The sequence below is a fragment of the bacterium genome, from assembly GCA_013360195.1.
In the GTDB taxonomy this organism is placed as follows: domain Bacteria; phylum Electryoneota; class RPQS01; order RPQS01; family RPQS01; genus JABWCQ01.
This window is the reverse complement of the sequence record JABWCQ010000008.1, coordinates 57,672-149,326: the sequence shown is the minus strand read 5'-3', so window position 1 is coordinate 149,326 and position 91,655 is coordinate 57,672. Positions and strand designations below refer to the sequence as shown.

The following is a 91,655-nucleotide window of genomic DNA, read 5'->3' as shown; positions in this document are numbered from 1 at the left end:
AACACTCGCCGCCGTCACACGACGCCGTCAACGGCGTCAGTGTATACAGAATCGCATTGAACTGCGCTTGGCTCACTGAAGCCACCGCCAGCATCGCCAACACCAGACAGAACATTCTCAATTTCATCGGTCTCTCCTTGATTTCTTCCCAACTTTATACACAGGGTCACTATTCGTGATTTTGTCACCAATCAATGTATAGTAAGTATACTACACGCACCCAAGTGAAGTCAAGAGAATCAATGCAAAACGAGAAAAAGTGAATGGGTCAACAGTATACGCCAACAGGAGTGAAATCAATGTTTTTTAGGAGAATAAAAAAGAGCTGGTTGACCACAACCAGCTCGAGCACAGAGATCGCACGCACTCATGCCTCCAAGTGCGAAAATTCTTGCACACCTGACCCTCTGGCCAGGCAAGTCAGTTTACACTGTTTCAGCCGAGAGTGCCTGCCTTACAGCGTCAAGCAATTGGCCGCGATCAAACGGTTTGCTTAGCGACACCGTCGCACCTAACAGCCTTGCCATGGAAAGGTAATCAGAAGGTCCGATTCGTCCGCCTCCTGACATGGCGATTATCCGGCAATCCGGGAAATCTGTTCTGAGCATCCGGATGGTCTCGATACCCTCTTGCTCGGGCATGATTATGTCTGTGATAACCAGGCTTGCGGGAACAGCCCGGAACTTGTCGATGCCTTCTTTTCCGTTGGATGCAACTTCAACTTCATAGCCTTCCCGCTCAAGCATCCGGCAGACCATTTGCCGGATATTGGGGTCGTCATCTATTACCAGGATGCGAGTCATAGAACCTCCGTCTTATATGTGTTATTGATAGCATTTCTTACAGCGAAAACCAGATCGCTTGCCGCAACAGGTTTGGACAAGACGGCGGCGAACGGGGAGTCTTCCAATTCCAAACTTGCGCTGGCAGATAATAGAATCACCGGGAGTTCCGGTTTGAAGTCGTGGGCCGCAAGCGCGACATGAAGCCCTGACAGTATCGGCATTCTGTCGTCAACCAGCAGAGCCGCGATCGGCGGGTCGGCTTGTGCAAGCAAGGCGAGCGCGCTCACCGGATCACCTACGGCAGTCACACGATACCCGAATGATTCAAGCATATGCGTTGCCAGCGTCAAAATCGCTTCATCGTCGTCGCACAACAAAAGGTGTTCGCTGCCGCGCGGTATCTCGCGCTGAATTTCGCTTTCACAATGCTCCGGTTCACTTAAGAGCGGCAGATACACGGTGACTCGAGATCCTAATCCGGGACGAGAGTCAACTGTGATAGCACCGCCGTGCGCCTGCACAATACCATGCACAACAGACAGTCCGAGCCCGGTTCCCTGACCGACTTCCTTAGTCGTGAAAAACGGCTCAAAAATCCGTCCTATGGTCGCGGCATCCATACCCGCTCCGGTATCGCGAACAGTCAATTTCGCGTATAATCCGTCGCTAAGTTTACCCCGTTCCGCGAACTCCATTTCGCGCACACGTTCAGATGTCAGCGTTATCTCGATTTCGCCGCTCTCGTCGCTGATCGCCTGATAGGCGTTGGTACACAGATTCATCAGAATCTGGTTAAGCAGCGTCGGGTCGGACAGCACGGTCCCGACATTCTCGATGTTCTGAATGATTTCAATATGCGGCGGAACACTCGCGCGCATCAGACGCAGCGTTTCCTTGACGACCATGTCGATGTTGAGCGGATGGCGCACCTGTTCCGATTGCCTGCTGAAAGCCAGAATTTGCTGCACCAGTCCTTTGGCACGGTAGGCGGCCTGAATCACCTGCTCAATGTCCCGGCGCGAATTCGACTCCGGATCCATTTCACTGGCGGCCATGTCGGCATATCCCAGAATAGGTGTCAGGATATTGTTGAAGTCATGCGCGATACCGCCGGCAAGGGTACCTATCGTCTCGAGTCGTTGCGCGTGCCGCAGCTGTGCCTGCAGGTTCTCGAATTCCTGTTCGGCTTTGCGTTTGTCCGTCACATCGCTCACAACGGAAACGAATACGGTCTTATCATACCATTCCATCAATTGCACGGCAACTTCAATCGGGTAAGTTGTACCGTCTTTGCGCACGTGAGTGCCTTCACTGCGAATTGCTTCGACGGTACCGGCCAGCAACGGCGCACCGAGCGCTTTCAACTCTCCTTCATCCCAGTCCTGCTGCAATTCAGGGATGGTCAGACGCATCAATTCCTGCACCGTATAGCCCGTGTTTTGACTTGCGCGCTGGTTCGCTTCGACGATTTGCAAAGTCATCGGGTCAATGACATAAACTTCGTTGACAGACTTGTCGAGAATCCGGCCGAGCTGAGTGGCACGAGCCTCCATTATCTTACGGGAGGTGATATTCGTCCAAGTTCCGGCCGCACGCAAGGGCGTCCCGTCTTCGTTCCATTGCACGACTTTACCGCGCGAGAGTACCCAAATCCACGAACCGGATTTCGTGCGCACGCGCTCTTCGATTTCGTAGTGGGTCGTCTGGTTGTCCACATGCTCACGATACGCCTCGTTGAAGGCCTGCAAATAATCCGGATGAATCAACTCTTCCCAGAATTTCACATGATGCTGGAATTCATGCGGGTCAAACTCCAGCCATTCGACGATTCGGGGGCTGAAGTAGCAATCTCCGGACACGACGTTCCAGTCCCAGAATCCGTCCGATGAACCTTCAAAAGCGAGTGCCAATCGCTCCTCGCTTGAACGCACGCGTTCTTCCGCAACGACGCGTTCTGTGATGTCGAGCGTAGTGCCAAATACCCGTCTCAAAACTCCATTGGAGTCGTACTCGGCTTCACCTTGTGAATACGCATGCCTAATCTCACCGCTGGGGCGAACAATTTTGTATTGAAGAGCCGCACCCTGTCCGGTTTCAATGATTTGCTGGAATACCTGCTGCAGGCGTTGCCGGTCGTCAGGATGAACGATTTGCATGAAGACGTCCATCGTCGTGGGAAGCGGAAGGTCGTGCAACTCGTAGAGCGCGAGCTTCTCTTCGCTGAGTTGCAGATCGCCGGTTGCGGCGTCCCACTCCCAGAATCCCAATCCGGCAAGGCGCTGTGCTTCCTTCAAGCGGTGTCTGTTTTCATTCAGCTCAAGTTCACGCTGTCTGCGTTCCGTGATGTCCCGGATGAAGGCGGAATAGTGAGTTTCGTCACCCACGGGGATTGCACCGATGGACATCTCCACCGGGATTTCGCGTCCGTCTTTATGGCGCGCAGTCATGGACAACAATTTGTTCAGGATTCTTGCTTCGCCTGTTTTAAGGTGGCGCCGGAGGCCGTTCACATGCTTTTCAACCTGCTCTGCTGGAATGATTAACTCGTGCAGATACCGATCCACGGCTTCAGCCCGTGTGTAGCCGAACATCTGCTCGGCGCGATCGTTCCATTCCGTGACCACTCCCAGACCGTCAATCGCCACCACCGCGTCGATGGAAGAGGCGATGATTTGCCGCGCGAGATTTCTTGACCTTGCCAGTTCGAGGTCTGCTTCGACTTCGGCGGTAATCACCTCGGTGAACATGATAATTCCGCTAATTTCGCCTTCACCGCTGTACCACGGCGTAATCTGCCAGCGCACCCAATCGAGTGAACCATCCTCTCTGGGGAATGGGTCTTTGGCGCAGGACTCCGTCGCACCCTGCAAGCAGCGTTGATGAATGGCTTTCCATTCGTCACCGATTTCAGGGAACACCTCATAGTGCGACTTCCCGATGATCTCCTGATCGCCAAGATTGTAGTCCACACGCCAGCGATCGCTGACGACAAGGTATTTCATTTCGCGATCGAACATCGCAAGCGCGGCAGGCGAGTGCTGAATGAACAGCCTGAGATGCTCCTTGCTTTCGCGCAAGTGCACTTCCATTTGCCTCAGGTGGGTGATGTCGGTGCCGCTGCAGTAGACGAGTTCATCTTCCGGATTGAAAACCGCGTTCCAGGCAATCCACTTGTAGGAGCCATCCTTGCAGAGGACCCGCATATCCTGAGCGACCACCGTTTCGCCGGTGAACAGCCGTTGAAAGGCGGAGGCCGCGGCGGCAACATCGTCGGGATGAACAAGATGGCTCGTGGTGAGACCGATGCGTTCTTCGCGCGTGTAGCCCGTTGTCTTCAGGTAGCCGTCATTGCAGCGGTGCAGCACGGAGTCTTTGTCCATTACCACAAAAGAGTTCGTGGACAAGCTCGTGAAGTGCCTGAGCTCGCTGTCGGCGCGGTCGCGTTCTGTGATGTCAAGTGCGACTCCGGCAAGCCCGGTACACTCGCCATGCTCATCGAGCAATGTTTCGATGAAGGCATCGAACGTCCGATGATTGTATTTGAAGCGGAATTTTGAATCGGACGACAGCATTTCGCGGTCATAGGTCTCAATGTCACCGGTCTCAGTGGAAACGATTTCGGTGAGTTTGTGTCCCAGCAGCACTTCGGGAGAAAGTCCCATTTCGGTCAGCGCGGTTCCTGCCGCATAGGTAATGTAACCGTGCCTGTCTTCCGACCAAATGAGTGCGGGCAGCCTGTCCGTAAGCAGCCTCAATTTAGATTCCCGGCTGACTATTTTCGTGTGCGCCTGTTCGCGTTCGAGCACTCTTCCGATGGACGCAGCAATGATGGAGAGAAATTCGGCGTCCATCTCAGAGTAGCAATTCGGATTGTCATAGGATTGCACGACAAACACGCCCTGCACTTCCGTGCCGACTATCAGGGGAACACCGAGCCAGCAGGCGGCGGACTTGCCAATCGGGACGATACCGAGCTGCGCCTTGAGCTGCTCGCGGTTGCCATCGTTGACCAGCAGAGGCTTGCCGCTTGTGCGGACGTAGTCGGTCAAACCGCCTTTCAGGTTTTCACGCATGCCTTCGCCATACGGGCGGCCATGAATGTCGCGGGAGAAGAGGCGAAGATAGCTGTCGGATTCCTTGTTGTAGAGGGCTAAGAAAAAGTTGGTGGTATCAAGCACGCCGGCAAGCTGTTCTTCGGCAAAGTGCACAAGCTCGGCCAGCGATTCCGTTTGTGTCGCAGTCATCGTGATGCGATACAGCACATCCTTGCGCGCGAGCCTGCGGTGTTCCTCGGTGACATCACGCGCACAGAGCATGAATTCGGCTTCACCTGCAGGAGGCTCCAGTGCGGTCAGCCGGAGCTGCCACACGGCTTCGAGTTCCGGCAATTCAATTTGATAGGTCACGGCAGAAGACGGACTCTCCTGCAAATGATTCATCACGAAGAATTCCTGCCAGCGAGAACGATCCTGCTCCTTTACGAAGCTCGCGAACGGTTTCGCGATCACCTCATTCGTGTCACCGCTCCAACGATTGACGTAGAGTATGATTCCCTTGCGGCTTAGCAGAAAGACTGTTTCGGTGGTGTTTTCGGCAAGCGCACGCCAGACGGTAACGTCATCGAATCCTGATGTGCGCTTTGCTCCGCGAATCGCCAGTACTGATGCAAAAGCAATCAGTCCGGCTATGGCTAACCCGACCAAGGCAGGCCAGAGCTCCCAGAGGGAGCCGCCGGCATCCTGAGCAAAGGTACGGGCACACACGGGCATGGCCAGAAATGCCGCAGGGATGAGGAAAAGGAACAGCCGCAGGCGAATAGGCAGCGTAGAAGCACGACTGTCCTTAGAATTCGAAGTCATTGGATTCATGACATTTCAGCGCATTTTGCTATAGTATTCCGTATAGTAGGTACGGTGGAATTTGCGGGATTACTTATTGAACAGCCCTTAAATCGCAGATTTCGTGCCTTGACAAAAGCAAGAGGCCCCCGAAACGGAGGCCTCTTGAACCCAACCTTGCAGTTGCAGACTATCTTTCGGACCTATTCGTTGAAATCGGATTGCTCAGCAGACTTTGCACAGGCAGAACACCAAGCACATCAGTTGCCTTTTGACCAACGAAACTCGCGGCTCCCACCGTTCCGGATTCCCCGACAATGAATCCGTCGGAGTCAACTGCCAGAACGACGAGTTGGAATCCGCTTTCGGCGGGGTTCGGGAAGATCTGAAGCTGCGTGTTATCAAGCGTCGAGCCTCCATTCAGCCAGCCAACCGGATAGACCGCGTTTACATCGTAGGTGTACATCAGCATGTAAGAATTCACGATGATCGGATCACCGTTAATGTCCGTCGTCACCGGAGCCCACGTCAATTCGAGAATCAACTGCGGCGTGGACTGGAACCACTTGATGACAAGCGAATCCGGAGCCGCCGGGGTGCGGTCGCCGATGATTAGGGCATACGGATTCCCGTTCAAGTCACTGCGGTCATTCTTGAAGACCACAAACCCGTGCCAGCCTGTTTCGGTCGGAATGTAAACAAATTGCTCGTCCGCGCCGTCGCCGTTCACGTTTTCAAGGTGAGTGAAAGTCGTCCGGCTGCCATAGAGCAGGGACGGATTGTAAATCGCAAATCCGAGGTCACCTGCTCCGCGGTTGTCGAGAATGATACGAGTGCCTACACCGGACTCGAGGTAACAATCAAAGACGTTGACGATTTCCGTATTGGGGAACGGGAATTCGCCGTAGTAATTATCCGTCAGTAAGTCCAGAATACTGTTGGACTGATGCAGCCTGTAGGTAGATTGCGACGTGTCATTCGGCCACACAGTGTTGTTATGCACACCGACGTCAAAGGTCTCGTTGGCGATATTGTTGCCGTTTTCGAGCACCCACTCCACATCGGCTCCTGCAGTCCACGAATTAACGAGTCTCGTGCCGAATCCGTCGGTGGACGATGTTGCGGGATTGTAGAGGAAGAGATTGTACACGTCGTTGACATTGTCATTGGGCATCATGCCGACGCCCGACCAGAAGCCGCCGCCCGTGAAACGGAATCCATCCACATTGAAATCCGGGAAGTTCACCGTGGCATCCCAGTCACGCCAATTCGGAGCGACGTTGGCCGGATTCAGCATCACGTTATTTGAAAGCACTGCCGGAGTCCAGACAAACTGTTCGTCGTGACGGTTATTGGTTTCGTCCCACTCAGCGCCTTCATTGTTGATGTCAATGACGTTGCCGATTTGGTGACGTCCGCCGGGAACGGTTCCAATGTTACGGTTGCTTCCGAATCCGGCGCCACCGGGGGCAATCGGTCCATTCCAGTTTGCGAAGGTACCGACTGCCGGACCGTCACGGTAAACGCGGTCATCGAGTGAGGCCACGGCACTTGCGCAGCCCTGATTCAAAGCGAGGATGTTGACATAGTTGGTGGCAATATTGCCCGTCAGAGTGGCAGGCAAAACGGCGGGTTGAGCTCCGGGGGCTTGCCGGACAACAAGCTCATGCGACCATCCTGCTCCGAGCGTGTGCGTGAAGTCGAAACCGGCCTTTCCGAGATAGAGATCAAAGTTCGCAGTTTCGTCCCAATCGGCATAGGTGTGCTTGTGCACAACGATGGCATGCCATCCAAGCGCCGCAGGTGTCCAGCAAGTGATTGACTCATCACCGCCGGCACCGTTGCTGTTAGCCTGTGCATTAAACATGCCGCGGCTGAAAAATGTGTCATCCGGTCCGTAGACCGAAATAACAACATTGGCATTCCCGGAGGTCACATCGACTTCGATGCTGTAGGGAACGAGTTCGTTAACATTGAACTCCCAGACGTCAAAGAGTTCGGTCGCATCGAGCGAATGCGAACCATAGTCGTTTCTGCCAATGGGCGGATTGGACGGAGACAGAATGGTTGAGGTACCCGTTTCAACACGATAGCTCGACGATTCACCGTCATAATTCAGGACAGAGGCAATCAATCTCTGAGCCTGTCCGGCATTATTGTTGTTCACACCGACGAAATCTGAGAAGGAAACGTACGCGGACGATGCTTCAAATGTGTCGAAGCCGTTGGAAATGGATGTTTCTTCACTGTGGATGCGCGCATCGTAGTCAGCGGTGGAGGTTTGTGCCATGACCATCATGATATCCCACCAGCCGCTGTTCTGGAATTGCGTACCGTCGTAACCGTCGCAATTTTCCTCGGCAAACCCTTCAGACAACTGGTCAGTTGCAAATTTGACGGGCGGGCTGCTCAAAGTCAGAATCTGGCCGTTGGTTAACTGACGGCCATCCCACACCCATTGGTTGTACCAGTTGTTATTTGTTTCAATTCGCTCGCTGACTTCATCGAGGGGGTCTGTCCCGTAGCGGATGAAATGCCGTCCTCCGCGCACCGCAGCAAGGGCGTTGATTCCCCAGCCGCGCTGACCTGCAAACAGGGTATCATAGAGCCATCCCGTTTCATGGACGTCATCGCGGTAAATACGGAAACGACCGGGCGCAGCCCATCCGATTCTGCCTTCATTTTCGATGGCGGCATTCCAATAGGTTGCTGCAGGTTCGGGATTCAAGTCTGTTGGAAGGACGCAATTATCCGACGTCGCATCATTCGTCGTGCGCGGGACCATATAGGTGCTCCAACCGGTGCGAATATCCGGATTGACTTCAGGAGCGAGAATGTCGCGCAAATCCGGCATGACACCGATGTTACCCGGCGTAGTTCCCGGAGTTGTGCCAAAATCGTTCAGATAGTCGCGCATTGTCGCCGTGGAAATCGTCGTGCCGTTTAGATCACGAACGATGTTGTGAATCACACCGGCGCAACCGGCCACGGTCGGTGAGGCATTGGACGTACCTCCGAATGTGGCGGTGTACCATTCATCCTGCACCGTTTCTTCCCAACCGGGAACGTTTTCATCGCCATATCCGAGTGTGAAACTTCCATCGCCCCATGCATTGATGTCACAGCGCTCGCCCCAGTTGGTGAAGCAGGAGGCGTCATGTCCGGCAGCGGATTGAATCGCGGAAACGTAGTTGGAGCCGGTGTCGGTGGAATTGCGGAAAGTGTTTCCGAATGTGGCGGCGTCAAGATTCACACAGCCGTTACCTGCGGCGAGGAAATAGTGGATTCCATCGGCAACACCGGCCTGAACGGACGCCTTGACTGCGGCATCGTATTCAATCGCAACAACACCGTTTTGGCTCGGATTGCAGGGACAGCTTTGTCCCGGAGGAAGCGGATTGGCGAAGTATCCCCACGAGGAGTTCGTTAGCTCACCGGCAATGAGGTGACCGTTTGCAAGGTCATAGATATCGGCGACCGAGCCATAGCTGCCTGAGTTACGCTGATACAGCCTCATTTGCTGGTCTGCAAGAAAGCCAAGACAGCCGACATTATTATCATCGCATGCACCCAAGACACCCATGACCGCCGTGCCGTGGTCGTTATCCGCGTCCGGCGTTCCGGCTGTCGCAACGGTTGCCAAAGTCACGTCTTCGTGTGTGGTCTGCATGCCGCGCTCAAAGATTCCCGTCCAGCGGCTTGTGCCGGGTCCATCCACGACATCGGGGTCATGGTTGTCGAGCACCCAATCCAAATCCACACCGGTAGGCGCAGGGTCGTGGTACGTCTGATTCGCGGTAAAGTCGGGAGTGACAACACCGACATCGGTGCAAGTCAGGTCAACGGGAATCGGCTCGTAGTAAGCGGTTTCGACTTCCGGCGCTTTGAGAATTTCGTTGATGAGCGCCTGCGGATCGGCAGGAGCGGATTCCATTTCAAAGCAGTAGAAGCTGAGTAGATCAACCAGATCCCATCCCGACTTACGTTCAATTCGCGCCAGGTTCGCCATGTACTCTTCTTCAGTTTTGTTGAAGATGATAACACGGGGTTTGATCCCGGGATGACGGGCAAGGAAGTTTTTTGTGAAGTCAATGTTGCGTCCCGTCAGTGACGTCATTTGACCGTTGCGAATACGCACAGTGTCTTCATCGAAGAACTTGACCATCAGTCGGTCGAGCCGGCGTGCGGTCGGGTCCACTCCTTCCGCCCAGATGAATTTTTCAAAGACGATTCTCTGGCTGAAATCGCGCGTCGGCGGTTCCGGCGCAAGAGTGTTGTCCACATCCACGGGAATCGTTGCCTGGTCAGCGGCGATGGCCGTAATAGTGCACGCGGCGGCAATGCACAGGAGAACGATGAGCAACTTTTTCATCTTGACTCTCCTTCCAGCTCAGCACCGGTCACGGGATCACGGTGAACCGGGACTGTCTGCATGGGCTTCTTGTTGTAGTAGTTTTCGATGACCGCCAGCACGCGCTCTTCGGCTTCCCGGTTGCCGTTTGCGCGCACGTAGGTCAAGACCGCTTGCAGTCTCTCTTCGTGAAGCTGCTGCTTCAGCGCGACGGCCTGCATTTCGAGTGCTTCCTGCTGGTCAGGCTGAGCGAGGTTGATTTGAGCGGCAATCTGGTCAATCTGGCGCTGATACCGGTCTTCCAGTTCCTGAAAGACGGGCTCAAGCACAGTCACCACGTCTTCGCCGGCAGCATCTTCAACGGCAGCTTGAAATGCAGCTGGAACCGGCTGTTGGTTCACAATTCGGGCATCGTCAATTCTTTCGCCTTTTTGAACCGGCTGGTCGGCCAGAGCAATGAGCGGAAGTGACAGAGCTAAGGTTAAGAGAAGATTTTTCATGACTAACGTCCCTCCCCAGCGCGTTGCGAACCAGCCGCACGATTTGCGGATGCCGGTTCGGGAGTTCCCGTTGCGGGCGGGGCAAGAATCTGCGCCAGATTCTCTTCAGCACGTTCGCGGAGCTCCGTGTTGCCTGTCAGCTCATAGTATTGCACCATAAGCTCGAGGAGTTGAATTTCGTACTGTACTTGCGTTGCCGCGTAGTCCTGGTCAATCGCAGTCCGTTCCGACGCGGGTGCCGCTTTGGCTTGCTCGGCAATTTCGTTCAGAATTTGTTCACGCTCAAGCAGCAGAGCGCGCATCTGCTGGTCCAGCGCGGCCGCATCGGCAGGTGCATTTGTAGGCGCCTCGGGTGCGGCTGCAAGTACTGTCGCGGCCATGACCAATGTCAAAGCCATCCTCATCATCCATCGCATGTTACTCTCCTTTTTCCCTTGTTCATCCGTTCACTCCGATTTCATAGTAATCGGAACGTTTAGGTCATATTATAACAATTTGAATGATTGGTAACAATATGACGATACATTTCAAGAATGATATGTGGATTATGTATCGATTTCGTTGGCATAGTAACCATAGTCTTGGAAGACGTAAAGCTCTGAAAATACGTTACTAAATTGCAAAAGCCCGCTTTCGCGGGCTTTCGCAACCAAGCATGGTTATCGATACTGTTACTTCAGCAGAACCATCTTCTGAACAGCAGTGTAGCCTCTTGCACTCATCTTCACCAGATACATTCCGGTGGGTAAACCGGCGGCATCGAAGGTGAGGTTGTAGCGTCCAGCAGCCATCAGCCTGTCCACAGGACGGGCAACTTCCTGACCCTGGACGTTGAAGAGTGTGATTTCGACATTGCTTTCCGTCGGCACGTCAAAGCTCAGCACCGTCGTCGCGTTGAACGGATTCGGGTAGTTCTGATGCAAGGCGAAGTCCGTCGGTAATTCGGCATTGTCTCCGGCGGCGGACGCTTGACTAATCGTCAAGGGAATCGTCGTCGGATTGTTCATGTCGTTATGGTTGATGGTAATTACGGCGGAGTAATCTCCCGGCGGGAAGTTCGACGAGGCCGCAGTCACATCAATGACGATGGACTGGTTTGCTTCGATGCTTCCGGATGTCGTTGAGAAAGTCAGCCAGTTCTGATTTGCCGTAATGTCAAACTCAACCGGACACTGCCCGTTCGGGTTGGTGATTTCAAATTCAGCGGTCGCGTTTTCACCGACGATTGACAGCACATTCAATGAGGTGACGCTGAAGGCGACATTCGGTTGACGCATCGTGAAGTTGCGGGTTTCAGTGTCTTCATCAGCGACATCAACGTTCAGAGCGCTCTGGTCGCAGTAGCCCTGCAAATGGATTCGCACGTTATAAACGCCCGGTTCGACTTCGAGAACATACAATCCGGCAGCATCCGAGAGTGCGAACAGATCAGGGACTTCGTCCACTGTCACCCGGGCATTCGCGAGAGGTGTATTTGAGCCGAATTCGCGGACAAGGCCTGTGATAGTCCCTGAAGGACCAGCCCAGAAGGCAATCGCGGATTCACTGACCGGAGCGATGAAGCCGGAACCTTGATAAAATACTTGCACACCTTCAGTGCTCGTGGCATCTTCGATACCGACCGTGCAATCCATGTTGCCCGGCCACCCATCCGACGGAATCGTCTGATAGTTGAAAATAGCAGCGCCTCCTTCTTCCAGAATGAGCTGGAAGGTGTAGCGGAACGTGAGGTCCCACAGATGCGGGATGTCCACCCACGAGACGATAAACCGATCCTCGGCAGCATCTTGATAGATGTACACATTTCCACCGTCGAGACCGGCTCCAAGTTCATCCCAGAAGGGATAGATTGCGGCGTGAGGATCAAAGCCATTGGGAATCGACTCGCTAAAATAGAAACCGAAGGCCTCCATGAAGGACACCCATCCGCCCGGAGAAATCCAGACTTGAGTGTACTCTTCATCAAGGTATGGGTAGGTGAAGCCGATATCGTGCGGGCCGCTGGTGGCACCCCACCATTCGAAGGTAAGTTGAGTGCCGATTCCGGTGATATCCACCCACTCGTAGTCCACTGATTCAAACGGGCTGACCACCGCACCTTGATACGCAACGGACGGATCGGACACGTTGGGAACTTCGTCCTGTGCGGTGACGGTCCACGTATAGAAGCGGTCGTTTTCCGGCGGCGTATCCACGTAGGTCGTGGTGCCCGCGGCGAGCGTAGCAATCAACGTCTCGTTGCGGTACACTTTGTATTGAGCCAAGTCAACAAGCGGAGTGCCGTCGCGATTCGTGGTCGGTGCCGACCACGCCAGGGCCATTTGTGAGGTACCAACGGGAGTTCCGATCAGATTGAGCGGTGCCCCGGGAGGCATGTTACAGACACCTGTTCGTGTCGGCGACGGAGCCGATTCGATACCGTTGTCATACATGGCCGTCACATAATAGGAATACGGCGTATTTTCGACACGGTTAAGGTCGAAGTAGAACGTTTCAACCGGCTGAGCAATCATCGTTCCGCCTCGATAGACCTTGTAGTTAACAATATCATCGAGCGAACGGCCGTTGTCACGACTTGCCAGTTCAACAGTCGGAGCAGTCACATATGGCGCAAACCAGCGATCCAGCGGATTCGCGACAGCGTTTCTTGACGCGAGCGGACCCCGTGCAACCACTTTATCCACTGGTGTTTCCGTGGCGATGTGGAGATCATGGGTTCTTCCTGTCGTCGGAAGAGTTTCCACACGTTCAACAGCATAACCTTGCGGCGTGCCCGTCTGAAGCAGGTAGTACTCCGTGCGAGCTGTGAGGGCAGTATCCGGCGGCGGGCCACCGAGCCACGCACGCATCATCCAGTCATGGGCACCCCACGGATTCCAGAAATCATTCGGCGTCTGTGTCCAATAGGAGCGGAAATCCACCTGCGTGTCGTCAGAACCGACGGCAGGTTGGTCATCTTGTCCTTCGGGGAATTGATAAGCGATATAGAAGTCACCCGGTTCGGTAAGGAACAGGTCAAAATTTGTTTCGGCAAAGACCCAGCCCGGAGAGGACTCGGCATTCAAGTCCGTCCACTCATAATATGCATTCGCGACATCCGCACCTTCGCCGTTGGGCAGAGGCGGGCAGACACCAATCCACGGAATATTGAGTTGGTCTTCGACAAATACCGAAACACCATACACCATGAGCGGGAACGATGCGTCGTCCGGCGGAGTCATCCGCACACAGAAGTAGTCAGAGGGACCTGCGGGAAACGAAACAACGTAAAACGCTTCGGCGGTGCCGTCATCGTAGAAGAGTTCGGTGCCGACATTCGGGCCGGGCGGGGACCACGAGACTCGAATGCGGTCGTCAAAGTTGCCGTTCAAGCCAATCTGAGTTACAGGCAGTTCACCATATAACAGGTAGATCTGATCAGAGGGTTCGGAAACAACCGGTGTGGAAACGTCTTCGTCCGTTGCGGTCACTTGATAGAAGTAGATACCGTCTTCAGTGAGGGTCTCCTGAAAAGTTGACGCCACGGGCTGACCGACTTGAGTCCACTCGTTGATACCGTCGAGCCGCCTGTACACAGTGTAGAAGTCCACCAGCGGATCGGACGAGTCATCCCAATTCAGTGTTACCACTCCCGTAGCGCTGGCAATAGAACCGGTCAGGTTCGCCGGAGCCGGAGGATCCAGGCGAGTCAATGTGACGTTCACTCCCGTCGCGCCGCCTTCCGGAACATTCACCTGAGTCGTTACAGGGTGATAGCCCGCGACCACCGCGTCCAGAACTCTCGGCCCGGCGAGAACACTGTCAATCAGAAAGGTGCCATCTGCCTGCGGACTTCCGGTCGGTCTGGTAAAACCGTTGATGGACAATTGCACGGACGTCACCGGTGCATTGCCGCCATTCAGCGTCACGGTTCCAGCCATCGTGGTTAACACCGGTTCATCAAGTCCCCAGATAACCATGTCATCGAAGTAAACACCCGGCAGTTCTGAAACGAAGTCGTCGGCGGCAAAATCAAAGCGGAACATGACGACTTCCCCGAGGAACGGAGCGAGCGAAATGCTGACATACTCCCATCCGCCGGAAGTCCCCGACCATGCAGGTTGACCGGCCAAAGGCGTCGGCGTGAAATCGAACAGTATGACTGGGTAACCGCCATCAGGCTCAGCCACCTGCCAGGTCAGGCCGCCGTCAATAGAAACTTTGAGATTTGCGCCATCCCAGAAGTCTTCGCAGTCATAGTAGAGGTAGAACTCCATCAGTGCATCGGGAGATTGAACCACAAGATTCGGGCTCAATGAAACTTGATAATCCGCCAGTCCGGGATAGCCTGTGGGTGAATCGGTACCCCAAGCATTCGGGTCGGAGAATGCACCCGGAACGGCAGGGTTCGTGGGCGCGCCCCACACCCATCCGTTGTCGGTGGTCCACTGACCGTTATTCACATCAAAGGTATTTTGATAGCTTGGATTTCCGACGATGATGTTGACCCGGTCAGCGCCTCCGTAGTACGGATTGTTGAAAGCGCGGACATAGATCGTGCGCGAGCCGTCCAGCATATCCTCAATTGTGTAGGTCTGGACACCGGGCGCGACGGTGGCAACGAGAGTACCCTGACCGGGCCGTCCGTTCCAGACCTGCAGATTATCTACGGTCAGCGGATTGCCGTTTGTGTCCTGCGTGGGATCCGTCCAAGTCAGCGTTACATCATGATCGTTCACGACCGCGGCAAGATTTGTAACCGGGGCAGGAACGCCGTCCGGTTGACCGATCAGCAGGGACATGTTCGAGATGGGCAGAAGTCCAACGCCCTCGTTGCAGACTTGCAAACCTTCACTGCTGTTCGAGTTCTCGATACCGACACCACAGGACGTATTTCCGATAACACCTTGATCCACGGTTTGATAGTTGTAACGTATGTTACCGTTGGGATACAAGATGATCTGAAACGTATGCAATTCGTCGTTGGCGCTGATATGCGGAACATCAATCCAACTCATGACAAAACGCTGACCGGCTGGATCTGCCCAGTAGTAATACTGTCCACCCGCGGGCGGATAGAGGTCGTCCCAGAAGATGTAGAACGCGTTGTGCGGATCCACGAAATCGGGGATCTCGACGTTCCAATACTGCGACCATCCGGCCTGGTCTTGAAACGTAGCCCAGCCGTTGGACGTCATATACACCTGCGAGTACGACTCATCGTAGTAGGGAAAATCAAAACCGAGGGCGAAGGGTCCGACGGACTGGTCATCGCCGGTAATGCCGGCCTCGGTGCCGATGTCCGTGATGTCCACCCATTCATAATCCACTTCGGCCGCAATGTATTCATCGAGAGGACGCCGCGGTAAACGCGGTTCGTCATTCTGAGCTGGCCATTGTATACGGCTTCCGAATTGTCTGGTCGCTTCGGCAGCCAATTGCCGTTCGGCGGTTGTGAACTGCTCGCCACGAGCCGCTTTCTGCTTAAGCCTTGCGATTTCCGAAGCATCTATCGCGAAGGCAGTGGATGTCGTAACAAAAAGAGCGCCGATAAGCAGTATCAGCGCCAGTCCGTGATTAGTCCCTTTCATCATGCAGCATCTCCTTAGTAGTATCACCCGGGGAAACCAAATTTGTATAAGTTCGCGCTTTGAAAATTCATATGCAAGGGTTCAGACTTCTCAGGCAAAACCTCCGGCTCAAGCCGGGGGCAGTCGGGTTAGGCCTCGCAAACAATGCGGCAATGGCGGGGCGATTAAATTGAGAAATTTATAAGACATTAATAATACTATGTTTATCTCATTGTAGGATACGGAACAGAGACCAAAATTGAGATTCTGTCGGCTTGCATTCAGGAGGATTCGGTTGCAAATTGTAAGGATTAGGACAAAGATTGGTCTTGGGCTGTATCTTGAGGAATGAGCAACGAACCGCGGAATATGGATATGCGAGCTTTGGCAGGAAAATCAGGCGTCATTGGGCTTCTTCTGAGTCTGCTTGTGAGCGGGTTGGCGCGTGCGGATACGACCTTCGTGGCGGCGGGCACTGTTGACGCACTTTGGACTTCATCGGGCAGCCCCTATGTGGTGCAGGGGAACATCTCGGTGTTGGCCGGGGACAGCCTGACCATAGAACCCGGAGTGCGGGTCTACTTTGCGGGCGCATATTCGCTCTCCGTTTTCGGTTATCTTGCGGTAAACGGAGCCCACGGAGATTCGGTAGTCTTCACAACAGACACGTTGCAGAATCCAACCAAGTGGCGCGGGATGTCGCTGAGCAACGCGGACGATTCAAGTTACATTCAGTACGCGGTTTTTGAGCATTCGCTGGCGAACGGTAATTTGGGTGCGGACAGTCTTGGCGGCGCGTTAATCGTCAGCAACGGGACGACCATAAGCGTTGAGCACACGACGTTTCGGCGCAACCGTGCCGAACTTGCCGGAGGAGGCGTCTATGTGAGCGCCTCGACATTGCTGATGGACTCCTGCTTCTTTGAACGGAACATCTCCCGGGCGGAGGGGGGCGGCCTGTTCCTGAACAACTCGGTCAATTCGGTCGTCAGCAGCACGCGGTTGTTCCGTAACAGTGCGCTGAACGGCAGCGGCGGCGGGTCGTATGTTCGCGGCACAACGCCTCTGCTGATGTCCTGCACCTTTGACAGCAATTTCGCGCGCGTGAACGGCGGTGGAATCATGTTCAAGAACTCGTTCGCGACGCTGGATTGTACAGTCATTAAAGGAAATCAGGGACGCGGTCACGGCGGCGGCATCGCCTGCGAAAACTCCTCGCCGCAAATCATAGATTGTGTCCTTGACGCGAACTATACGACGGATTTCGACGGCGGTGGAATCTACAATTGGGAATCCTCGCCGCATATGCTCCGCTGCAAAATCGTGAATAACCGTTCGGCGGATGACGGTGGCGGTATTCACAGCTATCGCGAGTTGTCGAACGGGATTTTCGAGCAGTGTGAAGTGCGCGGTAATCTTGCCAATGGAGAGGGTGCGGGAATTTGGGTGACCCTGGATGGCGCACCAACGTTCATTGACTGCATTGTGCGCGATAATACGGCAGGGTTGTACGGCGGCGGAGTTTTCCTGCGCAATAACGCGCATCCAACTTTCACGAATTGCGATTTTGACAGCAACACGAGTCTTGGAAATGGCGGCGGCCTGTCCATCCGGCAGTCCCAGCCGACTTTGAGCAACTGCCGGATTCGCTCGAATAGTGCTGACGATGAAGGCGGTGGAGTGCATCTCTGGGAGGCCGCCGAAGCCGTAGTCACGAACTGTCTGATTGCGGACAATTCCGCTGGTTTGAATGGCGGCGGAATATCAACGAACCAAAGTACATTGACGGCCACCAACTGCCTTGTTGTTTCCAATTCCACGGCAGCACAAGGCGGTGGACTGGCAACTGCCAATGCGAGCAAAATCAACTTGCTTCACTGCACGTTCGGCGGAAACATCGGGGGCGGACTGCGGCTTGAGTCATCGGTGTCTGATATCGAGAATACGGTCATCGGGGCTTCCGCTGGAAACAATCTATATCTTGCCGGAGGCAGTTCCTCGCGAGTCGCCTATTCACTCATAGAGACGTCTCCGATCTTCTCTGGCAATGACCCGAGTCAAGGTCCTCCCCATTTGGGAATCCTCACGGCCACGAATGCCAACGGCGACTCCTGTGACACGTATTTCAATGTCTATGGAGATGCGGAGTTCACGGATGAATCGGGCGGTGACTGGTCACTGATGTCATCCAGCAGGGCGATTGGCGCAGGGAATTGGAATTTACTGGCCACAGACCTTGCAGGCGAACCTCGTCCGCAACCGGTGATGACCTTGCCGGATATGGGAGCATTTGAATCCGTGGACGGTTTCTCGCCGGACGGTCTGTTCGGTTCGCTTTTCGGCGCATTGGGACCTGACACTTTCAAAGTCGTGGCTGATATCGTTATTGATTCAGCAAACAGTCTGGTGCTTGCGCCGGGTACCACTCTGCTCTTCTGCGGTCCGAGCGGGATGCAGGTTTCAGGGATATTGAATGCAATAGGAACCGTGACGGACTCCATTTCGTTTGTCACAGATACCAGCACAAATCCGGGGCGCTGGCGCGGCATGGTGATGAACAGCAACGCGGGTGCAAGCGAGCTGGAGCATGTCCTGATAGCGGACGCGCGCGCAATAGACACCAAACGCACGCAGGGCGGTGCTATCCGGATGAACGGCGTGTCTCCGACTCTGACTTCATGCACTCTCACCAGACATAGAGCGTTGCAGGGCGGCATCGTCTATCTCGAGCAGTCATCACCGCAGTTTATCGAGTGTGTCTTTGCTCAAGGCGTTGCAGACTCGGGTGGATTGGTGTGCTCGCGCAGCGGCAGCAATCCGGTGATTGACTACTGCGTCCTGACGGGCGGCAGCGCGACGGCCGGGGGAGGGTTTCTTGCTCAAGGCGCGACAGGGCAGGTGCGGAACAGTATTCTTTGCGGAAACAGTTCAACCTCCACGGGCGGCGCGGTGTTTCTTGATGCAGCACCCGCTCTCATCCGCAATAATCTCGTGCTCAACAACAGTTCGACGACAGGCGGCGCCTTTTGGACCGGCAGCACGAGCGCGCAAATAGAGTTTAACACGATTGCCGGAAACAGCGCAGTTGACGGAGCCGGCATATACATGCGGTTCGGTTCGACACAGGTGAAAAACAACATCATCGCTGACAACAACGGCGACGGCATATACTTCTTCGTCACACCGACTTCCGTGATTCGCAATAATTGTGTCGCGATAAATGACAGCGCCAATTTCGCGTTCTTCGGCAATTCGCCGTCGCAAGGCCCGGCGGGGCTTGGCGGTCTGGACAGCCTGAATGCGAACGGCGACCCATGTGACAGATATTACAATATTCAGTTGAACCCGCGATGGGTGAGCGGCAGCGGACACGAATACTATCTTGCTCACATTACAACTGGTGACAGTGCAGACTCGCCGTGCGTGAATGCCGGCGAAACTTCGGCGACCGCGCCGGAGGGTTCTACTCGAACGGATTTTGTCGCAGACGGCGGAATTGCCGACCAGGGTTATCACGGGCCTGAGACTGCCGGACCTCCCGCAGCTATAGATGATTTGGTAATCCGGGCGACGGTGGACAGCATCTATTTGTATTGGAGCTACGAGGGAACTGGATTATTCACCGTGAAGTCGGATTCATTGCTTGACGGGAATTTTGAGACAATTCTGGCGGTGACAACTGACACTTCAGTCGTGCTGCCAAACAGCGCTCCACTGCATCCGCTCAAAGGCTATTTCCATGTGACTGTGGAGCCTCTGGAGTGAAACAGATTGTCACGACGGATTGGCTGGCCGAACATCTTCAGGATGAGACAATTGTAATTGCCGACGCACGTTGGGTGCATATGGACAGCGCGGCGGCATATGCAAGCTATTTGCAGGGTCACATTCCCGGTGCGGTGTTTGTGGATGTGGATTCAGTATTGTCCGAGCTCGGGGATTATTCCAAAGGCAGGCATCCGCTGCCAAATCCTGAAGACATGGTGCGGAAGCTCGCGTCTATTGGAATCGGCCAGGGCAAGTTTGTGGTTGCGACGGAGGGAGATAGCTTCAAAGTGTCCGCGCGGCTGTGGTGGTTGCTGCGGTGGATTGGAGTGGACGACGTGGCTGTGCTGGACGGTGGATTTGTGAAATGGCAGGCGGAGGGCCGCGAGGTGGAAACACGCGAACACAAGCGCCTTCCGGTGGCACCCTATCCGGTGCGGCTGCGAAGTGAGATGATGAGCAATGCCATCGAAGTGGAACGAAAACTCGCGCGCGGCGAAACCGTGTTGGACGCACGCGCGGCGGAACGATATCGCGGAGAAATAGAACCGCTTGACAAACGTGCCGGACATATTGAAGGCGCGAGAAGTATTCCGTTGGCAGATTTGCTTACAGGTGACCCGCCAAGACTGAAGAGCCTCGAAGAGCTTCGCGCGTTGTTTGGCGAAGCCGGAATTACAGACGATGAGAGTGTCACGGCCTATTGCGGATCAGGAGTGACAGCCTGTCAGCTCCTGTTGGCTTTGGATCAGGCCGGATATGGAAAATTGCAATTGTACCCGGGTTCGTGGAGTGAATGGATTGAGTTGCACCCTGAAGCCGGTGTGAAGTTAACTTAGAATTGGATAGACATGATGAAGCGTTGGACAGTATTTACTAATGTTGTCATATTGCTGGTTGCTTTATGCGCCCAGACTCTGGAAGCGCGTCCCGTGAAGAAGAATATGCTCAATTCACGGCTTGCTGAAATTGAATTGACCTCGCCGCTCGATGCGAAGATTATTGAAGACACCGGTGGAATCATAGACCATGTGCGCGGGACAACAGCGCGGGTCTACTTGCTGCCTGAGGATTTCGACCAATTACGCGCGCGCGGATTCTCTGTCGAGTGGCTGCCGGAAGAACGGATCGAACCCGGCAGATTGGACGAATACCACGAGAATGCCGACATCGAAGCCGAATTCATCGCGTGGGCAGCCGCGTATCCGACCCTGTTCTCATATCAAAGCATCGGCAACTCCGTGCAGGGAAGACCTCTTTGGGTCGGGAAAATCTCCGACAACGTTACGGTGGACGAACCGGAAATCGAAACAAAGTATGTCGCGGCGATGCACGGAGATGAGGTGGTTGGACTGGAGAACTGTCTGAAGTTCATTGATACGCTGCTGACTGGCTACGGGACGGACGCGGTGTTGACCGAAATGGTCAACGACTACGAAATATACATTCTGCCGCTGATGAATCCTGATGGCCGCGACGTTGGCACGCTGGGACAGAGATTCAATGCCAACGGTCAGGATTTGAATCGTGATTTCCCCGACCGGGCATGGGATTCGACGAACACAACGGCGGGACGAGAGATTGAAACGGCACACGTGATGAATTTTTCTGCCACACGGAATTTTGTCATTTCAGCGAATTTTCACGGCGGCGCATTAGTCGCCAATTATCCGTGGGACAGCAACTACAACGGGTCCAGCGTATTCTCCCCGTCTCCTGAGAACGCGCACTTCTATCACATCTCACTGACCTATTCGCAAGCGAATCCCGCGATGTACAATAGCGAAGATTTCCCGCCGGATGGCACAACCAATGGCGCCGAATGGTACCATGTTTCCGGTGGAATGCAGGATTGGAATTATGTGTGGATGGGCTGCAAGGAAATAACGCTGGAGATATCGGATATTAAGTCAGGTCCTGAGAGCGCGTTGGACAGTCTATGGGAGATGAACCGGCAGGCGATGATTGACTATCTGCTTGAAGCCCGCGAGGGCATTCGCGGAATCGTGACGGACGCGGAGACGGGTTTGCCACTTCGGGCAAACGTCATGCTTGCGAATATCCCCTATCTGACCTACAGCAGCGCCCTGCACGGCGAGTACTATCGCATTCTGCTTCCGGGCACCTACAGTCTCACCTTTAGTTCTCCGGGCTATGTCAGTCAAACGGTGAATAATATCAATGTCGTCGGCGGCACACCGACGGTGCAGGACATTCAATTGAGTCCGGCGCCTCGCGGAGAGATTTCCGTGATACCGGACAGCGTCTCGCAGTCTGTTCCGCTCTGTGATACCTACGATATGAACATCACCATTCAAAACACGGGTGATGCCGCGCTGGCTTGGAGCAGCTCTGAAGCAAGTTTCGCGGCAGGCAATTATGGAGCAGGCATCGGAGGCTGGCGCTGGATTGACTCGCGCGCGGCGGGCGGTCCAGCGTACAATTGGGTGGACATTTCCACAATCGGCACGGCCGTGTCCTTCACGTCTGACGACCAGAATCTCGGACCTTATGCCATTGGTTTCAGTTTTCCGTTCTACGGCAACAGCTACTCGCAAGTAAGGATTTCCGCCAACGGCTGGCTCTCATTTACATCGAGCGCAACCGGAGCGACTTCGTACAATAATACAACTCTGCCGGCGAGCACTGCACCGGAGAATATTCTGGCATGCTGGTGGGACGATTTGAGCCCGCAGCGCGCAGGGACAGCTGTCCGCAGATGGACGAACAATGCCGATAGCTTTGTCGTGTCGTTCCAAAATGTGCAGAGCTATCAGAATAATGGCCTGTACAATTTTGAAGTGATATTGAAATCGGATGGCAGCGTGACTTATCAGTACGGAAACATGGGCACAAACCGGCTGACATCCTCCACGATCGGCATGCAGAGCAGCGATCGCACCAAAGGAGTTACCGTCATTGCCAATGCAGCCTACATTGCAAACAACCTCGCGATATCCTTCTGCCCTGCTTCGGCGGTGCAGACCCTTCCGGCTTCGGGGAATGTGGCGATTGGCGGCCAGCAGGACGTGACTTTGCGGCTATCAAGCTGCTGCCTGCCCACGGGACTGTCGCCTGCGAATCTTGCTTTCAACTCGAACGACCCGATAACCCCCATATATCTGCTGCCGGTGACGATTGATGCGGGCGGGACTTTAATCCCGGACGCGGTGGACGACTTGGCGATTTCCTATGAATCCGGCAACGTGTATCTGCACTGGACGGCTGTTGAGAACGCGGAGTCCTATTCAGTTTGGCGGAGCGCCGTTTGGCCTGTTGAGATTGGCACGTCGACACAAATCGGCACGACAGCTTCGACCAACTTTGTCGCCCCCGAGTCGGGCAATGCCTTTGACTATTACTTTGTTGTATCGGAACGATAGGAGAATTTTTTCGGAATGTTAACCATTGAGAACCGCGTTGCGGAATTAGCCCGGCCTTCGTCTGAATTTCCGCGGCGATTTTTGGCGTCCGGACTGTGTTTGTCAAAGTGGGAGGACGTTCTCCCCTATTATCAGGATTTGGAAGAGCGTCAAGTTGAAAGCACGTCTCAGCTTGAGAACTGGATAGCCGATTCGAGTGAGCTTTCTGCCTTCTTGGCCGAGGAGTCTTCACGCCGATACATCGCCATGACGTGCGCGACGGACGATGAGCAGGCCGAAAAGGAGTACATGCTGTTCGTTGAAGAGATTGCCCCGCGCATGAAGGAAGCGCAGGACAAACTCAATCGCAAACTCGTGGCGAGCTCATGGGCTTCAACACTCGGCCCCAAGTATGAGGTGTTCTTGCGTTCGAGTTTGAACGCGGTGGATTTATTCCGTGAAGTAAATGTTCCGATTGAGACGGAGCTTGAACGGCTGTCGCAGCAATATCAGAAGCTCTTTGGCGCAATGACCGTGCAATGGCAGGGCAAAGAGATCACGATTCCTCGTGCGCTGGCGATGCTTGAAGAGACCGACAGAAGTGTACGGGAATCCGCCTACAAGCTGGTCGCGGAACGGCGCTTGAAGGACAGGGACGAATTGGAAGATATATTTGAAGAGATGCTTGCCAAACGTCATCAGGTCGCCCTCAACGCCGGTTTTGAGAATTACCGCGACTATAAATTCCGGGAGTACGAACGGTTCGACTATACTCCGGCCGATTGTGAGGCTTACCATAGGGCGGTCGCCGAGCTGGTCGTGCCGGTTTTGCGCGAAGCATCGCGTGCGCGCAAGCAAGCGCTTGGAGTGGACGTGCTTCGGCCTTGGGACTTGGATTGCGATCCGTTCGGCCGTGAGCCGCTGCATCCGTTTGGCACGGCGGACGAACTGATTCGCGCCTGTTCGCGTGTATTTCATCGCGTGGACGGAGAGCTCGGCCGGCAATTTGACAAAATGAACGACCTCGGGCTGCTTGACCTGTCAAGCAGAAAAGGCAAAGCTCCGGGCGGCTATCAAAGCGACCTGGCCGAAGTGAGACTGCCGTTTATTTTCATGAACGCGGTCGGCACAAATGACGACGTGTTCACATTGCTGCACGAAGGCGGCCACGCGTTCCATGCGTTCGCGGTCCGCGATGAAGAGCTGTATGCCTACCGTCATGCGCCGATGGAGTTTTCAGAAGTTGCTTCGATGAGCATGGAGCTTCTGGGCATGCCGATGCTTGACGAGTTCTACAGCGAAGCGGACAAGGCAAGGACGATTCGCACGGAGCTCGAAGGCAAGCTTGCTCTGTTGTGCTGGATTGCCACAATTGACGCGTTTCAACATTGGATTTACACTCATCCGGGACACACGCGCGAGCAGCGGAGGGAGTATTGGCGCAGTTTAGTCGAAAAATTTGGCGCGGGCGCAGACCACACGGGTCATGAGCAGGCGCGCGACTATCGCTGGCACGCGCAGCTGCACCTGTTCGAAGTACCATTTTATTACATCGAGTATGGAATCGCGCAACTGGGCGCATTCCAGATTTGGAGTCGCTCACGCAGAGACCCCGCTGAAGCTCTGCGCGGGTACAAGCACGGTCTGTCGCTGGGCGGGTCACGGCCGCTGCCGAAGCTCTATTCGGCTGCGGGAATCAAATTTGAGTTCTCCGCGGAGATGATTGCTCCACTGATGCAGGAAGTACGCGAGGAGATAGCCCGGCAGGCAAAACTTGAGGCGCAATAGTCTCCCGCGGTATCGGTAAACGAAATAGCCCGCGGTAAGCGGGCTATTTTATCGCGATTCAAAGATAAGCTCTATGCGGCTTTGATTCCGCTCCACCAAGCGGTATATCCGCGAAGCCCTTCAATCAGGGGAACCTGCGGCTCGAAACCAAGCGCTATCAGTTTAGCGATATCAAATCGTTGTTGGACGGCTTCAGCAATATCCGGTTTCCCGGTCCTGGGGGCAGCATTCAGTTCCAGGATTGCGCAGAGATGTGTATGAAGCTCTCGGATGTGCATGCTGTGGCCGGATGCGACGTTGAAAACGCCTTCAGCATCTTTGCTCAGAATCAATTTGAGTGCCTGCAGCACGTCACCCGCATGAATGATATCGAGCGTCGAATTCATGTCGAAGGTATTGTGCATGTTCGTGCCCTGCGGCCCGAGCAGATTATAGACAAGTTCGGCAATAGTTCCGTGTGCCAATCCCGGTCCGTAGGTTGAGGAAAGCCTCAGAACAGAGGTGCGCAAGCCGTGGTAGGTTCCGAAGTCATTGAGGATTTGTTCGGCCATCACGCTGTAGCTGCCGTATTTGGAGACGGGCGTGAGCTCGCTTGATTCGGACTTCGGCTGCGGACACTCTCCGTACACATCGGTCGTAGACATATACATAAGATGTGCGTGAGGCGCGTTTCTCCATGCGGATTCGCACAACTGGACGACCTTGTCAATCGTCCGGTTGAAATTCAGCATCGGTCTTTCATTATGGGTTCCGCGCTGAACGTCTGCCGGAATGTGCAGAATGACATCGGGGGAGACAATCGAAAGCGTTTCCCCGAATCTGAAGTCCGACGGGCTCAGCTGGACGCAGGGAAAGTTCTCTTTCAGAGTATGATAGGCCTCCGCGCCGACACACTGGACGGAGACTTGAGCACCGGAGTCGAGCAGGCCGTGCGCGAGGTAGCGGGCGAGAGCACTGTCCCCGCCGGTGATAAGGATTTTCCGGTTGAGTTTTTCGGTTGATGTCCGGGGAGTTTGCGGTTCGGCAGTTTTCCTGAACGTAATCATTGCGGTTCCTTAAGTGGTCTCTCGTGAATGCCAATAGGACGCGGGTGGCGGTGTGACCGGGGCATAATCGGATGCGATTTTCTCCCAAATTCCCATGGCTTGCTGCCAGGTTGATGCATCGTCTTTCAACCGCTCAAAGATTGCTCGAACACGGTCAAGGTCGGGCAACGTGAGCACCTGCCATGGAACATGCGACAGGTCTGTCGAGTGAGAGAAGGAGACGGCCGAAAACAGGTCAAACCTGCGAATCAAAAATGATTCGAGATGCTGCCGCGACCCTGCATGGGTGTCTTCCTGCCAAGCTCGCCTGAGCGCACCAATGCGTATCGCGTCCACTTCCAATCCTTGCGGGAATGTATGCTTGGGCAGCCTATTGGTGCACCAGTCCGCATCGTTGTTTTCAAGAAGCTTCTCTACGGCCTCGTCGATGAGTTCCCCGTCAACCAACGGGCAGCTTGCCCGCAACGGAACAACGATGTCGGCGCAGTAGGCAATTGCGGTGCGATAGACCCTGTCCAAGAGGTCGAATTCAGAGCCTCGAAAGCAAGAGTATCCGGCAGACATGCAGAGTGACTCAATCGAATCATCCGCCTTATTGTCCGGCAGGGCAACCACCAGGTCGTTTAGTCGTGTTGCCCTCGAAGCACGGGCAAGAAGTTTCAGAAGCATGGGCTCTCCAGCCAGCTCCCTGAGAACCTTTCCGGGAAGCCGCTCGGAGCCTCTTCGGGCTACCACAATTCCTAAGATTTTCATAACTTATCGGGTGCTTTACATCCTGTTTACCAGCTTGGTCGAAACCGGGGTTTTGTGCCTCCAGTACCAATGAATGAAGATCAGGGGCAAGAATCGCTCCACCATCACTTTAAGTCCGGCTCCCGGCATGTCGGGGACGTTGCCTGCATGTCCAGCGATGGTCGGGGTATAATCAAGAGCCGTGGACAGGTACTGTTCGCAAATGGGGTTGTGACGGGAGACCGCGTGGCCTTTGCCCCCAATCTGTCTGTAAAGCCATGCGAAGCCGACAACCCGAAGGTTTTGAAGCTCTCGGTGCATCGCTGCGAGCATCCCTGCCGACATGCGAAAGAATGTCCCGGGTCACGCTGGGGAATTCTGTCCTATCAGCAGCAACTAAAGGAAAAAACAGAGTTGGTGCGGCGGGTCATGCGCGGGGTGACAGACGAGGCCAGAGTCCAGGATATAGTGCCCAGTCCGCAACCGTGGGGGTATCGGAATCGTCTAACCTTGCAGGTTCGGCGGGAAGAGCACGGCGGTGCCGAACTCGGCTATGCCACCAAAGCACGCGGGGAAGGATTTACCCCCATCAGGAAGTGCCTGCTTGCAACAGAGCCGGTGACTCAAGCTGTGGCTCATGCAATATGGGTCCTGCGGGACATGCGCGAGCTTGGGAAAGTTCTGTTGCCGGACCGGATCAGCTTCTTTGAGACAGCCGCAGGAACGGGAGCACTGGCGATTTTTAAGGGTTGGCCGAAGGAGACGGATGTTCAGAATTTCTTAGAACTTGCGAGAAAAATCGAACTACCCGGCGGAATTTGGGCAGCCACGGCAAATCAAGCGGGGATTGTGGGAGAGCGAGGCATGTTTTGGAGAGAAGAGGAGTGCCGAGCCATGCAGGCCGATTGGCTGGGGCACAAGTTGGAAGTCCATCCTGCAGCATTCACACAAGCCAATCAATCCGCATTCGCTCATGTGCTCGAAGATCTGCACTCGCAGGCAAGCGAAATTGGAAGGGAAGTAATTTGGGACTTATATGGCGGTTACGGCGCCCTCGGATTTGCCGCGGCAGCCGGCGGAAGCCGGGTACATGTTGTCGAGCAGAACGGTTTGGCAAAGAGTACATTTGAGCAATTGAGAATTTTATCCCCGTCTGTCGAAGGCAAATTTGTGCACGGCGAAGTTGCGGCACTGCTGCCGGACCTGATGAACAGGATGGCTGCGAATGATGTTGTGATACTCGATCCTCCGCGCAACGGCTGTCATCCCAAAGTCTTGACAATGCTCGGAGAATCTCATGTCAGACGGGTAGTATATTTATCATGCAATCCGGCGCGGCTCGCTCGCGACATGAAAATTCTTGCCAGAACGGGATTTCAAGTGAACAGTGTTCAGCCCATTGATTTTTTTCCGCAAACACCGGAAATTGAGGTGCTTGCAACTGCAATACGATGAAGAGAGTTGAATAAATGATGGAAAGTGGCTATCCTATGGCCAAGTCCGGCAGAAACTAATTTAGGGAGTTACATGATGAAGAAGTTTTTGGTGATGCTGACCGTATTGTTCGTCGGAATCAGCCAAGCGGCATGGGCGGGTGCGAATATCGGATTAAAGGGAGTCGGGCCTCGCATTGGCTTTGTGGACCCGGATCATGGTGACGGAGCAGTAACGCTTGGAGCAGTGGCCGACATGGGGACGTGGACCGAGAATTTACCGTGGGAGCTTGCCTTCACATGGTGGAGTGCAGGCGAAGAGGAAGGCTCTTATGATTGGAGTTACACGGATATCGCGATTCGCAATTCCGTGTATTACACGTTCGAAGTTGACAAGAATCTGTTTGTTTATCCCGGCGCAGGCATCGGTGTGCACTTCCTCAATGCAAGTGTGGAAGGGCCGGGCAATTATGACTCGGACGAGTCCGACACGGAGATAACTCTGATGATACTGGGCGGACTCCAATTCCCGATTACGGGCAACTGGCACGGACAGGCAGAGCTTCAGTTGGATTTCGGTGACGCCGAGCAGACCAACATTCAGTTTGATTTCATCTACGAATTAGGCAAATAGCCACGCATTAGCTGGGATTGGAGGAAGCGATTGACATCGCTTGACACAAGGATAGCACATGCACGGAGTCTGGGGGAGGGAGCGCAAGCTCTCTCCCCTCTTCCGTTTCAGAATATCGGTTCACTCCTGAACAAGCAGCTTCAGGACCGGCCTGAGCAGCCGTTCTTGATTTTCTACACTGAGTCCGGGGAGCGCAGCGAATGGAGTTACTGCGAGTTCTTCAAGCTCGTGTGGAAGTCGGTACGGCTGCTGGAGAGCTTTGGCATCCGGCGCGGAGACCGCATCGCCACTGTCTCGCATAATCACGCCGAGACCGTGGTGCAGTATTTTGCCGCCTGGGCAATGGGGGTGGTAGTCGTGCCGGTGAATCTCGGGGAGACGGACGACCGGATAGAGTATATTCTGAGCAATTCAGAGACCAAACTTGCATTCGTGCGCGAACCGTATCTTGAGCGACTTGCTCATCTGCGCGAGAAATTGCCGCTGTTCAAGACCATTGTCCAAACGGGTGGCAGTGCGGCGGCGGGTTTTCCCCATTATGCAGCCGAGTTGACCAAGTACTCCGGCGAACCGGTTGAAACACGCGAGGTCGGCTTGGAGGACGAAGTTCTGATTGTCTACACCTCGGGGACAACCGGTAATCCAAAGGGCGTGGTGCTGGTGCAGCAGAATCTGCTGACGGACGCACAGGGAATTTCTGAGTGGCATGCGCTCACCGCAGGCCAGCGGATGATGTGCGTCCTGCCGCTGCATCATGTGAACGGTACCGTGGTTACTCTGATGACACCGATGTTCTACGGCGGGACGGTGGTGCTGAACCAGAAGTTTTCGACGCATCACTTCTTCGAACGGTTGGAGCGTGAGGAGGTGCAAATCGTCAGCGTCGTGCCGACCCTGCTGCAGTTCCTCCTCCATGAAAAGAGCCTTGAAGGGAAGCAACTTTCGCTGCCGAAGTTCCGTCACATCATATGCGGGGCGGGTCCGTTGACCGTTGAGCTGGCGAGCGCCTTCGAGGACCGGTTCGGGTTGAGAATCGTGCACGGCTACGGTCTGTCGGAAACCACCTGCTACTCGTGTTTTCTGCCCATCGAGTTAAGCGCGTCTGAACACAAGCGTTGGATGCGCGATTACGGATTCCCCTCTATCGGAGTTCCGATACCGCAAAACGAGATGGAAATTCACGATGAACGCGGCACATCGCTCCCCCCCGACACGAAAGGTGAAATCGTGATTCGCGGCGTCAACGTGATGAAATACTACTTCGCCAATCCGGAAATAAACGAGAAGACGTTTGAGTTCGGTTGGTTTCGCTCCGGGGATGAAGGGTTTTACAAAACGGACGGGCGGGGACGGAAGTTTTTCTTCATTACGGGCAGGCTGAAGGAACTCATCATTCGCGGAGGCGTGAATATCTCGCCATTTGAGATTGATGAAGTGCTGGCGAGGATTCCCGGTATCGACAAGGCCATGGCGGTCGGGTTTGAGAATGACTGGTACGGCGAAGAAGTGGGCGCGTATGTCTGCCTGAAACCGGGCGCCGCACTTTCGGAACGGGAGATTATAGGCTTTTGTGCGCGCGAACTTTCGTCTGCCAAGTGCCCGAAGGTCGTTGTGTTCGGCCACGAATTTCCCGTCACCTCCACCGGAAAATATCAGCGCAACAAGTGCAAGCACCTGTTCAGCGCATTTAAGTCGGAACAGTTTCCCAGAAAAGCGACAACATAACAAGGACCCAAGAACATGATTAAGCAGTTTGCAGCTACGCTTCTGCTCGGATGTGCGCTCGCGAACGCGAACCCTCCGGCCACATTGCTCTCGGAAGGGCAGTACATTCCCGATATCGGCACGTTTCTTCAGATTGGCAATTGGAGCCCGGCCGGAAACAGCTGGGACGGCAAAGACGTTTATGTGACATCTTCCGCTTCGGGCGCAGCTCAAGTCTATCGCATCACCGAAACCGGCTGGCCGTATCAGTTAACCACATTTGAAGACGGAATTGACGGGTTTACGCTGGCAAGGCATGGTCACGTCGCCATTGTCTCGGCCTCGGTGGGCGGAGATGAAAACTCCCAGCTCTATCTGATGGACACAAAGACGGGACGGATATTGAAACTGACAAACAGGCCGGACGTGCAGTACGGCGGCGTCGTGTGGGCTCCGGACGATTCAAAAATCTATTACACCTCGAACGAAGAGAACGGCACGGACTTTTTTATCTATGAAATGAACATCACGACCGGAGAGTCGAAGAAAATCTTTGACGGCGTCAAAGGGTCTAACGCGATTGCCGATCTGTCGAAGGACGGCAAGCACATGATCCTCAGCACCTATACGTCCAATGTGAACAACGACCTGCATCATCTTGACCTGACCACCGGCAAGTGGAAGACCATTACGAAGGACAAAGGGGACGTGATGTACGGCTCGGTGACGCTGATGCCGGACAACCAGACGATATATCTCGATTGCAACGACAATCCCGAAGGTATGTCGCGCATGGCAACCATGAAACTCGGTTCGCCGAAAGTGACGTATGTAAATGACGGCTGGCTCGATACAAAATGGGAATGCGAAGGTATCGGCTTCTCGCGTGACTACAAGTATATGGCTGCTTCGACCAACGAGGACGGTTGGGGACGTGCTAAAGTCCGTGAAGTGGAAACAGGCAAGGACGTAAAATTGCCGAAACTCGACGGACAGATGGGCGTGGCAGGATTCACACAAGACGGTGAGATTATTCTTTCCTTCTCAAGCCCGACGATGGCTCCGGAAGTGTTTCGCTGGAATCCGCAGACGGAGAAGCTGACTCAGCTCACACAGTCCATTTACGCGGGAATTGACCGCTCACTGTTCCGTGACCCGGTGCTCGTGCGTTTCCCGAGCTTTGACGGGCTGGAAATTTCGGGCTACTTGTATCTGCCCGCGTCATTCAAGGAAGGAGATCCGGTGCCGTTTATCGTTGAGGCGCACGGCGGACCGGAGTCGCAATTTAGACCGGGGTTCATCCGCAACATTCAATACATGCTGTTAAACGGCTACGGGGTATTGTGTTTGAATCCGCGCGGTTCATCCGGTTATGGCCGAGATTTCCTTGCCATGGACAATTACAAGAAGCGCAAGGACTCGTTGAAGGATTACAAAGCCGCGACGGACTGGTTGATTGCACAGGGCTACACCAAGCAGGGTATGATCGGCATTCGCGGCGGAAGTTACGGCGGCTATGTGGTGATGGGAATGATTACAGAGTATCCCGACCTTTATAACGCTGCCATCAACATCGTCGGCATCACGAACTTCAAGACCTTCCTTGAGAACACCGCCGATTACCGCCGCGCCCTGCGTGAAGCGGAATACGGCCCCTTGTCCGACCCCGAATTCCTCGAAGAAATCTCTCCGCTTAATAAGGCGCACCTCATCACGACTCCGTTGCTTGTCGTGCACGGTGAGAACGATCCGCGTGTTCCAGTGGGTGAAGCGCGCCAGATCATTGCAAAATTAACGGAGATTGGCACACCGGTGGATTCGCTGATATTCCCGGACGAAGGGCATGGCGCCAGCAAGCGGCCCAACATCATTGCCGAGTATCGCAAGCATGTCGAATTTTTCGACAAGCATTTGAAGGGTCTGCGCAAGCCGGAAATGAAAGAGTAGTAATTGACCGGCTGAAATTGAAAGCCCGGCTTTTCGAGCCGGGCTTTTTTTTGTTATTTGGGCAGGTAGTTGTGCCACCAGCGCAACACGTCTGGAAAACGCCTTCGCCATGAAGACTCATTGTGCTCGCCTTCAGGGTCAATCACGATTCGCGCGTCCACACCATTTGATTTCAGCAGCCGTCCGCACTCCTGCACGGCTTCAATCATCTGAGCGGAGAGTCCGCGTTCACCGCCGAATTCGTGCATGCCGTAGTCAATCCAGAAGCGCGTGTCACCGTGAAAGGCCTGCGCAATCTTCATGATCCGCCCGCCTGCGACATTCAGACTCGGGCTGAGACAGGCGGCGAACGAGAATTTGTCCGGGCGTGTCATGCCTGCATAGAGCGAAATCAATCCGCCGAGTGACGAGCCGGCGACAGCGGTGAATTCGCGTCCCGGTTTCGTTCGGAATTGAGCGTCGATATGCGGCTTAATCGTTTGCAGGACGAACCGCACGTAACGCTCACCGAGGCCGCGCGAACGGCGGAAATCGTCTTCCCACGGCGAGTACTCGTGCAGCCGTGAAAGACCCATGTTGGGAATCCCGACAACGATATGGCGCAGATGTTCCTTTTCCGCAAGCTCGAGTGAGATCTCGTCAATTCCCCATTCCTTGTCATAGGCGGACACATCGTCAAACAGGTTTTGTCCGTCGTGCATGTACATGACAGGGTAGCGCTCACTTGTTCTGTCGTCGTACCCGGGCGGGAGCAGCACAAGAATGTCCCGCATATTCCCGAGCTGCGGAGAGAAAACATCATGAATGACGCGCACATCTCCGGTAATCGTATGTCGAGGACGCCACGACACAGTGCCGGGATGCAAATCACACCAACCGCCCACTTCAATGTGCAAGTCGCCGTTATGGGAACCGGAGTTCCATTGGCGATTTCCGGTCGGCTGGCCGTCCGCAGTACATTCGACACTGTCCCACGAACCGCGCGTAACCTTGAATTCGGCTCGGTCAATATCCGGCGGAAGCACAAACCGGTGTGTTCCGTCCGCCTGCGGAATGGTGCGCGAGAGCGGATGTGACGGGCTCCAGCCGTTGAAGTCGGCGGCGAGAAAAATAGTGGCGCCCGCCGGAGTGTCCGCGGGCAGCCGGAAAGTCAGAACGCGAGATGAATCCGGCATGTTTCAGTGCTTGGCGAGTCTATCCTGCTCGGTTTTCACCCAGTAGTTAATCAGGCCGCGATAGTGGGCGATGAACTGCTCATGCTCGTGCGCGGGGAACGAACGGCGGCAGCGTTCGACCAGCGTGGCGTCCCACGCCGCCGAAGAGAAATATTCGAGCGTGAGTTCGTCGAGGTGGGCAAGATGTGATGCGCAGAAGACCTCGAACCGCTCGGATTCGAAGTATCGCTGCGCGAGATCGTGATAGAGATTGAGTTTCTCGGGAAACGGAATATCCCGGTCGGCGATGGCGAAGTAGTCGCGTGACTGCAGGTCAATTCTCGTCTTGCGCTCTGTGACTGCGCAATAGAGCGACCAGCGTACCAAAGCCTTGATAGCCCACGGGAAGTAGTAATGCAGCGAGATGAGCGACGTGTCCGGCACGGCGTTCGCGAAATCAATCGGGAAGATGCTTTTGCCGCGCAACAGCGACTCGCACGAATTGTATTCCCAGCCGAAGAATGCGTTGATGATGCGCGTCAACTTGACCACATAGTCACCCTGAAACGGCGAGAGGAATCCGTGCTCGATTCGATAACGGTTGTGCAGCGGTTGGTCGGGGTCATAGCGCATCGGCAGAATTTGCGGCCCGCAGCCCAGGCAACGGCAGAAGATTTCGTAATCCTTGATGCCCTTCTGAATGTGCATCGTCTGCTGACCGGACTCATCGTAGGCCTTGTATAAATCCTCGCGATTCTTGATGTGTGTTACACCGCGCCAGCCTCCGCCGTCATAAGGCTTCATGAACACGGGATAGCCGCCGACCTCTTCGACGATCTTTTCGAGGTCAAACATTTTGTGATAGTTCTCGGCGGTGACGCGGGCTCGTTCATCCTTCGGATCCCACTCTTTTTGCGGCACGAGCCACGTCTCGGGAATATCGAAGCCGAGCCGAATCATGACGCAATACGCCGAATGCTTTTCCATGGACTGAAACGTGAACGGATTATTCACCGTGTGCGAATCATCCATCAGCGCGGATTTCTTGAGCCATTCACGCACGGTCATGTGCCAATAGCCGAGGCGGTCAATGATGACGTGGTGCCGTACAGGCTGACGTAAATTGAACGGTTCAATCGTCAGTCTTTCGACTTCGAAATCGAACCGTCTGCCCTGATAATTGAGATGTGAACCGAGCCGTTCAATCAGCGCTTCGTAGGCGAGCGGCCAGGCATATTCGTTGCCCAGCAGCAGGCCGATTCGGCGGAAGGTGTGCGGAAGGTCGTCGTGTTGCTTCGTGCTCATCGTGATTAAGAGATTTGTGGAATGTAAACGGAAATCATGCGTCTCCACGAGGGCCAGTCATGCGGAGTGTCGGTTCCCCATAAGTCGAGATGATGGCCGATTCCCTTTTGATTCATGATATCGGACAGGCGCTTTGTCTGATCGATGCAATTGCCCTCCCACGCTCCTTGACCGACGACCAGCGCGATTTTGATTCTGCGTATCGCCTCCAGAGTTTCATGGTCTTGGAGATTCGGCAGGTAATCCATCGGATTGTTGAAGTAGAAACTTTCGTCGTAGTATCCTTCGAGGCGCTCGCGGATGTCATAGTTTCCAGACAGGCACAAAATATGACTGAAGTTCCACGGGTATTTCAGCGCGAAATTCATGGTGTGGTAGGCGCCGAAGCTCGACCCCGTCGCGGCGATGCGGATACTCTGAGAGCCGCAGTGTTTGTGAATGAACGGGAAGACCTCGTGAGTAACGTATTGCTCATAATACTCGTGCGCCTTGACGCGCATGTGCGGCGGCAGCCCCTTGTTGAACCAGCTCTCGGAGTCGATGCCGTCAACGCAAAAGACTTTGACACCGCCGGCCTCGATGTGATGCCGGATGGTCTCAATCATATGATTGCATTCATAATCGAAGAAGCGCCCTTGTGCGGAAGGAAAAACCAGCAGCGGGCGGCCGTAGTGGCCGAAGACGAGAAGCTCCATTTCACGGCCGAGAGCGGGACTATACCATTTGTGATGTTCGCGTTGCATGAGAATAAGTTTAAGTGTGTGAATGGACGAATCAGGAGGCGGTCGCGGGATTCCTGCGCTCAAGCGGGAGAATCAGGAAACAGACCGCAGACAAGAATGCGAAAACGGCGCCCAGATAGAACGGCGCGTCGGAGGAAACGTTGTCCCACAGCCAGCCGGCCAGCAGGCTGGCAATCAGCGCAAGCACTCCGGTAATCATACTGAAAATTCCCAGCGCCGTGGCCTTCACATCCGTGCCGACGACATTAGCGATGAGCGCTCGGATGACGCCTTCCGTCAGTGCGGCGTACAGACCGTAAACGACGAACAGGATGAACACGGCAGCGCGGGAATCCGCGGACGCCATGCTCCAATAGACGAAAGCATAGATCAGGAGTCCGGCACAGAGTAGATACTCCATTCTCATCTTATCGGACAGCTTTCCGATGGGATACGACGCCAGCGTGTAGCACGCGTTGTAGGCGAGATAGGCAATCAAGACATTGGTGATAGACAGACCGATGTCTTTTGCTTTGAGAATCAAGAAGGCGTCGCTGCTGAAGCCGAGATAGCCGATGCTCGCGGCCGCGACAATCAGCCAGTAACGTTTTCCCAGACTCGTGCGCGGCGCAGCCGGCTCTTTCGGTGCCACGTCTTCCCGTCTTTTCGGCTCGCGAATGAAGAAGATGAACAGCACTCCTACGAGCGCCGGGACAAACGCTATCCAGTACAGATTGCGCAAGAGGATTTGCAGTTTACCTGTGCCGCCGTAGGTGTGCAGAATCCACAGGGATATCGCCACACCCAGCCACGCACCGGCCGTGTCCATCGCGCGATGCAGCCCGAAGGCTCTCCCCCGCAGCTCTTTGGGGGTCACATCCGCAATCAGCGCGTCGCGTGCGCTGCCGCGAATGCCTTTGCCAAAACGGTCCAGGAAGCGCGCGAACAGGACAAACACCCATGAACCGGCAACGGCGATGAGGGGCTTTGCAATTGCTGAGAGCGCGTATCCCGCAAAGACAAAACGTTTCCGGTTGCGAATCTTGTCGGAGTACCAGCCGCTCAATCCCTTGAGTACGCTGGCCGTCGCCTCGGCAATTCCTTCGATGACGCCGATGATTCCCGCACTTGCTCCCAGCACGGTACTCAGGAAAATCGGCGTTACGGCATAGAGCATCTCGCTCGACACATCGGTGAAAAACGACACCCAGCCGAGCCGTTTGACTTCGGGTGAGAGTTTGTTTTCACTCATGACAGATTTCGCTGCATTCAGGAAACGTGAACCGGCTCTTCAAGCCTGCCTGACGCTCTCCTGAAACTCGCTGACAACGGATTCGGTGACCGCCATGAAGTTCTCGGTCTTGCGATAGACCGAGCGTTGACGTTCGTAGCTTCCGCCCCGGTCTGTTATTTTCACAATGTGCTGCAGTTCTTCAAGGCAGTTCTGCTGAATGGCGAATGGCGTCAACGTCTTGACCAAAAAGTGCAGGTCGTCACGCATATGCCGTGTCGCTCCGTCATCCGTGTGCACGATGTCCGCGTCCAATCCCCAGCGGGTGGCGCGCCACTTGTTTTCCTTGATGAACCAGTATTTGTGAATCGGCAGCGTTTCGCCGTTGTCATACAGGTCTTCAAGATAGCATATCAGACATTGAGCCAGCGCCACCAGCGCCAGCACGTCCTTCAAATCGGGGGTGCCGTCGCAGATGCGAATTTCGAGTGTTCCGAATTTCGGATGCGGGCGCACGTCCCACCAAATTTCCTGAATCGACTGAATCGCTCCGGCATGAATCAGCGTCTTCATAAATCTTTGAAACTCAGCCCAATTGAGCATACGCTGCGGCAACCCTGCGGTTGGCATCGCTTCAAAAACTTTGATGCGCGATGACGCCAGTCCAGTTTCCTCGCCCATGAAGTACGGCGACGCCGCCGATACGGCCAGTAGGTGCGGGAGAAAAGTGGTCATCGCGTTGAAGATGGCAATCGCCTTTTCCGCCGATTTGACACCAACATGCACATGCAGCCCCATAATCATCGCGCGGCGTGCCGGCCATTGCATACGATTGACCAGATTCATGTAGCGCGGATTGTCGGTAATCACCATGTCGTGCCATAGCGCCGTCGGGTGCGTCGCCATAAATGCAGTGGTCATGCCCAGCTTATTGGCGGCCTCTTCGGTTTTGCGAAACTTATCCACAAGCTCGCGCTTGACATCCGCCACCGTGCGGCACGGTGTCGTAATAACCTCGACAATGCATTGCAAGAGTTCGGGCTTAGCCCAACCGACATCGCCCAGTTCAGCCAACAGTTCGGGGGCACGGTTGACCGCTTGCCATGTTTTCGGGTCAATCAGCAGCAGTTCACATTCTACGCCCAGCGTAGGTTCCGGAGAGCCGTTAAATATCAAGGCCATAGGAAATTATTGGGTGGGGGAAACTGAGGAGTATTGTTGATTGAAGATACGGAATGGCTCATCGTAATTCAACGGTTGTAAAGGAGAATTCTCGATTCGCCGTTCTGCGACAGAACGGTACTTTCACCTCTGTTAGAAAAGCCGTATATTAGAGTTTATCCACATTTTGCTTCATACATCGCTTTCCGTGCCGCAATTCAGTCTAAAAAGTGTCTATCCCGTTCCCGCCCGCGAGCTGTTCGATTGGCACATGCGGATCGGCGCTCTTGAGCGACTGACGCCTCCATGGTCGGCAATCAAAGTCACGTGGGGTGATGAACAGGTGCGCGAGGGCAGCCGCAGGGAGCTTTCAGTCCCGGCGGGTCCGTTCAAGATGAAGTGGCTGGCAAAGCACCACAGCGTGATTGACGGCCGCCAGTTCATCGACGAACAGGAGCGCGGCCCGTTTCGCAAGTGGGTTCATCTTCATCTTTGCACCGATTTGCCGGGTGGCCGAAGTGAACTTGAGGACCGGATTGATTATGAGTTTCCTCTCGGGAAAATCGGACAACACTTCGGTCAATCACAGGTAAACTGGATGGTCAATACGGCCTTTCCATGGAGGCATGAACGCACTTGGATTGACCTGAGCCGCCATGCCGAGTTTGCCGAACGTCCACGGCTGAAAGTCGCCATCAGCGGCGCCTCGGGGATGATAGGAAGCGGACTAAGACACTTTCTCACGACCGGTGGACACGAAGTCGTATTGATTGAACGCAGGCGGACGACTGAGCAGTCGGTTCTTTGGAATCCTCTCAAGAGAGAAATCGAATCCGAGAAGCTCGAAGGAGTGGATGCAGTCGTCCACTTGGCTGGACGGAACATCGCCGCCGGCCGCTGGACAGAATCCGCCAAGCGCGAGATTCTCGACAGCCGGGTTCAGGGCACACGTCTCCTTGCCGAGACCATTGCCGCGCTGAAGCGACCGCCTCAGGTTTTCGTGAGTGCCTCGGCAGTCGGAATCTACCCGGATTCAGTCGAGCCACAGAACGAAACGGCGAAGCCCGGGACCTCATTTTTGGCGGCGGTTGTGAAAGCCTGGGAAGGCGCCGCGGAACCTGCACGAAATGCAGGCATTCGGGTGGTTCATCCACGAATAGGGACGGTCGTCTCAGGGTGGGGCGGTGTCCTTGGGCGGCTCTTGCCCATTTTCAAGTTGGGATTAGGCGGGAGGCTGGGCTCGGGCCGTCAAATGATGAGCTGGATTCACCTAGATGACCTCGTTGCCGTCCTCTACCGAATGCTCTACGACAGTACCCTTCAGGGTCCCGTAAACACCACTTCCGGGAAGGCTGTTTCAAATCAAGAGTTTACGAAAACTCTTGGTCATGTTCTGAACCGACCGACTTTCGCCTTTGTTCCTGAAATTGCTGTAAATACTGCCTTTGGGGAAATGGGACGGGAGTTGCTGCTGGCAAGTACCCATGCGGTGCCTGATGTGCTTAATCGGGCAGGATTTCAGCCATGGTTTGGGGACCTTGAAAGCGCGCTCAGGTTTGAAACGGGAATGCCATTTCGGCATATGCCTCCCTTCCACCCAGCTCCACTGCCACAAAGCGGGCGAAACAGCTATCTAATATCCTGAACGGTGGGCTGTCCGGCACAACTGCGGGGCGCCACCGTCCTCGCCGAAAATCAATTCAAGATTCAAACTTCCTTTTTTTTCAGTAACACCTTTCGGATGGAGACGAAGATGAAACGCACATGGTTTGTCATGCTGCTGGTCGGTCTACTCGCCAATTTGGCCGTTGCCGACAAGATTAAGATTGAGAAGCTCGACGATTTGCCGCGGCACACCTACAAGATTGACAAGAAGATTGTTGATTTCCTGAAGGACGAAGCGGCGATGAAGGCGTTGGCCGCCGAAGTGAAGGCGGACATTCTGGCCGACTTGGAAAAGTACGAAATCACGGACAAGTCCACGCTGCAAGGCATGTACGCCAATCTCGGCACAGTCGCGATGATAGAAGGCGACTGGCAGCGTTATCTGGAGTTGGTGAATCTTCGCATCGAGCTTGAAGACAAAGAGGCCGCGAAACACACGACGGCGATGATTGGCCGCGCAATTGCCAGAACGCAATTGAAGGGGCAGGAGAACTACGACAAGAATCTCGACGCGGAACTGCGCTCGATGCTTGCCAACATGCCTTACGAAGTCGTGGAAGCGAATGTGAAGGCAATGAAGGGCGGCGCGGAGATGGCGTCGGAAGCGGTGGTTATCGGCGGACTTGAGGCATCGCTTCAGCCGACGCTTGACAAGTCGAACGGTGAAATGACACAGGACAACGCGATGTCGGTTCTCTCTCCGCATTTCGCGCTGAACTTCTACATTCCGAAGAAGGAAATTTTCATCGCGGCGCTGTCGGACTATATCAGCGCACACGCGGTGCAGAAGCCGGACATTTGGGCGGAGCGCGATGTTGAGTTCAGCAAGGGCGAGAACTACAAGCCGGTTGTTCTGGCGGTTTGGGACTCGGGTGTTGATTACAACATTTTCGATCCGCTGGGACAGATGTGGAAGAACGAGAAGGAGATTCCGGGCAACAACAAGGACGACGACAAAAACGGATTCGTTGACGATGTTCACGGGATCGCCTTTGATTTGCACTCGAACAAGGAGACTTCACTTCTGTATCCGATCGGCAAGGAGAATCTGGGCAACGAAGATCAGATGCGCCGCTGGATGAAAGGCCTGGGCGACGTGCAGTCTGCGATTGAGAGCGAGGAAGCGGCAGAGATCAAGAAGCACATCGCGAGTTTGAAGCAGGATGAAGTTCAACCGTTTATAGAAGCCATCAGTTTGTACGGGAACTATTGCCACGGCACGCACGTGGCGGGTATCGCGGCGGCGGGCAATCCGTATTGCCGGATTCTCGGCGCCCGTTTGACGTTCGACCATCGCATGATTCCGGAGACGCCGACGATTGAGCAAGCGACGAAGGATGCCGCGGCGTTGGTGGAGACGATTGAGTATTTCAAGAAGAACGGCGTGCGCGCGGTGAACATGAGCTGGGGCGGTTCGCTGAAAGGCATTGAAGACGCTCTGGAAGCGAACAATGCGGGCGGCACCGTGGAAGAGCGGAAAGCGCTGGCTCGTAAAATCTATACGATTGGCGACACGGCGTTCAAGAACGCCATCATGAACGCGCCGAACATTTTGTTTATCACAAGCGCGGGGAATTCGAATCTTGACAACGCTTTTGCGGAGTTCTATCCGTCGAGCTATGACCTGCCGAACATTATTTCAATTGGCGCGGTGGATCAGGCGGGCGAAGAGACAAGTTTCACGAGCTTCGGCAAAGTGGACGTCTATGGCAATGGCTTTGAAGTGATGAGCTATGTCCCCGGGGGGACGCAAATGAAGTTGAACGGCACGTCGATGAGTTCTCCGCAGGTGCTGAATCTGGCGGGTAAGCTCCTGACACTGCGTCCTGACTTGACTCCGCAGCAGTTGCGCGAGTTGATAATCAACGGCGCGGATGAACGGAAGGCGGGCGACCGGACGGTCAAGCTTATTAATCCGAAGAAATCGATTGAATTGCTGAAGAACAGCTAACCTACTTGACAAGCAGGCACCTTGCGCTTCGCTCGAAGCGCTTGGAGGTATGTGCGGCGGCTCGAAAGGGTCGCCGTATTTCTTTTTGCCGGTGGACAGGATTTGCTGACAATCCGCTTCTGCTCCCAGTGCACATTTTGGAATAGGCTTCATCTTCATGATGTGCATAATATACATATGAATTGAACGTTTGTCAAGAGTTTGTGCTAAAAAATGCAATTTTTTGTAAACATATGTTCATTTTCTAATTAGAGGGGATTGGCATTGAAGTTACGAGGGAGGTGGGAAAACTGGAGAGGCATGCAGGGGAGTTCGTCCCGGAATATCTCAAATGGCCGGAGCGCTCACCCCCGCGTTCAGTCCACCGGCGGATGCGGGAAGCGAAACGCGGACTTTACCCGAGCATCCACTCAACAGCGGCGTTGGCGTGGATTGCGATGGTGTCAAACGCAGGAATCGGACACTCTTCCGGTTTGATAAGAACAGGAATCTCTGTGCAGGCGAGCGCGACAGCCTGAGCACCGCGTTCGCCGAGTTCGCGCATGAGTTCTTTGTAGCGTTGTTTTGTTTCGTCACGAAAAACACCCGCGGCCAATTCTCCGAAGATATTGTCGTTAATCCAAGCACGATCTTCCGGTTCAGGCACGATCATTTTGATACCGTGCTTTTCCAGCATGTCTCTGTAAAACGGCTGCTCCATGGTAAACGTCGTACCGAGCACGCCGACGGTCGAGACGTTTTTTTGCGCGAGCACAAGAGCGGTAGCTTCAACGATATGAATCAACGGGATGGAGACAGCGGCGCGAATGCCGTCAGCGACAATGTGCGGAGTGTTGGCGCACATCACCAGTCCTTCTGCGCCGAATGCTTCGAGCTTCTGAGCAAAGGGAACAAGATAGTTTTCGCCCGCCTTCCAGCCGCCCGCATCAATGATGTTTTTGAACTCCTGCATATTCAGCGAGAACATGACCAGGCGCGCAGCGTTTACTTCGCCCAAACGTTCATGAACGCCGCGGTTGATGAGCCTGTAGTAATCGACTGTCGAGTGCCAGCTTGTTCCGCCGATAAGACCGAGTGTTTTCATGCGAGAACTTTTGTAGTTTGTGATGAGTATAATCTAATCTGAAGACGGAATAAAGGCAATCAATCGGAGAAGTCCCGTGAAGAAAATCCTGTTCGGCGGCGCGGATATAAAGTCAGGAGCGGCCAACATCGGCCTGTTTATCTTGAGAGTTTTCACAGGTTTGACCATGGCCATCGCGCACGGTTGGGGTAAGACGCCGCCTTCGGAGAAATTCATCGAAGGGGTGGCAAAGATGGGATTTCCGATGCCGGAAGTATTCGCGTGGGCAGCAAGCCTCTCGGAATTAGTGGGGGGAATCCTGCTTGCAATCGGCCTGGCCACCCGACCGGCGGCATTTTTCATTGCCTGCACGATGGGAGTGGCCGGTTTTGTTCGCCACGCCAGCGACCCATTTGCGACGGCGGAAAAGGCGTTTCTCTTTTTGGCCATTGCCATCGCCTTTGTGTTTATCGGCGGAGGGAAATACGCGCTGGACAGGAGGTATGCCTAGGCGTCTCGCCTTACTGGTGTGATGCTGCGGTGACGGTAAGAAAAACGAGGTGGCATCACGGCCGCCTCGTTTTATTTCGTATTTTAACGAAATGAGTTGCGTTTGGCCTATTGATTGCCTAAGATTATAGGTAGCCCGTCTTTGCCCGATCCGACCACGACGACCTTCGCATTTGTGGAAGTCGCTAGTTTTTCAGTAGCTTCAATCCCCTTCCAACGGAGGAAGGGATCAGAAAGACCCTGGGACACAATCTTCTGGAAATCGGCAATTCCCTGAGCCTCGATGCGCTTGCGGTCGGCCTCCTGGGATTCTTTGGTCAGAATGAACTCCATCCGTTGGGACTCTTGTTCGGATTGCAGCTTGGCTTCGATAGAGGCCGTGAGGTTCGGAGGCAGGCTGACTTGCCGCAGCGGGGTTGCCTCAATGGTGATGCCTCTGGGTGACACGGTCTTTTCAAGCGCTTCCTTGATTTGCTGAGCCAGGACTTCACGTTCGGATGTGTACAAGGCGCGGGCTTCGTAGCCAGCTGTTACCCCGCGGGTAATCGAGCGGAAATTGGGCTCGAGGATGATGGACTGGTAGTCCGGTCCAATTGTCTTGTACACCTCGGCAGCGGTCTCGGGGTTCAGGTGATATAAGGCGGAAACTTCCAAGGTGACGGACAGACCCTCTTTGGAGGGCACGACCATAACCTCTTTCTTTTCCTGAGTTTTCACCGAGAATTTGTGAATAGCCGCGAGCGGATTCCGGAAGTTGACACCAGGTTTGAGGGTTGCATCCGACACCTTTCCAAAGAAGTCAACGACACCGACGTGTCCGGCGGGAATGACGGTGAAACAGCGGAACACGAGAATGAGCAGAAGGATTGCTCCAAAGACCTGCAGTACAATTTTTGGACTGGGGGATGGACGATAGGTTTGCATCTGTTTGAGACTCCTATTGAAAAGTGTTGTTAATACGGCAAATCTACGATATCAAGATGGGGAAAATCGGTACGAAAGGCAAATCATATTCTTGACTATGCGCAGGCGAACGAATGAGCAATATGCTTGTGAATACGCGGGGAATTTCGTAAACTCTAAGCTTTGGGCAGCTTGACTCGCCCTTTGGATACCGCCCGTTAGTCGGGTGACACAAAGTGAGGATTATGGCAGACTTATCATTTTTGGTGAATGCGGATCCGGGTGTGATAGACGATATTTATGAGAAGTATCGTCAGGAGCCGGATAATTTGGATCAAGGCTGGCGGCGCTTCTTTGAGGGCTTCGAGTTCGCGCGCTCGCTGAACGGGCATGCGGTGCAGCAAACTCCCGAGGAGTTTGAAAAGGAATTCAAGGTCATCAACTTGATTGCGGCCTATCGTCAGCGCGGGCATTTGTTCACGAAGACGAACCCGGTGCGCAAGCGGCGAGACTACGGCGGCAAACTGATCCTGGAGAATTTCGGTCTAAGTGAGAAGGACCTTGACCGCGTCTTTCAGGCCGGTGCAAACGTGGGCATCGGACCTGCGACGCTGCGTGAAATTATCAAGCTGCTCGATGAGACATACTGCCAGTCGGTGGGGGTGGAATGGATTTATATGCGCGATCCGAAGGTGCTCGAATGGCTTCAGGACCGCATGGAGAGCAACCGCAACCGGCGCCATTTCACTCTGGATGCGAAGCGCCACACCCTGAAGATGCTGACGCAGGCGGTAGTGCTTGAGAAGTTCATGCACCAGAGGTTCGTTGGTCAAAAGCGATTCTCACTTGAAGGACTTGAGACGTTCGTGCCGGCAATGGATCAGATTGTGGAGCACGGCGCGGTGCTCGGGATTCGCGATTTCGTGATCGGAATGGCGCATCGCGGACGGTTGAATATCCTTACGAACGTTCTTGACAAGGACTATCGTCACATCTTCAATGAATTTGAAGGCAAGCAATACACGGACGCTCCGTTTTCGGGCGACGTGAAGTATCATCTCGGCCATTCGGTAGAGAAAACGACACGCGCCGGACATCAGGTGCACTTGGCTGTGATGCCGAATCCATCCCATTTGGAGGCGATCAATCCCGTCGTGGCCGGCGTGTGTCGCGCAAAGGGCGATCACTGGCATGATTCAGATTACCGCAGAGTGCTGCCGATACTTGTCCACGGTGACTCTGCGATTGCGGGACAGGGGATTGTGTATGAGCTCTTGCAGATGTCGCAAGTGGACGCCTACAAGACGGGAGGTTCGCTGCATATCGTTCTGAATAATCAGGTGGGCTTCACGACGAATTACATTGAGGCACGTTCGAGCACGTACTGCACGGATGTGTGCAAGACGACGCTGTCTCCCGTATTTCACGTGAATGGCGACGACGTGGAAGCGGTGATATACACGGTGGAGCTGGCGCTCGAGTTCAGGCAGGAATTCCAGCGTGACGTATTCATTGACATACTTGGCTATCGCAAGCACGGTCACAATGAGGGAGATGAACCGCGGTTCACTCAACCTGTGTTGTACAAGGCGATTGCCGCACATCCGGACCCGATGCAGATTTATGTGAAGAAGCTTGCTGAAGAGGGGACGATTGCGGAAGAGGAATCGAAGCAGATTGAGAAGGACTTCCGCGCGCGGCTGGAGCAGGATTTCAAGACAGCGAAGGACGTGTTTGAGACCATGGCTCCAAGTTCAATGAAGGGGCGATGGGAGGGTTTGCGATTTTCAAAGCCTGAAGACTTTATGCAGTCACCTCCAACGGGAGTTGAGCTGAAGGACTTGAAGCGAATCGCGCAAGCGATTACCTCTCTTCCCGACGACAAGAAGTTCATCAGCAAAGTGGAACGGATATTCCAGGACCGCAAGAAGATGGTAGCGGAAGGCAGATTCGACTGGGCAATGGGGGAGCTGTTGGCCTACGCGACGCTGTGTGAGGAAGGACATCCGGTGAGATTGTCAGGACAGGATTCGAAGCGCGGGACGTTTTCACACCGACATGCGATGGTGCGCGTCGAGGATTCGGACGAGGAGTATTATCCGCTGGATCACATCAGCAAGAAGCAGGCAAAGTTCGAAATATGGAATTCGATATTGTCCGAGTACGGCGTGATGGGATATGAATACGGTTATGCGATGGCCAGCCCGAATTCGCTGACACTTTGGGAAGCACAGTTCGGGGACTTCTTCAACGGGGCGCAGATTATCGTTGACCAGTTTGTCGTCAGTGCCGAGCAGAAGTGGCGGCGGGCAAACGGCCTGGTGCTGCTGCTGCCGCACGGTTCGGAAGGACAGGGACCGGAGCATTCATCGGCCCGCGTCGAGCGCTTCCTTGAAATGTGCGCAGGAACGAATGTGCAGATTGTCGCAGGTACAAGTCCGGCGAATTTCTTTCACGTCCTGAGACGGCAGCTTCACCGTCCGTTCCGTACTCCGCTGATCGTGCTGACTCCGAAGAGTCCCCTGCGGCATCCGTTGTGCGTCAGTCCCATTGAGGATTTCGGTCCGGGCAAGTGCTATCAAGAGGTTCTTGATGACACATGGACGGCGCCGAAGGACGTCAAGAAGGTGGTGCTTTGCATGGGTAAGTTTTACTACGAACTCATCAAGAAGCAGCGTGACGCAAACCGTAAGGACGTCGCGCTTGTGCGGCTAGAGCAGATATATCCGCTGCCGATACCGCAATTGCAGACCGTCATAGCGCGCTATCCGAAAGCGGAGTTTATATGGGCGCAAGAGGAGCCGGAGAATCAGGGCTGCTGGCCGTTCCTCTTCCGCAAGTTTGATTTGGTGAAGCTGAAACTGATATCGAGGCCGGAATTTTGCGCGCCGTCAGTGGGCTTCCCGGAATTGCATGACCGCGAACTTGCGGCATTGGTGGAAAGAGTTTTTGAATCATAAGATACCTGCAGGGCAAGCTACTCTTGCCCGGCAAAACAGGAAATACAAGAAATATGCTTGAAGTGAAAGTCCCGAGTCCGGGCGAATCCGTGAGTGAAGTGACCGTTTCAAACTGGCTGAAGGCAGACGGCTCGTTTGTCAACGCCAATGACGAGCTTTTTGAGATTGAGTCAGAGAAGGCCACTCTCTCGGTTTCAGCAGAGGCGAGCGGGGTGCTCAAGATTCTGATTCCGGCAGGCACGACGGTGAACGTCGGAGCCATCGCCTGCAGGATTGACGAGAAGGCGACGGCAGGTACGGCTCCGGCCAAAACAGACGCAGCTCCGGTGAAGGCAGAACAGAAAGCAATCGCAGCAGCGGCGGCAGGCAGTTCGACGGCAACGAAAATTGCATCTCCGGCGGCAGACAAAGTCCTGCGCGAAGCAGGGATGACGGTCAATGAGGTTTCGAACGGCAGCGGCAAGGCAGGGCGAATCACGAAGGAAGACGCATTGCGCACGGTCGCGGCGCCTAAGCCCGCGGCAGTGCCGGTTGAGAGTGTGCCGGTACCCGCATCAAGCGCGCCTGCTCCAGCCAAGCCCGCCGCTCCTTCGCACATGCCGCCGCAGGTTGCCAAAGTTTTCTATTCGGGCGAGCGCATCGAACGCCGCGAGAAGATGTCCCCTCTGCGCCAGAAGGTCGCAGAGCGATTGGTTTCCGTACGGCAAACAACGGCAATGCTGACGACGTTCAACGAGATTGACATGTCGCAGCTGATGCAGGTGCGAAAGGAGTTCAAGGACAAGTTTCAGGAGCAGCACGGAGTGCGGCTGGGTTTCATGTCATTCTTTGTCAAGGCTGTGACGGAAGCGCTGAAGTATTTTCCGGCCGTGAACGCGTCGATTGAGGGCGATGAAATCGTCTATCACGACTTCGTGGACATGGGAGTCGCGGTTCAGGCTCCGAAGGGACTGGTTGTTCCGGTACTCAGAAACGCGGAGAGCATGACGTTGGCTCAGATTGAGGCGGAGATTGAGCGGCTTGCATCGCGAGCGCGGAACAATCAGCTTACGATTGACGAGATGACCGGCGGAACCTATACCATCTCGAACGGCGGAGTATTCGGCTCGCTGATGTCAACACCGATTTTGAATCCTCCGCAGAGCGCGATTCTCGGCATGCACAAGATAGAAGAACGTCCCATCGCTTTGAACGGTCAGGTCGTCATTCGGCCGATGATGTATGTTGCGATGAGTTATGACCACCGGATTATTGACGGCCGGGAGTCGGTAGGATTTCTTGTCCGGGTCAAGGAGAGTCTGGAGAACCCGGTGCGGATGCTGCTTCAAGTATAGCAGTCTGCAGGAACACATTCCGTGCGGCGCGGTGACGCATCGTGCGGCGAACACAAACAAACACAAATGAAATACGATTTAGTCGTCGTCGGGTCAGGACCCGGCGGCTATGTTGCTGCGATACGCGCGGCACAACTGAAAATGAAGGTGGCTCTGGTCGAACGGTATCCGACTCTTGGCGGAACCTGCTTGAATGTGGGCTGCATACCTTCGAAGGCGTTATTGGATTCATCGGAGCTGTATTACACAGCCGCGAAACATTTTGACACGCACGGCATCGGGGTGTCGGGATTAAGACTCGATTGGGATGTCATGCGAGGTCGAAAAGACGCAGTGGTAGGCGACAACGTAAAAGGTGTCGCCTATTTGATGAAGAAGAACAAGGTAGATGTTTATTATGGTCATGGGACATTTTTGGGGACGGAATCCCTGCGTGTCACCAAGGACGACGGCAGCACGCAGGAGTTGAGTTTTGCCAAGGCGATTATTGCCACAGGTTCAAAGCCCGCAGATTTGCCGTTTGCCAGGATTGACAAGAGCAAAATAATATCTTCAACGGAAGCGCTGGCGCTGAAGACGGTGCCCAAGGAACTTGTAATTATCGGCGCGGGTGTGATTGGCTGCGAGATGGGCTCGGTATTTGCGAGGCTGGGGACAAAAGTGAGAATAGTGGAGTATCTGAACTCGGCCATTCCGACGATGGATTCGACGATGGGCAAGGAGCTCGGACGCTCTTTGAAGGGCATCGGAATCGAGCTTTTCCTGGGTCATAAGGTCAAGTCGGTCGACAGCAAGAGCAAGAAGGTGAAGGTGACCGCTGAATCACCGGGCGGAGAAGATGTTGAACTGCAGGGCGATTACTGCCTAATGGCGGTCGGGCGCCGACCCTACACGGACAAATTAGGTCTTGAGAATGTCAAGGTGTCCGTTGACAACCGGGGTTTCATCAAAGTGAATGAGCATCTTGAGACGGCTCATCCGGGAATTTACGCAATTGGAGACGTTATCGGCGGCGCGATGCTTGCTCACAAGGCAGAAGAAGAGGGAGTATTCGTGGCCGAGTTGCTTGCCGGACAGAAGCCGCACATCAACTATCGCGCGATTCCGTGGGTTGTGTATACGTGGCCAGAAGTCGCCGGTGTCGGATACACGGAGGAAGAGTTGAAGCAGTCGGGACGCGCCTACAAGACGGGAAGTTTTCCGTACAAGGCGTTGGGACGGGCGCGGGCAGCAAACGAAACCGAAGGCGTTGTGAAGGTGCTTGCGGACAAGGAAACGGATGAGATACTTGGAGTACATATGTTCGGCGCGCGCGCGGCGGACATGATAGCCGAGGCTGTTGTGGCGCTGGAATATCGGGCGAGTGCTGAAGACATTGCGAGAACGTCTCACGCACATCCGACATTTACGGAAGCAATGAAGGAAGCATGTTTGGCGGCGACGGAGAATCGCGCGCTTCACTTATAGGAAAGCACATGGGATTTGTCCGCTTAGAGGAATTTCGGGAGCGTCCCGAACGCGACATCAAAAAGGTCGTTTGTGTCATGCCGGCGTACAACGCATCACAGACGATAGAGATTACGATGAAGTCCATTCCCGAGGGTTCGGTGGACGAGTTCATACTGGTGGACGATTGCTCGAAGGATAACACGGTCGAAGTTGCCAAGTCGCTCGGCATCACGGTGATTCGGCACGAAAAGAACAAGGGTTATGGCGGCAATCAGAAGACCTGTTACGATGCCGCGCTGAAGACCGGAGCGGACGTGGTGGTGATGATTCATCCGGATTACCAGTATGACGGACGCATCACTCCGGCGGTGGTGAGCTTGCTCAAGACGGGCACGGTGGATGTTATTCTTGGGTCCAGAATCCGCTCACGAAAGGAGACCCTCGAGGGTGGAATGCCCGTATACAAGTATCTGTCGAATCGTGCACTGACGATATTCGAGAACGTCATGCTGGGACAGAACGCAGGGGATTTGCACACGGGATTCAGGGCCTATGCCCGCGAGGTGCTTGAAACGATAAATTATCACTCGAATTCCGATGATTTCGTGTTTGACTCGGAATTTCTCGCACAGTCGGTATACCACGGGTTCCGGATCGGGGACGTGCCGATTCCCACGAGATATTTTGACGAAGCGTCCTCCATCAACTTCAGGCGAAGTACGAAGTACGGAATACAGACCGTGCTGGTGATGTTGAAGTTCAAGCTGGCGCAATGGGGATTTCTGAGGTCACCGTTATTCAAAAGGTCGCCCCGGGTGTTGGAAAAGGCGGGCGCAGCGGCGCCGGCGGGAGTCTGATGAACGAGACGCGCACCACCTTTTGGCTGCGCGTAATGTACGGCGCGATCCTTGTGGTCGCGCTTCTTTATACCGTTGCTCCGCAATGGGGCGAACAGGCGGATATCTGGGAAACTTCGGCAGCGATAGACGCCATTTCACGTTCACCGCTTGAACCCGACAATCCGCTGCTGGCCCTGGAGGGCGAAACTTCTCCGCGCTTCACACCGTATACCGTTTTCTGGGGGATTGTTGACCGCGCAGCAGGGCTGGATCTTTTTGTAACTGTCGCGATTGCCGGACTACTGAATCTTGTGCTGTTTCTGACGGGTTTGGTTCGAGTCGTGCGAACCATTACCCTGAGTCCTGCGGCAATACTTTGGATAATTTCAGCCATGCTGATCGGCTGGGGGCACGGCTACGGTGAGGCGAACGGTTATCAGGCCGAGTTGTTTTACGCGACATTGCCGTATGTGGGAATGTTCACCTACGGATTGTGTTTTCATGGAATTGCCGAACTGAATCGTTTTCTTTCCACCGGTTCAAAAGCCGCGCTACTCGGGTACGGTTTGCTTGGCATTACGGCGTTCTTAACGCATCCCATCACAGCACTGCTTCTGTTCGTCGGGGCATTTTCGTGGACGGTTGTTCGCTCAAGTTTTAAGACAACTCTCTTGCTGCAAGTGGTTCCGGCAATCGCGTTTTTGTCCTGCTGGCTGTGGCCATACTTTGACTATCCGACTCTCCTGTTTCGCGGAACGGCTGAAGATTGGTATCGAGTCAGGCTGTTCGACGACCAGATTACGAAGGCCGGTCCGGCGCTGTTGGGCATATTGGCAGCCTCATACTTTGCCGCCAAGCGAAAGTATCTGGCACCCGTCACGGCACTCGGACTGTCTCTGGTCATATATCTTGCGAGCTGGATTCTCGGGATACAGATTGGCAGCAGATTCATCTTCTATGGTGCGATATTCTCGCACGTTTGTATCGGGCTCTATCTCTTTGATTCAGGGCTGTTTCGCCGGGGATTCTTCGAGCGTGGGAAGAGTGTCGTCATTCCGGCGATATTGCTGTTCACGCTGGTGTATCTGCCGGGCTCCTACTATCGAATTCGAAAGATGGACAAGCAATGGCGGCCGGATGTCGAGGTCATAGCAGCGACCGGCGCATTGCCGCAGCCATGGGATGACTTGGCCTTTCTCAAGCAGTATCTTGGCAGTTCGTCTGTTGTGATGGTGGAAGATACTGCAGGCTGGCGGGTGCCGGCAGTGACAGGAGCGAAACTGGTTGCGCAGGCGAAAGGAAACCCGTTGATACAGGACGAAGTGAACTCGCGCCGGGCGGATGCGGTGAAGTTCTTTTCGGGACGGCTGAGCCTTGACGAACGAAGACAACTGCTTTTGAAATATAAATGCACGCACATCCTGCTTGACAACCGTCGCGGCGGTCACTTTGCAGATGACTTAGAACGTCATCTTGCGGAGCTTGGCGAATTTGTCACAGCACATCCTCCCTTCCGTCTGTACCGAGTCAGAAACTCCGACTAATTCATGCTGATACGTCTCGCGCTGCGGGATATTCGCAAAATGTGGAAACGCTCACTGGCCGTTATTGCGGTGGTGGCGGTTTCGGTGTTTCTGCTGCAATTCGGAGCAAGTTATGTGGACGGATTTCGCGACAAGGTTCAGAAGCAGGCTGTTCGGGAATCCGGTCATATACGGATTGCGGCGAAGGGCTATGATGAGAAGATTGACCTTCTGCCGCTGGAGCCGAACATCCCGTGGACGGAGTCCTTCGGAGACTCGCTGCGCTCACTACCCGAAGTGACGATGGTGCGGCCGATGCTGAGGTTCGGCGCGTTGGCCAATTCGCCGGAGCGAACGCTGGAAATGCAGCTCGTGGCAACGACGACGGAAGCGGCAAAATCCATTTGGGGACGACTGGACAGAGCAATCTCAGATGGCGCATTTCTGGACGGACCGAATCAGGTGATACTGGGGAGCAACGCAGCCAGACTGCTGGATGTCCAATCGGGCGACAAGATTATTCTGCTGACAAGCGACATCCACGGCGGGTTGTCCGCGGTGGAGCCAGTTGTGCGCGGAGTCTTCAAGAGTCTGAATGAAGAAGAGGACGCGACGCTCGTCATCGCCGAACTCGGGACGGTGCAGCGTCTGCTGGCAATGGAAGGCAGAGTGACTTCGGTGACACTCGAGCTTGAGCACCACGACATGCTGGAAGAGGTGCTACCGCAAGTCAGAGAGTTGTTCGGGTCTCAATATCAGGTCACATCTTGGAAGGAAGACCAGGCCGCGTTCATTCAGCTGCTTGACGCATCCGAGATTGGGATTTGGGTAATCACGATAATCATCCTAACGGTGGCCTCGTTGGGAATGATCAATACGTTCATGATCAGTATTCTTGAGCGATTGCGCGAGTTCGGCACGTTGCGCGCAGTCGGGTTATTGCCGGGACAATTGATTAAACTCGTGCTGTTTCAGGGGGCAGTGCTCGGAGTTATCGGTACGATAGTCGGACTGATTTTTTCATTGCCGGTGACCTTCTACTTTGAAGCGAATCCGTTTGACCTTGGCGAAGGACTGCAAGGAATTGAGGGCATTGACAGTCTGATATGGATGACGTTTGTGCCCGAAACGACTCTGAACATTGCCGGCTTGGGGCTGCTGATATCCATCTTTGCCTCCGTTTACCCGGCTTTTTGGGCTTCGCGCAAGCAACCGGTTGATATACTGCGGGAGTTGGGATGAACATTCTCTGGTTCAAGCTTGGGCTGCGCAATGTAGTCAAGCAGCGCCGGAGAACGCTGTTTAATGTCCTTGCTCTCGGCGTAAATACGGGAATGCTGATTCTGCTGGTCGGGGTACTGCGCGGATTCTATCTCATTACAATTGAGAAGACGGTGGATTTGCGCACGGGTCATGTGCAGATTCATGCCGAGGGATATGCCGATGAGAAGCGGCGATTGCCGCTCGATATTACGATTCACCACGCTGACGCCGTCAAGAAAGCAGTGGAAGCGATTCCAGACGTTGTTGCGGCCAGTCCGCGAGTCTTGACGGCGGCGACACTGTCAAACGGGCGGGAGCGCGCAGCGGTGGTTCTCTACGGTGTTCTTCCCTCCTCCGAGGAAAAGGTCGGTGTTATTCTCAGCGGTGTGAAGGAAGGATCGCGGCTGACGGACAGCACCCGCGGTGTCCTGATTGGTGACCGATTGGCCGAACTGCTTGATGCCGAAGTCGGAGCATCGCTTCTGCTCTTCGCACAGACTCAAAACCGGGCCAACAATCTCGTTGATGCTGAAGTCATCGGAATTTTCGACAGCGGATTTGGCGTGGCGGATCGCGGTGCAGTATATGCGCCGCTGCCGTTTGTGACGGAATTGCTCGATATGAACGATGAGGTAACGGAGATTGTCGTGCGGGCTAAATCGCTGCGAGCAGTGCCGGCCGTAAGCGGCGCGATCGAACAAGCTGTGGTGCAGGCGACGGAAGACAATCTGGTCGTGGAACCATGGTACGTCGTGGCGCGCGACATCGTCGCGGCGGTGAAAGCGGATATGGTTTCCTACGGCATTATCGGCTGGATACTGGTGACGCTTGCCGTATTTGGTGTCTCCAATACGATGACGGTATCGGTATTTGAACGTACAGGAGAAATCGGGGCGCTGCGTGCGCTCGGTATGGAGGCAAAACAGATTCGTACGATGTTTCTGGCTGAAGGAGTTACGCTGGGAATTCTGGGTGTTGTGATCGGCTCGGCCATCGGCGGACTTGCAGCGTGGTACATGAACGTGCATGGGATAAGACTTCCGAAGGAAGCGATTGAAGCGATTTCGATGCCGCTTGCGGACACGTATTACGCGCAATCGCGCCCTGTGGATTGGTTGATCGGCGCGGGATTGTCAGTTTTCAGCGCTTGGCTTGGCTCGGTGTTTCCGGCTCGCCGTGCGTCCCGCGTTCCGGTGACGGCGGCTTTGGCAAAAGGAGTGCGATAGTGAAAAGTCTGGTCATATTTCTTATTCTTGTTCTGTCACACATGTGTTCGGGGCAGGAGGCGTCTGATTCGGTCGCTCAAGCGCTTCTGCAGCGATTGGACGATGCTCGCTTTCCGGGGGCGTATGAAATGTCGATGAAGATGGAGACTCACCGGCCCGGGCGAGATCCGCTTTACTATAGTTATGACATCGTTGGGATTGGTGAGGACAAGTCGCTGATGACGGTGACGGATCCGCCGCGCGAACGTGACAAGCAGGTTCTATTGAACGACGAGAATCTGTGGTTCTTCGTGCCGGATGTGTCGCGGCCGGTGAAACTCACACGCAAGGCAAGTTTCATGGGCAGCGTTTTTTCAAATGAAGACGTGATGAATTCAACACTCGCGGACGATTATCTGGCACGCATACTTGCACGAACCGAACGCGGAGGAAAGGTTCACTTCAGAGTTGAGCTGACGGCAAAGACGAGAAGCGTTGCCTATGCGAAAATGGAATGCGGAATTGACAGCGCGTCGGCGATACCGGACACGATTACATTTTACGGTTTGACGGGCAAAGCGCTGAAACAGGAAGTCGTCAATCAGACCGGCTTCCTGGCAGGGCGAGAACGACCCACAATCATGACGATGCACGATTTTCTTGAAGAAGGCGCGTTCACCCGCGTCGAGATTCTCACACTCAAGGAGCGCGAAGACGTACCTGAATCCACGTTCGATCCGACTCGTTTGGGCAAGTAGCCTGCTGCTTGCGTTTGCCGCGTTGGCAGGGCCGAAAACGACGTACCGTTTGGAGAACAACGCCGTCTTCACGGGTCCGGATCGCGGAGATGTGTGGCTCTATCCGCCGGAAACAGGCAAGTGGCGCGAGTGGTATTTGCACGAGCTGCGCGTCAGTTTGAGAGGGACGCACGAGAAGCGGGCGGGCTATCGCGTCGAGCCTCGATTCCGGTTTACGCACCAGCCGGACTCGACAGAGCAGTTTGATTGGGTTCTGGATCAGGGTTACGGATTCATGAATCCCTCGGATCGAGTGACGTTTCTGATGGGCAAGCAGCGCGCACGCTGGGGGACGGGAATGACCTATACACCGACAGATAATTTGCAGAGCACTGCCAACCCATTGGATCCGACGAGGTACTTGGAGGGAGTTTATCTGGCGCGAATGGATGCAACGCTGCCGTGGTTTTCGGCATCCCTGCTGTACACTCCCGACCGTGACAACAGCGAGATTGAGTTACCAGTGCCGCAAAACACAAGCCGGATGGCCGGCGCACGTCTCTATAAGCTCGTTGGTACGTGGGATCTATATGCGACCGCGCTGCACAATTTTGATGACGAGACAAACATTGGCGGAGCGTTTTCGTGGGACAGCGGGCCATTGGTTGTCTATGGCGAAGCCGCTTACTTGCTGCGCGAAAATTCAAATTTACGGCACTATCTCGATTTGGAACAGGGCACAGTGTGGAAGCCACGCGCGGTGTTGGGCGGAAGCAAATTGATGGGCAACTCCTCTATTTATGCCGAAGTCTATTACACAGGATGGGGATTGAATCGCAGCGAATATGCCGACTATCTCGTAAATCTTAGGTATGTCTCCGATCCGTACTATTGGATAACTCGTCCGGGGAATCCAATTGAATATGCGAATATTCTGCTTCTGACAAAACCGATGCAGGAGCTGCACCAGTGGTACCTTGCGGCGAGCGGAGTTTACAATTGGCGCGACTTGTGGACAATTGGCGGCAACTTCGTATTCGATCCTGTTGATCAGACACTTTACGGTTATCCGCTGGTCACATTCCTGGGTTATCCGGACGTGGATGTTGCGGCGGGATTGTCATTTGTGAGCGGGCCGCCGACAAGCGAGAGGGCCGTCCTCCCTGCTCACTACTCGACCGACCTGCGGATAATCATTCACTTCTAAGACGATGTCCGATATCATCACAACCGAGAAGATTTGCAAAGACTATGCATTGGGAACGCACATCGTCCACGCGCTCGTTGATGTGGACTTGCACGTCGGCGCCGGTGAGTTTCTGTGCATTGTGGGGCCATCGGGAAGCGGGAAAACCACGCTGCTGAACATGATCGGCTGTCTGGATGTGCCGACATCGGGAACGGTAAGGATGTTCGGTCAATTCGAGACAGCGAGATTGAACGACAGAGAGACGACGCTGCTCAGACGGGATCGAATCGGGTTTATTTTTCAGAGTTTCAACCTGCTTCCGGTGTTTAATGTCATGGAAAATGTCGGCCTGCCGTTAGAGTTGCAGCGAGTTCCGAAGCCAGAGCTTGATCGGCGAGTGGCAGAGTTGGTGGAGGAAGTCGGATTGATTGAATATGCGCATCACCGTCCCGATGAACTTTCAGGCGGACAGCGGCAGCGCGTCGCGGTTGCAAGGGCTCTGATAACCAATCCTCAGCTTGTGCTGGCTGACGAGCCGACGGCGAACCTCGACCATGATACGGGTATGGCAGTGCTTGAGTTGATGCTTGAGATGAATCGGAATCACGGAACGACATTTATTTTCTCGACACACGATCCGAAAGTAATGGGAATTGCCAAACGGATTGTAACAGTTGAAGACGGACGGATTAAGGAGGATAGAAATGTGGCGTAAAGTTCTCTTGGTGTTGCTGACTGTACCGGCAATTGTGTGGGCGGAAGAATCGTTGGCAGAACGAGCAGCGACGATGCTCGCCTCACGCACGGTTCCTGCTCAGCCGGAATGGACAAGCGGTGTTGTGCGCTATTTCCCCGCGCTGTGGCATTTGGAGACATCCGCAATCGAGAATACCGGTCCGGACGAGCTAGACTTTGACGGCGATCCATTAAAGTACGAGACGATTGTCGCCTGGTACCTGCTGACGGAGAATTTGCCCGCATTGAAGCAATGGTCGGAGAAGATCGCCACTCCGCGCGAACTCGCACAGGCGGAACTGGCATTTGCGGTTCTGGAAGTTGACAAGGCGGATTCGCTTTTCCGCGCAACACTTACAAATCCCGATCCGGTTTTTCAGCGGCTTGGAAAGATCGGGCTTTCCAAGGTCCTGCAGAAGAAGCAAAAGTATCAGGAAGCCCTGGATTTATTGGTCAGTGCCTGGACACCGGAACAGATTTCAGACGAGATCATCTTTCAAGCTGCGCTGTGCAAGCAGCGACTTGGCGAAACCAGCGAGTCGATGGATTTGCTGGAAGAAGTGCTGAAGTGGAATTCATACCATGAGTTTGCGCACTACTATCTTGGGAACGGCTACGCGCGCAAGAACTACACTGAGCTTGAGTCCACGAGTCCCTATTTGAAGTGTGACGGATCGAACAAATGTGCGCGTGACTACGTGATTGACGGATCAGAAGAATGGATGCAAGGGGAATTTGAGTCGGCGCTGGAGCATTTCTTCGCGGCGCTCGAACTTGTGCCTGAATATGGCCGGGCGCATAACGGCGTGGCAAAGTGCCTTGAGCAAATGCGCCTGCGTGAGAATATTTACCGCGACGCGGATCAGGAAGCATTTGACGGCAAGCCGTTCCCGCAGATTCCGATGATAGAGAAGTATATCATGAACTGGGAATCGCTGTCGGAACGTCATAGAAAGCAGGTCGCCATTTCCGTTGAACCGTGGCAGGCGTACATTCCGGTACTGGTTGCAAGCGGCAGCCTGCATTACATCAAGCCGCTGCACGAGAAGCTATCTGAAGTGCCGGGGCTTGAAACAATTGCCGATCAGCGTATCAGCTATGATTCGCGGTTGTGGGACGACGTGCGCGGGTGCGGGGGGTTCACAACTGTGACCGGTGTGGAAGATGTCGAGCGCTCGATCTATAACCGGTATAACACGGTCTTGCATGAACTGACACATCAGGTTCACGGAGTTTTTCCGCCTGAGGATATGCAGAAGATTGAGGACCTTTACCGCGAAGCAAGCGCCAAGGACGCGGCGGGTGAGGAGATTTTTGTGAGCCGCTATCAAGGGTCGAGCGTCTGGGAGTATTTCGCTGAAGGTATGAACTCGTACTTTTCTCCGCGAAGAAACGAATTCGACACCCGGGAAATCACGAAGGAGCGGCTGTTTGCATTGGATTCAAAATTTGTCGAATTACTTGAATACTACATGTCCGCACCAAATGTGGAGGCCTGTTACACGGTTGGTTTGATAACTGCGGCGGACAATGAGGTCGAGCTGGGTAAGCTTGAAACGGCAATGGAATTTGCCCGGAAGGCGGAGTCCCGCGACCCTCATTCGGAAGTCGTCCTGCGGGCAATCTCGAGGTTAGCCTCTCTCGCAGACGAAGACAGCCTCGCGGTGGAGTATGCCGAACGCCTCTTGACGGCCTTTCCGGACAAGGCGGCCTCCTATCAGCGGCTGGCATGGAGCAAGGCGTTCGCGGACGGCAAGTTTGAGGAAATCCTGCCTTTGGTCAAGGCTGGGTTGGCCAAAACGGCCAAATCTGAGCGCATCCAGCTTACACGCGAGGTTGCCGACTGGGAAGTTATCTGTGGCAATTTTGCTGAAGCTGTCGTAAATTATACGATAGTCCTCTCGGAACAGGAGACGGACGACGAGGCCCTTCGTGGCTATGCCGAGGCGCTATTTTGGGCTGGACACACCGCCAAGGCGGATTCAGTCTATCAGGTTGCCCTGAAGCGGCGCAGCGGCGTGGCCGGGCTGCGGCTTGAGTATGGCAGAATGCTGTTGCTGGCCGGCCAATTGGAGGCAGCCAAGCGGCAGTTTGACGAGGCCGAACTATTGAAGCCCGGGGACGGGCGGGTTGCCGCCCACATGGCCTGGTATCATGAGCTTGCGGGCGACCATCAGCAGGCTTTGAACGACGCCATCGAAGCTCTGGAGCAATATCCGGATGACGCGCTGGTGCAAACCATCGCCGGGCACCTGCTCAGCAAGCGCGACCGCCATCGCACGGGGATACCGTCGTGGCGCTACAATCCGAAGGAATCGTCGTTTGAAGTGGACAATTTCTGGGACGCGACGACGGTTGCGCTGTGGAGTAACGGACTAACGAAACCTACCAAATAACCTTTTGGGCTGGAGTCTTTGACGGACAACTTACTTGAGGTGTTAAACATGAAACGATTGATGTGGCTGCTTCCCGCGCTGGTGCTGATGCTTGGTGTTACTCAAGTTCAGGCCGGTGATATCTCTCCCGAGCTGGAAGAGAGATGGAGCAAACTTGCGTCTTCCGAACGGGTGAACGCGATTTTTCACTTGTGGGAGCGGGTTGATTTGCGGGAAATGGACATTGCCATACGCAATATGAAGGCGACTCGCCAGCTTCGTCATCAGATTGTCGTGGAAGAGCTTCAGCGAGTCGCGCGTGAAACGCAGCCGCCGCTGCTTGCAGATTTGGAAGAGCTGAAGCTGGCCGGGAAGATTGACGGTTACACGGCCTATTGGATTGTCAACTGTGTGGTAGTCAAAGGCGAGCTTGCGACACTTCAGGAGTTGGCAAAGCATGGTTCAATTCAATGGGTTGAACCAATTCCGGTAATCGAGCTTATCGAGCCGGTCCGGCACAGCGACCGCGCGCCACGCCGGCCACTGGACGACCGCACTCCGGGTGTCAACTCGATTCGTGCGCCAGAAGTCTGGTACGAACTTGGCTACACCGGGGAAGGAACCTTGGTTGCGAACATGGATACCGGTGTGGACGGGAATCACGTGGCTTTGGGCAGCCGCTGGCGCGGGACGCACGCGCCGCACGAAGAGTGCTGGCTGGACGTGCTGAACGGCGGCACGAACTTTCCGACGGACAACAACAGCCACGGTACTCACGTGATGGGAACAATTTGCGGTACAGGCAGCGCGACATCCACTTTTGACACGGTGGGAGTCGCACCCGCAGCCGAGTGGATTGCGATGAATGCCATTGGCGGATTCGGCGGAGACTTTGACAGCGACGTGCTGCAAGGCTACCAGTGGTTTGCGGACCCGGACGGTGACCCCTCAACCATTGAAGATGTACCGGACGTGATACAGAATTCGTGGGGTGTCTACAGCGGTTTGGGCTATCCTGACTGCTTCACCGATTGGAATGAGGCAATCATCGCGTGTGAAACCGCGGGCACAGTTGTGACGTTCTCTGCGGGCAATGAAGGACCTCAACAAGCGTCCCACCGCAGTCCGGCTAATATCGCGCTTGACTCAGTGACCTTTTTCTCGGTTGGAGCGACAATCGCGACTGACCTGACCCCTCCCTATGAACTGGCAAGCTTTTCCAGTCGCGGACCGAGCGACTGCGACGGCGTGACCATCAAACCGGAAGTGATTGCTCCGGGTGAAAACGTGTATTCGAGTTTCCCCGGAAATCAATTTGGCGAGCTGAGCGGGACGTCAATGGCAGGACCGCACGTTGCGGGTATCGTGGCTCTGATGCGCGAAGCGAACCCCAACGCCGACGTGCGCGAAATCAAAGGCGTGTTGATGCAGACTGCGATTGACTACGCGCCGACCGGCGATGACAATAACAACGGCCGCGGATTTGTCGATGCTTATGAAGCGGTGCTGCTGATATCGGCGGACCGCGGTTGGGTGGTTGGACAGGTCACGAGCGGAGCAACCGGCGCGCCGATTTCGGGTGCGCGAGTGCAGGCTGGTGACAACTATGTGAGATTTTCCGATTCACAGGGGAATTACCGTATTTCGCTGCCCGCCGATTCAACATTGCCGTTTGTGGTTAGCGCATTCGGCTTTGCAGAATACTCGACGACGATGTCCGTTGCGGATTCCGATACGGTCGTGGTCAATATCGAGCTTACTCCGGTTGCCGCCGGAATCCTTGAGGGAACCGTTTTAATCGGCAATGACATACCGGTTCAAGGCGCTCGCGTCGAGCCGGTGGGCATACCGGTCGGTCCGGTAAACACGGACGAAGACGGTCAATTCAGCTACACGCTGCCCGGCTCGAACACGTATTCGTTTGAAGTGACATTTCAGGATATGCAGGTGGATACGTCCTTCCCTGTGACCACGGACGAAACGAATCAGGTCTTGGTCCGATTCAACACCCGCCGCTCGCAAAATGTCGGACCGGACAGTTACGGATACCGCGCCTTTGATCGCTATGATAACGGTCTGCCGCCGACCTATAATTGGGCGGACATGACGGGCGGAACGGTGCATGACTTCCCGGATATCTTTGATGCCTCGGTATTTGTCGAGATGCCGTTTACCTTCGTCTATTACGGGCAGCGGTTCGATTCAATCACGATTAACGAAAACGGCTGGGTTGCGGCAGGCGAAGATCCGGATCGACGAAATGCCAACACCATCATCCCTCATCCGGCCGGCCCGTCAGGCATGCTGGCGCTGTTCTGGGACCAGCTTGAGTTCGGCACTGCGCCGGTACCTTCGCAGGTGATGACGAAGTACGACCCGGCTAACGGCGTGTTCATCATCGAGTACGAAAACATGTACTTCCCGCCTGCCACTGAAAACAACCGGATATCGGGACAGATTCATATTTTTGATCAGGAAGTTTGGCCGACACCGACGGGTGATTGTGAAATCATGTATGTTTACGGCAATATAGACGTCGTGAACAGCGGCACCGTCGGAATCGAAAGCCCGAGCGAACTGGCCGGTCTGCGAATTCTTTACAATACGACATTGAACGACAGCGCCTTCGCGATTGAGGCTGGCGCGACGATTCTGTTCTCTACGCGAACTTCTGCCCGCACAACCGGAAACATGTCAGGCACGATAACAGCGCATCCCGTGCTTGGCGCGGCTGTGCCGAACGGTGTCCGGCTTGGAAACGTGATGGCACAGGTTGCTGCGAACGGAAACTACTCGTTCACCAACGTCTTTGCCGGCCCGCGCACGCTGCGGGTGCAGATTCCGGGCTATGAGCAGATAGCGGTCGCCGGAACGATTCAGACCGGACAGACGACAGACCTTGATGCCGAGGTTTATCGTCTCGATCCGCCGCAGAATTTGACGTTCACCCGAACCAACGACTCACTGTTCCTTGCCTGGGACGTTCCGGCCAGTGTAGGCGGACTGGACGACCTGGAAAGTTATATCGTTCATCTCGACTCGTTTGAATTGGACACGACAACCGCGTTGTCCTATCGCACTCGAATTCCGAGCGGCGAGGCGGGACACGCGTATTGGTTGACTGCACTGTACGAAGGCGGCGAGAGCGACGCGACCGACACAATATACGTCACGCTGCTTGACGCTGACGATGCTCCGACCATTCCGACGGTTTATGCGATGGCTCCGGCCTATCCGAATCCGTTCAACCCGACGACGACACTTCAAGTATCACTGCCGCAAAGCGCGGAGCTGAGTCTTCGTGTGTTTGATGTGACAGGGCGTGAAGTTGCTACGGTCGCGCAAGGGCTGTATCAGGCAGGCAATCACAGCTTCAGCTGGAATGCCGCGGGTCTGGCAACCGGAGTATATTTTGCGCGGCTTGAGTCAGCACTCGGCACGCAAATGCAGAAGTTGCTGCTGTTGAAGTAGCAAGACCCGATGACTGCTTAAGAGCCGGAGATATCTCCGGCTCTTTTTTTTTGCTTGACTTCTTCTGAATTCCTTGTTACACTTGAGAGTCCAATCGGGAATGACACGATGGGAAGGCATTCAAAATGAACCACTTGAACACAATTCTCACACTCCTTGCATTGCTGGCATGCGGAGTCTATGCACAGTCTGCTCCTCCGTTAACGGTTGTGGTGGTCATCGATCAACTGCCTATCACTCTGATTGCGGACAACATGGACCTGTTCTCGGACGGAGGTTTCAAGCGGTTGGACAGCGACGGGGTGTTTTTCACGGAATGCCGGTACCGCCATGGAGTTTTGGAAACAGGTCCGGGACACGCAACAATTGCGACGGGCTGTGATCCGAAAACTCATGGCATAGTGGGGAACGGCTGGCGCAATCCGGACGGCTCGAATGAATACTGTGTTCAATGTGACGGCGTGCATCCGCTGCCCTCTACAGGAGGTGCAAACGTTGCAGGAACGTCCCATTGCCCTGAAAACATTCTGGTGGACGGCCTTTCAGATGCCTGGCGCAGCAAATTCGGGACAGAGGCAGGAATTTGGAGCATGTCCCTCAAGGACCGCGCTGCTATTGCAATGGGTGGGAAAAATCCCACTGGAGTGCTCTGGGCGAACGGTCTGGAAGGCGGATTCGAATCAAGTTCATATTACGGAGTCAGCATTCCGGAATGGTGTCGAGAGTACAACGAGGGAATTTCTCAGTACCAGAATCGAACGTGGGACAGATTCGGTATCAGCGAATACTACACCCGCTGTGATCCGGATAGCTCCGACTATGAACGGGGAGGAAACGTCGGGCTGTCCAACACGTTGCCGAAGGTCATGCCGGCCTTTGATACGTTGAAACTGAAGGAGTACGGAGCCGCGCTGAAATCGTCTCCCTTTGGCAACGAGTGGCTGTTCGGATTGGCAAAGACGTGCATTGCCGAGGAGAAGTTGGGGCAAGACGACATACCCGACTTGCTTTGGATTAGTTTTTCAAGTAACGACATCTGCGGTCATGTGTTCGGCTCGTTAAGTCATGAGACTTTGGACATGACGCTTCGCACCGATCAAGTGATCGCGGAGTTACTGACACTTCTGGATACCACAGTCGGCCGTGGGAACTACCTGTTTGCCTTGAGTGCTGACCACGGAGTGTGCCCGCCGTTTGAATCGACGCAAATTGCCGAGGGTCTTGGTGGCAGATTCTCTTTCAAGACGATGAAGGCGGATTTGAATCAAGCGCTGCAAAGTGACGTGGACGCGGAAGCGCACAGTTCCTCGGATTTTGTCGTTGAATTGGGAATTCCCGATGTTAACTTTGACCGGGACGCGATTCGGCAGGCGCAGCTTGAGTTGCGGGAGACGGCAACTCGGGCAGTGAACTGGCTGCGCGACCAGCCCGGAGTGGCGGACGTCGTGTTGACATTGACACGAGACGATGTGCTTGCGATTTCAGATTCCACGCTGCGCTCGCATGTTGCGAACAACTTCTATCCGGGCAGGTCAAGCGACGCCTATTTCCATCCGAAACCGTACTGGCAAAGCGACGGAACCACGTCGAATCACGGCTCATGCCACGACTACGATTTGCACGTGCCAATGTTTCTGATGGGTGGTTCATTCGGGTCGGGACGTTCTGCGGTGCTATGCGGGCCGGAGGATTTGGCGCCGACGCTGGGTGAAGCCGTCGGACTGACTTGGAAGGTGCCGCGTGACGGCAAAACGCTTCGAAAGTAGAGAAGAAAAAAAGGGTCACTCTTGCGGGTGACCCTTTCAATAGTCGCATTCAAAGCTATCTTGAATCGAACGCCGGTTTCAAGACTTTCGCAGCGAAGTCCTCAAGTTTCGTATTGGTGGTCGATTCCGTGTCTCGATGATAGGTGAGTAAACCTTTATTGAAACCATCGTACAGCTCAACGAACAGGTCCGCCGTGTTCGGAAGCACGCCACCTCCGACCACCCCCTTCTTCATGTCCTCGTATGTGAAATGCACGTACGGCAAGGCTTCCATTCCAAACGCCGCGGCAAGAATGCGCGCTGTCTCTTCTCCGGTCACGTCCCGCGGACCGAGGAGAAACTGCACATTTTTGCCGCTGAAATTGAGGGCTTTCAGCCGTTGGGCTGCATAATGCCCAATGTCGCCGGTCGAGATTAGCGGCCATGCCGCGTCTGGCGGACATGCAGCGCCATAAATCTTCATTCCTTTAATCATTCCCAGCGAACCGAGCAGATTCTCCATAAAGAAACCCGCGCGGACATGGAGCGTATTCAGGTCAGGAATGCCGTCAAGCTGCACTTCCATATAGTGCAGGCCGTTCACAGGACCGACTCCTTTAGGATTTTCGGCGCCGATGCTGCTTAAGGAGACAGTGTACTTCGTGCCGTTCGTCGCGATGGCATCGGCAATATTATCGGTGACTTCATCCTGAAATTTACGGAAATCCGACGCGGTGAAGTTCGGCGGAATCATGACATACGCAGCCTCGATATCCGCAAAGGCGCGCTTCACATCGTCAAGCACCTGCAAATCAGCGACACATGGCTCCGCGCCGAGGGCGCGCAGCGGCTCAAGCTTGTCGAGACTCCTGGCGACCACCCGTACCTGATAACCGTCCTTCAGAAGCTCAGTCGCCACGATGCCTCCGGTTCGTCCAGTGGCACCCAGAACACAATACTTCATAGCCGCTTCCTTTAGCTGACCGTCAGACCGAACGGATTGATGGGCTTACCGGTGACGCCGGTCAAAACAGTTTTGGTTTCGAGGTAGCTATCGAGCGTCTCCATTGCCATTTCGCGGCCGATTCCGGATTGCTTATAGCCGCCGAAAGGCAGACCGGGAAGCGCAGTTGCAGGTGTGTTGACAGTGACGATGCCGCTGTGCAATCCGCGGATGAACTTCGTCGCGCGCGGCATGCTCTCCGTGTACAATGTCGCGCAGAGCCCATACTTAACACCGTTAGCTTTGGCCAATGCGTCGTCGTCATTGGCGAATTTGGCGATAACAACAATCGGTCCGAAAATCTCTTCCTGCACACACAAATTGTCTTCCGGCAGATCAACGATAACTGTTGGAGCAAAGAAGCAACCCTTGTCGTAAACCCCGCCTTTCAACTGCTCACCGCCGCAGAGAATCCTTCCTCCGCCTTGTTTGGCCGCGTCAACGAATTTCTGCATAATCGGCAAACGGGACGGATGCGCAAGCGAGCCGATATGTGTTGACTTGTCAAGCGGATCACCCACCACGAGCGTCTTTGTCGCGGCAGCAAACTTCTCCACAAAAGCGTCATACAGTTTTTCATGGACATAAATGCGCGACCGCGCGTCGCAGGACTGTCCGGCTCCGTAGAAAATCGTGAACACGCTTGACAATACCGCGTCATTCAAGTTCGCGTCTTCGCATACGATGGCCGGAGACTTTCCTCCCAACTCTAGCATCACCCGTTTCATGTCGTTGGCGCACTCTTTCATGATCGCGCGGCCCGTATCCGTTCCGCCCGTGAATGAGATTTTGTTGACGCCTGGATGTTTCACCAAAGCGGCACCGGCACTCTCGCCTAATCCATGTACGAGATTGACCGTTCCTTCGGGACAGCCCGCTTCATGCAGAATCTCAACCAGTATATTCGCCGAGCACGGTGCGATTTCCGACGGCTTCAACACAACGGTACAGCCTGCGGCCAGTGCGGGCGCAAGCTTCCATGATTCGAGCATTATCGGATAATTCCACGGCGTAATCGCCCCGACGACTCCCACAGGCTCCTTCAAAGTGTATCCGAAAAACACCGGATGAATCGGCGGCACGCGGCCTTCAATCTTGCTGGCCGCTCCGGCGAAGTACTCGAAGTCCTCAATGGCCTGCTTGACTTCGCCCATGACATGCAGCATCGGTTTGCCCATGTTGCGCGCTTCGAGTTCGGCGATTTCCTTGGCTCGGGCGCTCAATAGTTCCGCGGCTTTGAACAGAATTTTGGTGCGCTGTGAAGCCGTCAAGCGTCCCCACTTGCCGTTCAGTGCGGAACGTGCGGCATTCACTGCCTTGTCAATATCAGCGGCATCGGAAAGCGGAATCATTCCCAGCGCTTCGCCTGTTGCAGGATTGCTCAATGCAAGCGTCTTCCCCGAAACCGCCGGAAGATGCTCGCCGTTAATAATGTTTGGAAAAAGTTTGTCTGACATCTGAAAAATTGAAAATGGAGAATAGAAAATTCAAAACTCGGAGCTGGACACTTAGCGGCCCTTGAATTGTGGTTTGCGTTTCTCGTTAAATGCGGCCACGCCTTCTCGATAGTCTTCGGTCTTGCCGAGGATGTCCTGCAGGTAGGCTTCATACTCAAGTGCCTCGTCGAGCGGCACGGCGGAAGCTTTGTTCAGCGCACGCTTCAAGGCTCCGATTGCCTTCGTGGGCGCATTTGCATATTTGACGGCAAGCTCCATTGTGAACGAGTCAAGCTTGTCGTGCTCAACAATCTCATCAACTAAGTTGAGTTTGAGCGCTTCGTCAGCCTTAATCGGACGACCCGTCGAGCAAATCTCAAATGCTTTATGATACCCCAACAAGCGCGGCAAGACCCACGTCGAACCGGAATCGGGCAGCAAGCCAACGTTGACGAATGCTTGCAGCATCGAAGATTGATCAGAAGCAATCCTGAGATCGCACGCCATCGCCAGCGACATTCCCGCTCCGGCGGCAACCCCATTCAATGCGCACAAAACGGGCTTTTCAAGCCCGCGAATCCGCAAGATATTCGGATTGTAATTGTAGCGCAAGGAATCCGCAAGATTGCGATTAGGATTGTCCTTGACTTCCTTCAAATCCTGCCCGCTGCAAAAAGCTTTGCCCGCGCCGGTCAGAATCACACTTCGGATATCATCATCCTTAGCGGCATTCTTAAAAGCATCGGCCAGCTCTTTGTGCATCTGCTCGTTGAACGCGTTAAAGCGGTCAGGACGATTTAGCGTTATCTTCAGAACGGCGTCTGTGCGCTCGTAGAGGATTGTTTCGTACATTTATTATTCAACTCCTGAATGTAGCAATATCGCGTCGATTTCTCCAATCAGCACTACGAACGCGCTCATAACTTTTGCATATAGCACAAGTAGAGTCTCATCTGTTTCGTGTTGCGCAGCATTGAGTAGATGGCTCGCTGTTCGAAGGCAAAATATCGGCCCTTCCCCACTATCCCCATCAAAAAGCCTTTTACAACTTCCGTATTCCGATTGGCGGACATTATACAATGAAATAAAGAAAGTCGCAAATTCGCTTTTATGTGATTGAAGAGATTCCGTTATTTGAATAATCGTCGTCTCGACTAGTGCATTCATCACGGAGTCTCTATCATTCTTTAATGAAGAACGGAAAATGCTCCTGTCGGCAAGGCTCAGGAACGCCACCAAATATTCAAAGAAGATAGTTTCTTCCTGCTTCTTAGTGACTTCCTGGTCTTTCTTAAATTGCAACACAGCTAACTGTGTAGCAGCCATCGCATTCGGGATAATCCGCTCCGAAAGCACCTTGGATAAGTGACTAAAGTCTCCATTCCATGTCCTTGCTTGCCTCCCGAATAGACTCTTTATGCGTCTCCAAAACATCTTATCTTCCTCTACGACGTCCTATTTCCCCGTAAACTTAGCAGGTCTCTTTTCAATAAACGCTTTCATGCCTTCCTTTTGATCTTCAGTGGCAAAAAGCAGATAAAAATTCTTGCGTTCAAACTCAAGGCCGCCGGTCAGGAAGGACTCGTAGTTCTTCAGTACAGCCTCTTTGGCCAATCGCACCGCGATGGGCGACATCTGCGCGATTTCGCGTGCGAGTTTCTGAGCCTCAGTCAGATACACTTCGATCGGGACGACGCGATTGACCAAGCCCCACGCTTCGGCCTGCTTCGCGCCGATGAATTTTCCGGTCAACACCATCTCCATCGCGCGCGCTTTGCCGACGGTGCGCGTCAGCCGCTGTGTGCCGCCCGCGCCGGGCATGACTCCGATTTTGATCTCGGGCTGACCGAATTGCGCGGTTTCGCTCGCGATGACCATATCGCAATGCATCATCAACTCGCATCCGCCGCCGAGCGCAAAACCCGACACCGCCGCGATAATCGGCTTCTTGATTTTGCGAATGCGATCCCATTTGGCAAATTGATCGCGCCGCAGCATTTCAGTGGAGTCGGCGTCGGCCATTTCCATAATATCCGCACCTGCTGCAAACGCGCGCGAATCGCCCGTCAACACAATCGCGCGAATTTCATCATCGTTGTCAAGCAGCTCAAGCGTGGCCACAAGCTCATCCATCAGCGCCATATTGAGCGCATTAAGCTGCTTCGGACGATTCAGGAAAACGGTGGCAACGTGCCCGTCGCGCTCAAGTTTCAGGTATTGGAGATCACTCATATCTTATTTCTTCTTCAAACTTTCGCGCACTTTCTTGTAGTCGGGTTTGCGCTTGGAATTGAAGGCCGTGACGGCTTCGCGGACCTCGGGGGAATTCGCGTGGATCCCAAGCCAGTCGCGCGCGTGGTTGATCGTCTGCGACCACGACGCATCGCGCCAGTAGTTCAGCTGTGTTTTCAAATAGCGCACACACTCGGGCAATTTGTTCTCAAGCTTTGTGGCCATTTCATCGATTGCCTTATCGAGCTCCGCTCGCGGCACCACCTGATTTACCAAACCCCATTCGAGGGCTTTCTTCGCCGGAATCTCTTCACACAAAAAGAGAATTTCCCGCGCGCGCCGGTCCCCGACAATTATCGGCAGAAACTGCGAAGCTCCTGCAGCGGCAACGGAACCGTGCGCCGCGCCGACTTGACGAATGTAAATATCGTCACACGCAATGGCGAGATCGCAACTAATGTTAAATTCATTTCCGCCGCCAACCACGATGCCGTTCAAACGCGCGATTGAGGGCTTACCCAGATTGCGCAGCTTGTCGTGCGCATCGATGAACGCGCCCATCCACTTCCAGTAGTCCTGCGGTCGGTCGAGAAATTGGAGCTGCTCATTCAAGTCAGCTCCCGTGCAAAATGCGCGGTCGCCCTTGCCCGTCAAAATCAAAACGGCGATCTCATCATCGAACGAAACGTCGTCGAACGCTTCGCACAACTCCTTCAGCATCGGATAGTGGACACAGTTGAGCTTGTCGGGACGGTTGAAGGTGACAGTCGCGCGCGCGCCCTTCTTCTCGTAGGTGATAAACTCGAACTTGAAGCTGTCGGCAGGTCTCGATTCGAAATTCTTTTTCATGCGCGCGGATCCGTTTCCGCCGTCTGAAACTCGACGAGTCCCTTGGCAAAGCTCATCAGATTCGCACCCGCTTCGGCCATCTCCGGCGATTTCATGCCAGCCTTGAATGAGTCTTTGTCTGCAAAAGAGAGCACCGCCATCATGTAGTATGGCGCAGGCGCATCCTTGCCCGGCCAAAACTTGTTGGCTTGCACGCTCACGAGTCCGGGGACCTTCTTGATGAGCGGAATGTGTGTCTCCCAATAAGCTTTGTCAAACGCTTCCACGTCCTGAGGATGCTTGTAGAATGCAATGAAGTTGATCATCGTGAACTTTTTCTATTTTCTATTTGCAATTTTCTATTTCTTGAGTTCCCACAGGTGGTCTTCGATCCCCCAGCCGCCGGAACCAGAGCCCCAGTCGGGGTATGCACGGCGATGCAGTTCCTTGAGTTTGTCACTCGAAAGCACAACTTGGTGCACTTCGCCCTCGCCGATTAACCGCTCGCCATGAAAGGCTTTTACTTCACAGAAGAGATAATTGCCGTGCAGGCGCGTACATTCGGCCATAAACAGCAGCTCCTGCCCGATACCGGCGGGATTGTGATGGCGGACGAACACACCCGTCCCGATGCCGTCTTCGCCATAGTCGAGATGGGGCTCCAGCACAAGCCGGCTAACATACTCGGAATGATAGGTCAGCCAGTAGGTCGAGTAGAAGGGGTGCAGGGGCCGCCCCTCGAAATAGACGGTCATGCGCGACTCGACAATGAAGCGATATTCGGCCCGGCTGCCGACGGTAAGAGTTGGTTTCAACGGAGCTTACGAGGAGGTAAGACAGGATTTTTCAAGTTGTTAAGTATAGGCTTTTTCGGTCAAATTTGCAACTCAAAAGTAGTTGCGGCGAGAATCGGAAAGTGCTATCTTACGGTGCGTTCAAAAGGAGAAGCACATGAATTCGTTAATTGTATTGTTGTTCTTACTTACAAGCACGGCGTATTCGCAGTGCATGGATTCACTCTGGATATCGAGTCCGGGAACTCAGAACTCGGATCAAGGCACTGGCGTTGCATTAGCCAACGACGGAATGGTTGTGGCCTGCGGATATGTTGATGTAACGGGAATCACGCAAGGGTTTGGCTGGCTTTCAAAGGTCAATCCTGCAACCGGCGAAGCAACTTGGAGTCATCAGTATTCCGGCGGCTCGCAGAGTATCTTAACCGATATCGCTCGCACCAACGACGGCGGATTTATCTGCGGCGGTTGGGCCAGAAATCCTGCCAACAACGATCAGAACTATTGGCTCTTGCGAGTGAACCCGGATGGTGACAGCATTTGGTCACGCACCTACGGACACGAGTTTGCAAATCAGGCCACAAGCGTAAACGTGGCTCCCGACGGTGGCTTCGTGATCGCAGGTCGCTCGCATTCCCTTCCTGGCGGAGCAGGTGGTCACGACTGGTGGGTATTGAAAACGAATTCAAACGGCGACAGTCTGTGGTCTGCGCGCGTCGGCAGTTTTGATGAAGACACGGCCTATGATATGATCGTGACCGCCGGAAACAACTATCTTGTCGGTGGCCGCAGTGTTCTTGACAGCACAGGCGCCGCGCGCATGGCGCTCTTCGGACCAACGGGGACTTTATTGTGGGACCACCTCTACGAGTTTGACGCGAATGTCGAAATTCACGGCTTGTTTCAAGGTTCGTCAGGATTGGGATATGTCGCTTGCGGCGCCCAACACGGCTTAAACCAGAACAACGACGTTATGCTGATGGAAACTGATGATTCCGGCAATCTCCTCTGGCATAGAAAATTTGAGTTTGACATTCCCGGCGCCGCGGTTGCCAACACAATTCTTCCCGACGGTCATGACGGTTACTATCTTATCGGCCACGCTCAGCGCGTCAGCACAACGGACAATGACGTCTTCGTGCTGCATGTCTCTTCCTGCGGCGACAGCGTCGGCATAAAGTGGGTGGGCAACGCTGTCAGTGAAGAAGCCGCTCGCGCGGTGATCACTTCGTTTGACGAGATTATCACGTCAGGAGTAGCTGTTTTGCCGGGCAACCAGCGCGAAATCCTGCTCTATGGTCTGTCCAATGACTTCTGCAACATGCCCCCCTGCAGCTTCACGCGCATAACGCCCCGGGACAGCACGATGCCGGATTTGGATTTTCCTTTCGTCATGAATTGGAGGGCATCACACGATCCTGAAGGCGCGCCGATTCAATATACTTTTCATATCGAATCAACGTATCCCGAAGACTTCTTTATTTCTCCTCACGACACCGTCACGACGGATACCTTTTACCATCTTGAACTGATGGTCCCCCTTTCCCCACTTGACGAAGTCTTTGAATTCCGCTGGCGCGTGTGGGCAACGGACGGCATCAACACGGTAGAAGCCAGCAACGGCGAGGGCTTCTTCCAGCTCGATATCATCATGGATGCGGACGACAATCTGCTGACTCCAAACGATTTCACTCTTTCAGCCTATCCAAATCCGTTCAATCCGACCACTACACTGAATTTCACTCTCTCGCAATCGTCACACGTACAACTCGATCTGTTTGACATACAGGGCCGCTTGGTCACATCACTTGCAAATGAAATCATGACCGCCGGATCACACAACGTCTCTGTTGATGGATCAGGATTGGCAAGTGGAATTTATTTTGCAAAACTTCAGGCGGGCGCGCAAGCGCGCACTGCCAAGTTGGTGATGATGAAATAGCCGCTTTTCCCCAGAAACATAAAGAAGGCGCACTCACAAGGTGCGCCTTTTCGGATTTCCCCCCAGTCCTCTGGGGGGATAAAGGGGGGTAAACTGTTTAGCAATACACAACGGTCAACAATTCTACGATTCTGTCAAACTCACTTCTAAATTCTTTATCAAATTCTTCCCGCTTCGGTGCGAACCCTGCTTCACCAAGCGACGTCACGAACTCGCGGTGCGATCTTCCTCCTCGATAGTCCGGCTCACGTGGCGGCTGCAACAGATAGCGCGAAATCAGATCCACGTCGCCCGCAATATTGAGAACGGCGTGGTAAAAAACCAAATCGCGATTGCGATAAATCGCGGTTCCGGCAATCTTCTTTTCACCTAAAGCAATATCCGAAATCCCACGATGTGCCAATCCATTTACACCAATTCGCGCAAACGCGTCGCACACCGCCTTGTTGAATAACACAAAATAATCCTTCGACTGAATCTGTTTGCGGCCATACAGCGCGCACGACAGGCACCACATCTCAGGTGACAGCACAACAGAACACCCGCCCGTTTTCCGCTTGTAAACCTGAACGCCGTCCGCAAGAATTGCTTCGGCATTCAGCTCCAGCTCACTCTTCGATCCGCTCCCAATCACCACACAAGTCTGACCCGGCACCCACAGCAGGAAACGCCCGGCGCTGTCGTCAGGCGCTAACAAGTCATGATCAACTAAACTGTAATCTTTTATTTCCATGTCTCGCCGAGCGGGGATTAAGCGAAGTGCTTGAAAAGCACGTAGCGGTTCCCCGCCGGAACCCGCTATTTCAACAACACCATCTTCTGTGTCTTTACCAAATTCCCCGCCGACAACCGAGCAAAATAAATCCCGCTCGGCAATGCTGCGCCGTCAAAACCGAACTCGTGATGCCCGCCGCTCATCTGCTCATCCAACAGCGTCTGTACCTGCCGCCCGTTCAAATCATACACCACCAATTTCGCCCGCCCCGCCTTCGGCAAATCAAACGCAATCATCGTCGTCGGATTGAACGGATTCGGATAGGCCAAGAGAGTCAACTCGCTTGGTAACCCAGATCGAACATGATCAGCATCCGTGTAAATCGGGTCGCCAAAACGGTAGATGCGCAACTCACTGCCATAGCGCACGACGAGACGGCGGTAGTCACGATCATAACGACTTACAACCTTGATTTCGTCCCAGCCCGTTTCAAAGTTTGATGTCTGCCCCCAAAACTGGAAAGTAAGCGGATCATAAATGTGCAAAAGAGAGAACTGCGGCTCCGCCAATAGCAACTCCTCGCCAGCCGAATCTGCGATAACATCACTGAGAGTGGCGTACTCATATGAAGTTGAACGCCGCCACAACGGATACTCTGAACCGTCGGTAAATGCCTTAAGTGAGTCATTTGTCTTCATTACAACAAGTGCTGCGCCACTGGAGTCGTCCCAAGTGCATAGCATTTTAATCGAACTCAAAACCATGGATTCCGCTATGTCCCATTGTTCTGACATTTCCACTGTATCACCGACAAAAACGATCTTATCCATTGTCCCGTTGCTTTGTATCCCAACGAAATACAATTGATAGCTGTGCTGCGATGAGAAGGCTAGCGCATAGTCTGACGAAAGTTGTATTGAAGCTCCGGTACCGAGAAGATTCGGACTAAGCCGATGCGGCGTATGATCTTCGCCACTGGACGAGAACCACTTCCTCATAACTGGCAGAGACACAAGGGCCTGGGGGTAGGCAGGGAAAACGGCAAGATTAAGAATCGAGTGGTGGCATAAGCACACTTGCCCCGGAACCCACCAAGGGCGGTCACAAAAGTTAGCCCAATCAACGTTATAAATCACTCGTTGGCGAGCAAAGTCATATACTGACACACAGCATGTACCTTTAGCAAGCTCACATGTCTCATGATAAGATGACGTAACAACACAACGAATCGAGTCACTTGGACCCATTACAAACTCAACAGATCTCGGATTGCCGTTCATTTCAGCCCAAGTGCCAGTTTGAAATGTATCGGTTGCTCCTACTGATGCGTATCCACAGATAAAATAGCAGGAGGAGTCCCAAGACTCATTCACAGGCCCGGCTCCAAATACCCATGCGTAGTCATCCCCACCGGTCAGAACGACATCCCAAACATCCGGGATCTCCGGCAACTGAATCGTCTCTTCCAATATCAACGGAACTTCGTTTCCAAAGAGCGGCGCGGCATAGGCCGCCAGCAAACATCCGAGAATCGCAATCGTCCCTTTCACGTCGCACCTCCGGATAAAGATTAAATTCTATTCTATTTCAGGCAACCACGGTTTCAGCGCGGCCTCAAGTTGTGGAAGATCGTGGAGAACAGTGTCCCAAACAATATCCAAATCAATGTCAAAGTAGTTGTGCACGATGCGATGCCGCATACCGATCATCGCTTGCCAATCGATCATTGAGACACGCGCCTTAAAAGAATCTGATAATTGATTTGCCGCCTCCCCCACAATCTGGATATTATGCACAAGCGAATCTTGAACTGATATGCGACGCATAACCTCCGGCGACGAATCCTCGCTCAAGATTAGTCGGATTCTCTCGCAAGCCGTCAAAATATCCTTGACGTATGCTAAGTCGTCTTTACGCGACATAAACGGTCCGATAGTTTGACAATACTTCACGCTTTCTAATCGTATTACTGCTACCCTCAATTTCTTTCCGTAAAACGACGTCAACATCACGATTGAAAAGCAGTCGCAGTTCATAAATCAGTCGGCCGTACTTAAACAGACCAAATCCCTTTTGTGTGGCAAGCGAGATCATCACATCCACATCGCTTTCCGGCCCGAAATCATCGCGTAACACGGAACCAAAGAGTGCGAACTCGATGATGCCGTGTTTCTTGCAGAACTCAACGATCTTCTCTTTGTCTATGGGAATGCGTGGTTCGTTGTTCATGGCTTAGAGCATCAGCATATTGGTCGGGTCGGCCAGCATCGTGACCAAGTCGTTGACGAATCTTGCGCTGTCGCCTCCGTCCACGATTCTATGGTCGAACGACAAACTCAGCGGCTGAATCCAACCTTTGACGATTTGATCGTTCAGGATGACGGGCTTCTGCGTGATGCGGCCTGTGCCTAAAATCGCGACTTCGGGATAGTTGATAACGGGAACACCGAAGTTGCCGTTCAAACTGCCGTAGTTCGTGATCGTGAACGTGCCGTCACGGATCTCGTCAATGGTCAATTTGCGTTCGCGGGCGCGTGTAGAGAGATCCTCGATTTCGCGCGCGAGCTGCAAGATTCCCTTCTGGTCGGCGTTCTTGATATTCGGAACGACCAATCCGTCCGGCGTATCCACCGCCAAACCGATGTTGTAATATTTCTTGTACACCACACGATTACGGTCGAGATCAAGCGTCGCGTTCAATTTTTTGTGCTTCCGCAATGCGACACAGACGGCCTTGATAATGAACGGCAGATAGGAAAGTTTGACGCCCTCCTTTTCAAGCTCCTTGTTCTTCTGATTGCGCAGTGCGACAAGCTTCGAGACTTCCACTTCGTCGAGCGACGTGGCGTGCGGCGCGGTGTATTTCGACTGCGACATACGGTTAGCAATCGTCTTGCGCAGTTGCGTCAGCTCCTCAATTTCCACCGTCCCGGGGAATTCTCCCGGAATCGCGGCGGGAATAACTTTCGGAGCGGACACGCTCACGCCGTTGGCAACCATCGGTCGCGTTTGTGCCGGAGTAGCGACAGCCGTTCCACCCGATGCCGCGGCTTCGATGTCGTTCTTCATCACACGACCGCCGGGACCTGTTCCGCGCACTCTGTTGATATCAACGCCCATATCTGCGGCCATCTTGCGCGCAACGGGAGTCGCGATAACTTTATCCGTCGTGCGCACGTCGGCGGGCACAACTTCGGGTCGGCCTTCGTTCGTGGAAGGCAGAATGTCGTTGCCGACCGGAATTTGTCCCACAACACCGTACATGCCGTCTTCATCGGTGGACGCGGTCTTCTCGTGGGCGAGCGTCGGCGACACGTGGCGCGTCGTGTCGTTCTCGTGATAGGCTTCCGTCGGCGGCGGCGTGGTGAAGGAAACCTCTTCATTCTTGCCCGTGATCACCGCGATGACTTGACCGACGTGCACGATTTCATCCACCTTGCCGTTGGTCTGCGCAAGCTTGCCGGTTTGCGGGACGGGAATGTCGGTCACAACTTTGTCAGTCTCGACCTTTAGCAACGGATCGCCCTCTTTGACCATGTCGCCGGGCTTGTGATACCACTCGAGAATTTTTCCTTCGTGAATGCCTTCCCCGATATCCGGGAAGAGAAAATTAAAGGCCATGTATTTTGTCTCCCTGTTAAATCTGATAATCCGCGAGCCTGCGGCAGTAGTAGTGCACGCGCTCGGGAGTCGGGCAATAGAGATCTTCCGAGCGCGGAAGCGGCGGAATCGTGTCGTTGCCGCACAAGCGCATCGGCGGCGCTTCGAGATACTCGAAGCATTTTTCATTGGCGAGTGCGATCAACTCCGCCGCGACACCGAAACTCTTCGGGCCTTCCTGCACGACGAGCAAGCGTCCGGTTTTCTTGATAGAATTGACAATCGTATCCCAATCGAGCGGATAGATCGAACGCAAATCAATCAACTCGATGTTGATGTGATCCTTTTCGAGATACTCGAGCGACTTGCGGCAGACGTGCATCATCGCGCCCCACGACAACACGGTCATGTCGCGGCCCTCTTTTTCCACTTTGGCTTTGCCGATGGGAATGCGATAGAGTCCGTCGGGCACTTCCTGCTTCATCGCGCGATAGAGCCGCTTCGGCTCTTGGAAAATCACCGGATCGTTGTCTTCAATCGCGGAAATCATCAAGCCTTTCGCGTCATACGGTGTCGAGGGAATCACGACCTTGAGGCCGGGGATATGAGCGTACATCGCTTCCATCGCTTCCGAGTGCATTTCGAGCGCCTTCACACCGCCGCCATAAGGAAAACGAATCACGGCGGGAATGTGACGCTGACCGCGCGTGCGGTAGCGATAGCGCGAAATGTGCGTGATGATTTGATTCATCGCGGGATAAACGAAGCCGTCGAACTGCATTTCGGCGACGGGACGCAAGCCCATCACCGACATGCCGATGCACGCGCCGATGATGGAGGATTCGGCGAGCGGCGTATCAAACACGCGCTTGACGCCGTGCTTCTTTTGCAAATGTTCAGTCACGCGAAACACGCCGCCTTCGACGCCGACGTCTTCGCCAAAGCAAAGCACAGACGGGTCATCGGCCAGCTTCACATCGAGCGCATTTTGCAGCGCCTGCACCATAGTCATTACGGGCATTGGATTGCTCCTATTTGAAAATAATTTTGAAAATCAATTGAAGACTTTGCGAAAACTATCTCGCCATTAGTTCCCTGCCACAGTGATAGTACCAGTCGTGCCGCGAATGGCGATTGCGCCGTCGCCGCTTCCGAGTGTTCCGGTTACTGAAGTTGGAGTTATAACCGGGTTTCGCAAGTCAAGTCCGTTCACGGTGACTGTGCCTACGATTACTTGTGCAGAGAAATATGCGGAAATTGTGTTAGGGATTTGAACGTTTGTAGTTCCGTTTACGACTGTGACTTCGCACAAGTTCAGTTCGGAGTATTGCGTCGAGACATTTGTCGTGCCGTTCGATAGTTCAGTAAGAATTGACCCTTGAACGTCATAGAGTCCGATACTACCGTTCGCCAAATCCACCTCTGCGGACGGCCTTCCAGACGTTACTGGCCCGAGTGTTCGAATAAGCACTTCACCGTTAGCTTGCCTGACCAAAACGCTTAAATTCTCGGGCACAGTAATTTTGTAATTAACGTTGTATTCGCAACCTTCAGTGTAAACTGGCTGCACCGTCGTGACCCAAAATTGATTGTTGGCCTCTTGGATATGAACACTTAGTTCGGTCAAATGCGTGTCAGCGCTTTGTTGGCTCACGGAATATACAATTCGTTCACCTAAGACCACTATTGAATCGCTATCGGAAACACCGGTTATATCGACAATTCCATTTATTGCCTCAACCGTCAAATGCGATTGCGAAGTTATCCGCGCGCGAATGTCGATTTCGGACGTCGCGGTGAATCTGGCGTCCGAATCTTCATCGTCTTTGCAAGAGATTGAGACAAGTGAAAGGACAACCAATATCAGCACCGCGAATCGGCGCCACATTTTTCGGCGGAAAGTTGCTGTCATAATTAGGTTATGCAATGAAATAGTGAATATGGATGGTCGAGACGATCGCGATCCACTCAGTTTCATTCAGTGGGTTCGTTCTGATTCCCCCTCGCTTTAGCGGGGGGGTTAGGGGGGGTCTCCGCGATCACAGTTTGTATGCGTTCAAGAACCCCACTAATATTCTGCAATACGGCCAAGTTGCCGAATCTCAGTACGCGATAGCCACGCTCTTGAAACCACGCGGTCCGACGCGCATCATGCTCAATCTGTTCGTCTGTCGCGTGAGTTGGCCCGTCCACTTCAAGAATAAGCCGGTAGTCCGGCAGGACGAAGTCTGCGATAAACGGACCAATCGTCATCTGCCGCCGCGCCTTTGTTCCGAGTTTTCCCGCGCGCAGATGCCGCCACAGTGCATTCTCTGCGGCTGTTGACTCGTTGCGCATGGCACGAGCACGCTGAAAATTCTCTTTAGGAATGTTCTGCCATCTGGGCATCTCTACCCCCCTACCGTCCCCCCGCTAAAGCGAGGGGAGACCTGATTCTGATTCCCCCTCGCTTTAGCGGGGGGGTTAGGGGGGGTCAAATCACCCCCTCCGACTTTGCCACGCCAAAAACGCTTCGAGATCCGCTTTTTGCTCTTCAAGCGAGTTGGTGAGCGATTCGTATTGGTTCTCAAACAGTTCGGGGATCGGATTGGGTCCAAGGTTAACGACGTGCTGGACGACTGTGTCCACTTTGGCGGCGCACTCTTCTTCCCATGCCGTTTCCTTCGCGTCGTTCCAAAGCCCCTTGTCCGCCAGATACTTTCTGACGCGAATCAGCGGATCGCGCGGCTCCCAGATTTTTTCTTCCTCGCTCGTGCGGTACTTGGTCGGGTCGTCGCTCGTCGTGTGCGCACCCATGCGGTAGGTCAAGCCTTCAATCAGCACGGGGCCGTTGCCTGCGCGGGCATAGTCCACCGCTTCCTTGGTGGCGCGATAGACTGCGAACAAGTCGTTGCCGTCCACCTGAATTCCGGGGATGCCGAAACCGACAGCCTTTTGCGCAATCGTGGCAGCTTTGGTTTGCATTTCGCGCGGGACGCTGATGGCGTACTGGTTGTTGTTGCAGAAGAACACACACGGGCAGGTGAACACGGCGGCCCAGTTCAAGCCTTCGGAGAAATCGCCTTCCGACGTGCCACCGTCACCGAAGTAGCAGAGCACGACTTGGTCGAGCCCCTTGTAGTTTATTGCGTGGCCGATTCCCGCCGCGTGGGGAATCTGTGATGAGATGGGCACCGAGGTCGGCAAGCTGTTGACACCTTCGGGCATGACCGCACCGGATTCGAGGCCTAAGTACCACTTGTACAGGGTTTCGACCGGCCAGCCGTGCCACATGTATGCACCGATTTCGCGGAACGCCGGGACCAGCCAATCGTCTTTGCGCAGGGCCATCGCCGAACCGACCGCGCAGGCTTCCTGTCCTCGATTAACGGGCAGCGTGTAGAGCTTGCCTTGCCGCTGAAGGTTGACGGCCTTGAGATCGACAATGCGAGCATAACGCATCATCTTGTAGCCTTCGACCAGCAACTCGTCATCAATGTCCGGCATCCACTCGGGGTGAATGACCTTGCCGTTCGGGTCCACGACTTCGAGCTTTTTGCCCGAGGTTGCCTCGAAAGCTTCGAACAAGGAGGACGAACCTTTCCCCACGATGTGTCCATTTGTTTTGTCGTTCTTCTTCGCCTTGGTTTCCGTCGCCATGACAAATCCTTTTATTTGAATTATTTATCTGAAATCAATTTGAGGGCAAATCGCGAACCTGCCCGAAACAGTCAATATACAGTTTTTGCTCAGGATAGCAAGAGTGATATTGATATGTTTTGATGTGCGTTAATTTGATGTTGAAATATATAAGTGGACTTGTCCGAAGGAGAAGGAACCGAGCGGTTATTCGCGAATAGCCGTCACAAAGAAAAACCTACTTGATTCCCCGTCTAACGGCAAAACTGCTACAGTATCGGAAGTTGATACTGCAAGCGTGTAGAGCTCCTCTGGCAATGCCGCATCAACGCTACACCACAGGCGGTAAGAAGTCGCGTTTCGCGCTTGACGCCAGCTAAGGTACAGCGAATCACTCACGGCGACAATTGCCAACCCTTGCGGACGCGGCGGCCCGGCTAAAGCAAGCGCGTCAGACACGTCGAGCACGGTTAGCTTGTAGTAGTCCGCTACATACGCAACTGTATCAATGAGAACGACATCCTCAGCTGAATTGCCTGATTCATACATGCCGATTAACTGCGGCGATTCGGGAATACTAACATCCCAAAAGCGTACGCCACCTGCGCGGGAACAGGTCATGAGGATGTTGTCTTGCAATTCAAGTTGCCGCGTTTCTCCTTCGATTGGAATGGAATTAATCAATACTGGGTTGGACAGATCAGTTGCATCTATTACCTTCAACCCAGCAGTGTTTGAAGCCGAGTAGATAATCCCTCCCCGCTTCCTTACATCCCACGAAGGCGTGGGGGTATAACCGATTGTCTGCCATTCTACATTCTCAAGAATGTTTATTCCGTTTGCACTAACCACCATTATCGAATCATATACTTCAAGATTTTTGACGTTATCCAACTCTCGATACCTATTCTGACCGAATTGATTTTCGCCATAGATTCCGTCTGTACACCCTACAACACCAGGAGCCGCGCACTCTGGCCAGCCATCCGGCTCCCCTCTGCCAAGGAAAATCGGAGCTAACGGGCTGGACATATCATAGACCCAATAATCGTCATCGCTTGCCACATAGCCGCGTCCGTTGGCGATACACGTCTCATAGCTTCCGCCAGGATCGAAGGCACGCCCAACAAGGAGAGGGTGCAAGGGGTCGGCGATACTCCATATGCCAGACGGTCCACCAGTACCACCGACATAAAGAAGTGAATCCAACATGGCAAAGTTCAATCCCGGTCCGGGACTCTGAATCCGATTGATTTCAATTGCACTATCGGGTGACGTTACGTCATACTCGAAAACTGCATAACCGGGATACAGTTGGGGTACGTACACGATATTATTGTGCACATCAAACAGAGCAGTTGCACCGTATGCGCGGAAGTTTCCAATGCTGTCCGGACTCAGTGGATCACTCAAATCGAGAATAGAAATATGAGTGAAACCCGAGGGATAGTTGAAGCGCACATACGCACGATCGCCTTCCAATCGCATCGACCGACAGTTTCCCGGAAACGAGAAGAACCAATGAAGCGTTATGTTCGAATCAGTAACGGAAAAAAGTTGAAGCCCATCTCGGCATAGAGCAAGCTCGTAGTCTCCAATCGATTGAATATCAATAGGATTCTCGGGAAGGCTGAAAGTATCTATTAATGTGAATCCTGAATTCGGACTTGCTGAATAAATTCCGATTGTATTGAATGGAGACCTCGCAATCGCAACATGATTTAGGCATCCTGCTACAAATGAAACACCTATCATACTCAAAGTAGGTATGATTGTGAAGGGATCATCATTTAGTAGATCATATGCACTTAGAGCCGCATTGGGATAGCGAGTCATGAACAAAATGTCACCCCAAATATCAAATCGATCTCCGGACCGGTCGACATAGTCAATAAATGTTGGATTCGCTGGATCGGACACATCGACTGCATACATGCGATCATTCGTAATGTATTCCGAGCCTGCGAAGAAAATACGGTTATCGTGACACTTAATCTGCGTTGAAACATTCCAAATAGGGAATTGGCCGAGTTCTTGCGGCTCCTGAGGATTCGAGTTATCCATAAGCACAATACCTGTAGTATTTGAGGTTGCAACGGCTAACAAGTCTCCATCTAAACATTCGACGCCTACGGGGCTTGTCCAGAGATTCACTTCCCCTATCTTCCTTACATTCAAACTATCCTGCCCAAACAAAGAGAGCGGGCACACAAGCCCGCTCAAAAGCAGTATTGACAATAGGTTATTGTAGGCGATACGCATGCTCGAATCCTCGGAACTTTGGTGAGCAGTTATCAGTCGTTCTTCAATTTACACTCGGAATCTCCCTTTGTCAAGCTACTGCCGCCAGCTTGCTGAATCCTGCCTGAGCCGTTCCAATTCCCCCCAGTGCTTGTCAATCGCCGTGCGCCCTTCGGGGGTCAGGCTGACGAGCGTATTCGGTTTCTTGCCGAGGAAGCGCTTTTCAATCGTAATCAGCCCGCCCGCTTCGAGCTTGGACAGGTGGCTCGACAGATTGCCCTTCGAGAGTCCGGTCAGACTGGCCAGATAGAGAAAGTCCGCCGAGGTGCAGGCCGCGAGCGCCGTGAGTATGGCGAGCCTGGACGAATCATGCACGAGCCGGTCGAGTTCGGCAATCTGCTTAAACGGTTCGGACATCTTCGGCCGCCTTTCCGCCAAGAGTGCGCGACAGCAGCAGATGATCACACAGCCCGCCCACGATCATCGCGCAGCCAGCCAGCGTCCATGTCACAAATCCCCGTTCCAGCAGCAGCGAACCTTCAGGCCACTCCATGAAGCCGAGCATGAGATTCACGGCGATCATGGTCAGCGCAATCCACAGATAGTGTGCGCGCCACTTTCGCCCCACCATCCAGAATTGCACCAAAAACCACAGCGCGAACATGATCGGCATGATGAACGGCCGTGTCTCGAGCCACTTGTCCGCGGCAAATCCCAGCAGCAGCGCGGGAATGGCCAACAGGCTCCACGCCGTTGGACCGTAGCTGCGTTTGGCTCCGACGACCATACCGAAACGGCGCATGTAATACCGCGAGGCGCCCACGAATCCGATCAGTCCCACGGGCAAGACGACCGCCAAAATCAGCGCAGTTGGAACCAGTTCCGCGCTTTCGGCCGCAATGAAGAAGCACACGACTCCCCAGATGACCCAACGGAGTCCGTGCAGTTCGTAATACTGCTCGGTTACGAATCTGACCTGTTCCAAGTTTGCCATAGCCACCTCCTTTTTAGTTTGCATTGCAAACTTGTTTGTAATATAGTCTCAGGAAAACCAAAAAGCAAGTGCGATCGGATTATATTTTACAGTTATTTACGGCGAATCAGTCCTAATTTTGAGGCAGAGGTTCCTCCCGAGTTCCGGCCGGGTTGCGCCAAGCCTTAACCCGGCTCGGCGAGGTCTCCGGCATCCTCCCTCCCACCACCAAAAACAAACGCGGCGACCTTTTCAGGCCGCCGCGCCAGCGTAAGCGGGTGCTTAACACGCACCTATTTGAAGCTGCCGTTGATAATCGGGAATACGGGGAACCAGCCGCCCTTTCTGATAATGTTGATCAGGCCGAGTTGGATGCCGTTGGCGGATTGCGCCCAATTCACAAGCCCGAACTGCAGTCCGACCATCTGATTGGTCTCGTTGTAGATGCCGTATTGCAGACCGGTGAAGGTGCCACCCTTGTCAATGTTCACATAGCCCCACTGAATTCCGGCTCCGCCCTGTCCAGCCAGGTTCACCGCGCCCCACTGAATGCCCTGCATTTTGCCGGAGGCGTGATTGGCAATACCGAAGTCAATTCCGGTCACGTCGGCATTCTTGCCGTAGATGATATTCCAGCGCAGCCCCGTGATGGACTCGCTCGACTTGAAAATCTGGATGGGTGTGACGAGCGCAAGGTTAATGGGTTTGTCGCCGGCGAAGAGCTGCGTCGTGCACGGCACGAGTAGACTTAACAGAATGGCGGTCAGTATGAGTTTCTTCATTTCATTTCCTTATTGATGTTCTAAATTGGTAATGAAGCGAAGTTACGCAAAATTTTCCTAAACTTCAAGGCGACGCGCAGCTCAGCATGACGCTCACGGCTCCGCACGAATGAAAAACACTCGTGCCGCTCCGTCAGGAAGCAATACGGTTGCCGCAGTCGCGTTTGTGCTCAATTCCAAACTATAATCCTCCGGAGCAGCGTCCGCGAAGGCGCTCGACCAAAGCGTGTATTGCACGGCACCGGAGACGGCCTGCCATCTGAAGGAGAGCGAGTCGCCGATGCGCGTGACGGTCAAAGCCTGCGGGGCGGCGAGTTGATTGGCGTTTTCAAACGCGTTGTGAACCGTTGTCAGTAGTTCACCGTCGCGATCTGCAGCCAGTTCCCAGAACATCGCTCCGCCAAGATTCTCTGTTAGAATGTACTCGCACTTTTCGCGAACAGATGCCGTGTCGTCGTAGCTGATGAAGATATTCGCCGCCGGATTGTGCAAATACGGAACCCGCGAAACCGGATGAAAGAAGCGTGAGTAGCCGTTCTGATTGACGTAGCTTTGTGCAAGCTGCCAATAGTCAAACACTCCCGGCTCCCACGTGCCGTTTGGCGACGGGCCGCTGAAGCTCTGATACAGTCCGTTGTTGGCATCGTTAACGTTGCCGAAGCCCTTGCCGTAAAATGCCAGCCCCGCATTCAGCTTATCGCGCGGCACACCGTCGGCGACATAGTGCTGCATGGCAGCGTGCAAATTGAACGTCGAGTGCTCCGGTTCGGCAAACGGATCATCGGGATCGGCATAGAGCGGCGCGTTGAATCCGGTGAAGGCGCTCCACGCGCCTTGGAAATCGTAGGTCATCACATTGAAAAAGTCCACTGCATTCGAAAGCTGCGGCAGTTCGAGGTCGTCAATGTGCTCGCCGCCGGCGGACGTGGCGAGCGTGAGTAAGTACGGTCGTCCGTTCAATGCTTCGAGTGAATCGAGTTTTGTGCGAATGCGATTGCACAGCAGCGTCAGATTTGCGCCATCCTCGGGGCGATGCTCGACATCCCAATCACCGCCGAACACAGGATACTCCCAATCGAGGTCAACGCCGTCAAAGCCGTGCTCCATGATGAACTCGGCGCACGAGTTGGCAAACAGCTCACGCGCGGCGGGAGTGGCAGCGGCATCGGAAAAGTTCTCACTCCATGTCCAACCGCCGACGGAAATCAGCGTTTTCAGTTGCGGATGCTGATGCTTCAAAATGCGCAGTTGATGAAAGTTGCCGCGCTCACAGCCCGGGTCCCAGCAATCGCCGGGGTAGAAGCGGTCAATGTCGGCATACGAATCACCGAGCGCAATCTCTCCGTTGACGATATTGGCAAACGCGTAGTTGATGTGCGTCAGATGTTCGGCGGGAATGTCGGTCACCAGATAGTTCCGCGCGTAGATAGCCCAACTCGGATAATATCCGACAATATGTTCTGCATGAGCTGTCAAACACAGAAGCAGAATGCTACTCAGCCGTAACCACATAGACACGTTGATAATTTGCGGGCAGCGCGAGCATCGCCGACACCGCCGATGTGCTTAATTCGAGCGTGTAATCTTCAAACGGAGCGCCCGGGTTGTCGCTTGACCAGATGAAGTAGTTCGCCGCGCCGGGGACAGCCTGCCATCTGCAGGAGAGCGAGTCGCCGACTGCGGTAATCGTCAAGTTTTGCGGCGCATCAAGCCCGCCTGTGGTTCCTTTTCTCATGCCGTTGCCGAAGCTCGTTACCCACACCTCGTTCGAGTTGTACGGACTAAAGAACACGCGCTGGGGATGCATGAACGGGTATTCGGACAGTTGAATCCAGTCGGGAGCCGCGTCGCTCAAATTCTCCGTGTAAAACAATCCGCTCTCTTCGGTCGTCACATAGGCAATGTCGGGATTGTCGGGATGAATGGCAATAGACTCGCTGTAGAGTTCATCACAAATTCGTGTCCAACTGACCCCGCGATTGGTGGAGCGGAAGACTCCGCCGCGGTCATTGGGCGGACCGCCCCAACCGCGATGCACAGCCACATACCACGTGTTTTGTGTGTCATCATGCGGGTCAATCACGACATCCTTGGTCCAATAAACCATCATCGAGTCGGAGCGGTCGGTCCAGCTCGTGCCTTGATTGGTGGAGACAAACGTGCCCGAGCTGTAGGTGAATTGCGTCGTGCGTCTGCCGGAATAAGTGCAGACCACCGTGCCGTCGTTCAGCACCTCAACAATGTAGGGATGCCCTTCCGTGCGCGGCGGAATGGCGGTGCGCGTCCACGACGAGCCTGCTCCCGCCGAGAGATTGTTCGTGCGGAAGATGCCGCCCTGTGTGGAGTGCACGACACTCGCGTACATCCGCTCGGGATTGGTCGGGTCGAGCGCGAGCCAGATTACAGGATAGGTGAAATTGTGCATCATCGTCCACGTGCTTCCCGAATCACCGGACATCCAAATTTGTCCGTCACCGCCGTCAATGCGCGCATCGGTCAGATAAGTGCTCTGATACAGGTCGTGAACAGAGCTTGCCGCGCCGTACATCATACCGTTCTGATGTTGCACGACGTGATAAACGGTGTTCACCGAGTAGGCGTTGTTGTTGTCAATGTTCGGTCTTCCCCACGTCTCGCCGCCGTCGATGCTGTAGCCTGCGGTGATGTCCGTCCAACTGGCAAACAGACGTGTCGGGCTCGACCAGTGCAGGTGCCATACGCTCGTCGGTTCGAGACCGTTGGAGCGATAAAATAATCCCTGCGGCGTGTTGGCTCCGCTCGGATTCAAGTCGTCGGGATGCACATACAGTGCGCGAAATGTCTGTCCACCGTCGGTGGTCATGTGCGGAAATCCATAGTCGGTAATAATACATTGCCACGGATTGTTCGGCGCGACGGTGAATCCGAGCGCGTTGCCCGCCCAGCCCCAGCCTTCGTCTCCGCCTTGTCCGCACCAGCCGGTCTGCACATTCACGTTGTTCACCGTCTGCATGACGCTTTGCCACGAGGTGCCTCCATTTGCTGAACGCAGAATGTGCGGATGATAAAACGGCGGATTGGTTCCGGCCGCCCACAAGGTATCAATTTCATTTATCGACATGCCGACATAAAACGGAATTGAACCCGCAGGCAGACTTGCCAAGCGATTCACCCAGTTCGGGTCGCCGAGTGTGTAGGTGTAGAGCCCTTCCGTGATTTCAAAATCCGCTCCGCCGATGCCGGGATAGACATCTGCCTGCGGCGCGGTCGTACACAGAAATCTCACGGTCGAACCGGTGACGCTTCCGGCAAAGGAAATCATTGCTTGACCTGCGGAAATCCCAAAGGTCGACATCGGAGCAAATACCTGCCCGCCGTTTATCGAGCGCAGCAGACCGAGGTCCGTGCCAACATAAATCGTATCCGCATGAAAAAACGCGCCAGCCAAATGCAGACCGTTGGAATCACTGTAGCGAGACGAAAAGCTCGTGCCGCCGTTGCTCGAAAAATACAGGTTCGTATAGGAGCTCACAATCACGCGACTGGGATTGTTGTAGTCCACGAACAGATTGTATGCGTCTTCATCGGTCGGGTCACTGATGGGAAACCACGTCACACCGCCGTCCGTCGATTTGTAGGGCCGTGCACCGAAGTTCTGGTCGAGCGCATACAGAATCTGCGGGTCGTTGGTGAAGCGAACGACACAGAGCGGACTGGATGACAGTTGGCGGAAGTCCACAACGTCGAAAGTTTGTCCGCCGTCGGTGGTGTGAAACCACTCACTCATGTCACAGCCGATGTAAAACTCGTCGGAATTGTGCGGCGAGATACTCGGATTGAATTGACCTCCGCCTCCGCCGCGCCCGCGTGCCTGCCATTCAGCGGGCTGAGCAAAGAGCGGCACGGCACACCATAGCAGCAGCAATATCCTCATCATGGGCACACCGTCACGACTTTGAAGAATCCCAGTTCGGGCAATGACGCCGTGGCCATCGTGAAGCTCACACGGTTATCCATGCCGCTGAAAATTCCGGAGGCTACCGGCAGCCATCCGGCGGGAAATTCGGCTTCAGCGTCCTGCGTTTGCCAGAGTGTGTAACTCGCCGCCTCGCCGCCGATATTGTTCCAAGAGAAATACACACTGTCAGGACCGGCCGCAAGTCCCACGTCCTGTGCGGGCAGATGATAACAATCGTCGCACTCGTCGGGAATTCCGTCCGCGTCAATGTCCAATGAGTTGCCGAATTGAATATCGCACGCGTCGGCGATACTGTTGCCGTTGCAGTCAATCAGCGTGTTTGGAATCACTTTGAAGACTTCGCCGCCGTTCAAATCGCAGATGTAGAATTCGCCGTAAGCGTCCTCACCGAAACTTGAGATGTTTTCAACATTGCCGAGCGGCGGATCAAAGGCAACAGTCCAGTTTGTGGAGTCGGTTGTGCCGTTTGCTCCATCCCAGTTGAAACTCCAGATTTGGTCGCTGCAGTAATCACCGTAGAAGTATGTTCCATAGAGACTCGGAATCGCACAGCCGCGATAGACATAACCGCCTGTGACGGAACAGCCGAGGCCGTGGTCAAACGCGGTGACGGGCCGGGTAAGGTTGGGCGCATTGCAGGTGCAGCCCGACAGTCCGGTGCAGGTGTAGGCTTCCATGCATCGCCAGCCGTAGTTTCGACCGCCGGTATCGCTGGCCGCGACGACATTGACCTCTTCCCACGCATTCTGTCCCACGTCGGCGATATACATATCTCCGGTGAGCCGGTCAAAGCTCCAGCGCCACGGATTGCGCAGACCGAGAGCCCAGATTTCTTCGCGATACCCCGGCACGCCAACGAACGGATTGTCATCGGGAATGGCGTAATTGAGCGGCGGCTCGGTGCTGTCCACGTCGATGCGAATCATTTTACCGAGCATCGTATTGGTGTTTTGCGCGTTTCCCTGCGGGTCGTTGCCGCTGCCGCCGTCACCGAAACCGAAATACAGATAGCCGTCGGGCCCGAAGTGAATGCAGCCGCCGTTATGATTCTCAAACGGCTGCGCTTGTGTCAGAATGTTGAAGCGCGACGTCGCAATGGCGCTGTCAGGGTCGTCCGACGCAGTGAAGCGCGCCAGCACGCTGGTGCCGCTGTTGTCGTTGTAGCTGACATAGAAATAGCGGTTGCTTTGATAGTCCGGATGAAACGCCAGCCCGAGGAGACCGCGTTCGTTGCCGGTGCTCGTGACGATGGAGTCAATGTCGAGAAACGGCGCCGCTTCCAGCGTGTTGCTGGTAAGGTTGAAGACACGGATGCGTGCTTCGTGCTGTTCGAGAATGAAGATGCGCTCGAAGTCACCGGGGGCGTGGGTGACGTACAGAGGCCGGGACAGTCCGGTGGCAATCCGGACGGTGGTTTGGGCGTTCGCGGCGCCCGCCAGCGCAAGAGCGAGGAGAAGTGTAAGCATTCGATTCATGAGAGGTCATCCTATTTATCAATTGAATCCATGACATCATAAGTTACTCCTTCTCCCCTGACTCTTGCAAGGCTTAGCCGGCAGTTTCAGAATTTTCCGATGTTGCGGTTTCGCGACCTTCGGCGGAACTCTTCAGGGCTTGGAATTCGAGTATCAACTCCCGCAACTTCTTCGGCCCGTACTCTATCGGGCGGCGCTGTTCGAGTCGCTTCTTCTCCTTGAACTGGATGAACTCGACACTGGCAAGAACTCCGGGGAATTCCTCATGCAGTTCACGGATTTCGCGCATGGATGCCGATTCCGGCAGGTTGTTGAGGTCGTAGTTCTTAGAACTCTTTGTTTCTTCTTTTTCTTGGAAAGAATTCTCCGGAGACTCTTTCGGAGAAGAGAAATTTTCAAAGAGATTCTTAGAAGGGTCCTCTTTGGGCTCGTAAAGTGTAATGCGATAACCGGCTTGCATTTCTTCCAGGCGGGCAATGCCGAGGTCGCGGAGGTATTCCAGAAAATCCTTGACCTGCCTCGGCTGCCAGCGCCACTCATCCGACAATTTGCGGGTGGAGATGAACAGTTGTCCGGCTCTTAGGTCCACATGTCCTGTCGGCAACGGCACCGACGTATTGTGGAAGGCCTGACGCTGGAGCAGGTCGAAGTAGGCCTCGGCGTTCGTCCGCCGACGAGGGTCGCCCGTCCACAGCGGGCAATTGAAGAAGGCACGGGGCAGCTTAACAAAGCCACGAGTCATAGCAAAAAACTCCTTTCGGGTGGGTTGGAAATGGCAGGTCGATCGGGGGTGCCGAACGGGGAAAGACAAGATAATGCACATTTGTTCAGTTGTCAAGTGAGTTTGTTTTTAATAAGCTTACAAATTGTTGAACGCTGATTTCGCAGAATTTGTCAACAGTCGAACTTCCATGTTAGAAGCCTCGAAGAGGACAAAAGAGAGGCATTGGGAACCTCTCCGGATTCACCGTTGTTCAACGATTGACGGCCAAAATGGGGGACTGCAAGAAACCCCTTGAATTCAGCCGAATTATGGAGTATATTGTCTGTTGATGCGACACCGCCCGAAAATAGCCCTTCGCCTGTTGGCAACGTTCACACTGGTTGCAGTCGTTCTGGCTGCATCGGTGCCGT

General features: G+C 54.2%; 66 protein-coding genes (1 of these 66 only partly in view). 26 read left to right on the top strand and 40 right to left on the bottom strand.

All coding sequences use genetic code 11. The features are described from left to right. Positions 1-425 precede the first annotated feature (425 nt). From HUU59_07775 to HUU59_07750, 6 genes are all read right to left on the bottom strand, one after another. The gene (locus HUU59_07775; protein ID NUO19326.1) at positions 426-803 is read right to left on the bottom strand and encodes a response regulator; all 378 of its coding nucleotides are present in this window, start codon (positions 801-803) and stop codon (positions 426-428) included. Next, a complete protein-coding gene (locus HUU59_07770) occupies positions 800-5,653 on the bottom strand; it encodes a PAS domain S-box protein (protein ID NUO19325.1) in 4,854 nt (1,617 codons plus the stop codon). The genes HUU59_07775 and HUU59_07770 overlap by 4 nt, the downstream gene beginning before the upstream one ends. A gap of 160 nt (positions 5,654-5,813) precedes the next feature. Continuing rightward, the gene (locus tag HUU59_07765) at positions 5,814-9,995 is read right to left on the bottom strand and encodes a S8 family serine peptidase (protein ID NUO19324.1); all 4,182 of its coding nucleotides are present in this window, start codon (positions 9,993-9,995) and stop codon (positions 5,814-5,816) included. Beyond that, on the bottom strand, positions 9,992-10,474 hold the full coding sequence (locus HUU59_07760) for a hypothetical protein (protein NUO19323.1): 483 nt from the start codon (positions 10,472-10,474) through the stop codon (positions 9,992-9,994). The genes HUU59_07765 and HUU59_07760 overlap by 4 nt, the downstream gene beginning before the upstream one ends. 2 nt (positions 10,475-10,476) lie before the next feature. Beyond that, positions 10,477-10,890, bottom strand: coding sequence for a hypothetical protein (locus HUU59_07755; GenBank protein NUO19322.1), 414 nt, complete (start codon positions 10,888-10,890; stop codon positions 10,477-10,479). Positions 10,891-11,145: 255 nt separating this feature from the next. After that, positions 11,146-16,047: a carboxypeptidase regulatory-like domain-containing protein gene (locus HUU59_07750; protein NUO19321.1), complete on the bottom strand. Its 4,902-nt coding sequence runs from the start codon at positions 16,045-16,047 to the stop codon at positions 11,146-11,148. Positions 16,048-16,371: 324 nt separating this feature from the next. Here HUU59_07750 and HUU59_07745 point away from each other — a divergent pair, with 324 nt between their 5' ends. Genes HUU59_07745 through HUU59_07730 form a run of 4 tightly spaced genes read left to right on the top strand, consistent with a single transcriptional unit; the run spans position 16,372 to position 24,938 of the window. Further along, on the top strand, positions 16,372-19,788 hold the full coding sequence (locus tag HUU59_07745; GenBank protein ID NUO19320.1) for a right-handed parallel beta-helix repeat-containing protein: 3,417 nt from the start codon (positions 16,372-16,374) through the stop codon (positions 19,786-19,788). Continuing rightward, on the top strand, positions 19,785-20,627 hold the full coding sequence (locus tag HUU59_07740; GenBank protein NUO19319.1) for a sulfurtransferase: 843 nt from the start codon (positions 19,785-19,787) through the stop codon (positions 20,625-20,627). The genes HUU59_07745 and HUU59_07740 overlap by 4 nt, the downstream gene beginning before the upstream one ends. 15 nt (positions 20,628-20,642) lie before the next feature. Further along, positions 20,643-23,171, top strand: coding sequence for a carboxypeptidase regulatory-like domain-containing protein (locus HUU59_07735; GenBank protein NUO19318.1), 2,529 nt, complete (start codon positions 20,643-20,645; stop codon positions 23,169-23,171). 15 nt (positions 23,172-23,186) lie between these two features. Further along, positions 23,187-24,938 carry a M3 family oligoendopeptidase gene (locus HUU59_07730; GenBank protein NUO19317.1) on the top strand — a complete coding sequence of 584 codons (1,752 nt, stop codon included), beginning with the start codon at positions 23,187-23,189 and terminating at the stop codon, positions 24,936-24,938. 71 nt (positions 24,939-25,009) lie between these two features. Here HUU59_07730 and HUU59_07725 read toward each other — a convergent pair whose 3' ends face one another. Together HUU59_07725 and HUU59_07720 are read right to left on the bottom strand one after the other, a co-directional pair. Next, positions 25,010-25,984, bottom strand: a complete 975-nt coding sequence (locus tag HUU59_07725) for an NAD(P)-dependent oxidoreductase (GenBank protein NUO19316.1) — start codon at positions 25,982-25,984, stop codon at positions 25,010-25,012. A 9-nt stretch (positions 25,985-25,993) separates the two neighbouring features. After that, entirely contained in the window at positions 25,994-26,737 is a 744-nt protein-coding gene (locus HUU59_07720; GenBank protein NUO19315.1) for a hypothetical protein, read from the bottom strand. Between the two features lie 69 nt (positions 26,738-26,806). On the opposite strand from HUU59_07720, the gene HUU59_07715 reads away from it, so the two are divergent. From HUU59_07715 to HUU59_07700, 4 genes are all read left to right on the top strand, one after another. Next, complete coding sequence (locus tag HUU59_07715; protein ID NUO19314.1) at positions 26,807-28,171, top strand: class I SAM-dependent RNA methyltransferase; 1,365 nt, start codon at positions 26,807-26,809, stop codon at positions 28,169-28,171. Between the two features lie 75 nt (positions 28,172-28,246). After that, positions 28,247-28,783, top strand: a complete 537-nt coding sequence (locus HUU59_07710; GenBank protein ID NUO19313.1) for an outer membrane beta-barrel protein — start codon at positions 28,247-28,249, stop codon at positions 28,781-28,783. A gap of 30 nt (positions 28,784-28,813) precedes the next feature. Continuing rightward, positions 28,814-30,508 carry an acyl--CoA ligase gene (locus tag HUU59_07705; GenBank protein ID NUO19312.1) on the top strand — a complete coding sequence of 565 codons (1,695 nt, stop codon included), beginning with the start codon at positions 28,814-28,816 and terminating at the stop codon, positions 30,506-30,508. 15 nt (positions 30,509-30,523) lie between these two features. Beyond that, positions 30,524-32,434 carry a S9 family peptidase gene (locus HUU59_07700; GenBank protein ID NUO19311.1) on the top strand — a complete coding sequence of 637 codons (1,911 nt, stop codon included), beginning with the start codon at positions 30,524-30,526 and terminating at the stop codon, positions 32,432-32,434. 53 nt (positions 32,435-32,487) lie between these two features. On the opposite strand, the gene HUU59_07695 is transcribed toward HUU59_07700, so the two are convergent. The 5 genes from HUU59_07695 to HUU59_07675 are packed head-to-tail and all read right to left on the bottom strand — an operon-like array spanning position 32,488 to position 38,028. Then, the gene (locus tag HUU59_07695; GenBank protein ID NUO19310.1) at positions 32,488-33,609 is read right to left on the bottom strand and encodes an alpha/beta hydrolase; all 1,122 of its coding nucleotides are present in this window, start codon (positions 33,607-33,609) and stop codon (positions 32,488-32,490) included. A gap of 3 nt (positions 33,610-33,612) precedes the next feature. After that, positions 33,613-34,893: a hypothetical protein gene (locus tag HUU59_07690; protein NUO19309.1), complete on the bottom strand. Its 1,281-nt coding sequence runs from the start codon at positions 34,891-34,893 to the stop codon at positions 33,613-33,615. Between the two features lie 5 nt (positions 34,894-34,898). Then, the gene (locus tag HUU59_07685) at positions 34,899-35,636 is read right to left on the bottom strand and encodes an esterase family protein (protein NUO19308.1); all 738 of its coding nucleotides are present in this window, start codon (positions 35,634-35,636) and stop codon (positions 34,899-34,901) included. Positions 35,637-35,667: 31 nt separating this feature from the next. After that, the gene (locus HUU59_07680; protein ID NUO19307.1) at positions 35,668-36,867 is read right to left on the bottom strand and encodes an MFS transporter; all 1,200 of its coding nucleotides are present in this window, start codon (positions 36,865-36,867) and stop codon (positions 35,668-35,670) included. Between the two features lie 39 nt (positions 36,868-36,906). Continuing rightward, complete coding sequence (locus tag HUU59_07675) at positions 36,907-38,028, bottom strand: glutamate--cysteine ligase (GenBank protein NUO19306.1); 1,122 nt, start codon at positions 38,026-38,028, stop codon at positions 36,907-36,909. A gap of 166 nt (positions 38,029-38,194) precedes the next feature. On the opposite strand from HUU59_07675, the gene HUU59_07670 reads away from it, so the two are divergent. Next, on the top strand, positions 38,195-39,652 hold the full coding sequence (locus HUU59_07670) for a TIGR01777 family protein (protein ID NUO19305.1): 1,458 nt from the start codon (positions 38,195-38,197) through the stop codon (positions 39,650-39,652). Positions 39,653-39,760: 108 nt separating this feature from the next. After that, complete coding sequence (locus tag HUU59_07665) at positions 39,761-41,623, top strand: S8 family serine peptidase (protein NUO19304.1); 1,863 nt, start codon at positions 39,761-39,763, stop codon at positions 41,621-41,623. A 394-nt stretch (positions 41,624-42,017) separates the two neighbouring features. Here the strand turns inward: HUU59_07665 and HUU59_07660 are convergent, their stop codons facing one another. Continuing rightward, positions 42,018-42,707, bottom strand: a complete 690-nt coding sequence (locus tag HUU59_07660; protein NUO19303.1) for an aspartate/glutamate racemase family protein — start codon at positions 42,705-42,707, stop codon at positions 42,018-42,020. Positions 42,708-42,873: 166 nt separating this feature from the next. Between HUU59_07660 and HUU59_07655 the strand changes: the two genes are divergently transcribed. Beyond that, the gene (locus tag HUU59_07655; protein NUO19302.1) at positions 42,874-43,197 is read left to right on the top strand and encodes a DoxX family protein; all 324 of its coding nucleotides are present in this window, start codon (positions 42,874-42,876) and stop codon (positions 43,195-43,197) included. A 107-nt stretch (positions 43,198-43,304) separates the two neighbouring features. Here HUU59_07655 and HUU59_07650 read toward each other — a convergent pair whose 3' ends face one another. After that, on the bottom strand, positions 43,305-44,120 hold the full coding sequence (locus tag HUU59_07650; protein NUO19301.1) for a prohibitin family protein: 816 nt from the start codon (positions 44,118-44,120) through the stop codon (positions 43,305-43,307). Positions 44,121-44,344: 224 nt separating this feature from the next. Here HUU59_07650 and HUU59_07645 point away from each other — a divergent pair, with 224 nt between their 5' ends. From HUU59_07645 to HUU59_07585, 13 genes are all read left to right on the top strand, one after another. Then, positions 44,345-47,059: a 2-oxoglutarate dehydrogenase E1 component gene (locus HUU59_07645; protein NUO19300.1), complete on the top strand. Its 2,715-nt coding sequence runs from the start codon at positions 44,345-44,347 to the stop codon at positions 47,057-47,059. Positions 47,060-47,112: 53 nt separating this feature from the next. Continuing rightward, entirely contained in the window at positions 47,113-48,393 is a 1,281-nt protein-coding gene (odhB, locus tag HUU59_07640; protein ID NUO19299.1) for a 2-oxoglutarate dehydrogenase complex dihydrolipoyllysine-residue succinyltransferase, read from the top strand. A 66-nt stretch (positions 48,394-48,459) separates the two neighbouring features. Next, the gene (gene lpdA / locus HUU59_07635; GenBank protein NUO19298.1) at positions 48,460-49,860 is read left to right on the top strand and encodes a dihydrolipoyl dehydrogenase; all 1,401 of its coding nucleotides are present in this window, start codon (positions 48,460-48,462) and stop codon (positions 49,858-49,860) included. A 77-nt stretch (positions 49,861-49,937) separates the two neighbouring features. Beyond that, entirely contained in the window at positions 49,938-50,699 is a 762-nt protein-coding gene (locus HUU59_07630; protein NUO19297.1) for a glycosyltransferase family 2 protein, read from the top strand. After that, a complete protein-coding gene (locus tag HUU59_07625) occupies positions 50,699-52,225 on the top strand; it encodes a hypothetical protein (protein ID NUO19296.1) in 1,527 nt (508 codons plus the stop codon). Before HUU59_07630 ends, HUU59_07625 begins: the two co-directional genes overlap by 1 nt. Before the next feature lie 3 nt (positions 52,226-52,228). Then, the gene (locus HUU59_07620) at positions 52,229-53,446 is read left to right on the top strand and encodes an ABC transporter permease (protein NUO19295.1); all 1,218 of its coding nucleotides are present in this window, start codon (positions 52,229-52,231) and stop codon (positions 53,444-53,446) included. Then, the gene (locus HUU59_07615; protein ID NUO19294.1) at positions 53,443-54,693 is read left to right on the top strand and encodes an ABC transporter permease; all 1,251 of its coding nucleotides are present in this window, start codon (positions 53,443-53,445) and stop codon (positions 54,691-54,693) included. The genes HUU59_07620 and HUU59_07615 overlap by 4 nt, the downstream gene beginning before the upstream one ends. After that, entirely contained in the window at positions 54,693-55,430 is a 738-nt protein-coding gene (locus HUU59_07610; GenBank protein ID NUO19293.1) for an outer membrane lipoprotein-sorting protein, read from the top strand. Before HUU59_07615 ends, HUU59_07610 begins: the two co-directional genes overlap by 1 nt. Next, the gene (locus HUU59_07605) at positions 55,333-56,616 is read left to right on the top strand and encodes a hypothetical protein (protein NUO19292.1); all 1,284 of its coding nucleotides are present in this window, start codon (positions 55,333-55,335) and stop codon (positions 56,614-56,616) included. The genes HUU59_07610 and HUU59_07605 overlap by 98 nt, the downstream gene beginning before the upstream one ends. Positions 56,617-56,620: 4 nt before the next feature. Further along, complete coding sequence (locus tag HUU59_07600; protein ID NUO19291.1) at positions 56,621-57,313, top strand: ABC transporter ATP-binding protein; 693 nt, start codon at positions 56,621-56,623, stop codon at positions 57,311-57,313. After that, complete coding sequence (locus HUU59_07595) at positions 57,303-59,729, top strand: hypothetical protein (protein NUO19290.1); 2,427 nt, start codon at positions 57,303-57,305, stop codon at positions 59,727-59,729. Before HUU59_07600 ends, HUU59_07595 begins: the two co-directional genes overlap by 11 nt. A gap of 48 nt (positions 59,730-59,777) precedes the next feature. Next, complete coding sequence (locus HUU59_07590) at positions 59,778-63,179, top strand: S8 family serine peptidase (protein NUO19289.1); 3,402 nt, start codon at positions 59,778-59,780, stop codon at positions 63,177-63,179. A 125-nt stretch (positions 63,180-63,304) separates the two neighbouring features. Continuing rightward, entirely contained in the window at positions 63,305-64,945 is a 1,641-nt protein-coding gene (locus HUU59_07585; GenBank protein NUO19288.1) for an alkaline phosphatase family protein, read from the top strand. A gap of 55 nt (positions 64,946-65,000) precedes the next feature. On the opposite strand, the gene HUU59_07580 is transcribed toward HUU59_07585, so the two are convergent. Genes HUU59_07580 through HUU59_07545 form a run of 8 tightly spaced genes read right to left on the bottom strand, consistent with a single transcriptional unit; the run spans position 65,001 to position 71,238 of the window. Continuing rightward, positions 65,001-65,888: an NAD(P)H-binding protein gene (locus HUU59_07580; GenBank protein NUO19287.1), complete on the bottom strand. Its 888-nt coding sequence runs from the start codon at positions 65,886-65,888 to the stop codon at positions 65,001-65,003. A gap of 11 nt (positions 65,889-65,899) precedes the next feature. Continuing rightward, positions 65,900-67,384, bottom strand: coding sequence for an aldehyde dehydrogenase (locus tag HUU59_07575; protein ID NUO19286.1), 1,485 nt, complete (start codon positions 67,382-67,384; stop codon positions 65,900-65,902). A gap of 51 nt (positions 67,385-67,435) precedes the next feature. After that, on the bottom strand, positions 67,436-68,215 hold the full coding sequence (locus HUU59_07570; protein NUO19285.1) for an enoyl-CoA hydratase/isomerase family protein: 780 nt from the start codon (positions 68,213-68,215) through the stop codon (positions 67,436-67,438). A 3-nt stretch (positions 68,216-68,218) separates the two neighbouring features. Then, positions 68,219-68,797: a hypothetical protein gene (locus tag HUU59_07565; protein ID NUO19284.1), complete on the bottom strand. Its 579-nt coding sequence runs from the start codon at positions 68,795-68,797 to the stop codon at positions 68,219-68,221. A gap of 21 nt (positions 68,798-68,818) precedes the next feature. Further along, positions 68,819-69,595: an enoyl-CoA hydratase/isomerase family protein gene (locus tag HUU59_07560; protein ID NUO19283.1), complete on the bottom strand. Its 777-nt coding sequence runs from the start codon at positions 69,593-69,595 to the stop codon at positions 68,819-68,821. 3 nt (positions 69,596-69,598) lie between these two features. Next, on the bottom strand, positions 69,599-70,444 hold the full coding sequence (locus HUU59_07555) for an enoyl-CoA hydratase/isomerase family protein (GenBank protein NUO19282.1): 846 nt from the start codon (positions 70,442-70,444) through the stop codon (positions 69,599-69,601). Next, positions 70,441-70,749: an EthD family reductase gene (locus tag HUU59_07550; GenBank protein ID NUO19281.1), complete on the bottom strand. Its 309-nt coding sequence runs from the start codon at positions 70,747-70,749 to the stop codon at positions 70,441-70,443. The genes HUU59_07555 and HUU59_07550 overlap by 4 nt, the downstream gene beginning before the upstream one ends. Before the next feature lie 33 nt (positions 70,750-70,782). Then, complete coding sequence (locus HUU59_07545) at positions 70,783-71,238, bottom strand: thioesterase (GenBank protein ID NUO19280.1); 456 nt, start codon at positions 71,236-71,238, stop codon at positions 70,783-70,785. Between the two features lie 136 nt (positions 71,239-71,374). On the opposite strand from HUU59_07545, the gene HUU59_07540 reads away from it, so the two are divergent. Next, on the top strand, positions 71,375-73,159 hold the full coding sequence (locus HUU59_07540) for a T9SS type A sorting domain-containing protein (GenBank protein NUO19279.1): 1,785 nt from the start codon (positions 71,375-71,377) through the stop codon (positions 73,157-73,159). 97 nt (positions 73,160-73,256) lie between these two features. Here HUU59_07540 and HUU59_07535 read toward each other — a convergent pair whose 3' ends face one another. The 17 genes from HUU59_07535 to HUU59_07455 form a co-directional block, all read right to left on the bottom strand. Then, positions 73,257-73,892, bottom strand: a complete 636-nt coding sequence (locus HUU59_07535) for a hypothetical protein (GenBank protein ID NUO19278.1) — start codon at positions 73,890-73,892, stop codon at positions 73,257-73,259. Positions 73,893-73,957: 65 nt separating this feature from the next. After that, positions 73,958-75,424 carry a T9SS type A sorting domain-containing protein gene (locus HUU59_07530; protein ID NUO19277.1) on the bottom strand — a complete coding sequence of 489 codons (1,467 nt, stop codon included), beginning with the start codon at positions 75,422-75,424 and terminating at the stop codon, positions 73,958-73,960. Positions 75,425-75,451: 27 nt separating this feature from the next. Then, on the bottom strand, positions 75,452-75,796 hold the full coding sequence (locus HUU59_07525; protein NUO19276.1) for a DUF86 domain-containing protein: 345 nt from the start codon (positions 75,794-75,796) through the stop codon (positions 75,452-75,454). Further along, positions 75,786-76,103 (bottom strand): nucleotidyltransferase domain-containing protein, encoded by a 318-nt coding sequence (locus HUU59_07520; GenBank protein NUO19275.1) that lies wholly within the window; start codon positions 76,101-76,103, stop codon positions 75,786-75,788. Before HUU59_07520 ends, HUU59_07525 begins: the two co-directional genes overlap by 11 nt. 3 nt (positions 76,104-76,106) lie before the next feature. Then, positions 76,107-77,495 (bottom strand): 2-oxo acid dehydrogenase subunit E2, encoded by a 1,389-nt coding sequence (locus HUU59_07515; protein ID NUO19274.1) that lies wholly within the window; start codon positions 77,493-77,495, stop codon positions 76,107-76,109. Positions 77,496-77,511: 16 nt separating this feature from the next. Further along, on the bottom strand, positions 77,512-78,495 hold the full coding sequence (locus HUU59_07510; GenBank protein NUO19273.1) for an alpha-ketoacid dehydrogenase subunit beta: 984 nt from the start codon (positions 78,493-78,495) through the stop codon (positions 77,512-77,514). Between the two features lie 66 nt (positions 78,496-78,561). After that, positions 78,562-79,386: a hypothetical protein gene (locus tag HUU59_07505; GenBank protein NUO19272.1), complete on the bottom strand. Its 825-nt coding sequence runs from the start codon at positions 79,384-79,386 to the stop codon at positions 78,562-78,564. A 62-nt stretch (positions 79,387-79,448) separates the two neighbouring features. Continuing rightward, on the bottom strand, positions 79,449-79,862 hold the full coding sequence (locus HUU59_07500) for a DUF559 domain-containing protein (GenBank protein NUO19271.1): 414 nt from the start codon (positions 79,860-79,862) through the stop codon (positions 79,449-79,451). A 90-nt stretch (positions 79,863-79,952) separates the two neighbouring features. Next, a complete protein-coding gene (gene pdhA, locus HUU59_07495) occupies positions 79,953-81,113 on the bottom strand; it encodes a pyruvate dehydrogenase (acetyl-transferring) E1 component subunit alpha (GenBank protein ID NUO19270.1) in 1,161 nt (386 codons plus the stop codon). Between the two features lie 186 nt (positions 81,114-81,299). Beyond that, positions 81,300-83,354: a hypothetical protein gene (locus HUU59_07490; protein ID NUO19269.1), complete on the bottom strand. Its 2,055-nt coding sequence runs from the start codon at positions 83,352-83,354 to the stop codon at positions 81,300-81,302. Between the two features lie 75 nt (positions 83,355-83,429). Further along, positions 83,430-83,750, bottom strand: coding sequence for a transcriptional regulator (locus HUU59_07485; protein ID NUO19268.1), 321 nt, complete (start codon positions 83,748-83,750; stop codon positions 83,430-83,432). Further along, complete coding sequence (locus HUU59_07480; protein ID NUO19267.1) at positions 83,734-84,327, bottom strand: hypothetical protein; 594 nt, start codon at positions 84,325-84,327, stop codon at positions 83,734-83,736. Before HUU59_07480 ends, HUU59_07485 begins: the two co-directional genes overlap by 17 nt. Positions 84,328-84,599: 272 nt before the next feature. Next, on the bottom strand, positions 84,600-85,088 hold the full coding sequence (locus HUU59_07475; GenBank protein NUO19266.1) for a hypothetical protein: 489 nt from the start codon (positions 85,086-85,088) through the stop codon (positions 84,600-84,602). A 93-nt stretch (positions 85,089-85,181) separates the two neighbouring features. After that, a complete protein-coding gene (locus HUU59_07470; GenBank protein ID NUO19265.1) occupies positions 85,182-86,564 on the bottom strand; it encodes a glycoside hydrolase family 18 protein in 1,383 nt (460 codons plus the stop codon). A 16-nt stretch (positions 86,565-86,580) separates the two neighbouring features. Next, a complete protein-coding gene (locus tag HUU59_07465; GenBank protein NUO19264.1) occupies positions 86,581-89,004 on the bottom strand; it encodes a hypothetical protein in 2,424 nt (807 codons plus the stop codon). Next, complete coding sequence (locus tag HUU59_07460; GenBank protein ID NUO19263.1) at positions 89,001-90,512, bottom strand: PQQ-dependent sugar dehydrogenase; 1,512 nt, start codon at positions 90,510-90,512, stop codon at positions 89,001-89,003. Before HUU59_07460 ends, HUU59_07465 begins: the two co-directional genes overlap by 4 nt. An 82-nt stretch (positions 90,513-90,594) precedes the next feature. Beyond that, positions 90,595-91,263, bottom strand: coding sequence for a hypothetical protein (locus tag HUU59_07455; GenBank protein NUO19262.1), 669 nt, complete (start codon positions 91,261-91,263; stop codon positions 90,595-90,597). Positions 91,264-91,570: 307 nt separating this feature from the next. Between HUU59_07455 and HUU59_07450 the strand changes: the two genes are divergently transcribed. Next, positions 91,571-91,655, top strand: the start of a protein-coding gene (locus HUU59_07450) for a hypothetical protein (GenBank protein NUO19261.1). 365 nt of this gene lie beyond the right edge of the window; 85 of the gene's 450 nt are visible here — the first part of the coding sequence; the start codon lies at positions 91,571-91,573; its stop codon lies off the right edge, out of view.

Bases quoted from the DNA above. Each gene is read 5' to 3' on its own strand.
- HUU59_07775 (NUO19326.1), bottom strand. From the start codon at position 803: ATGACTCGCATCCTGGTAATAGATGACGACCCCAATATCCGGCAAATG.
- HUU59_07770 (NUO19325.1), bottom strand. From the start codon at position 5,653: ATGAATCCAATGACTTCGAATTCTAAGGACAGTCGTGCTTCTACGCTG.
- HUU59_07765 (NUO19324.1), bottom strand. From the start codon at position 9,995: ATGAAAAAGTTGCTCATCGTTCTCCTGTGCATTGCCGCCGCGTGCACT.
- HUU59_07760 (NUO19323.1), bottom strand. From the start codon at position 10,474: ATGAAAAATCTTCTCTTAACCTTAGCTCTGTCACTTCCGCTCATTGCT.
- HUU59_07755 (NUO19322.1), bottom strand. From the start codon at position 10,890: ATGCGATGGATGATGAGGATGGCTTTGACATTGGTCATGGCCGCGACA.
- HUU59_07750 (NUO19321.1), bottom strand. From the start codon at position 16,047: ATGATGAAAGGGACTAATCACGGACTGGCGCTGATACTGCTTATCGGC.
- HUU59_07745 (NUO19320.1), top strand. From the start codon at position 16,372: ATGAGCAACGAACCGCGGAATATGGATATGCGAGCTTTGGCAGGAAAA.
- HUU59_07735 (NUO19318.1), top strand. From the start codon at position 20,643: ATGAAGCGTTGGACAGTATTTACTAATGTTGTCATATTGCTGGTTGCT.
- HUU59_07730 (NUO19317.1), top strand. From the start codon at position 23,187: ATGTTAACCATTGAGAACCGCGTTGCGGAATTAGCCCGGCCTTCGTCT.
- HUU59_07725 (NUO19316.1), bottom strand. From the start codon at position 25,984: ATGATTACGTTCAGGAAAACTGCCGAACCGCAAACTCCCCGGACATCA.
- HUU59_07720 (NUO19315.1), bottom strand. From the start codon at position 26,737: ATGAAAATCTTAGGAATTGTGGTAGCCCGAAGAGGCTCCGAGCGGCTT.
- HUU59_07715 (NUO19314.1), top strand. From the start codon at position 26,807: ATGAATGAAGATCAGGGGCAAGAATCGCTCCACCATCACTTTAAGTCC.
- HUU59_07710 (NUO19313.1), top strand. From the start codon at position 28,247: ATGAAGAAGTTTTTGGTGATGCTGACCGTATTGTTCGTCGGAATCAGC.
- HUU59_07700 (NUO19311.1), top strand. From the start codon at position 30,524: ATGATTAAGCAGTTTGCAGCTACGCTTCTGCTCGGATGTGCGCTCGCG.
- HUU59_07695 (NUO19310.1), bottom strand. From the start codon at position 33,609: ATGCCGGATTCATCTCGCGTTCTGACTTTCCGGCTGCCCGCGGACACT.
- HUU59_07690 (NUO19309.1), bottom strand. From the start codon at position 34,893: ATGAGCACGAAGCAACACGACGACCTTCCGCACACCTTCCGCCGAATC.
- HUU59_07685 (NUO19308.1), bottom strand. From the start codon at position 35,636: ATGCAACGCGAACATCACAAATGGTATAGTCCCGCTCTCGGCCGTGAA.
- HUU59_07680 (NUO19307.1), bottom strand. From the start codon at position 36,867: ATGAGTGAAAACAAACTCTCACCCGAAGTCAAACGGCTCGGCTGGGTG.
- HUU59_07675 (NUO19306.1), bottom strand. From the start codon at position 38,028: ATGGCCTTGATATTTAACGGCTCTCCGGAACCTACGCTGGGCGTAGAA.
- HUU59_07665 (NUO19304.1), top strand. From the start codon at position 39,761: ATGAAACGCACATGGTTTGTCATGCTGCTGGTCGGTCTACTCGCCAAT.
- HUU59_07660 (NUO19303.1), bottom strand. From the start codon at position 42,707: ATGAAAACACTCGGTCTTATCGGCGGAACAAGCTGGCACTCGACAGTC.
- HUU59_07655 (NUO19302.1), top strand. From the start codon at position 42,874: ATGGCCATCGCGCACGGTTGGGGTAAGACGCCGCCTTCGGAGAAATTC.
- HUU59_07650 (NUO19301.1), bottom strand. From the start codon at position 44,120: ATGCAAACCTATCGTCCATCCCCCAGTCCAAAAATTGTACTGCAGGTC.
- HUU59_07645 (NUO19300.1), top strand. From the start codon at position 44,345: ATGGCAGACTTATCATTTTTGGTGAATGCGGATCCGGGTGTGATAGAC.
- odhB (NUO19299.1), top strand. From the start codon at position 47,113: ATGCTTGAAGTGAAAGTCCCGAGTCCGGGCGAATCCGTGAGTGAAGTG.
- lpdA (NUO19298.1), top strand. From the start codon at position 48,460: ATGAAATACGATTTAGTCGTCGTCGGGTCAGGACCCGGCGGCTATGTT.
- HUU59_07630 (NUO19297.1), top strand. From the start codon at position 49,938: ATGCCGGCGTACAACGCATCACAGACGATAGAGATTACGATGAAGTCC.
- HUU59_07625 (NUO19296.1), top strand. From the start codon at position 50,699: ATGAACGAGACGCGCACCACCTTTTGGCTGCGCGTAATGTACGGCGCG.
- HUU59_07620 (NUO19295.1), top strand. From the start codon at position 52,229: ATGCTGATACGTCTCGCGCTGCGGGATATTCGCAAAATGTGGAAACGC.
- HUU59_07615 (NUO19294.1), top strand. From the start codon at position 53,443: ATGAACATTCTCTGGTTCAAGCTTGGGCTGCGCAATGTAGTCAAGCAG.
- HUU59_07600 (NUO19291.1), top strand. From the start codon at position 56,621: ATGTCCGATATCATCACAACCGAGAAGATTTGCAAAGACTATGCATTG.
- HUU59_07595 (NUO19290.1), top strand. From the start codon at position 57,303: ATGTGGCGTAAAGTTCTCTTGGTGTTGCTGACTGTACCGGCAATTGTG.
- HUU59_07590 (NUO19289.1), top strand. From the start codon at position 59,778: ATGAAACGATTGATGTGGCTGCTTCCCGCGCTGGTGCTGATGCTTGGT.
- HUU59_07585 (NUO19288.1), top strand. From the start codon at position 63,305: ATGAACCACTTGAACACAATTCTCACACTCCTTGCATTGCTGGCATGC.
- HUU59_07580 (NUO19287.1), bottom strand. From the start codon at position 65,888: ATGAAGTATTGTGTTCTGGGTGCCACTGGACGAACCGGAGGCATCGTG.
- HUU59_07575 (NUO19286.1), bottom strand. From the start codon at position 67,384: ATGTCAGACAAACTTTTTCCAAACATTATTAACGGCGAGCATCTTCCG.
- HUU59_07570 (NUO19285.1), bottom strand. From the start codon at position 68,215: ATGTACGAAACAATCCTCTACGAGCGCACAGACGCCGTTCTGAAGATA.
- HUU59_07565 (NUO19284.1), bottom strand. From the start codon at position 68,797: ATGTTTTGGAGACGCATAAAGAGTCTATTCGGGAGGCAAGCAAGGACA.
- HUU59_07560 (NUO19283.1), bottom strand. From the start codon at position 69,595: ATGAGTGATCTCCAATACCTGAAACTTGAGCGCGACGGGCACGTTGCC.
- HUU59_07555 (NUO19282.1), bottom strand. From the start codon at position 70,444: ATGAAAAAGAATTTCGAATCGAGACCTGCCGACAGCTTCAAGTTCGAG.
- HUU59_07550 (NUO19281.1), bottom strand. From the start codon at position 70,749: ATGATCAACTTCATTGCATTCTACAAGCATCCTCAGGACGTGGAAGCG.
- HUU59_07540 (NUO19279.1), top strand. From the start codon at position 71,375: ATGAATTCGTTAATTGTATTGTTGTTCTTACTTACAAGCACGGCGTAT.
- HUU59_07535 (NUO19278.1), bottom strand. From the start codon at position 73,892: ATGGAAATAAAAGATTACAGTTTAGTTGATCATGACTTGTTAGCGCCT.
- HUU59_07525 (NUO19276.1), bottom strand. From the start codon at position 75,796: ATGTCGCGTAAAGACGACTTAGCATACGTCAAGGATATTTTGACGGCT.
- HUU59_07520 (NUO19275.1), bottom strand. From the start codon at position 76,103: ATGAACAACGAACCACGCATTCCCATAGACAAAGAGAAGATCGTTGAG.
- HUU59_07515 (NUO19274.1), bottom strand. From the start codon at position 77,495: ATGGCCTTTAATTTTCTCTTCCCGGATATCGGGGAAGGCATTCACGAA.
- HUU59_07510 (NUO19273.1), bottom strand. From the start codon at position 78,495: ATGCCCGTAATGACTATGGTGCAGGCGCTGCAAAATGCGCTCGATGTG.
- HUU59_07505 (NUO19272.1), bottom strand. From the start codon at position 79,386: ATGACAGCAACTTTCCGCCGAAAAATGTGGCGCCGATTCGCGGTGCTG.
- HUU59_07500 (NUO19271.1), bottom strand. From the start codon at position 79,862: ATGCCCAGATGGCAGAACATTCCTAAAGAGAATTTTCAGCGTGCTCGT.
- pdhA (NUO19270.1), bottom strand. From the start codon at position 81,113: ATGGCGACGGAAACCAAGGCGAAGAAGAACGACAAAACAAATGGACAC.
- HUU59_07490 (NUO19269.1), bottom strand. From the start codon at position 83,354: ATGCGTATCGCCTACAATAACCTATTGTCAATACTGCTTTTGAGCGGG.
- HUU59_07485 (NUO19268.1), bottom strand. From the start codon at position 83,750: ATGTCCGAACCGTTTAAGCAGATTGCCGAACTCGACCGGCTCGTGCAT.
- HUU59_07480 (NUO19267.1), bottom strand. From the start codon at position 84,327: ATGGCAAACTTGGAACAGGTCAGATTCGTAACCGAGCAGTATTACGAA.
- HUU59_07475 (NUO19266.1), bottom strand. From the start codon at position 85,088: ATGAAGAAACTCATACTGACCGCCATTCTGTTAAGTCTACTCGTGCCG.
- HUU59_07465 (NUO19264.1), bottom strand. From the start codon at position 89,004: ATGATGAGGATATTGCTGCTGCTATGGTGTGCCGTGCCGCTCTTTGCT.
- HUU59_07460 (NUO19263.1), bottom strand. From the start codon at position 90,512: ATGCTTACACTTCTCCTCGCTCTTGCGCTGGCGGGCGCCGCGAACGCC.
- HUU59_07455 (NUO19262.1), bottom strand. From the start codon at position 91,263: ATGACTCGTGGCTTTGTTAAGCTGCCCCGTGCCTTCTTCAATTGCCCG.